Origin of the sequence: Rhizobium ruizarguesonis (assembly GCF_012349115.1) — a bacterium.
Classification (GTDB): domain Bacteria; phylum Pseudomonadota; class Alphaproteobacteria; order Rhizobiales; family Rhizobiaceae; genus Rhizobium; species Rhizobium ruizarguesonis.
The window spans coordinates 229,474-310,340 of record NZ_PQIG01000078.1; the positions used below are offsets into that span (position 1 = coordinate 229,474).

77 protein-coding genes and 2 pseudogenes (1 of these 79 running past the window's edge) are annotated in these 80,867 nt (G+C 61.7%); 51 read left to right on the forward strand and 28 right to left on the reverse strand.

Annotated elements, in window-relative coordinates:
• The 5 genes from C3Y91_RS17165 to C3Y91_RS17185 form a co-directional block, all read left to right on the forward strand.
• Positions 1–618: the 3' portion of a glycoside hydrolase family 88 protein gene (locus C3Y91_RS17165; protein ID WP_024319641.1), read on the forward strand. 555 nt of this gene lie to the left of the window's left edge; 618 of the gene's 1,173 nt are visible here — the last part of the coding sequence; the start codon falls outside the window, past its left edge; its stop codon occupies positions 616–618.
• 15 nt (positions 619–633) lie between these two features.
• Complete coding sequence (locus C3Y91_RS17170; RefSeq protein WP_168575614.1) at positions 634–1,743, forward strand: ABC transporter ATP-binding protein; 1,110 nt, start codon at positions 634–636, stop codon at positions 1,741–1,743.
• 20 nt (positions 1,744–1,763) lie between these two features.
• On the forward strand, positions 1,764–2,552 hold the full coding sequence (locus C3Y91_RS17175) for a DUF624 domain-containing protein (RefSeq protein WP_024319639.1): 789 nt from the start codon (positions 1,764–1,766) through the stop codon (positions 2,550–2,552).
• 40 nt (positions 2,553–2,592) lie between these two features.
• Positions 2,593–3,867: an ABC transporter substrate-binding protein gene (locus tag C3Y91_RS17180; RefSeq protein WP_168575615.1), complete on the forward strand. Its 1,275-nt coding sequence runs from the start codon at positions 2,593–2,595 to the stop codon at positions 3,865–3,867.
• Positions 3,868–3,944: 77 nt separating this feature from the next.
• Positions 3,945–5,792: a DUF2264 domain-containing protein gene (locus tag C3Y91_RS17185; RefSeq protein ID WP_024319637.1), complete on the forward strand. Its 1,848-nt coding sequence runs from the start codon at positions 3,945–3,947 to the stop codon at positions 5,790–5,792.
• Between the two features lie 47 nt (positions 5,793–5,839).
• On the opposite strand, the gene C3Y91_RS17190 is transcribed toward C3Y91_RS17185, so the two are convergent.
• Positions 5,840–6,346, reverse strand: a complete 507-nt coding sequence (locus C3Y91_RS17190; RefSeq protein WP_168575616.1) for an HIT family protein — start codon at positions 6,344–6,346, stop codon at positions 5,840–5,842.
• A 208-nt stretch (positions 6,347–6,554) separates the two neighbouring features.
• On the opposite strand from C3Y91_RS17190, the gene C3Y91_RS17195 reads away from it, so the two are divergent.
• From C3Y91_RS17195 to C3Y91_RS17210, 4 genes are all read left to right on the forward strand, one after another.
• Positions 6,555–7,382 (forward strand): hypothetical protein, encoded by an 828-nt coding sequence (locus C3Y91_RS17195; protein WP_018072963.1) that lies wholly within the window; start codon positions 6,555–6,557, stop codon positions 7,380–7,382.
• Complete coding sequence (locus C3Y91_RS17200; RefSeq protein ID WP_024319636.1) at positions 7,379–8,023, forward strand: RES family NAD+ phosphorylase; 645 nt, start codon at positions 7,379–7,381, stop codon at positions 8,021–8,023. Before C3Y91_RS17195 ends, C3Y91_RS17200 begins: the two co-directional genes overlap by 4 nt.
• A 230-nt stretch (positions 8,024–8,253) precedes the next feature.
• Entirely contained in the window at positions 8,254–8,517 is a 264-nt protein-coding gene (locus C3Y91_RS17205; protein WP_011649410.1) for a hypothetical protein, read from the forward strand.
• Between the two features lie 44 nt (positions 8,518–8,561).
• Positions 8,562–8,831 (forward strand): hypothetical protein, encoded by a 270-nt coding sequence (locus C3Y91_RS17210; RefSeq protein WP_018072961.1) that lies wholly within the window; start codon positions 8,562–8,564, stop codon positions 8,829–8,831.
• A gap of 126 nt (positions 8,832–8,957) precedes the next feature.
• On the opposite strand, the gene C3Y91_RS17215 is transcribed toward C3Y91_RS17210, so the two are convergent.
• From C3Y91_RS17215 to C3Y91_RS17230, 4 genes are all read right to left on the reverse strand, one after another.
• On the reverse strand, positions 8,958–9,377 hold the full coding sequence (locus tag C3Y91_RS17215) for an HD domain-containing protein (protein ID WP_029767294.1): 420 nt from the start codon (positions 9,375–9,377) through the stop codon (positions 8,958–8,960).
• A gap of 5 nt (positions 9,378–9,382) precedes the next feature.
• A complete protein-coding gene (locus tag C3Y91_RS17220; RefSeq protein WP_024319635.1) occupies positions 9,383–9,709 on the reverse strand; it encodes a DUF2934 domain-containing protein in 327 nt (108 codons plus the stop codon).
• Positions 9,710–9,755: 46 nt separating this feature from the next.
• The gene (locus C3Y91_RS17225) at positions 9,756–10,112 is read right to left on the reverse strand and encodes a hypothetical protein (protein WP_018072958.1); all 357 of its coding nucleotides are present in this window, start codon (positions 10,110–10,112) and stop codon (positions 9,756–9,758) included.
• Positions 10,113–10,212: 100 nt separating this feature from the next.
• Positions 10,213–10,503 (reverse strand): hypothetical protein, encoded by a 291-nt coding sequence (locus C3Y91_RS17230; RefSeq protein ID WP_018072957.1) that lies wholly within the window; start codon positions 10,501–10,503, stop codon positions 10,213–10,215.
• Between the two features lie 346 nt (positions 10,504–10,849).
• On the opposite strand from C3Y91_RS17230, the gene C3Y91_RS17235 reads away from it, so the two are divergent.
• The 3 genes from C3Y91_RS17235 to C3Y91_RS17245 all read left to right on the forward strand — a co-directional run bounded on the left by C3Y91_RS17235 (position 10,850) and on the right by C3Y91_RS17245 (position 13,252).
• Positions 10,850–11,164, forward strand: a complete 315-nt coding sequence (locus tag C3Y91_RS17235; RefSeq protein ID WP_017991466.1) for a co-chaperone GroES — start codon at positions 10,850–10,852, stop codon at positions 11,162–11,164.
• 152 nt (positions 11,165–11,316) lie between these two features.
• Positions 11,317–12,945, forward strand: coding sequence for a chaperonin GroEL (gene groL, locus C3Y91_RS17240; protein ID WP_018072956.1), 1,629 nt, complete (start codon positions 11,317–11,319; stop codon positions 12,943–12,945).
• Between the two features lie 49 nt (positions 12,946–12,994).
• Positions 12,995–13,252, forward strand: coding sequence for a hypothetical protein (locus C3Y91_RS17245; protein WP_018072955.1), 258 nt, complete (start codon positions 12,995–12,997; stop codon positions 13,250–13,252).
• A gap of 150 nt (positions 13,253–13,402) precedes the next feature.
• Here the strand turns inward: C3Y91_RS17245 and C3Y91_RS37585 are convergent, their stop codons facing one another.
• Positions 13,403–13,549: a hypothetical protein gene (locus C3Y91_RS37585; protein ID WP_165448373.1), complete on the reverse strand. Its 147-nt coding sequence runs from the start codon at positions 13,547–13,549 to the stop codon at positions 13,403–13,405.
• 145 nt (positions 13,550–13,694) lie between these two features.
• Here C3Y91_RS37585 and ydiJ point away from each other — a divergent pair, with 145 nt between their 5' ends.
• Complete coding sequence (gene ydiJ, locus C3Y91_RS17255; protein ID WP_024319634.1) at positions 13,695–16,742, forward strand: D-2-hydroxyglutarate dehydrogenase YdiJ; 3,048 nt, start codon at positions 13,695–13,697, stop codon at positions 16,740–16,742.
• 90 nt (positions 16,743–16,832) lie between these two features.
• Here the strand turns inward: ydiJ and C3Y91_RS17260 are convergent, their stop codons facing one another.
• The 3 genes from C3Y91_RS17260 to C3Y91_RS17270 are packed head-to-tail and all read right to left on the reverse strand — an operon-like array spanning position 16,833 to position 19,232.
• A complete protein-coding gene (locus C3Y91_RS17260; RefSeq protein WP_018072952.1) occupies positions 16,833–17,096 on the reverse strand; it encodes a DUF6522 family protein in 264 nt (87 codons plus the stop codon).
• Between the two features lie 43 nt (positions 17,097–17,139).
• The gene (locus C3Y91_RS17265; RefSeq protein WP_168575617.1) at positions 17,140–18,270 is read right to left on the reverse strand and encodes an HPP family protein; all 1,131 of its coding nucleotides are present in this window, start codon (positions 18,268–18,270) and stop codon (positions 17,140–17,142) included.
• Between the two features lie 56 nt (positions 18,271–18,326).
• Complete coding sequence (locus C3Y91_RS17270) at positions 18,327–19,232, reverse strand: LysR substrate-binding domain-containing protein (RefSeq protein WP_024319632.1); 906 nt, start codon at positions 19,230–19,232, stop codon at positions 18,327–18,329.
• 261 nt (positions 19,233–19,493) lie between these two features.
• Here C3Y91_RS17270 and C3Y91_RS17275 point away from each other — a divergent pair, with 261 nt between their 5' ends.
• Complete coding sequence (locus C3Y91_RS17275; protein WP_027688304.1) at positions 19,494–19,805, forward strand: hypothetical protein; 312 nt, start codon at positions 19,494–19,496, stop codon at positions 19,803–19,805.
• 394 nt (positions 19,806–20,199) lie between these two features.
• On the forward strand, positions 20,200–20,400 hold the full coding sequence (locus C3Y91_RS37965; protein ID WP_027688305.1) for a hypothetical protein: 201 nt from the start codon (positions 20,200–20,202) through the stop codon (positions 20,398–20,400).
• Positions 20,401–20,431: 31 nt separating this feature from the next.
• On the opposite strand, the gene C3Y91_RS17285 is transcribed toward C3Y91_RS37965, so the two are convergent.
• A complete protein-coding gene (locus C3Y91_RS17285) occupies positions 20,432–21,352 on the reverse strand; it encodes a GNAT family N-acetyltransferase (protein ID WP_027688306.1) in 921 nt (306 codons plus the stop codon).
• A 262-nt stretch (positions 21,353–21,614) separates the two neighbouring features.
• Here C3Y91_RS17285 and argE point away from each other — a divergent pair, with 262 nt between their 5' ends.
• The 13 genes from argE to C3Y91_RS17350 all read left to right on the forward strand — a co-directional run bounded on the left by argE (position 21,615) and on the right by C3Y91_RS17350 (position 36,385).
• The gene (gene argE, locus C3Y91_RS17290; RefSeq protein ID WP_024319630.1) at positions 21,615–22,736 is read left to right on the forward strand and encodes an acetylornithine deacetylase; all 1,122 of its coding nucleotides are present in this window, start codon (positions 21,615–21,617) and stop codon (positions 22,734–22,736) included.
• Between the two features lie 27 nt (positions 22,737–22,763).
• On the forward strand, positions 22,764–23,687 hold the full coding sequence (locus tag C3Y91_RS17295) for a 2-hydroxyacid dehydrogenase (protein WP_168575618.1): 924 nt from the start codon (positions 22,764–22,766) through the stop codon (positions 23,685–23,687).
• A 25-nt stretch (positions 23,688–23,712) separates the two neighbouring features.
• Positions 23,713–24,066: a cupin domain-containing protein gene (locus C3Y91_RS17300; RefSeq protein ID WP_130658043.1), complete on the forward strand. Its 354-nt coding sequence runs from the start codon at positions 23,713–23,715 to the stop codon at positions 24,064–24,066.
• A gap of 123 nt (positions 24,067–24,189) precedes the next feature.
• Entirely contained in the window at positions 24,190–25,653 is a 1,464-nt protein-coding gene (locus C3Y91_RS17305) for an aldehyde dehydrogenase family protein (RefSeq protein WP_168575619.1), read from the forward strand.
• Between the two features lie 9 nt (positions 25,654–25,662).
• Positions 25,663–26,706: a tartrate dehydrogenase gene (locus tag C3Y91_RS17310; RefSeq protein ID WP_168575620.1), complete on the forward strand. Its 1,044-nt coding sequence runs from the start codon at positions 25,663–25,665 to the stop codon at positions 26,704–26,706.
• A gap of 15 nt (positions 26,707–26,721) precedes the next feature.
• Positions 26,722–28,179, forward strand: a complete 1,458-nt coding sequence (locus C3Y91_RS17315) for an NAD-dependent succinate-semialdehyde dehydrogenase (protein ID WP_168575621.1) — start codon at positions 26,722–26,724, stop codon at positions 28,177–28,179.
• Between the two features lie 224 nt (positions 28,180–28,403).
• On the forward strand, positions 28,404–30,359 hold the full coding sequence (locus C3Y91_RS17320; protein WP_168575622.1) for an SARP family transcriptional regulator: 1,956 nt from the start codon (positions 28,404–28,406) through the stop codon (positions 30,357–30,359).
• A 41-nt stretch (positions 30,360–30,400) separates the two neighbouring features.
• Complete coding sequence (locus C3Y91_RS17325) at positions 30,401–31,429, forward strand: phosphatase PAP2 family protein (protein WP_168575623.1); 1,029 nt, start codon at positions 30,401–30,403, stop codon at positions 31,427–31,429.
• Positions 31,430–31,462: 33 nt separating this feature from the next.
• On the forward strand, positions 31,463–33,157 hold the full coding sequence (locus C3Y91_RS17330; protein ID WP_130663834.1) for a S8 family serine peptidase: 1,695 nt from the start codon (positions 31,463–31,465) through the stop codon (positions 33,155–33,157).
• 103 nt (positions 33,158–33,260) lie between these two features.
• Entirely contained in the window at positions 33,261–34,844 is a 1,584-nt protein-coding gene (locus C3Y91_RS17335) for an aKG-HExxH-type peptide beta-hydroxylase (protein WP_130663835.1), read from the forward strand.
• Positions 34,844–35,803, forward strand: coding sequence for a ThiF family adenylyltransferase (locus C3Y91_RS17340; protein WP_024319622.1), 960 nt, complete (start codon positions 34,844–34,846; stop codon positions 35,801–35,803). The genes C3Y91_RS17335 and C3Y91_RS17340 overlap by 1 nt, the downstream gene beginning before the upstream one ends.
• Complete coding sequence (locus C3Y91_RS17345; protein WP_128460671.1) at positions 35,800–35,997, forward strand: hypothetical protein; 198 nt, start codon at positions 35,800–35,802, stop codon at positions 35,995–35,997. The genes C3Y91_RS17340 and C3Y91_RS17345 overlap by 4 nt, the downstream gene beginning before the upstream one ends.
• Before the next feature lie 82 nt (positions 35,998–36,079).
• Positions 36,080–36,385, forward strand: coding sequence for a DUF982 domain-containing protein (locus C3Y91_RS17350; RefSeq protein ID WP_027688317.1), 306 nt, complete (start codon positions 36,080–36,082; stop codon positions 36,383–36,385).
• 76 nt (positions 36,386–36,461) lie between these two features.
• Here C3Y91_RS17350 and C3Y91_RS17355 read toward each other — a convergent pair whose 3' ends face one another.
• The 4 genes from C3Y91_RS17355 to C3Y91_RS17370 form a co-directional block, all read right to left on the reverse strand.
• Positions 36,462–37,736 (reverse strand): NAD(P)/FAD-dependent oxidoreductase, encoded by a 1,275-nt coding sequence (locus C3Y91_RS17355; RefSeq protein WP_168250230.1) that lies wholly within the window; start codon positions 37,734–37,736, stop codon positions 36,462–36,464.
• Positions 37,737–37,749: 13 nt separating this feature from the next.
• A complete protein-coding gene (locus C3Y91_RS17360; RefSeq protein ID WP_018072931.1) occupies positions 37,750–38,418 on the reverse strand; it encodes a haloacid dehalogenase type II in 669 nt (222 codons plus the stop codon).
• 171 nt (positions 38,419–38,589) lie between these two features.
• Positions 38,590–39,264 carry a 3-oxo-tetronate 4-phosphate decarboxylase gene (gene otnC, locus C3Y91_RS17365; protein WP_130663837.1) on the reverse strand — a complete coding sequence of 225 codons (675 nt, stop codon included), beginning with the start codon at positions 39,262–39,264 and terminating at the stop codon, positions 38,590–38,592.
• Positions 39,265–39,280: 16 nt separating this feature from the next.
• Positions 39,281–40,279 carry a LacI family DNA-binding transcriptional regulator gene (locus tag C3Y91_RS17370; RefSeq protein WP_130663838.1) on the reverse strand — a complete coding sequence of 333 codons (999 nt, stop codon included), beginning with the start codon at positions 40,277–40,279 and terminating at the stop codon, positions 39,281–39,283.
• Between the two features lie 230 nt (positions 40,280–40,509).
• Between C3Y91_RS17370 and C3Y91_RS17375 the strand changes: the two genes are divergently transcribed.
• The 11 genes from C3Y91_RS17375 (at position 40,510) to C3Y91_RS17425 (ending at position 53,455) form a co-directional block, all read left to right on the forward strand.
• Positions 40,510–41,826: an MFS transporter gene (locus C3Y91_RS17375; RefSeq protein WP_168250236.1), complete on the forward strand. Its 1,317-nt coding sequence runs from the start codon at positions 40,510–40,512 to the stop codon at positions 41,824–41,826.
• Positions 41,827–41,894: 68 nt separating this feature from the next.
• Positions 41,895–42,839, forward strand: coding sequence for an L-threonate dehydrogenase (ltnD, locus tag C3Y91_RS17380; RefSeq protein WP_130663840.1), 945 nt, complete (start codon positions 41,895–41,897; stop codon positions 42,837–42,839).
• A gap of 14 nt (positions 42,840–42,853) precedes the next feature.
• On the forward strand, positions 42,854–43,630 hold the full coding sequence (otnI, locus tag C3Y91_RS17385; protein WP_130663841.1) for a 2-oxo-tetronate isomerase: 777 nt from the start codon (positions 42,854–42,856) through the stop codon (positions 43,628–43,630).
• 3 nt (positions 43,631–43,633) lie between these two features.
• Positions 43,634–44,914 (forward strand): 3-oxo-tetronate kinase, encoded by a 1,281-nt coding sequence (gene otnK / locus C3Y91_RS17390; RefSeq protein WP_130663842.1) that lies wholly within the window; start codon positions 43,634–43,636, stop codon positions 44,912–44,914.
• Positions 44,915–45,069: 155 nt separating this feature from the next.
• Positions 45,070–45,906, forward strand: coding sequence for a GNAT family N-acetyltransferase (locus C3Y91_RS17395; protein ID WP_168575624.1), 837 nt, complete (start codon positions 45,070–45,072; stop codon positions 45,904–45,906).
• A gap of 13 nt (positions 45,907–45,919) precedes the next feature.
• Positions 45,920–47,296, forward strand: coding sequence for an aspartate aminotransferase family protein (locus C3Y91_RS17400; protein WP_130663843.1), 1,377 nt, complete (start codon positions 45,920–45,922; stop codon positions 47,294–47,296).
• Between the two features lie 216 nt (positions 47,297–47,512).
• Entirely contained in the window at positions 47,513–48,226 is a 714-nt protein-coding gene (locus tag C3Y91_RS17405) for an HAD-IA family hydrolase (protein ID WP_027688327.1), read from the forward strand.
• A gap of 63 nt (positions 48,227–48,289) precedes the next feature.
• Positions 48,290–49,900, forward strand: a complete 1,611-nt coding sequence (locus C3Y91_RS17410; RefSeq protein WP_027688328.1) for an ABC transporter substrate-binding protein — start codon at positions 48,290–48,292, stop codon at positions 49,898–49,900.
• Positions 49,901–49,989: 89 nt separating this feature from the next.
• Entirely contained in the window at positions 49,990–50,940 is a 951-nt protein-coding gene (locus C3Y91_RS17415) for an ABC transporter permease (protein WP_130663844.1), read from the forward strand.
• Positions 50,937–51,803, forward strand: coding sequence for an ABC transporter permease (locus C3Y91_RS17420; protein ID WP_018072919.1), 867 nt, complete (start codon positions 50,937–50,939; stop codon positions 51,801–51,803). The genes C3Y91_RS17415 and C3Y91_RS17420 overlap by 4 nt, the downstream gene beginning before the upstream one ends.
• The gene (locus tag C3Y91_RS17425) at positions 51,800–53,455 is read left to right on the forward strand and encodes an ABC transporter ATP-binding protein (protein WP_130693196.1); all 1,656 of its coding nucleotides are present in this window, start codon (positions 51,800–51,802) and stop codon (positions 53,453–53,455) included. The genes C3Y91_RS17420 and C3Y91_RS17425 overlap by 4 nt, the downstream gene beginning before the upstream one ends.
• Positions 53,456–53,760: 305 nt before the next feature.
• Here the strand turns inward: C3Y91_RS17425 and C3Y91_RS17430 are convergent, their stop codons facing one another.
• The gene (locus tag C3Y91_RS17430) at positions 53,761–54,237 is read right to left on the reverse strand and encodes an Lrp/AsnC family transcriptional regulator (RefSeq protein ID WP_003549758.1); all 477 of its coding nucleotides are present in this window, start codon (positions 54,235–54,237) and stop codon (positions 53,761–53,763) included.
• A 216-nt stretch (positions 54,238–54,453) separates the two neighbouring features.
• Between C3Y91_RS17430 and C3Y91_RS17435 the strand changes: the two genes are divergently transcribed.
• On the forward strand, positions 54,454–55,779 hold the full coding sequence (locus C3Y91_RS17435; RefSeq protein ID WP_130663847.1) for an NAD(P)/FAD-dependent oxidoreductase: 1,326 nt from the start codon (positions 54,454–54,456) through the stop codon (positions 55,777–55,779).
• A gap of 112 nt (positions 55,780–55,891) precedes the next feature.
• Here the strand turns inward: C3Y91_RS17435 and C3Y91_RS17440 are convergent, their stop codons facing one another.
• From C3Y91_RS17440 to C3Y91_RS17455, 4 genes are read right to left on the reverse strand one after another with little or no spacing between them, the layout of a single operon-like run.
• Complete coding sequence (locus tag C3Y91_RS17440) at positions 55,892–56,743, reverse strand: alpha/beta hydrolase (RefSeq protein WP_130663848.1); 852 nt, start codon at positions 56,741–56,743, stop codon at positions 55,892–55,894.
• A gap of 11 nt (positions 56,744–56,754) precedes the next feature.
• The gene (locus C3Y91_RS17445) at positions 56,755–58,242 is read right to left on the reverse strand and encodes an NAD-dependent succinate-semialdehyde dehydrogenase (protein ID WP_130663849.1); all 1,488 of its coding nucleotides are present in this window, start codon (positions 58,240–58,242) and stop codon (positions 56,755–56,757) included.
• Positions 58,243–58,256: 14 nt separating this feature from the next.
• Positions 58,257–59,486: an iron-containing alcohol dehydrogenase gene (locus C3Y91_RS17450; RefSeq protein ID WP_130663850.1), complete on the reverse strand. Its 1,230-nt coding sequence runs from the start codon at positions 59,484–59,486 to the stop codon at positions 58,257–58,259.
• A complete protein-coding gene (locus C3Y91_RS17455; protein WP_130673770.1) occupies positions 59,483–60,517 on the reverse strand; it encodes an Ldh family oxidoreductase in 1,035 nt (344 codons plus the stop codon). Before C3Y91_RS17455 ends, C3Y91_RS17450 begins: the two co-directional genes overlap by 4 nt.
• A 96-nt stretch (positions 60,518–60,613) precedes the next feature.
• On the opposite strand from C3Y91_RS17455, the gene C3Y91_RS17460 reads away from it, so the two are divergent.
• A complete protein-coding gene (locus C3Y91_RS17460; protein WP_168575625.1) occupies positions 60,614–61,312 on the forward strand; it encodes a GntR family transcriptional regulator in 699 nt (232 codons plus the stop codon).
• A 56-nt stretch (positions 61,313–61,368) separates the two neighbouring features.
• Positions 61,369–61,962, forward strand: a complete 594-nt coding sequence (locus C3Y91_RS17465) for a DJ-1/PfpI family protein (RefSeq protein ID WP_003562944.1) — start codon at positions 61,369–61,371, stop codon at positions 61,960–61,962.
• A gap of 72 nt (positions 61,963–62,034) precedes the next feature.
• On the opposite strand, the gene C3Y91_RS17470 is transcribed toward C3Y91_RS17465, so the two are convergent.
• From C3Y91_RS17470 to C3Y91_RS17485, 4 genes are read right to left on the reverse strand one after another with little or no spacing between them, the layout of a single operon-like run.
• A complete protein-coding gene (locus tag C3Y91_RS17470; RefSeq protein ID WP_130663852.1) occupies positions 62,035–63,225 on the reverse strand; it encodes a M24 family metallopeptidase in 1,191 nt (396 codons plus the stop codon).
• Between the two features lie 32 nt (positions 63,226–63,257).
• Entirely contained in the window at positions 63,258–63,671 is a 414-nt protein-coding gene (locus C3Y91_RS17475; RefSeq protein WP_024319601.1) for a cupin domain-containing protein, read from the reverse strand.
• Between the two features lie 25 nt (positions 63,672–63,696).
• The gene (locus C3Y91_RS17480) at positions 63,697–64,539 is read right to left on the reverse strand and encodes a phosphoenolpyruvate hydrolase family protein (protein WP_130663853.1); all 843 of its coding nucleotides are present in this window, start codon (positions 64,537–64,539) and stop codon (positions 63,697–63,699) included.
• A gap of 11 nt (positions 64,540–64,550) precedes the next feature.
• Positions 64,551–65,747, reverse strand: coding sequence for a Tm-1-like ATP-binding domain-containing protein (locus C3Y91_RS17485; RefSeq protein WP_130663854.1), 1,197 nt, complete (start codon positions 65,745–65,747; stop codon positions 64,551–64,553).
• Between the two features lie 99 nt (positions 65,748–65,846).
• Between C3Y91_RS17485 and C3Y91_RS17490 the strand changes: the two genes are divergently transcribed.
• The 8 genes and pseudogenes from C3Y91_RS17490 to C3Y91_RS17520 all read left to right on the forward strand — a co-directional run bounded on the left by C3Y91_RS17490 (position 65,847) and on the right by C3Y91_RS17520 (position 72,573).
• On the forward strand, positions 65,847–66,485 hold the full coding sequence (locus C3Y91_RS17490; protein WP_018482341.1) for a TetR/AcrR family transcriptional regulator: 639 nt from the start codon (positions 65,847–65,849) through the stop codon (positions 66,483–66,485).
• 372 nt (positions 66,486–66,857) lie between these two features.
• On the forward strand, positions 66,858–68,168 hold the full coding sequence (locus C3Y91_RS17495) for an ABC transporter substrate-binding protein (RefSeq protein ID WP_018482340.1): 1,311 nt from the start codon (positions 66,858–66,860) through the stop codon (positions 68,166–68,168).
• 156 nt (positions 68,169–68,324) lie between these two features.
• Positions 68,325–69,230, forward strand: coding sequence for a carbohydrate ABC transporter permease (locus C3Y91_RS17500; protein ID WP_018072905.1), 906 nt, complete (start codon positions 68,325–68,327; stop codon positions 69,228–69,230).
• A gap of 1 nt (position 69,231) precedes the next feature.
• The gene (locus tag C3Y91_RS17505) at positions 69,232–70,191 is read left to right on the forward strand and encodes a carbohydrate ABC transporter permease (RefSeq protein ID WP_018072904.1); all 960 of its coding nucleotides are present in this window, start codon (positions 69,232–69,234) and stop codon (positions 70,189–70,191) included.
• On the forward strand, positions 70,188–70,391 hold the full coding sequence (locus tag C3Y91_RS17510) for a hypothetical protein (protein WP_003549717.1): 204 nt from the start codon (positions 70,188–70,190) through the stop codon (positions 70,389–70,391). The genes C3Y91_RS17505 and C3Y91_RS17510 overlap by 4 nt, the downstream gene beginning before the upstream one ends.
• A pseudogene (locus C3Y91_RS38880) lies at positions 70,388–70,858 on the forward strand (ABC transporter ATP-binding protein); the annotation flags it as partial. The gene C3Y91_RS17510 and the pseudogene C3Y91_RS38880, both read left to right, overlap by 4 nt.
• A gap of 243 nt (positions 70,859–71,101) precedes the next feature.
• On the forward strand, positions 71,102–71,497 hold the full coding sequence (locus C3Y91_RS38885) for a TOBE domain-containing protein (protein WP_502362293.1): 396 nt from the start codon (positions 71,102–71,104) through the stop codon (positions 71,495–71,497).
• The gene (locus C3Y91_RS17520) at positions 71,497–72,573 is read left to right on the forward strand and encodes an ABC transporter ATP-binding protein (RefSeq protein ID WP_018072902.1); all 1,077 of its coding nucleotides are present in this window, start codon (positions 71,497–71,499) and stop codon (positions 72,571–72,573) included. The genes C3Y91_RS38885 and C3Y91_RS17520 overlap by 1 nt, the downstream gene beginning before the upstream one ends.
• A 79-nt stretch (positions 72,574–72,652) precedes the next feature.
• Here C3Y91_RS17520 and C3Y91_RS17525 read toward each other — a convergent pair whose 3' ends face one another.
• From C3Y91_RS17525 to C3Y91_RS17540, 4 genes are read right to left on the reverse strand one after another with little or no spacing between them, the layout of a single operon-like run.
• The gene (locus tag C3Y91_RS17525) at positions 72,653–73,627 is read right to left on the reverse strand and encodes an NAD(P)-dependent oxidoreductase (protein WP_168575626.1); all 975 of its coding nucleotides are present in this window, start codon (positions 73,625–73,627) and stop codon (positions 72,653–72,655) included.
• A gap of 21 nt (positions 73,628–73,648) precedes the next feature.
• Positions 73,649–74,341 (reverse strand): FadR/GntR family transcriptional regulator, encoded by a 693-nt coding sequence (locus tag C3Y91_RS17530; protein WP_174827052.1) that lies wholly within the window; start codon positions 74,339–74,341, stop codon positions 73,649–73,651.
• 2 nt (positions 74,342–74,343) lie between these two features.
• Positions 74,344–75,513, reverse strand: coding sequence for a mandelate racemase/muconate lactonizing enzyme family protein (locus tag C3Y91_RS17535; RefSeq protein WP_024319595.1), 1,170 nt, complete (start codon positions 75,511–75,513; stop codon positions 74,344–74,346).
• 58 nt (positions 75,514–75,571) lie between these two features.
• A complete protein-coding gene (locus tag C3Y91_RS17540) occupies positions 75,572–76,459 on the reverse strand; it encodes a sugar phosphate isomerase/epimerase family protein (RefSeq protein WP_012755374.1) in 888 nt (295 codons plus the stop codon).
• A gap of 346 nt (positions 76,460–76,805) precedes the next feature.
• Between C3Y91_RS17540 and C3Y91_RS17545 the strand changes: the two genes are divergently transcribed.
• Entirely contained in the window at positions 76,806–77,657 is an 852-nt protein-coding gene (locus C3Y91_RS17545; protein ID WP_130687457.1) for a sugar phosphate isomerase/epimerase family protein, read from the forward strand.
• Between the two features lie 169 nt (positions 77,658–77,826).
• Here C3Y91_RS17545 and C3Y91_RS17550 read toward each other — a convergent pair.
• A pseudogene (locus tag C3Y91_RS17550) lies at positions 77,827–80,312 on the reverse strand (methyl-accepting chemotaxis protein).
• Positions 80,313–80,867 lie beyond the last annotated feature (555 nt).

Consider the following 80,867-nt stretch of genomic DNA (forward strand, 5'->3'; position numbering starts at 1 on the left):
ATCGCGCTCATTCACGCCCGCACCACGCTTGCCAACTCGGTTCGGCCGGACGATTCCACCTATCACACCTTCTATATGGACCCGGTCACCGGAGCGCCGGTGCGCGGCGCCACCAAACAGGGCTACAAAGACGATAGCGCCTGGGCGCGCGGACAGGCCTGGGCAATCGCTGGCATGGCGCTCTCCTATCGCTATGAGCGGATCGAGGAATATCGCCAAACCTTCGACCGGCTGCTCGCCTTCTATCTCAACCGGCTGCCGGCCGACATGGTGCCCTATTGGGATCTCGTCTTTTCGGACGGCGATGGCGAGCCGCGCGACAGCTCGTCGGCGTCGATCGCCGCCTGCGGCCTTCTGGAGATGGCCGATCTCGTCGAGCCGGAACCGGCCGCACGTTATCGCACGCTGGCACGCCGCATGATGAAGAGCCTTGCGGATCATTATGCGGTCAAGGATCCCACCGTCTCCAACGGCCTGGTGCTGCACGCCACCTATTCGAAGAAATCGCCGTTCAACACCTGCCGCGGTGAGGGTGTCGATGAATGCGTCTCCTGGGGAGATTATTATTACATGGAAGCTTTGACGCGTCTTTCGCGCAGCTGGTCTTCCTATTGGTGAATTCAGGAGAACCCGATGGCCAGCATTTCGCTTAAAGAGCTGAACAAGAGCTACGGTGCGCTCACCGTTGTCCACGACATCGACCTCGAGATCGCAGACAAGGAATTCATCATTCTGGTCGGCCCGTCGGGCTGCGGCAAATCGACGACGCTGCGGATGATCGCCGGCCTCGAGGAAATATCGGGAGGAGAGCTCAAGATCGGCGGCGACATCATGAACGACGTCCCTTCCAAGGATCGGGATATCGCCATGGTTTTCCAGAATTACGCGCTCTATCCGCATATGACCGTCTACAAGAACATGGCGTTCGGCCTGCAGCCCAGGAAGGTATCGCGCGACTTCATCGATGCCCAGGTGCAGGACGCCGCCAAGATCCTCGACATCTCTCATCTCCTGAACCGCAAGCCGAAGGCGCTTTCGGGCGGGCAGCGCCAGCGCGTCGCGCTCGGTCGCGCCATGGTGCGCAATCCGGCGGTCTTCCTTCTCGACGAGCCGCTTTCCAATCTCGACGCCAAGCTGCGCGGCACGATGCGCTCGGAAATCACCAAGCTGCACAAGCGCCTCAACGCCACCTTCATATACGTCACTCACGATCAGGTGGAGGCCATGACCATGGCGGACCGGATCGTCGTCATGAAGGACGGGCATATCCAGCAGGTGGATACGCCGCAGAACCTCTATGACCGCCCCGTCAACATGTTCGTCGCCGGTTTCATCGGCGCGCCGCAGATGAACATGCTGCCCTCGACCATTCTGCGCCGGGGCGATGGCTTCGTCGCCGTCTTCGACGGCCGGGAACTGCCGCTGCCTGCCCATTTCGACAAGAGCAGGATCGCGCCCTACCAGGGCCGCGAACTGGTGCTCGGCATCCGTCCGGAAAATTTCCACGAACTGCCGCCGGCTGATATCGCACCGGAGAACCTGGCGCCCCTCAAGGCGATTGTCGAACTTGCCGAACCGATGGGCTCGGAAGTGCACCTGAACATGGTGGCAGGCGGTCGCAATCTCATCGCCCGCGTCTCGCCACGCTACCGGCCCGATATCGGCGAAGAGGCGACGCTGGTTGCCGATATGACCAATGCGCAGCTGTTCGACACGGAAACGGAACGCTCGATTCTATACTGAGGCGCCTGCGGGAGACGGCTATGCAGTGGTTGCGGGACATGTGGACGAGGGAGGGGCCGGGCATTCCGAAGGATGCTCCGAAGAGGACCGGCCTTGCTTTGTTCGCCGAGATCCTCGTCCGCGAGTGGTGGGAGATGGTCAAGCTGAACTTCCTCTTCATCCTGGCCGGCCTCTTCGTCGTGACGCTGCCGGCAGCGCTCGCCGCCATGGCCCGGGTCTCGGTGGCTCTCGTGGAAGACCGCAACACCTATCTGCTGCGGGACTTCACAGAGGCCTTTCTGCGCTACTTCTGGCGCGCCACCGCCTGGGGGCTGGCTTTGGCGGTCGCTCTCGCCGTCTGCATCCATGCGATCGCAACCTATGGCGCCGGCGCGCGGGACAATCTGTTGCTGAGCGCACCGCTGACGGTCGCGCTCGTCGCCACCGCCTTCGTCGCGGTCCTCGCCTGCCATCTCGTCATTCTGATGGTGATGCGCGATCTGCCGGCTCTCCAACTGCTGCGCCTCGCCGCCCTCGCCTCCGTCGTCCGCCCTTTCCCGGCGCTCGCGGCGCTCGCCTTTACCGCCGGCCTATGGCTGGCGCACATCCTCTTCTATCCGGTTTCGGTGTTCATGCCGGCAACCTTCAATTTTTCACTCGGAATGTTCGCCGTCGCATTCGGCGTCCATCGGACGGCGGTGATGGTTCTGGAGCAATTCCAGCAAAAGTGCGCAGCGGTTTTGCGTCCTGAATTGCGCGAAAACCAAAAGAGACACCTGCCAAACGCAACACAGCCGCACCGCGAACCACATAGACGAGACGCTTCATAAAATAACTGATCCAGAGATGATCCAGGGAAGGAGAACGGGAATGTATTTGGATAAATTCGGGGGGACGGTGAAACTTGCCGTGGCAGGTTTCACCTTGGCGGCGATGACGGCCGGGGCAGCGTTTGCCCAGGACGCCGTGACGCTCAAATGGGCTTTGTGGGATTGGGACAAGACCGCCTATTACAAGCCGCTGATCGAGGCCTATCAGGCCAAGCATCCCAACGTGAAGTTCGAGCCGATGGATCTCGGCTCGCAAGACTACCAGCAGATGATCTCAACGCAGCTGACCGGCGGCTCCAAGGACATCGACATCGTCACCATCAAGGATGTGCCGGGCTACACCAATCTGGTGCGCGCCGGCAACATCGCCGATCTCAGCGGCTTCGTGAAGGATCAGAAAATCGACCCGGCTCCCTATGGCGGCCTGATCGATGAACTGACCATCGACGGCAAAGTCTACTCCCTGCCGTTCCGGTCCGACTTCTGGGTCGTCTATTACAACAAGGATATATTCGACAAGGCAGGCGTCCCCTACCCCACCAATGACATGACCTGGGCGCAGTTCGACGCGACCGCCGAGAAGCTTTCGGGCGGCATGGGCACCAACAAGACCTACGGCGCGCTTCTGCACACCTGGCGGTCGACCGTTCAGCTGCCCGCCATCCTCGACGGAAAACACACGCTTGTCGATGGCGACTACGGCTTCCTGAAGCCCTGGTACGAGAGGGCGCTGACCCTGCAGAAGGATGGCGCGATTCCCTCCTATGCCTTCCTGAAGACGTCGAACACACATTATTCGGCGCTCTTCTTCAATGGCACGATCGGCATGCTGCCGATGGGAACCTGGTTCGTCGGCACCCAGATCACCAAGGTGAAATCGGGTGAATCGAAGAGCAAGAACTGGGGCATCGTCAAGTTCCCGCATCCCGACGGTGTGGCAACCGGCACGACCGCTGCGCAGATCTCGGGCCTGGCGGTCAACGCCAATTCCGTTCACAAGGAGGCCGCGCTCGATTTCATCAAGTTCGTCACCGGTCCTGAGGGCGCAGCAGTCATCGCCTCGACGGGCACCTTCCCTGCGCTCAAGACGGATGACGTCAGCGCCAAGATCGCGGCAACACCCGGCTTTCCTGAGGATGCGGCCAGCAAGGAGGCGCTGAAGCCGTCGAAAACCTACCTGGAGATGGCGGTCAACCCGAACGCCGCCAAGATCGAGGTCGTGCTCAACCGTGCGCATGACGCGATCATGACCGACAGCACCTCCGTCGATGACGGGCTGAAGGAAATGACTGAAGGCGTGAAGGCCATCAAGTAAGCGTCCAGAAATGTCGAAGGCCGCGAGCAATATCTGCCCGCGGCCGATCCTGTTTTTCATGAATTTCGAGCCTGACAATGATTTATGATCCCGCCCGGGCCAATCCGCTTTTCGGCAATCCCCTGAAGACACGCGACGACCTCGCCAAGGCCGTCATCGATCTCTTCGCGCCGCTACTGCCGTATTTTTCCGAAGGCGGCGCCCGTGTGCGCCTCGGTGCGGCCGCCGCGATCTTCGATCGGGCGGCGGCGGATCTGGAGGGATTTGCGCGGCCGCTCTGGGGGATCGTTCCGCTCGTCGCCGGCGGCGGCACGTTCCCGCACTGGGATCTCTATCGCCGCGGGCTGGCAAACGGCACCAATCCTGCTCATCCCGAATATTGGGGCGATCTTGCCGACCGCAATCAGCGGCTGGTCGAGCTCGCCGCGGTCGGCTTCGCCCTGGCGCTCGTGCCCGAGCACATCTGGGAACCGCTCGACGACAGCGAGAAGAAGACGGTCGCTGCCTATCTTCTCAGAGCGCGCGAGTTGGAATTCATAGACAATAACTGGAAATTCTTCCGTGTGCTCATCGATCTCGGGCTGGAACGCGTGAGCGTGGCGTTCGATCACCGGAAAACCATCGCCTATCTCGACGAACTGGAGGCCTTCGACCTCGGGGACGGTTGGTATCGCGACGGGCCGGTCCGGCGGGTCGATCATTACATTCCCTTCGCCATGCATTTCTACGGCCTGATCTATGCGGTACTGGCCAAGGGCGACGAGGCGCGCAAGGATCGCTTCCGCGATCGCGCTGAGATCTTCGCCAGGGATATCCGCCACTGGTTCGGCCCCGATGGCGCAGCCCTTGCCTTCGGCCGCAGCCAGACCTACCGCTTCGCGGCAGGAGGTTTCTGGGGCGCGCTTGCCTTTGCCGGCGTCGAAGCCCTGCCCTGGGCAGAGATCAAGGGCTATTACATGCGCCATATCCGCTGGTGGTCGGCGATGCCGATTGCCGATCGCGACGGCGTTCTTTCGGTCGGTTACGGCTATCCGAACCTCTTCATGAGCGAGAGCTACAACTCTCCCGGCTCGCCCTATTGGGCGCTGAAATTCTTCCTGCCGCTCGCTCTTCCGCAGGGTCATCCGTTCTGGACCGCCGAGGAGGCACCGCAGCCGGAATTTCCGGAGCCGGTTACGTTGAAGCCGGCGGGCATGGTCGCCATGCACACGCCGGGAAACGTGGTCGTACTCTCCTCGGGGCAGCAGCACGACAAGATGCTCGGCGCAAACGAGAAATATTCGAAATTCGTCTATTCCACACGCTATGCCTTCAACATCGAAGCCGACGACCGGAATTTCTCCGCCGCAAGTTTCGACGGCATGCTCGGCCTCTCCGATGACGGCGTCCATTTCCGCATGCGGGAAACTCTCGAAGAGGCGTTGATCGCTGGTGACCTGCTCTATTCGCGCTGGCGCCCCTGGAGCGATGTCACCATCGAAACCTGGCTGCTTCCCGAAAACCCGTGGCACATCCGCATGCACCGCATCGCCACGCCGCGCACCCTCAGTACCATCGAGGGCGGCTTTGCGATCGAACGCGCGGATTTCAATGCCGATCGCTCCGATGTAAGCGATGGCCGGGCCGTCTGGTACGGACAGACCGACGTCAGCGCCATCGTCGATCTATCGCCCCATCCGAGGGCCGGCCATGCGATGAGCCCGATACCGAACACCAATCTCATCCACGCCAAGACCCTGCTGCCGCAGCTGCGCGGTGAAATCGGCCCCGGAACCACCGTGCTCGCAACTGCGGCAATGGCCCTGTCCAGCCGCGAGAACTGGGCAAAGGCGCTCAACCCGCCGGCCTGCCCTCGCCTCGACGAGGTGGAGCGGCTCTTTCGCGAGAAAGGCGTACAGGTTCCGGCATTCGCCCTCGGGACGTAGCTTGGAGGCACTGGCTTTCGGGTTTCGACCGCAAGCCAGACGGTTGATTATCGTGCGGTCAACTCGGAACGGTATGCTTCAGCGATGCGCTGCGCCAACTGTGCCATTTGATCGTCAGGTATCTGCAGAACCCCGTACTCCGCCATCGGTGCATGGTATTGCTGCTCTTCAAGACGCACACCTGAGGGCAAGGGAACGACATGAAAATGCAGGTGGCTATTGGCTTGTTGGCTGCCGAGCGAAAGCACATAAATTCGCTCGGCGTCGAACACGCTCTTGAGGGCACGCGACAAGACGTGCACCTTCTCCTGTAGTCGAAGATATTCATCTGTCGACATGTCCCACGCCAGATCCTCACGGTGCTCTCTTGGACAGACGAGGCAATAACCGGGCAGAGTGGGATATTTGCTCAGGAAGATGATGGTCTCGTCGTCTTCAAAAACGCGATGGTGAAAGAAGTCAGGGGCATTCCTGACCAAGCCGCAGATAAAGCATGGCCTTGTTCCGATGTCCTGCGCATAAGCCTTGAGATCAAATGGTCGGCGTTCGATCATTCTAAACCTTTGTCGTCTCACGCGCCGAGGCGTATCCGATCGTCAAATTGGTGCGACAACCGATATTGGGAAGTCAAATCGATCCTGCCATCAAATCTGTCCACTGGCGCATATGCGAGGCTATGGTCATCCTGACACTCCCATTGCAATCGACTTTGCATGAATTAAGTGATATTGAGATGTTCATCACCAATCTCACGTGGCCGAAATGACCGAAGCTCTCTTTTCCGAATTTCTCATGATTGATCGGTCGTCCGCCAACGACGGGCGAACCGTGCCATTGGCTGGCCACCGGCGCAAAGGCGTTGCTCCAGAACGGACCTCGGATGAAAACGCTCTGCGTGATGCGTTCGCGGATGCCTTCCTGCAGACCCTGACGAAGTTCGCCGTCGATCGATCTGCTTTTCCTGAGAACGCGGACCCCGAACTCGCGAAGCTCGCCAGGGCGATTGCAAATGTTGCGGTCGGGGATTCCGTGGTAATCCGCTTGAAACCCGATCTGCCGGAAGGACATCGCAGATCCGTCAAGACCTTCTTCCAGACGATGGTCCGCGTCAGCGGCTCGCTGGAAGAAAGCCGCCTGGAAGATGCGATCAACAAGCTCGCGGATGTTATCCTGCCTGATGAGCTTGGCGAGGCGCGCGGCGTGCTCGCAGCGGACAATCTGGAGGTCAGGGATCGCTTCATCGCTGAGGTGCCGCAGCTCACCAGCGCGGAGATCGGAAACCGCGCCGGCTCAAGCGCGAGAAACCTGTACGCGACTGCGGCGCGCTGGAAGAAAGCCGGCGACATTTTCTCAGTACATCATCGCGGCACCGAATATTTTCCGGCGTTTCAGCTCCGGGACGGACGGCCGCATCCTGCGATCAAGAAGGCGCTTGTGGCGCTTCCGGAAAACCTGTCTCCATGGCAGCGCGCATTCTGGTTCGTTTCAACGAACGGCTGGCTGGACGACAAGGCGCCCATGGATGCGCTTGACGATATCGACGCGGTGGCTGCTGCCGCGGCCCGTGAACGGCAAGAGGTCATTGGGTGAGCCACCCTCCTCTGCCATGCCCGCCGTCTCCTTTTCCAACGATCAACATCCGGACGATCAAGGCGGGTACGGCGCTTCATCGGACCCATCTGTCTTCGTTCCGGGCAGGGCAATTCAATCCCTGCAAGGGACAGCCGACGCGCTTTGCGCCGTTCAACGACGCGCACGGCAATTGTGTCGCAACGCTCTATGCGGCAACGAGCAGAGAGGCGGCCGCCTTCGAGTCGATCTTTCACGACATCGAACCGGCCGCCGCTTTCAAGACCGTCCGGCTAGCCGTTGTCGAAGCGCGGACGGTGAGCGTCATCGCGCCAAAGCGTGATCTACGGTTGGCAAGCCTTTTCGCACCCGATTTGAAAGCCTGGAAACTCAGTCGAACCGATCTCATCGAAACGCCGAAGTCGACATATGGCGAGACCGTCCTGTGGGCCGAAGCCATTCATCGGGCGCGCGCAGACATTGACGGGTTGATCTGGACGTCCCGCCAGTGCGACCCCGAACAATGCATGATCCTGTTCGAGGATCGCATGACAGAGGATCGGCTCGACGTCGTTCAATCCATTGACGCCGATACGGATGTTGGTCTCCTTCTCGAGCTGCGGGACTACGGGCGCCGTGCGGGCATAACGATCATATCTTAGCGCCAATGACGCTCGCTGACTCCGGAACCGTCACCAAAGCTATTCTCAAAAACCAATGCGCGCTCAACGCGGTCGTCGCATAATATTTTCGAATTACTCCATAATTATATTTATATCTTCAACTAATGAATAAGAAAAACCCACTCTTCGCAACATTGCTGTAATGAAATCCGGCAAAGCGCAGCAGCATACTCAGCCTTCAGTTTCCGAGATCTTGAGAGGAGACCGCAATGCCCACCATAATGATCTATCACGACGTCAAAGACACGAAACACTGGCTCGCTTCGCCCATCCGCAAACAGGTATTGGAACCCGTCGGCGTGACGAACATTCGCACGTTCACAGACCCTCAAACGTCCAACCGCGTCGGCTTGGTCATGGACGTTGCAGATATGGAAAAGTTGATGGCCTTCATGCAGACCAAGGCAGCGGCCGATGCGATGGCGAGTGACGGTGTCTTGCCCGAGACCATGACGTTCCTCGTGCAATCGTAACACGCGTCTCAACCAAACTTGGAAATGCAACGCGGGAGGATGATATGACGACATTATTCGTGAGGCACGAGGTCTCCGACTACGCCACTTGGCGCAAGACGTATGATGCGTTTCATCAGGTGCAGAAGGCCAACGGGGTGACGGCGCAAGCCGTTTATCGCGCCATCGACAATCCGAACGATATTACCGTCACCCACGAGTTCGCCACGTTTGAAGCGGCGCAGGCATTCAGCAAGTTGGACGAGCTGAAGACGGCGATGCGCACGGGAGGCGTGCTCGGCGCGCCGACAGTGTGGTTTACCAACAAAGCATGAGATAGGCCAAAACGGCCTCCGCCGCGGTGCAACGGAGGCCGCCGGCTCTCAATGCATGACATGGAGGCGGGTAGTGGACGCTTGCCAGATTGCCGACCTTGATGGCAGTTGCCGGCGAACGTAAAATTATGACCCGCTCGTTATGTCGCGCAGGAGATCCAGGCCGCGTTGGTATTTTTCCGTTTTCTTGCCGGCCTGTTCGGCCTGCCGGAGATTGTCTTCGAGATCGGCCCGCTTGACGGGCAAGGACAACGGGTTTGATGCCGCACGTCTGACGAAGTCGTCGTCCGGCTCGTCCGGCCGACGTGTCAGAGCATTCACCGCCGAGATGATCGCCGGCGGAAAGCCTTCTTCCCTCAGCCTGTCGAGCGTCCAGCCGCTTCCCTTTTCGACAACGTCATGAAGGTAGGCGACCGTTCGCGTCTCGTCACCAGAAACCAGAAGGGCTACCCGCTGGCAGTGCTCGAAGAACGGCCGGCCGGTTTTGTCCGCCTTACCTTCATGGGCTGTAAGAGCGATCTGGATGGCATGGTCGAGATGCTGCATGGCGATCACGGTCCCTCTGTCTTCCTGATCTTCCGTCGGGAAGGCTTTTCGCCCGTCGTCATCTCGATGTCAGGGACGGGGGCCATCGCGGCCTGGACAGGCCTCGCTCGTGGGCGATCGAGATCGCCGCTCTCACCGGCGCCTTGAAGCAGTGCTGCATCATCCCTGTCGTCTTCATCAAGCAGGTTCTGCAGCGTCTCATTCTCATCCTCGCCGGCCAGTTCGTCACAGGCTTGAAGCCAGTGGCGCTGATCGGCGCCGTCCGGGCGGCCCTCGGCCTCCCAGATTTCGTAGGCACGGCGACGGATCTGCTCGTGCTTGTCTATAGCCATGATCGCCTCCAAGCGCATTTCATCCGAAGAACGAGCCCAGCCGCTTTCACGGCGTGTTGATGGTTGGAAGAAAATCCTCCACCTGTTTGCGCTTATCCTTCGAAAGCGTCTCCACCCGTTCCTTCCAGAACCGCTCAGCCTCGGGTGGATCCTCATCCCATTGGCGAACATCGGTGATGTTGTCGTCGATCATGGACCGACGGTGGCCGCCGAGGCTGAGATATTCTTTCGCAAGCTTCAGGCTTGGGTTTTCAGTGTCGCTATCGCGGCCTGATGTCGAACTCGCGTTGCGCCGGGCATTTTCCAATGCCCTTTTACGATCGGTCTCGGCTCGCTCCGTATCGGCGGAACGCGCGTCATCTGTCCCGCTCTCGGGCGGCACGTTTAATCTGGAAGTCACCATGGATCACCTCTCGATGTTGTGATCCACTAACCTTTGCAAGCAGTGAGAGTTCCGCGTGGGTGGAGATTGATTTGAGCGAGCGCCCCGCACCGCCCGGCAATCAATGAACGGCCATACTCACCATTCGATAGGGGTGCACGGCTTCGAATTGCGAGATCATCGCCGTCGCCTGCTGAAATACGAGCTCGGCATTTTCCGGATCATCACGGGCGAGTTCATCGGCGTTGACGCGGATCGTTTCGGCCATATTGTTGGAAAGTGCGGCAAACTGCGTGTTGCCTTCGACATAGGCCTCGCGAGCCGTCTCCTCCAGCGTACGAGCGATATCGACGAGGATTTCCTCGCGTTCCTCGATACTGAGGTCTTTGATGATATTGGTCTTCTCTTCCATGTCACTCACTCCAAAAAGACGTGGGACGATGACCGAGCTTGAACAAGCCTCGATCATCAAAGAGTTGGGAATGCCGAAATCCGGATTCAAGCCTCAATCCTGCTGGAACTCGCCTCCGGCACCACGCCGTCGCCTTCGTTATTCGAACGCGGGAGGCGATTTTCTGTTCCCTGCCGGGCGTTAGCACTCACGAGCAGGGAGTGCCAATTTTTCTTCCATCACCTCTTGAATTGCAAAACCATCGAACCAAATCATTCTCGCAAGGCTCGCGCGCGAGCACCCGCCCGGATTGGTCATCCGGTCCGGCTAAGGACAACGTCATCACTGTTTATCGATGGAGGAAGACATGTCGTTCCGACCGCTTCATGACCGCATTCTCGTCCGCCGGGTCGATTCAGAGGAAAAGACCAAGGGCGGCATCATCATTCCCGACACTGCCAAGGAAAAGCCGCAGGAAGGCGAGGTCATCGCCGTCGGCCCCGGCGCACGCAACGACGCCGGCCAGATCCAGGCACTCGACGTCAAGCCCGGCGATCGCATCCTGTTCGGAAAATGGTCCGGCACCGAGATCAAGATCAATGGCGAGGATCTGCTGATCATGAAGGAAAGCGACGTGATGGGCATCATCGAAACCCAGGGCGAAAAGAAGCAGGCCGCATGAGATCCCTGCTGACATCCGTCCACGCTGGAGCGCTTCAGCTTTTCATGGAAACGCAGAACCGCTCCAACATTTTATTTCTGACGCAATTCCGAACGGAAAACCCCTTCGTACTTTCCTGGAATTGCTCTGGCTGCCTATGAAGGAGTGAGGACATGGCTGCTAAAGAAATCAAATTCAGCACCGAAGCCCGCGAGAAGATGTTGCGTGGTGTCGACATCCTGGCCAACGCCGTGAAAGCGACCCTCGGCCCGAAAGGCCGCAACGTCGTGATCGAAAGATCCTTCGGCGCCCCGCGCATCACCAAGGACGGCGTTTCGGTCGCCAAGGAAATCGAACTCGAAGACAAGTTCGAAAACATGGGCGCCCAGATGGTCCGCGAAGTTGCTTCGAAGACCAGCGACGTCGCCGGCGACGGCACCACGACGGCAACGGTGCTGGCCCAGGCAATCGTCAAGGAGGGCGCCAAGGCCGTGACTTCGGGCATGAACCCGATGGACCTGAAACGCGGCATCGATCTTGCGGTCGCCGCCATCGTCGCGGAACTGAAGGCCAACGCCCGCAAGATCTCCAACAATTCCGAAATCGCCCAGGTCGGCACAATCTCCGCCAATGGCGATGCCGAAATCGGCCACTTTTTGGCGGAAGCCATGGAAAAGGTCGGCAATGATGGCGTGATCACCGTCGAAGAAGCAAAGACTGCGGAGACCGAACTCGAAGTCGTCGAAGGCATGCAGTTCGATCGCGGCTATCTCAGCCCCTACTTCGTCACCAATGCCGACAAGATGCGGGTCGAGTTCGAAGACCCGTATATTCTCATCCATGAGAAGAAGCTGTCAAACCTGCAATCGATGCTGCCGGTGCTCGAAGCCGTCGTCCAATCCAGCAAGCCGCTCCTCATCATCGCTGAAGATGTCGAAGGCGAAGCTCTCGCAACGCTCGTCGTCAACAAGCTGCGCGGCGGCCTGAAGATTGCTGCCGTCAAGGCGCCGGGCTTCGGCGACCGCCGCAAGGCCATGCTCGAAGACATCGCGATCCTGACCGCCGGCACCGTCATCTCCGAAGATCTCGGCATCAAGCTCGAATCCGTCACGCTCGACATGCTCGGCCGTGCCAAGAAGGTCTCGATCGAGAAGGAAAACACCACGATCGTCGATGGGTCAGGCGCCAAGTCCGACATCCAAGGTCGTGTGGCCCAGATCAGGGCTCAGATCGAAGAAACCACCTCCGACTATGACCGAGAGAAGCTGCAGGAGCGCCTTGCCAAGCTCGCTGGCGGCGTTGCCGTCATCCGCGTCGGCGGCTCGACGGAAGTTGAGGTGAAGGAAAAGAAGGATCGCGTCGACGACGCGCTTCATGCCACCCGTGCTGCGGTCGAGGAAGGCATCCTGCCGGGCGGCGGCGTGGCGCTGCTGCGCGCCGTCAAGGCGCTCGACAATATCAAGACCGCCAATGGCGACCAGCGCGTCGGTGTCGACATCGTTCGCCGCGCGGTCGAGGCGCCGGCTCGCCAGATCGCCGAGAACGCCGGCGCAGAAGGTTCGATCATCGTCGGCAAGCTACGCGAGAACTCCGATTTCTCCTACGGCTGGAATGCTCAGACGGGCGAATATGGCGACCTTTATGCGCAGGGCGTCATCGATCCGGCCAAGGTGGTTCGCACCGCGCTGCAGGATGCGGCCTCCATCGCCGGCCTTCTCGTCACGACGGAAGCCATGATTGCCGAGAAGCCCAAGAAGGACGCGCCGCCGCCGATGCCCGCCGGCCCCGGCATGGATTTCTAGAATCTCGCCCGCCCGCACCGCCGGGCGGGCCTTTTCCGAGGGAATAGAGATGGTTCAGACGATCAAAAACCGATCGCAGGTGCCGCTGGACTCCCGCGATCTTGCAACCTGCCAGCGCGTCTTCGACAAGTTCAGTGCCGATTACGGGGTGGCAAGGAACAGCGACGAAGCCGAACGAATGGCCAGCATCATCATCGAGCTCTACCGACAGGGCGTGCGCGACCCCGATCACCTGCAGTCGATGGTCGAGGCGGCCCGCGGCCTCTTCGAAACGAGCGAGCGCCCGCCTACTGCTCCGGGAATTTGACCATGCTGCCGCCGCCGGTCGCCTGGTCCGTCGGGAAGACTTCAATTCGGGCGACGTCAGCGGTTTCGAACGCATCAGCCCGGATAGGCTTTTCGCCGCTTTCGTCGGACAGTCCCTGAGCGCGTCGGCCTCGGCCGACGGCGTAAACCCTCAGCCCATCTCGCGTAGCCTGTCGACCCGCTCGCAGCACCAGTGACCACGCCGCGACGGAGTGGCTCCGACATAGATCTCGCATCTGCTGACGACGACGTTTTCGCCGGTGACATGTTCGGCCTCGATGACGCTCCATGCCGCCACCTCGACCGGCTCGGGCCGCGCACCCGGCCGCGCTGGCCTTAGCCAGCTCCGGCAAGAACTCGAATTCCCTTTGCGCGGTCCGTCGCGGAACTGGCGGGTCCGGCGGAATTGACAAGGATCGGATCTTTTGAGCATTTCTGGGAGAATGATTCCACGTCTCCAGCCGAACGCTTCAATCCCCCTTCCCCCCGCGGATTTCTTCCAACGGCTCGTTGAGGCAGGCTTCGACGGTGACATCGAGACCGGCCCGGCAAGCCGGACTGTGTTTTCGACCGACAATTCCATCTATCAGGTCGAGCCGGCCGGCATCCTTTTCCCAAAGGGCATCGAAGACCTGCAGATCACGGCGGCCGTGCTGTCGGAGCCGGCTTTTCGGGGGATCACCGTCGCGCCGCGCGGCGGCGGAACCGGCACGAACGGTCAATCTCTCACCTCAGGCATCGTCGTCGACTGCTCGCGACACATGAATTCCATTCTCGAGATCGACCCGATCAGGAAAATTGCGCGGGTCCAGGCAGGCGTGGTCAAGGATCAGCTGAACCAGGCGTTGAAGCCCTACGGCCTGTTTTTTGCGCCTGAACTCTCCACCTCCAATCGCGCCACCATCGGCGGCATGGTCTCCACCGATGCCTGCGGCCAGGGTTCATGCCTCTACGGCAAGACCAGCAACCATGTGCTGGGATTGCGCATCGTGCTTGCGGATGGGACCGACTGGTGGTCCCGCCCGCTCGATGCGGAGGCACTCACGGAGATCGCCGCGCGCCAGGATCGCGTCGGCGAGATCCACAGGACGGTCGACCGCATCGCGCGCGAAAAACGGGACCGGATCACCGATATTTTTCCGAAACTCAACCGCTATATGACCGGTTACGATCTCGCGCACATCCGGCGCGGCGACGGACGCTTCGACCTCAATGCCATCCTCTGCGGCTCGGAGGGAACGCTGGCGATGATCGCCGAAGCCGAACTTAACCTTCTGCCGATCCCCGCCCATGCGGCACTGATCAATATTCGCTACGGGGACTTCAACACTGCATTGGAGGATGCCCGCACGCTCGTCGCGTTGAAGGTCGCCTCAGTGGAAACGGTCGATGAAAAAGTTCTAGGCCTCGCCAGGAGCGACATCGTCTGGACCGGCATTGCCCGCTTTTTTCCCGACGATGCCGGCCGAACCACAAACGGCATCAATATCGCGGAAGTGCTCGCCGACGATGAAGCCGAACTCGACCGCAAGCTGGCCGAAGTGACTGCCGCGCTTGCTGCGGGCGCAAATGCGCATCACATGGGTTATACGATTGCGCGGGATCATGCCGATGTCGAGGCGATCTGGTCGATGCGCAAACGGGCGGTCGGCCTGCTCGGCAATGTGGACGGACCGGTCAGGCCTGTCGCCTTCGTCGAGGACACCGCCGTGCCGCCGGAAAACCTCGCGGCCTATATCCGCGAGTTCCGCGCATTGCTTGATGGCGCGGGCCTTTCCTACGGCATGTTCGGCCATGTCGATGCCGGCGTCCTGCACGTGCGGCCTGCCCTCGATCTCACCCGTGATGACCATGTCCGGCTGGTCCGGGAGGTCAGCGATGCCGTCGTGGCGCTGACGCGTAGATATGGCGGCGTGCTCTGGGGGGAACACGGCAAGGGGGTACGTTCCGAATATGTGCCGGAATTTTTCGGCGACCTCTATCCCAGCCTGCAGGAGATCAAACGGGCTTTCGATCCGGAAAACCGCCTCAACCCGGGTAAGATCGCAACCCCTTCCGGCGAGCAAGCACTGCTGAAGATCGACGACGTTCCGCTGCGGGGAGATACCGACCGCATCATCGGCAACGAGATCCGCGCAGCCTTTGACAATGCCGCCTATTGCAACGGCAACGGCGCCTGTTTCGATTTCGACGAAACGAGCCCGATGTGCCCCTCCTATAAGGCGACACGCGACCGGCGTTTTTCACCCAAGGGCCGCGCCGCCCTGATGCGGGAATGGCTGAGGCTGCTTGCCGAGAAGGGCATCGATCCCCGCCAGGAGGCAAAGCGCTTGCGGCGAAGCGGCCCGCTCGCGAGCTTCGCGCGGCGCGCCTTCAACTCGCTGAACCCTCAAAATCGCGACGACTTTTCCCACGAGGTCCGCGTTTCGATGGATACCTGTCTGGCGTGCAAGGCCTGCGCGGGGCAATGTCCCGTGAAAGTCAGCGTCCCGGCCTTCCGCTCCAAATTCCTGGAACTTTATTACGGACGCTACCTCCGTCCGCTGAAGGATCCGCTGGTGGCAGCCATTGAAACCACCCTGCCCCTGGTCCACCGGATACGACCTGCCTACAACCTGGTCGTCGGCACGCGAGCCGGCAGGATGATGATGCGCGTCGCCGGACTGACGTCCCTGCCCCGTCTGCCGGCGATCTCTCTGGCGAAGGAAGCCGCCCGCCTTGGCGTGCCGCTTGCGACCCTTCGGCAAATCGAGGCCTTGTCGCCGCGTGAGAGGGAGCGGAGCGTCATCTTCGTCGCCGATGCGTTTACCGCCTATTTCGATCCTGAGGTCGCCCTCGCCGCAATCGGGCTCGCACGGAAAATGGGGCTTTCGCCCTTCCTCGCAGCATCCCACGTCAATGGCAAAGCCCTGCACGTTCATGGCTATCTCGGACGTTTCGAGGCTGCGGCAGGGCGGACCGCGCACTATCTGCAACGGCTGGATGATACGGGCGTGGCGCTGGTCGGGCTCGATCCGTCGATGACGCTCGCCTTTCGCAGCGAATACAAGGAGGTGCTGAAGGCGACCATTCTCCTTCCGCAGGAATGGCTGGTCGCCAATCTCGACCGGCTTGCCGCTTCCCCCTCCACCATCATAGGCAGGAGCTTCCGGTTGATGGCCCACTGCACCGAACGCACCAATGCGCCTGGCTCAATCGCACAATGGAAAAAAGTGTTCGAGAGCCTCGGCATCGATCTTCAGGCAGTGCAAACCGGCTGTTGCGGAATGGCCGGCACCTTTGGTCACGAGGCCAGTAATCGGGCGATTTCCGAGCGCCTCTTTGCGATGAGCTGGAAGCCAGAGCTTGATGTGGCAGGCGAAGGCGATATCCTCATGGCAACGGGATATTCCTGCCGCTCTCAGGTGAAGGAAATCGACGACAAGCGCATTTCCCATCCGTTTCAGGTCATCGATCGGATAATTGCTGAAAAGCCAGACTTCGCGCAATAGGGGGCACTCAGATACCTTGCCGAGAAACGGAACTGCTTCAACACGTTACGCCTCACCATACATCAATAATGATGATCTCGGCCGGACGCATCAGGATGCTTTTCCCCGAAGAACGGTCATGTGCTCGTGCTGCACTTCGTTCGCGTCGTTTAGCACCGCGCACCAAAGCCTGTTGCCGAGCCGAAGCGACACCCGCTTGGTGCCCTCATGTTCAGCCGTGCCGACTTCCACCGTGCTGACGACGGAGCCATGTCGCATGTGACGGCGGAGCGCGGCCAGCGACAGTCCGAACCGCTCCGCAAGTTCGGATGACTCCAGGATGAAATCGCCATTTGCATCACGCTCGATCAACACCGGCTTATTCTCCCACCGCTTTACATATCGATGACAAACCGGCTCAGGCCACTGCCGGGATCGCATTATCTTCCTTTGGCAGCAATCGCGCCACTGCGCTCAGCAGATCCGTCTGCGATATCAGGCCAAGGATCCGATAATCGTCATCGACAATGATGACCGCATGCGTGTGCCCGTCCGTCAGAACGGGCAACAGCGACAGAGCAGGATCCGAAGGTCTGGCCACCGCCGGCCTCGCGATCGCATGCGCGATGGTCTCGGTGCTCATCGACAATTCCCGCAAGCCGACAGCGCCGACGAGACGGCCCTCCGGGTCCTTCACCGGCAAGGTGCGGATATTATGCTTCAAAAGAAGATGCCGTGCGGCATCCGGCTCCGAAGCTTCGCCAATGGCGATCACGTCACGCGACATGATATCGGCACAGCTGATCTTGCCGTTTGAGCGGATGGCCGCTTGCAGCTCGACCTGCTGCAACAGCCGGCCGAGGTCTGCCCGGTCGATATCGAAGGTTTCGTCGAGCGCTTCGAGGGCCGCATCGACATCCTCCTCGCGAAAACCGACCCGCACGGCCGATGGCAGGTCGATTGTCTGATGGGTATTCTCCGCGGATTTCGGAACGACGTGCGGATAATTCCGCTTGGAAAGCTTGTGGAACAACAAGCCAAGGCCGACGAGAATGCAGGAGTTCAAAGCGACGGGCACGAAAGGAAAGAGGAATCCCCAGCCGGCAACGACAGGACCGCCGAGCACGGCGGTCAGTGCAGCGGCTCCTCCCGGTGGATGCAGGCAGCGCGTGAAGGACATCGCGCCGATGGCAAGCGAAACGCCGACGCCGGTCGCGATGATCGGATCGCGAATGAAGTAGGCGGCAATAATCCCCATCAGGGCGGAAATCGTATTGCCGCCGATGATTGACCATGGCTGCGCCAGCGGACTTGCCGGCACCGCGAAAAGAAGCACCGCGGACGCCCCCATCGGCGCGACGATCAGGGGAAGATGCGGCCCCTGGCCGAACAGATAGCCGCTGATGACGCCGGTGAGACCAATGGCCAGCAAGGCGCCGAGACATCCAATCAATCGCTCTCGTAAGGTCGCACCGGCCAGAATAGGTGAAAACAAACGGAAGCGGCGGAAGCTGCTCGGTCCCACCTTCGGGGAAACGGGATACTGCATGACAAGACCAATTTTAAGCGAGGATTATCTGGCGGCGAGGGAGGAAGACGTTCGGGCTAGTTTGTCGCCAGCCTGATATCTCTGCCTTTAGTCGCGCTGAGGACTTCGTGGAATGCGTTGAACGCGCTTGGGCGATCATTCCTGCGGTAGACGAGCAGCGTCTCGACAGGCCCGAGCTGATGGGTCTGGACAGGCGTCGGCCAGTGCATGAGATCAAGGACGGATCGCGGCATGACGCCCGCCGTATTGCCGGTCGCAACGCTCGCCAGGATAGCGTGATAGGAGCCGAGTTCGCTCGTCGGCAGGGCGCTCGATTTGCGCGCCCAGTTTTCGGCGATCCTGCGATAGGTGCAGCCGGGTTCCAAAGCGGCGAGTGATCCGACACGCAGGTCGGCGGCGGATTTGATGGAGGGATGCCCGGACGGCAACACGATCAACAGGTCCTCGACAAAAACCGGCTCCATCTCCAGCGCCTTGAGTTCGGCATCGAAGCTCGGGTCTTCCTCGCGCATCGTCTTCGGCGGGCGGGCAATCAGCGCGCAATCCAGCGCATTGGAGAGAACGTCGCGGGTCAGATCGCGGGACGCCCCCATCGTCAGATGAAGTGACACATCAGGCCACATTTGATTGAATTGCGTCAGCGCAGCCGGCAGCCTGCTTGCCGCCGTGCTCTCCATGGTGCCGACCCGCAATGTCCCCGATGGGGCGAGAGGCCGCACGGCCTGGCGCGCTTCGAGCGCAAGCGCCATAAGCCGGTTGGCATAGGCGAGAAACGTCTCGCCCTCACGTGTCAACGTCATCTTCTTGCCGTCACGGCTGAAGAGCGAAACGCCGAGGTCCTCCTCCAATTGCTGGACGCGCGTCGTCACATTCGACGGCACCCGCCCTACGGCCTTGGCAGCCTTGGTAACACTGCGGTCGCTGGCAACGGCGAGGAATATCTCGATCGATGAAAGGTCCAATGAAAGGATCTCGTTTCCGGAATTAAGACGATAGATAATTCTCTATATAAAAATCATTGCCTCAGCTCAAGCCGGTTTCGGCATCGGACCAAAATCATGAGCCCAAGCAGACGAACGATTGCCGAAAAAAGGGTCGCGACGCCGAGGAAATAGCCATGCAAGCCGCGACATGGCCTCTGTTGGATGACGTTTTGAGGGTTTGAGGCTGGCATGAGGTTTGCATGCCTAGGGCTATCTGCAGATCGATCGGCGACGACCTCAATGTTGCAACTTGTCTTGACCTGTCTTCTTCTGAGCGTCGCTTCAGGCTTGAGCATGCGCCGTTTTCTTCTGCCGTATTTCCCAGGCGGCGATCTCGCCGAGAAATCCGCCCCGGTGACAATCGTCGCAAGCGCCGTCTTTCTGGCGGCAATCGCTTTCACCGTCTCCGATCAGGATCTTTGGGCGAAATCGCTCATCCTGATGCTCGGCCTTGCGCTGGCAGCCATGTTCGACGATGCAAGACCCAGGCTGACGATCGCTCTCTCCGCCATCAGTCTGGCTGCCTACCTCGGGCTGCGTTCGATCGCCTGAGTATCCAACCATCACGCAAACAGATCAGTGGCGATTGAACACCGCAGCGTATCACGGTGTCGACGCCCAATCGTCAACAGAGCCACATCTTACAACCTGAAACATCTCCCGACGGGGGACAAAGAAGACTTCACGCAATACGAGCAAATGATCTCTATTGAAGAATATTCGTTCGCTGTTATTCTGTATTATAGAACATTACCGAAGCACGCAGGGATCGCAGCAAGCAGAAATCGGACCTCCCGCGATCGGTGTCTCTCGACTCCAGGAAATCGAGACCATCGATCCCGGGACCTGATCGTGACTATGCCGAAATCCGGTTTCGTAACGACAACGGCTCCCGCGCCGCACGGATGTTCGAGTTGCGCTGACGATGGGGAGGCGAGTGGCGATCATGGACAACGACCCGGCAGGAAAAACCTGGTCGGAATGGTATGCGTGGCATCCTGTCTTGCCGATCGATGACTCAGTGTACTGGCTCGAGACCGTATACCGACGGGAAAGTCCGGAAGGTTTCTGGCAATATCGTTCGTTCCGGCCCGAATGTGAGCGCCGGCAGGCTCTGATCGACATGCCGGTCTGTCCCGGCGCTTAAAACCCGACAACGATCGCCAGCTAGGCTTGCGTCAACCGAGCGCCTGGCTGACGAGCGCATAGGTTCTCGGCTCATGCGCTGCCTGATGTCCCGAAACCGGAAGCCAAGGCCCGCCGAGCGACATGGTCGTCACGATGTCGTAAACGGGAAGACCGCAGCGAGAGAGGAACTCGGAAAAGGTCCCGCCCTGCTCGCGTGTGTCGAGGCGCAGGAACGATCCTGCATGCTCAGCCGCATGCGGGCGGACGACGGCGATCGCGTCCGCGTCACTGCGCGCCACAATAGGACCGATGACATGGCCACGCCCGAACCGCCGGCAAAGCGAGAAAGCCTCGATCCTGCCGGCGCGGGTCAACACGATGCCTTTGGAATTTGCCATCAGCCGAGCCAGGAGCAGCTTGCGATCGGTGCCGAAGGCCACGCAGTCCAATTCGGCGATCGCTTCCAGATCGCCAGCCTCCACTGCCCGTATCACCGCACCGGACGGCAGCTCCACATCCGGCGGCGAGACCGCTTCGCCCTGGCATTGAAAGACGAGCGCCTCGCGAACAAAGTTCAGGGAACGATAGAGACGTCGCGCTGCACGCGTCGCATTCAGCCCGAGGTTGCGCCCGGCGACCTGTTCCAGCGCGTGGCCCATGAGCCATTGCCCGGCGCCATTTGTTTGAAGACGCGGCGAGGTGATGACCATACCGATCGTGGCAAATTGCGCGTCGTAGGGAAACCACATCGCAGAGCCCAGGATGCGGCCGATGTCATCGATCGCCACGATGCCCTGGCCGAATTCCCGCAAGAACTGCCAGTCTTCGCCACGATGCGGCCAGGCGACGGTCATCGACAGCGCATGCAACTGGTCGAGGGCAACGCTGTCGATCCCGGCAATGTGCGTCTCGAAACTATCGACGAACCTGGATTCGGATGTCAGTTCACTCACTCCCACCCCCTGCCGCATTTTTCTGGCCAAGCCTGTGCCCGGAAACTTCTCTGCCGAGACTAGAACAGATCGTTCGATACAATTCACTGGTGAGGCCGGCGCAAACACAACAATCGACCAAATCGGCTGCGCTTTCGGCAAATAAAGCCTGGGCCGTCCTCTAAAGTCATTGGCTAGGCCCGACCGGCCGCAGTCGTCGTTCACCGTGAGAACCTGGAATGTCGCCTCCCGTCAGCCCAGTTGCAAGCACCTCGAAGATCCGCGCACTGTGAGGAATCCCATGCAGGCAATTGAAATTCTCGAAAGGCTCGTTGGCTTCCCCTCCGTCGTCGGCACGCCGAACGGTGAGATCGTGGCGTGGATCCGGCGCTATCTGCAAAGCCACGGCGCTGTCGTCACGGAGCTTCCCGGCCCGGAGGGAGACCGGTCGAACCTCTTCGCCACCATCGGCCCGAGGGAAACGCCAGGCTATATCCTCTCAGGCCATATGGACGTGGTCCCCGCCGCCGAGGGCGGCTGGACCAGCGATCCGTTCCGCCTGCGGGCCGAAGCGGACCGCCTCTACGGTCGCGGCGCCACCGACATGAAGGGCTTCCTGGCCGCCGTTCTCGCGACCGTCCCAGCGCTTGCTGCCATGCCGCTTCGCCAGCCCGTCCACCTTGCCTTTTCCTATGACGAGGAGGCCGGCTGCCGCGGCGTGCCGCACATGATCGCCCGCCTGCCGGAGCTCTGCGCAGCCCCGCTTGGCGCGATCATCGGCGAGCCGAGCGGCATGCGGGCAATCCGCGCCCACAAGGGCAAGGCCGCCGCCCGGCTGACGGTCAGGGGCCAGTCCGGCCATTCCTCGCGTCCGGACCTGGGACTGAACGCAATCCATGCCATCACCGATGTTCTGGCCTGCGCTCGCGCCGAAGCTGAATACCTCACCTCCGGCCCATTCGAGCATGTCTTCGAACCGCCCTACTCCTCGCTTCAGGTCGGCACGCTGAAGGGCGGCCAGGCGGTCAACATCATTCCCGACAGCTGCGAGGCCGAGTTCGAAGCGCGGGCCATTTCCGGCGTCGATCCCGCCACTTTGCTGGCGCCGCTCCGAGCATCGGCCGAGGCGCTGTCGCCGCTCGGCTTCCAGGTGGAATGGCGCGAACTCAGCGCCTATCCGGCGCTTTCGCTTGCCGCCGATGCGCCGCTTGCGGCCCTGCTTGGCGAACTGACCGGTATCGAGCCGCTCGCCGCCGTTAGCTACGGCACGGAGGCCGGCCTTTTCCAGCGCGCGGGCATCGACGCGATCATCTGCGGCCCCGGCGACATCGGCCGCGCCCACAAGCCGGACGAATTCATCCTCACCGGCGAACTGCTCGCCTGCCAGGCGATGATCGAGGCGCTTGGCCGCCGCTGCGCCTGATGACATCGAGATCAAGGAGCCGACGCAATGACTTTTCTCTTCAATTCCGATGCGAAGCGCGGCGCCATCTTCGCCGAAGCCTTCGCGCGCGAAATGCCCGACATTGCTTTTTCCATGGATCCCAACTCGATCGAACCAGACGCCGTGCGCTACCTGATCACCTGGACGGTGCCGGATGATCTCGCGCGCTACCGCAATCTCGAAATCCTCTTTTCGATCGGCGCGGGTATCGACCAGTTCCGCATTGATGCCGTGCCTGCGTCGGTCAAGGTCGTGCGCATGGTCGAGGAGGGCATCATCAGGATGATGCAGGAATATGTGACGCTGGCAGTCCTTGCGCTGCACCGCGACCTGCCGACCTATCTCCACCAGCAGCGGCGCCGGACCTGGCAGGCGATCGCTCCTAGGCAGGTCTCCGAACGCCGCATCGGTGTGCTCGGCCTCGGCATGCTTGGGAGTGCCGCGCTCGAACGTCTGCAGCCCTTCGGCTTTCCGCTTTCCGGCTGGAGCCGCAGCCCGCGCGAGATCGACGGGATCCGGTGCCTGAGCGGCCGCGACGGCCTCGATACTCTGCTTGCAACCACCGACATTCTTGTCTGCCTGCTGCCGCTGACGGATGAGACGCGCGGCTTCCTGAATGCCGAGCTCTTCGCCGGATTGCCGGCTGGCGCTGCACTCGTCCATGTCGGCCGCGGCGCTCAGCTCGATCATCAGGCGCTCGTCGACGCGCTCGACGCCGGGCATCTCTCCGGCGCCGTCGTCGACGTCACCGAGCCGGAACCGCTGCCTGAGGACCACGCCTTCTGGAGCCATCCGAAGATCCTGCTGACGCCGCACATTGCGAGCGTCACCCAAGCTGAAACCGCCGCGGCGGCCGTGATCGGCAACATCAAGCGGCACCAGGCCGGCCTCGATCCGATTGGACTGATCGATCGCAGCCGCGGCTACTGAGTTCTCAACCTAGGAAAGCAATATCATGTCCCTCCTCAAGACGATCGACACCAACCCGACCTTCGCGCCGCGCGAGTCCGGTCCACTCCCAGAACGGCTGATCGCGGGCAATCCGGCTTTCAAGACCTGGGCGCAGGATGTCGCCCGCAGCGAAACGGTTCATAGCGGCGTGTGGGAAGCTACCCCCGGCGAGACGCGCTCGATCAAGGGTGAGACGTTCGAGTTCTGCCACATCCTTTCCGGCCTGATCGAACTCACGCCGGAAGGCGGCGAACCGGTGGTCTACAAGGCGGGCGACAGCTTCGTCATGAAGCCGGGCTTTATTGGCGTCTGGAAGACGATCGAGACGGTACGCAAGATCTACGTGACCGTGACGTGACGCCGTAGATTTGACTGCCGCAGCGGCGAAAACGCAATTTTTCGCCGCTGCGGCACAGTCGGTCGATGCATGCTGCTCGCGTTCCCCAGTTAGGCTTGTCTCAGCCCATCCCGAGGACATGCGATGACACTCAGCTTCGATCCGAACACGATTTCCCTGCCCGTCGGGCATTTCATCGGCGGCCGGCTGGTTCCGGCCGAAGCCGTCATCGACATGCACCGTCCATCCGACGGCAAGGCCTATGCCGGCTGCCCGCTGGCCGACGAGGCGCTTGTCGACCACGCCGTCGAAACCGCCAGAGAAGCGTTGAAGACGAGCAATTGGGGTGGCGTACGGCCACGCGAGCGCACCGTGGCGCTGCAGCGCTGGGCGGACCTGATCGAAGCCGAGGCCGAGACCCTCGCCATGCTCGAAGCGCTCTCCTCGACACGCCCTGTTGGTCATCTTGTCGCCGGCGATATCGCCGTCACCGCCGAACAGATCCGTTTCTTTGCCGAATTCGCCGACAAGGAGGGCGGCGATCTCGTTCCGACCGACGACGCGAATTTTGGCATGATCATGACGGAACCCTATGGCGTCGTCGGCGCCATCACGCCCTGGAATTTTCCCTTGTCCATGGCCGGCTGGAAGCTCGGTCCGGCGCTGGCGGCAGGCAATGCGGTGGTGTTGAAGCCATCGGAAATGACGCCGTTTTCGACGCTCTATCTCGCCGAACTTTCGGTGCGAGCCGGCCTGCCGGCCGGTCTCGTCAACATCGTGCTCGGCGACGGCCCGACCACCGGAAATGCGATCACCGGACATGCCGGCATCTCCAAGATCAGCTTCACCGGCTCGACGGCAGCCGGCGCGGCGATCATGACCAATATCGCCCGCACCGGCGTCAAGCCGATGACGCTCGAACTCGGCGGCAAGAGTCCGCAACTGGTCTTCGCGGATGCCGATCTCGAGCTTGCGGCGGGCGCAATCGCCGGCAGCATTCTCTCCAACGCCGGTCAGGCTTGCGTTTGCGGATCCCGCCTGATCGTCGAGGCGAAGGTGGCGGACGCGCTCGCGGGAGCACTTATCGAGAGGCTGGCGGCCATCCGCCCCGGCCCCACCTGGGATGAGGCGACTGACTATTCGCCCGTCATCTCCGAACGCCAGATCGCCCGCATGGACGGTATCATCCGTGCCGCCATCGACGACGGCGCCGAATGCCTCACCGGCGGCCGCCGGCTCGACCGCGAAGGCTATTTCTACGCACCGACTCTGATTTCGGGGGTGACGGCAACATCGCCGGCAGTTCTGGAAGAGATCTTTGGACCGGTGCTGACCATTCAGACCTTCGAGGACGAGGAGGAAGCGCTGAGCCTCGCCGACCATCCGGCCTACGGGCTCGCCGCCGGCCTCTTCACCCGCGATCTCTCGCGTGCCATCCGCGTGACGCGCCGCCTTCAGGCCGGCACCGTCTGGGTCAACCGCTACGGCCGCTCGCGCGACCATATCCTGCCGACCGGCGGCTACAAGCAGTCCGGCATCGGCAAGGATCTCGGCCGCGAAGCCTATCTCGCCAACCGCAAGAGCAAGAGTGTGCTCATCAGCCTGTGAGGACCTGCGATGAAAACCTACAAGATCGCCCTTCTGCCCGGAGACGGGATCGGCCGTGATGTGACGACGGCGGCCTGGGCCGTGCTCGAAAAGGCCGCTCAATCGAACGGATTTTCTCTTGATGCAACCAGCTATCCCTGGTCCTGCGACTACTATCTGGAGAATGGCAGCATGATGCCCGCCGATGGCATCGAAACGCTCAGATCCTTCGACGCCATCCTGCTCGGCGCCGTCGGCTGGCCTCGCAAAGTGCCGGATTCCGTATCGCTGCACGGACTTCTGCTGCCGATCCGCAAGGCTTTCGTGCAATATGCCAATATCCGCCCGCACCGGCTGCTGCCGGGTGTGCAGGGGCCGTTGCGGTCTGACGGCTTCGACATTCTCTGCATTCGTGAAAATACCGAGGGCGAATATTCCGGCGCCGGCGGCCGCGTCCACCAAGGCACCGATAATGAGGTGGCGGTGGAGACCTCGATTTTCACCCGCAAGGGAGTCGAGCGCATCCTGCGCTTCGGCTTTGAGCAAGCACGGGCGCGACGCAGCAAGCTTGCCTCGGTGACGAAGTCCAACGCGCAGAAATATTCGATGGTCTTCTGGGACGAGATCACCCAGAGGCTTTCTGCGGAATATCCCGATGTCGAGGTGACCAGCTACCATATCGACGCCATGGCCGCCCGCATGGTCATGGCGCCTGATAGTCTCGACGTCGTGGTCGCCTCCAACCTGTTCGGCGATATTCTGACCGATCTCGGCGCCGCCATCCAGGGCGGGCTCGGCTTTGCAGCCTCCGCCAATATCAATCCCGATCGCTCGGCGCCATCGATGTTCGAACCGGTCCACGGCTCCGCGCCCGATATCGCTCATCTCGGAATCGCCAATCCGATTGCCGCGATCTGGTCGGGCGCGATGATGCTGGAGCATCTCGGAGAAATGGCTGCGTCAGGAAAGGTGATGGCCGCCATCGAGGCGACGACGGCACGCGGCATCGGCGCAATTCCCGGCAAGGACAAGACCGACGCGATCACGGCATCGGTGCTTTCGGCACTTGGCTGATCAATGGAGAACAGAATGAACGGATTAAGGGATAGCAGCCTGCTTCGTCAGCAAGGGCTGATCGACGGAGAATGGCGGGGAGCAGCAGCAGGACGTACGATCGAGGTGATCGATCCGGCGTCCCAGCATGTGCTGGGCACGGTGCCCGACATGGATGGAGCCGATACCAGAACGGCGATCGCGGCGGCGGAAAAGGCCTTCGGTCCATGGCGCGCAAAGACCAATGCCGAGCGCGGCGCGTTGCTGGAAGCCTGGCACGATCTGATGCTCGATAATATCGAGGATCTGGCGCTGATCCTCACCAGGGTGCAGGGCAAGCCGCTGACGGAAGCGCGTGGTGAAATCCACTACGGCGCCTCCTTCATCAAATGGTTTTCCGAGGAGGCGCGCCGCATCGGCGGAACGACCATTCCTTCGCCGACGGCGGACCGGCGGATCGTCGTTCTGAAGGAGCCCGTCGGCGTGTCGGCGATCATCACGCCGTGGAATTTTCCGAATGCGATGATCACCCGCAAGGTCGGGCCGGCGCTCGCCGCAGGCTGCACCGTCGTCGTCAAACCATCGGACCTGACCCCCTTTTCGGCGCTGGCGCTCGGCGTATTGGCGGAGCGCGCCGGCATCCCCAAGGGGGTGATCAATATCGTCACCGGCATGCCGGCCGGCATCGGCGATGAACTGATGGCGAACCAAACCGTCCGCAAGATCTCTTTCACCGGCTCCACCCGCGTCGGCTCGCTGCTGATGCGCGGCGCGGCCGACAGCGTCAAGCGGCTCAGCCTCGAACTCGGCGGCAACGCGCCCTTCATCGTCTTCGACGACGCCGATCTCGATCTGGCCGTGGAAGGTGCGATCGCCTCGAAATTCCGCAATGGCGGGCAGACCTGCGTCTGCGCCAACCGCCTTCTCGTCCAGTCCAGTGTCTACGAGGCCTTTGCCGCCAGACTTTCCGCGCGCGTATCGGCCATGAAGGTCGGGGCCGGCACGGATGCCGGCACAGATATCGGACCGATGATCAACAGAGCGGCGATCGAGAAGATCAAGCGTCATGTCGACGATGCGGTGGAAAAGGGAGCAAGGATCCTCGCCACCGCAGGTTCCGTGCCTGAAGGCGATCAATATGCGGTACCGATGGTGCTCGGCGGTGCGACGACCGAGATGCAGCTTGCCAGCGAAGAGACCTTCGGACCCGTTGCCCCGCTTTTCCGTTTCGACAGCGAGGAAGAGGCGATCCGCATCGCCAACGCTACGCCCTTCGGGCTTGCGGCCTATTTCTACACCGGGAGCCTGAAACGCTCTTGGCGTGTCGCCGAAGCGCTCGAATTCGGGATGCTCGGCCTGAACACCGGGGCGATCTCGACCGAGGTCGCTCCCTTCGGCGGCGTCAAGCAGTCCGGCCTCGGCCGAGAAGGCGCCCAATGCGGCATCGAGGAATATCTCGAAATGAAGAGCTTCCACATCGGCGGGCTCGCCTGACTATAGGGAAACAAAGCGCCGGGAAATCATCCCGGCGCTGGATGATCGGAACGACGGTCGATGCTCCTGCTGGAGCAACTCCGACACGTCGTTTCGAATACTCGGCAGCCTTTGGCAGATTCCTGCAAAATTACGGCGCCTAAAACAACATTTCTTTGACGCTGCTTTGACGGCGGGGTGCTACGGCCGGTTTGCGAAGTTGCGCAGAGGGATTTCAACCGGTTATGCTTCAGTTCGATCATCGCCATAGCATAGATTTACATTTCGCAATCCCGGTTTCCCTTCCCGGTTGCTTGCCAGACGCCGCAGTTGTGGCAGACTGGTTCCCGGATGCTAGGTTTTCCGGCCGCCAAACGAGCGTATCGGAGGCAACGGGGGCGGGGCCGGTGGATCGCATGAACAAGGAGCACGATCCGTTTCGGATGTTCCTGCTCGGGCCTTTTGCCCTTGTGGACGCTGGGGGGCGGTCGGTTACTCCGAAATCCAAAAAGGCACAGGCTCTTCTGGCGATGCTTGCATTGTCCACCCGGGGCTCGCGCTCGCGAATCTGGCTTAGGGACAAGTTATGGAGCGATCGCTCCGACGACCAGGCGGCAGCCAGTCTGCGCCAGGCGCTTTTGGACATTCATAAGAGTCTGGGGCCGGCACGTGATCTCTTGATTGCGGATAAGAATACCGTTTGGCTGGATACGGACCGACTCGTGCTCGATACCGACCTGGTGGTTCGGACGGAGCGGTCTCCGGATCAAGTCACCGACGAATTGCTCGAAGGTATCGACATCCGCGATCCCGAATTCGAGGATTGGTTGGCGCTGGAACGGCAAAACTGGTATCGCCGCCTCGATGAAGGACAAGTCCACGATGTATTCGAGCCGCGACAGCAGCCGAGCCGCGATATCGCCAAACATTCCGCCCTGCTGCCTTTAACAGGCGCCCCGGATACGCCGAGAACAGGCAAACCCGTAGACATCGCCAGCAGCGACCCCTATCGGCGGCGGGTCGGCGGTGAATGGCAATGGATGATGGTTCTTCTGTCCCCCATCATGGTGGGTGCCGGAGAGGGCGGACAAATTGCTGCGACACGGTTCCAGAATCTCATTGCAAAAGCCATCGCCGATGGGCTGGGCTTTGGCGTCACCGACCTCTCCTTCACCTTGCCGGATATTGAAGAGAGCGAACAGCAGATCAGCCTTCCCCTATGCCTACAGCTTCGCCTGACGTTTGATGGTGACATGGTGCTGATCGAACTGGTGATGAAGCACCTGATCAACAACCGTATTCATTGGCTGGGCAGTCAGGCAATCAACCGCACGCAGTTCGAGCGGGGCGAGTTCGGCATCGCCGCTGCACTAATCAGCCAGGCCGTCGATCAACTGGCCTATTTCCAGGAGATCCAGGCAACCGACAGCCGATTGTCGCAGGACGGTCTCCTGATCGACGCCGTCAATGCGATCTTTCGGCTGTCGCGCGACGACCTCGATAACGCGGAGCGGCGCCTGGAAGAACAGATCCAGTATCAGCCGCGGTCATCGACTTTTGCCTGGCTGTCATTCATTCGGACTTTCCAGGTCGGCCAACGCTTCAACGCGCTGGACGCGCATCTGATCGAGCAAGCCCAGGCCTATGCGCGCAAGGCGCTGGAACTCGATCCGCAGAATTCCGTGTCGCTCGCGCTCGTCGGCCACGTCCATTCGTTCTTGTTCGGCGAATACGACTATGCGGCCAACCTGTTCGAAAAATCGATCCGCCTGAACCCGGCCCTGCCGCTCAGCTGGGATCTCTATGCGATGCTGCACTGCTATGCAGGCCAGCCCGACAAGGCGGTGGCCATGGCGCGTTGGGTACAAGAGCTCGGCGTCTACAGCCCGCATAAATATTACTTCGATACGACCAAATGCATTGCGGCAGCGCTTGCGGGCGATCATGCCGCAGCCATAGCTGCAGGCGAAGAAGCCCTCCGGGCACGGCCGAACTTCAACAGTCTGCTGCGCTATCTTGCCTCCAGTCACGCCCATTCTAACAATCTCGGCGGCGCGCGGGATTACCTGCAGCGTCTTGAGGCGGTCGAGGGCGGCTTCTCCATCAACGCCTTCCGCGGCAGCGGCTATCCGCTGCTCGACACAGGCGGCGGGCAGATCTTGATCGACGGCCTGCTCAAGGCCGGCGCCAAGCTGCGCTGAACTCCGGACAAATCTTCACATCATCGCGCAAGGAGGCTGCAATGGAAGCGGACACTACTGAGGAATCGCAATCGAAAATTGTTTTATTTCTAAACAGTTATAAATTCAGGATTGAGCCGGATACGGTCCTTCCATGCGAACCCAGGGACGATGCCGGTGCTGATCCTCTCGCCGGTGCATCACCGGCTGCAGCCGATGCAGCCTCCGGGGCTGTGCTTTTCCTCGGCACGGATGACGATGGATCGCCCCTGCCCGGGCCCATGATGGCGACGATGGCCGTAGCCTCGGTCCTCAACAAGAGCGTCGCAAACAAGTCGGTGCTCAACAAGGCGTCGCTGAACAAAAACAAGAACAAAAATAAGAATAAGAACAAGAACAAGTCGACGATGGATGGCGGCAGCCTCGGCGTGTCGCAGCTTATCCCCTCCTTCGAGCTGCGCAGGCTGCACCAGCAGCCGTCACGCAACGCCTATACCGCGGCGCGGCGCTTCACCTGGGAAAAGCTGGATATACTTCCGCCCCCCGGCCCGGATTATACCCGCCTCGAAACGACGGTGCTGCTCTCCATGCAACACCGCGACCGCGAACGTGTGCGCCGCCTGCCCGACATCCAAATCGAGTCGACGATCTCCGTGGGGGAATTCACCCGCGCATTGCATATCGAGGATCTCGGCGGTTTCGAGCAGACGGAAGGCCTTTTCCAGGCAATCCTGACGGCCTGCGAATATGTCGGGCTGATTTACAAAAGCCAGTTCAACCGGCTGCGGCCAAACCAGTTCGAGCCCATGCTGCGGCCATTGCTGGCCGTGCCGGTCCACGAGTCCTATCCCAGCAACCATTCGTTCCAGTGCTTTTCGATCGCCTTTGCGTTCTCGACGATCCTGCCGGAACATCCGGCCACCGACGAGCTTGCCCGCATCGCCCAGAACGTCGCCGAAAATCGCGAATGGGCCGGCCTGCACTATCCGAGCGATACGCAGGCGGGGCGAGATCTCGCCCGGCGCTTCGCTCCCTATCTCCACGACGCGTTCGGCCCTCTGTTCCAGGCCGTACACGACGAATGGGTCTGAATTCTCCAGCTGCTGCTCAACAGGGTTACAACCATGACGGATCAAACACAAATGCCTGAGCCCGCACCGATCAACTACTATTATCTCTGGCACCTGACCGCCCTTGGCGTAGTCGACGCAGAATACGGATCGGCTCCGCCGGCACCTCCAGCGCTCGATGCGAGCGCCGCACGCGCGCTCCCCGATCCCCTCATCACCGGCACGGTCTGGGACGCTATCGCTTCCGCCGGCCCGTTGCGACCCGCACGGGTCGCGCTGATCGATGTCGGCGTATCTCCGGATCATCCCAATCTGGCAACCCGGCTTGACCGGGAGGCGTCAATCGATTTGACGACCCATCGTTACGGTGCGCGCGTGCTCGAAATTCTTGATACGACCACGTCCTTCGACCGCGAGGAAAGGCGTGCCTTCTTTGCCGGGCTCAACATCGCTCCGCTCGGCAATATCGGCCTTTCGAATGACGACCGGGACTATCTCGGTGATCTGGTTGCCGAATACGCCGCGTCGGAAGGGGTACTCCGGCGGCTCTACAATCCGGAATCGCTTTTTGCATCGCATGGTACCTGCTGTGCCGGGCTGATCGTCGGCGAACCCGCCGTTGTTGCGGAAGAAGGCACGCCAAGCCTTCCGCCGGAAGGAGCCTTCTATGGGAATGGCGACGAGCTGCGCACCAGCGGCAATCGCAATGTCATCCCCTATTTCGGCGTTGATCCTTTCTCAAGGCTCATCTCGATCAGAACGTCCTTCGAAGACGATGTCAGGCAGTTCATTGCGGCCTTTCTTTATGCCTATCATCAGAAAGCAGACGTGATCGTCTTGCCGCGCGGTCTGCCCGACCCGAAACGCAGCATCGTTGATCCGAAGAACGAACTGAAGGCCGACCTGGAATTATGGAAAAACCAGGATGCCGCCAATCTGTTCACGCGCATTGCCGTTGCTGATCAGGGTGGGCCTGAACTGGAGCCGAAGGCTGCGCAGAAAGGTTCCAATCCGGATCGCCCGTGGCATGTCCTCAAACAACTCATCCTCGCCATCAGCCGGCACATCCCGATCGTCTGCGCCGCAGGAAACAGTGGCGAGAGCCAGCTGATCTATCCGGCAAGTCTTGCTGCCGACAACAATGGCATCATTGCAGTTGGGGCCGTTACCGTCGAAGGTTTCCGTTCGGGCTACAGCAATTACGGCGAAGGATTGACGGTAGTCTCCCCCTCTGACGACGGGGAGGTCTTCAACAGGCATCAGTTGCGCCTCGACCGGCTTTCTCCGTTTGCCGCGCAGCACGACTACAGCGCTTTTCGAACGCGGGAATACTACTATTCGCACTTCTCGCTGCTGACGACGGACCTGCCGGGGATTTTCGGCTATAATCAGGGCTCCGATCCGTGGTCGGCCATCGTGCCGTTCGGAACCAATCCGGGCATCGGGGGCGGCTACTACACCCCCTTCGGGGGCACATCAGGCGCGTCGGCGCAGGTGGGTGGGCTATGCGCCCTGATACAGCGGGCCTACAAAAGCCACCACAATCCCGGTGACCGCCTCTCGGGGCTTCAAGTGAAATCAATTCTGAAGACGGCATCCCGCCTGGACGCCATTGTCGCGCCCGGAACGAGGAAATTGACGGCGGATTGCATGAACGCCGAGAGCGAGGACGCCGTCGAGATGGCCTATTTCTTTGGAGCGGGCCTGCCAAATGCGCGGGCGGCGGTCCAGGCGGCTCTGGCGATCTGACTGCTGCGGCTGCGTTATCCAAATTCCAAGCCTCCTCTATCGAGGGGGCTTTTTCTTTGTTTACGCCTTTTTTACGGATTTTTAACGCGAAACTGGCGGGCGAATGACGCCCCTGGGGAATAGTGCCTCTCAACCGACGAAGCACAACGTTCCGATGCCGGGCAAAGTCGTCCCGAACTCCGGCATTTTTGCCCGAGATGCAACCTTGATCCGCCCGAAGACAAACTCATGGAGGCTGCCGATGTCCGCGTCCCGCATACACCAATTGGCAGATGAGGCGCGCCTCCTGCTCAAGCGCAATCCCCTGATGGCAAGTTCCGTCTCCCTGCAGCGCGTGGCAACACGCAACCTTTTGAAGCGACGCTTCCAATATGGCCGCACGCTTGCGGCGGCTTCGAAGCTCGCCGGTTGTTCGGCTGGGGTAGAGGCACTGTCAGGTTATTTCCCCGACCTTGCAGATGGCGGATACACTCGCCTGCCGGAGCTTCCGCCAGCGGTTGCCGGACCGGTCGGCGCCGACCCTTACCGTTCATCCGTACTTGCAGCCTGGATGGGTGCGCTCGCGCGCAGTCTGGAATGGCAGGCAGCCCGCCCCGATGTGCAGGTCGTCGGCCGCTATCTGCAGCCGGATCTGATCGCATCGGATCTTGAACTCGAACGTCAGACAGCGTGCCGGCTCTCTTGCGGCATCGGCCTCGTGCACATCGAAAGTCCGGCGCGAAGCCGTATCATGCAAGCCCTCCTCCGCCAATGCATGCCGGACTATCCCCGGCCCGGCTATCCGATCACCGACGATGCGGAATTGGATCGAATCGCCGACCATCTGGAGAAGGCCTTCGCATTGATCGCGGACTTAGACGAGTACGGCCATCAGCGTCTGATCGCCGGCCTACACACGCTTTACGTTGGCGTGCGGCGCGAACCGCAGTGCTCCTTTTCGAGTTCGAACGAATTGCCGGGCAGCGCGCTCATCGTCCTTTCCAGAGAGAGGTTGCGCGCCGGCGATCATGCCGCGACAGCGGCCCAACTGCTTCATGAGGCGGGGAATATCCTGCTCGGGTTCTATACGACCTCGGCGGCGGCATCCCTGCCCGGCGAGTTCCAGTATGTTTCCCCATACAAGAAGGACCTACAGACGCTCGAGAGCATCCTGCATACGGCCTACACCATTCCCTGGGAGTGCGCCTTGCGCATGGCATGCCTATCCACCGAGTCGGATCTTGAGCGCCGCGCCCGGAAAGCGGCATTCATAATCGCCTATGCCGCGCGGCAAGTCCCGCTCATCGACATAGCTCGGAAAGGTATCGAACGTCTTGGCGGCGATGTCCTCCTCGACCTCCCAGACATCGCCGCCATTCCTTCCTGGAGCAGTCGGATCTTGTTCCTCGTCGGCCAGTTGCTTGCCGAAGAACCCATTGCGCACCGGCAGGCGCATCTTGCCGAGCGCCAGCGAGTTCTCGATCGCCAAGCCTGGGATATCGGACAGATGCTGCTGCGCGGCAAGGAGCCGATCGATCCTCGGATGGGCCGGCGAGAGGTCGATGACAGCGGCGACAATGTCAGCCTCTGGTACGACGGCAAATTCCACGTGATCGCGAAGACACCCGACCATGCGATGGGCGAGGATTACGGTCACTACGCCGCGACGATCCGCGGAGTTGCGCCCACCGAGATGGAGGCGATCTGATGGTCAATGATCAGTCTAGACGATTGTCAACGGCAATCCGTGCGCCCGTCGACTTCCCGAACTTCTTCGCCCACAGCCTGGGGTGGGGCGGCAGAGGGGCTCTGTTCACCGGCAATAGTGCTGATCCTGTCGAGGAACGGAGCCCCAATGTTACCGGGCCTGCATTCGGGGTCTCGTTGGAGGGTTCCAATATGCCGGATGAGGACGAATATATCTCCACCGCATTGGATCACGACGACGCCTTCCTGACGCCTCTTCGCCATCGTCAACGCGACTTCGCAGGTTTTGGCGAAATCGACTTCGTCATTATCGGATGCGGCGGCTTGGGCTCGCAGATTGCCATCCAGCTTGCGGCCCACGGCGCGCGCCATTTCTATCTCGTGGATGCCGATCGTATCGACGAGGACAACTTGAACCATGTCCCATGGGCGAGCGAAGCTGATCTCGGCCGGCTGAAGACGGACAAGCTGGCGACCTGTCTGGCCGCGTGTTTCTCGGCCAATGTGTTCGCGCTGCCGGAATTTGCGGAAGGGGCCGCAGCGCTCCGATTGATCGCAGATTACGCCCACAATCCGTTCGTCGTTCTCGCCGGCGACGATTCTCATCCGGCCCAGGAGTTCCTGACGGCCTGCCACGCATCGAAAGCCGGCCTGCCGCCCCATCTGCATGTCGGCCGCTCCCAAGCACATGGCATGGCAGGTTCCTCGGTCGCAGTGCATGAGGACGCATGTCCCGTCTGCCATTGCACCGCCCAGGTCGCAACCGACGACGGCTTTCTCGCTCCACCGGCCGCTGCCGAGAACGCATTTATCGCCGGCCTTGCCGTATCGCGGATTGCCCAAAAATGCCTTTCGAGACACTCGGCCGCACAGGGACGCCGATGGATATTGGACCTCAAAAGCAATCAGGCCGAGCTGCGTTCTCTCTGCAAACACCCCGAATGCAAGGTATGTCCATGAACACGCTATTTTCGTCGGGATATTGTTGCTCCGTTGGCGCAACTGCCGGAAAGAACGATGAGCTGACGATATCCGAAGCTCTTTGCGATCCACTGATCGCCATGGTGATGCGCGCCGATGGCGTGACCTCTGAAGAATTCAAGCGACTCCTTGAGGCGGCAGCCCGTGAGCTAAAAGCCAATCTGGCTAACTGATGGTTGACGAGCATGTGTGGCCAATCCCGGTGCGAAACCATGGCCCGGCATTGGCACTGGCCGCCCCGCGGAGTTCAGCACAATGAGATTCGATATGTTGAGAAACTTCCCAACGATAATTCTTGTTTTTGCCGAAGGGAAAGATCGCAGAGTGATCCGTACCGCTCGCGAGGCTGCCCAACTGTTGCTGAAGGAATGGCCCATCGACGATGGTGAGGAATTCTTCACGGCGGTGAGAACCTGTTTGGAGGTTCTTACCGGAGATACCGAGCCCGAGATATTGCATGAGGCGATCGTCCGCGCCGCATATGAAGCGGGTATTGCAGCCATCACGACTGATAACAGCCTTGGTGTTCTCAGGATCTATCCAGTCAGCCAGGTCAGATAGTTGACCGCGCGCAGGTACTCATCGCAATCCTGCCCCCATCGAGCCGCTTCGGCTGCAATCGGACTGATCCGGCCCGTTACTGGAAGCGATCGAGCGTCTTGTAATAGAGCCCGACGAGCGGCAGGAACCACGGCTTTCCGAAATGGCCGGGGACGGCCGGCCAGTCGAGCCCCTTGATTGGGTTACGGTCGGTCTTGCCGAGGATGGAGTCGGCCATGATCATGCCGAGATGGGTGGAGAGCTGGGCGCCGTGGCCGGAATAGCCCATGGCATACCACACGCCGTCGACATAGCCGGCGCGCGGATAGCGGTCCTTCGTCATGTCGACGAGTCCGCCCCAGCAATAGTCGATCTCGACGCCGGCAAGCTGCGGGAAGATTTCAGCCAGGCTGGCGCGGAGAATGTCGCCGCTCCTTGCGTCCGAGCGCTGATCCGACGTGGCGGAAAACCGGGCGCGGCCGCCGAAGATCAGCCGGTTGTCCGGCGACAGCCGGAAATAATTACCGATGTTCATCGACGTGACACAGGTGCGGTTACCCGGCATCGCAGCGGCGATTTCGGCGTCGGTCAGCGGACGCGTGGCGATCAGGAAGCTGCCGACGGAAATGATCCGGCGGCGGAAATAATTAAAGAGCGACGGCGTATAGGCGCCTGTCGCAACCAGCACGTGGTCTGCGGTGACGGTGCCGCGTGCGGTCGTCAGGCTGTGGCGACCGTTGCCCTGCCGGTGGGCGGTCACGGCTGCCTTTTCGAAGATGATAGCGCCGTGACGCGCGGCTGCCGTGGCGAGCCCCGCGACATAGCGGCCCATATGCATCATCGCGCTCTTCTTCGAGAGCATGGCGCCATGGAAGGGCGACCCGACCTCGCTTTTCAGGTCACCCGCCGTCAGAAGCGCCGTGTCCGGATCGACCTCTCTATGAACGGCCTCGAAATTGCGGGCAATGGCGTCGAAATGCTGCGGCTTGGAAGCAAGCTTCAGCTTGCCGGCGCGGCGGAAATTGCAGTCGATTCCCTCTTCGGCAATGATCGCCTCGATCGTATCGATGGAATCGTCGAACGCCTTGTAGAGGGCGACGGCTCGCTCCACGCCGAGTGCTGATTTGGCGGACAGGAAGCTATGGGCGAGGCCGTTGTTGAGATGGCCGCCATTGCGTCCCGATGCCCCCCAGCCGACCCGTTCGGCCTCCAGCACCACGACCTTGACGCCGGCCTTTGCAAGCTGGCGCGCCGCGGCAAGCCCGGTGAAGCCGGCGCCGATGACGGCGACGTCGTAATGTCCTTCGACGGGGCCTTCAGCGGCGCCGGCAAAGGCTGGAGCCGTGTCGTGCCAGTAGGATTCGAACTGCATCCGCGTCTCTCCGTCAGAGCCCGACGACGCCAGGCAGGCCCGAGATGTCAGGAATTTCGACATAACCGTAATAGGGATTGGCCGGCTCATGGCCGCGATTGACCCAAACCTTGTTCTTGATGCCAAGATCGTGGGCCGACATCAGATCATAGCGGAAGGAGGACGAGCAATGCAGCACGTCTTCCGGCCCGCAGCCCAGCATATCGAGCATATATTCAAAGCCCTTGAAGCGTGGCTTGTAGGACTGAGCCTGCTCGGCGGTATAGACCGCATGGAAGGGCGCGCCCAGTTTTTCGACGTTCGACATGATCTGCGAATTCATGGCGTTGGAGAGGATGACCAAAGGGATTTCCTTGGCGACCTTGGCAAGACCGGCCGGGACATCCGAATGCGGCCCCCAGGTCGGAACCCGCTCATAGATCATCCGGGCGGCTTCGTCGCGAAATGTCACGCCGTTGCGCTTGCATGTCCGCTCGAGCGAATTGTGCACCACCTCGGCATAGGGTTTCCAGTCGCCCATGATCTCGTCGAGGCGATAGGCAGCGAAATTCTTGATGAACTCCGCCATGCGTGGCTCGTCGAGCTCTTCACCGTAGAGATCGCGTGCCGCTTCCGCCATCTGAAAGTTGGTCAGCGTGCCGTAGCAGTCGAAGGTGATGTATTTCGGACGGAACGTCGTCATTTGCGTATCCTTGAGCGATCGGAACTGGGGACGTGTCACAATCATAGGCACCGCTTCAACCACAGCTCGCCTGAATTGCCGCCATCGGAAGCAGAATCTATCGTATCGAAAGCAGGGTTTGGCAGAAGGTTGCGCGCTTGCCCGCGGTTAGTGGCCGGCGGAATGACGCCTTCAATCGCCGTCGTGATCGTGATGGTGATGCGACGGAAGGTCGAGGCCGAAGGTGTTGACGAGATCGGCCACCTGCGCCGGGCTGAGGAAACGAGGATTGAGGTTGCGCAACAGCAGATAGAGCTTCGCCGTTTCCTCCAGTTCCTCGGTCGCAAAGACCGCCGCCTCCAGGCTGTCACCGGCGACAACAGGTCCGTGATTGGCCAGCAGCACCGACGAATATTTGCCCGCCAGCCCGCGGATGGCGTCGGCCACCGCCGGATCGCCGGGACGATAATAGGGCACCAGCGCGGTTTCGCCGGCGCGCATCAGATAATATGGCGTCATCGGCGGCAGGGCGGCGCGCGGATCGATCTCCGGCAGCATGGTCAGTGCCACCGCGTGGGTGGAGTGAAGATGGACGATGGCGCGGGCGCTGCCGCGCGTATCATAGAGGGCAGTGTGCAGCGGAATTTCCTTGGTCGGCTTGTCGCCGGACAGGAGCCGGCCTTCGGCATCGAGCCTGGAGATCCGTGCCGGGTCGAGAAAGCCGAGCGAGGCGTTGGTCGGCGTGACCAGCCAGCCGCCATCCTCCAGTCGCAACGATATGTTGCCCGACGAACCGGGCGTCAGCCCGCGCTCGAACAGCGAGCGGCCGTATCGGCAGATTTCCTCACGCAGGCGCGTGTCGGACATGACAGTTCCTCCAATATTACGCGGTTGCCCCTTCGACCAGTTCAAAGCCGAGATCGACGGACTGCGGCGGCGCATTAGTGACGACCAGTTGCGCGGCTATCTCCCCGGTCGCCACGCGCGGCGTTCGGATAGTCGACAACGGCTGTGGGGTTGCCCGGCCGATATCGAGGCCGTTATAGCCGAAAATGGCGAGCTTCGAGGGGACCGCGATCCCTTGAGCCAGACAATGAAAATAGCCGCCCAGCGCCATATCGTCGTTGGAGAAATAAACCGCATCGAGATCGGTCGTCCGGGCAAGCAGTCGCTCCAGCCCCAACCTGCCGTTTTCCACGGACGAAGCGCCGGCGAGAATTTCGCGGGCGACGAGCGGGGCGTCATGCGCGCCGAGCGTTTCGCAAAAGCTGGAAAACCGCTTGCCGGCACGGGTATCGCGGTTCAGGTCGTGACCGACATAGCCGATCCGGCGATAACCCCGCTTGAGCAGGAAGGCAGCGCTCTCCCGTCCGGCTGCGCGGTTCGAGAAGCCGACCGCGATATCGAGAGCATCGCCGTCGAGATCGAGCAGTTCGACGACCCGACACCCGCTGGCGCGCAGCATCTTCACTGTACCCTCCGTATGCTCGCATCCCGCCAGCATGACCGCCGCCGGCCGCCAGGCAAGCATCGCGGCGGCGAGCGCTTCCTCCTTGCCCGGATCATAATCGGTCACGGAGAAGACCGCCTGATACCGGTTTTCCTCCAGAACAGCACTGGCACCGCGCAGCACATCGGGAAAGACGATGTTCGACAAAGAGGGAATAACGAAGGCGACAAGACGCGAACCGGTGGAGGCCAGCGTTCCCGCGATCCGGTTCGGCACATAGCCCAGCCGCTCGACGGCGGCCATCACCCGCTCGCGCGTCTTGCCGGAAAACGAACCGTGGTTGCGCAGCACGCGCGACACCGTGCTCTCACCGACACCGGCCGCTTCGGCGACCTCGGCAAGCGTTACCGTCGGCTGATTTTTGAATTCCATCGTTACGTCTAAACCCGACTGTTGAGGTGGTTGCCCGCCCGATGACCACCGCTCTGCCCCCATTTTTCACCGCTTCCGCCAAGAAGCAAGGTTTTTTTGGCAGCGCTACCAATTTGCTGTTGGCAGCGCTGCCAAAATGGATTAATAAAAATGGCAGCGCTGCCACAAGTGGCTCGGCGTGCCGCGGGAGGATCGACAGGAGACCGCGGCAACAATCGGAGGAGAAAATCATGACGCTGCAGACGCAGGCGCCAGTTATTGGCGCACATCCCGCCCAGACGCTCGAGGACCGTGCCTATGGCAAGGTATTCTGGCGGATCGTACCCTTTTTGATGCTGTGCTATGTGGTCGCCTATCTCGACCGCGTCAATGTCGGTTTCGCCAAGCTGCAGATGTCGAGCGAACTCGGCCTCTCGGAAGCCGCCTATGGCATCGGTGCCGGCATTTTCTTCATCGGCTATTTTCTGTTTGAAGTGCCGAGCAACATCATCATGAACAAGGTTGGCGCACGGGTGTGGATCGCCCGCATCATGCTCACCTGGGGCATCATTTCCGCCGCCTTCATGCTCACGTCGTCGGAAACCGTCTTCTATGTCCTGCGTTTCCTGCTGGGCGTTGCGGAAGCCGGATTTTTCCCCGGCATCATTCTTTATCTGACCGCCTGGTATCCGGCCCATCGCCGCGCCAGGATCATCACCACCTTCATGTCGGCGATCCCGATATCCGCCATTTTCGGCAATCCGCTTTCGGGTCTCCTGATGGACAGTTTCCACGGCACGCACGGACTTTCCGGCTGGCAGTGGATGTTCCTCATCGAAGCCATTCCGGCTATTCTTTTCGGCGTCGCGACGTTCTTCTACCTTGATGATACGATCCAGGGCGCGAAATGGCTGAGCGATGAGGAAAAGCGCGTGGTGACGGCCAATATCGAGGCGGAGAACCGGGCCAAGACGGCAAGCCCGCACAGCATCGGCGCAACGCTGGCCGACCGCCGCGTCTGGCTGATGTGCCTGATCTATTTCTGCTTCGTGCTCGGGCAATATGGTCTGAATTTCTGGATGCCGACCATCGTCAAGGCCTCGGGCGTCAACGGAAACCTCAATATCGGCCTGATTTCCGCGATCCCCTATATCTGCACATTCGTCGTGATGCTGGCGCTCGGACGTTCCGCCGACAGGCTGCGCGAACGCCGCTGGCACCTCGTCGTCCCGGCCTTCATCGCCGCCGGTGGTTTCGTCGCGGCGACGATGGCAACGAGCACGACGGTCTCGATTGTCTGCCTGTCGCTGGCTGCCGCCGGCGCCATCAGCTGCGCGCCACTGTTCTGGTCGCTTCCAACGGCGTTTCTTGCCGGCACGGGCGCTGCGGCCGGCATTGCCTGGATCAATTCGGTCGGTAATCTCGCCGGGTTTCTCGGGCCGTTCCTGGTAGGCTATCTCAAAGACTTCACCGGCACCAACAGCGCCGGCATGTATCTGCTGGCGGCTGCGTTAATCATTGGTTCGCTGGCCGTGTTGACGGTTCCGGCGAAAAGCGTCAATCGCTGAGCTACAGCCCCTCCGGGATGATACCCGGAGGGGCGCAGACCTCTCTCACAAGACTGGAGAAGCTCCTCATGTCACCGCTTGCTGAAAACTCAGGTCCCGACATTATCGCGGCCGTCATCGGTCTTGGTTCCATGGGGCTTGGAATGGCCCAGTCGATGAAGCGCGCAGGTCTCGACGTCGTTGGATATGACATCACGCCGGCGGCAGTGGACCGCTTCGTCGCCGATGGCGGACGTGGCGCGGCGACCCCTGCCGCTGCGGCAAAGGATGCCGACATCGTCGTCTCCGTGGTCGTCAATGGCGCGCAGACCGAGGCCGTGCTGTTCGGGCCTCAAGGCGTCGCAAATGCGATGAAGCCCGGCGCCGTCTTCATCTCGTCGGCCACCATGGATCCCGCCGTCGCACGCGATCTGGCTGGGCGGGTGGAGGCTCTCGGCCTGCATTACCTCGACGCGCCGATTTCGGGCGGCGCGGCCAAGGCGGCGCGTGGCGAACTGACGATCATGGCATCCGGCTCCAGACAGGCCTTCGATACGGCGCGCCCGGGTCTCGACGCCATGGCCGGCAAGGTCTACGAGCTCGGCGACACGGCCGGAAAAGGCGCCGCCTTCAAGATGATCAACCAGCTTCTCGCCGGCGTGCACATCGCGGCCGCCTGTGAGGCCATAACCTTTGCCGCCAAGCAGGGCCTCGACCTCGACAAGGTCTACGAGGTGATCACCGCGTCGGCCGGCAATTCCTGGATGTTCGAAAACCGCGTGCCGCATGTGCTGGCCGGAGACTATACTCCGCTCAGCAGCATCGAGATCTTCGTCAAGGATCTCGGTATCGTCCAAGACATGGCCCGCTCCGAGCGTTATCCGGTACCGCTCGCGGCAGCCGCCCTGCAGATGTATCTGGCCGCCTCCGGGGCGGGCATGGGCCGTGACGACGATTCCTCGCTGGCGCGGCTCTACGCCAAGCTTTCCGGCGCTGAATTGCCCAGCTCCACCAAAGAGCCGCAGAGCCTGTAAAAGGAACGCTAGACATGCCGGTTTTCGCCGCCAACCTGACGATGATGTTCAACGAATGGGCGTTCCTCGACCGCTTCGACGCCGCAGCCGATGTCGGCTTTGCCGCCGTCGAATACCTCTTTCCCTATGAAGCCGCGCCGGAGGCGATCGCCGAACGGCTTGCCCGCAACAATCTGCAGCAGGCCCTGTTCAACCTGCCGCCGGGCGACTGGGCAGCAGGCGAGCGTGGCATCGCCGCTCTTCCCGGACGCTTCGATGCACTGAAAGCCGATGTCGAGCGGGCACTGGACTATGCGGCGGCGACGGGGGTCAGACGGTTGCATTTGATGGCAGGCATCGCCGACCCTCATGACGAAGACGCCTCCTCCGCTTACCGGCGCTCCGTCACCTATGCTGCCGGGCGGCTTGCTGAAAAAGGCATCGATCTCCTGCTCGAGCCGATCAACGGGCGAAACATGCCTGGATATTTCCTCAACGACTTCGGCGCCGCCGAGCGGCTGATTGCCGAATGCGGTCTGCCGAACCTGAAGCTGCAGTTCGACATCTATCACCGTCAGATCATCCATGGCGACGTCACTATCGCGTTGCGAGGCCTGCTGCCGATCACCGGCCATATCCAGATCGCCAGCGTGCCGTCACGCAACGAACCGGACGGGGAGGAGTTGAACTATGCCTATCTGTTCGGCGAAATCGACCGCCTTGGCTATGACGGTTTCATCGGCTGCGAATACGCCCCACGCGGCCACACATTGGACGGTCTTGGCTGGTTCAAACCTTTTGCACGGAGCTAGACGATGGCTATTTTGCTCGGATCAATCGCTGACGACTATACGGGTGCGTCCGACCTCGCCAACACGCTGACGAAGAACGGTCTGCGCACGGTGCAAACGGTCGGCATCCCTGATCCGTCGCTGGCATTACCGGATGTCGACGCCGTCGTCGTTTCCCTGAAGATCCGCTCCGTCCCGGCTTCGGATGCCGTCGCGGCCGCGGCGAGCGCCGAGCGATGGCTGCGCCAACGGGGCGCCGGCCATGTGCTCTACAAGATCTGCTCGACCTTCGATTCCACCGATGCCGGCAATATCGGTCCGGTCACCGAGGCCTTGAGCGATGCGGCCGGCGGCGGCGGCGTGCTGGTGACACCCGCCTTTCCGGAAACGGGACGCACCGTCTATCTTGGCCATCTCTTCGTTGGCGGACAGCCGCTGAACGAAAGCCCGCTCAAGGACCACCCCCTCAATCCGATGCATGACGCCAATCTCGTTCGGGTGCTCACCCGACAATCGCGCAACGCTGTCGGACTGATCGATCTCGCAGCCATTGCGGCCGGACCCGGCGCCGTCAAGGCGAGGCTTGACGCCCTGTGCAAGGCAGGCGTCACTGCTGTTATCGCCGATGCAATTTTCGAACGGGATCTTGAAACGCTCGGCGAGATCGCGTTGGAAACGCCAGTGTCCACCGGTGCGTCCGGTCTTGGCCTCGGCCTTGCCCGCGCGCTCGTCCGCTCCGGCCGGATATCGTCCGGCGGCGCAACGACGGCGGACGCCATTCGCCCGGTGGGCGGGCTTTCAGCGATCGTTGCCGGCAGCTGCTCCAAGGCGACGCTCCGCCAGCTCGACATCGCCGAACGGTCGATGCCCGTCCTGCGGCTCGACCCGGAGCGGCTGCTTGCCGGTCCCGATGAGATCGCCGCGGCGATTTCCTGGGCCGGAGACCGCATCTCCGCCGGCCCCGTCGTCATCGCCGCGAGCGCTGCGCCTGAAACCGTGTCACGGCTGCAATCACTCTACGGGCGAGAGGCCTCCGGCCACGCGATCGAGACCGCGACGTCGATCATCACAGCCGAATTGGTGGAGAGAGGCGTGCGCCGCCTTGTGGTCGCAGGCGGCGAAACCTCAGGAGCGGCGGTCGACAGGCTCGCCATTCCGGCATTTCTGATCGGCCCGGAGATTGCGCCCGGCGTACCGGTGCTGCGCACGGTCGGCAATGCGCAGGGCGATATGCTTCTGGCGTTGAAATCAGGAAACTTCGGAGGCGAAGATTTCTTTGCCGCAGCGCTGGCGATGATGCACTGACAGAACCTCGATAGGATGGATATCGGTTAGTTCTAGCATAAGATGCGGCGCCCCATGACAGCAACGCCATAAGATACTGCTTGAACCATGGCCTTCAGACGATCTGCCCGCCGGCGCTCCGGCAGACTGGCGGGCACGACATGAAGGACGCTCCCATGCAAGCAAGTCAGATCGAAATCGTCCCGTTCGGCCCCGACCATCTGGAAGCCGCCGTCGCGCTCTCAAGACAGGCGGGCTGGCCCCATCGGACGGAAGACTGGCAGCTGGCGCTCGCCTTGAGCGACGGGATGGTTGCGGTCGAGGACGGAAAGGTCGTCGGCACCGTCCTCGTCACGCCTTACAAGGGAGATTGTGCGACCATCAATATGGTCATCGTCGACGAGACGATGCGCGGCAGGGGCCTCGGCCGGAAACTCATGGACGCCGCATTGCTGGCCGCCGGAGACCGACCGTTGAGGCTGGTGGCGACGACGGCAGGCCTGCCGCTCTACCAGAAGCTTGGCTTCCACGAGACGGGAACCGTGCTGCAGCACCAGGGCCTTGCCGGAGAAATCGCCGCGCCGGCGGAAACGGAAGCCGCTACCGACGCCGACCTCCCTGCTATCGCGGCACTCGACCGCCTTGCCTTCGGCGCCGACCGCGAAGGGCTGCTCTCTTATCTCGCCGGGATCGGCGAATTCGCCGTCATTCGCCGCGACGGCCGCGTTTCCGGGTTCGCTTGCCTGCGCCCCTTCGGCCGCGGCGAAGTGATCGGACCCGTGGTGGCCGCCGACCTCGGCGAGGCCAGGAAACTCATCGAACATTTCATCGCCAGGCGGCCCGGACGGTTCCTCAGGGTCGACACCACGGCCGAGACCGGCCTTTCCCCGTGGCTCGCCGAACGCGGGCTCGCCCATGTCGGCGGCGGAATCACGATGAAAAAGCCGTTGGCCAACGACGCCGCCGATCTGACCGCCACCACCTTTGCCCTCGCCAGCCAGGCACTCGGCTGATCCGGAGATTTCCATGTACAGCAATTCCCTCATCGAACTTGATCGCGCCCACCTCATCCATCCGGTCGCCTCCTACCGCGGCCATGAAAAGCTTGGCGTGCGCGTGCTGGCCTCGGCCAAAGGCGCGACGGTCACCGACGCCTCCGGCAAGCAGCTGATCGACGGCTTCGCCGGCCTCTGGTGCGTCAATGCCGGTTACGGCCACGAAAGCATCGTCGAGGCGGCGGCCCGTCAGATGCGCGAGCTTCCCTATGCGACGGCATATTTCGGCCTCGGCTCCGAGCCCGCGATCCGGCTTGCCAGCGAACTCGCCGACCGCGCACCGGGCGATCTCAACCACGTCTATTTCACGCTCGGCGGCTCGGATGCGGTGGACAGCACGATCCGCTTCATACGCTACTATTGGAATGCCCGTGGGCAGCCTCAGCGCGATCAGTTCATCTCGGTCGAACAGGGCTATCATGGCTCCTCGACGGTTGGAGCGGGTTTGACCGCGCTGCCTGCCTTCCATGCCGGCTTCGGCGTTCCCTTCGATTGGCAGCATAAGATTCCGTCTCACTATGCCTATCGCAACCCGGTGGGCGACAATCCGCAGGCGATCATCGAAGCCTCGCTTGCGGCGCTGAAAAGCAAGGTCGAGACGATCGGGCCGGAACGCGTTGCCGCTTTCTACGTCGAGCCGATCCAGGGCTCGGGCGGCGTTCTGGTGCCGCCGAAAGGCTGGATGAAAGCCATGCGCGAATTCTGCCGCGCGCACGACATCCTTTTCGTCGCGGACGAGGTGATCACCGGCTTTGGCCGCACCGGCCCGCTTTTTGCCTGCAGCGAGGATGAAGTCGTGCCCGATTTCATGACCACCGCCAAAGGCCTGACCTCCGGCTACGTCCCCATGGGCGCCGTCTTGATGGCCGATCACGTCTATCAAGCGATTGCCGAGGGCGCGGGTGCCGCCGCCGTCGGCCATGGCTATACCTATTCGGCCCATCCCGTCAGCGCCGCAGTCGGCCTTGAAGTCCTGAGGCTTTACGAAAACGGCCTTCTCGAAAACGGTGTCAGGGCCGGTGCGCGCCTGATGCAGGGTCTGGAGTCGCTCAGAGATCATCCGCTCGTGGGCGATGTCCGCGGCCGCGGCATGCTCGCCGCCGTCGAACTTGTGGTCGACAAGGTGAACAAGACGCCGTTGCCGGCATCCGCCGAACCCTCCCGCCGCATCTTCGATCGCGCCTGGGAGAACGGCCTCGTCATCCGCGCCTTCGGCAATGGTGTGCTTGGCTATGCTCCGCCGCTCTGCTGCACCGAAACGGAGATAGATGCGATCGTTGAGCGCACCCGCATCACCCTGGACGAGACGCTGGAGGACCCGGATGTGCGTCGGGCTCTGCAAGCCTGAGAATATCGCGAAACGGTCAGATTCGGTATTTTGTGCCGCATCATGATGCCTATTCGGCGAATCCGGTGCGGTGCAGGTGACACACTGAAATCAACGAAAGGCCTCCGCAGAAGCCGGCCTTCCATACAAGAGCGGGACAAAGACCCCGCCAGCGGAACAGAATTTTCTTCTTCGAGAAGCCGAGCTCCCATCGGAGCCGAACACTGGGGAATTCACGTGAGCAAAAGCCTTCCGGAATTCAAATACCTGACCTTCGACGTCGTCGGCACGCTCATCGACTTCGAAGGCGGCCTCAAGACCTGCCTCGCCGGGATCGCGGCCGAGGCGGGGACTGAAATCGACGGCGAGCAGGCTCTTAGCCTCTACCGGGCAGCCCGTTACTCCGAGGATGCCGACCTCTTCCCCGACGACCTCGTTCGCGTCTACCTCGCGATCGCGCCGAAGCTCGGCCTGCCCACTGACCAAAAATATGGCGAACAACTGCGGGATTCGGCAAAGAGCTGGAAGGGTTTTGCAGACAGCGCCGCAGCGCTGGCCAGTCTTGCCAAAGATTACCGCCTCGTGGCGATGACCAACGCCCGCCGCTGGGCATTCGATTTCTTCGAGAAGGAACTCGGCAATCCCTTTTATGCCGCCTTCACCGCGGATGATACGGCGACCGAGAAACCCGATCCCGCATTCTTCGAGAAGGTATTCGACTACGTCGCCTCGGAAGGACATTCGAAGGACGACATCCTGCATGTCGCCCAGAGCCAGTACCACGATATCGGGATTTCCAGGAAACTTGGGCTGACCAATTGCTGGATCGAGCGGCGACATGCCGTGAAGGGTTACGGCGGCACGATCGAGCCGGCCGAGTTCACCAAACCCGATTACCATTTTACCTCCATGGCCGGCCTTGCCGATGCCGTGGCCGCTGCGCGCGCCTGACTTTGAAAGCAGATCGGGCCTGCCCGCAACGGGCAGCCCGCCACAGAAGAAAAGGGGAATGAGATGAACGACAAGATCACCAATTGGACCAGATCCGACGACGCCATGGTCGAAACCGCCATCCGTCGTGGCGCGACCCGTCGCGAGTTGCTGCATATGATGCTTGCGGGCGGCGTGGCCATGTCGGCCGGCGGGCTCGTGCTCGGCCGCGCCGGCAAGGCGCTCGCCGCCACGCCCGTTTCCGGCGGCGCGCTCAAAGCGGCCGGCTGGTCGTCCTCGACGGCCGATACGCTCGACCCCGCCAAGGCATCGCTCTCCACCGACTATGTCCGGTGCTGCTCCTTCTATAATCGCCTGACCTTCCTCGACAAATCAGGCACGCCGCAGATGGAGCTTGCCGACGCGATCGAGTCCAAGGATGCGAAGACCTGGACGGTCAAGCTGAAGACCGGCGTTACCTTCCATGACGGCAAGCCGCTGACCGCCGATGACGTGGTTTTCTCGCTGAAGCGCCATCTCGATCCGTCCGTCGGCTCGAAGGTCGCCAAGATCGCCGCACAGATGACCGGCTTCAAGGCGGTCGACAAACAAACCGTCGAGATCACGCTCGCCAGCCCGAATGCCGACCTGCCGACCATCCTGTCGATGCATCATTTCATGATCGTTTCCGACGGCACGACCGATTTCACCAAAGCCAACGGCACCGGCGCTTTCGTCAAGGAAGTCTTCGAGCCGGGCGTTCGCTCGGTCGGGATCAAGAACAAGAACTACTGGAAATCCGGCCCGAACGTCGATTCCTTCGAATATTTCGCGATCAGCGACGACAATGCCCGCGTCAACGCACTGCTTGCGGGCGACATCCATCTCGCAGCCACGATCAACCCCCGCTCGATGCGCCTCGTCGAGGCCCAGGGCGACGGCTTCACCGTGTCTAAGACGACGTCCGGCAACTATACCAATCTCAACATGCGACTGGATATGGAGCCCGGCAACAAGCGGGACTTCGTCGAGGGCATGAAGTATCTCGTCAATCGCGAACAGATCGTCAAATCGGCGCTGCGCGGTCTCGGTGAAGTCGGCAACGATCAACCCGTTTCACCGGCGAACTTCTATCATGACGCAGAGCTGAAAGCGCGAGCCTTCGATCCTGAGAAGGCGAAGTTCCACTTCGACAAGGCCGGCGTGCTTGGCCAATCCATCCCGATCATCGCCTCCGATGCGGCGAGCTCGTCGATCGACATGGCCATGATCATCCAGGCGGCCGGCGCCGAAATCGGCATGAAGCTCGATGTGCAGCGAGTGCCATCCGATGGTTATTGGGACAATTACTGGCTCAAGGCGCCGATCCACTTCGGCAATATCAACCCGCGGCCGACCCCCGATATCCTCTTCTCCCTGCTCTACACCTCGGACGCTCCGTGGAACGAAAGCCACTACAAGTCGGAGAAGTTCGACAAGATGCTGATCGAGGCGCGCGGCTCTCTCGATCAAGACAAGCGCAAGACGATCTACAACGAGATGCAGGGCATGGTCGCCCAGGAAGCTGGTACAATCATTCCGGCCTATATCTCGAACGTCGATGCCACGACCGCCAAGCTCAAGGGCCTGGAAGCCAACCCGCTAGGCGGCCAGATGGGATACGCTTTCGCGGAATATGTCTGGCTTGAAGCCTGATACAGCAAAGGAGACTGGGGCTGCAGCCGCGCCCCAGTTCCTCCATCTGCATTGATGGAACTTAACTCGAACGCAAAGGGAAGACGCCCGTGAACCGCCAGGTCTTATCCCTTGTACTGAGCAGATTGTTCGTCGCCGTGATCACCCTGGTGATCGTCTCCTTCGCCGTCTTCTTCGCGACAACGCTGTTGCCGGGAGATACGGCGACGATCCTGCTCGGCCAAGCCGCCACGCCGGAAGCCGTCGAAGGCCTGCGCAAGGCCATGCATCTCGACGAACCGGCGCTCTTTCGTTTCCTGCGCTGGTTAGTCGGGCTGCTGCAAGGCGACCTCGGCACATCCTATGCCAACGAAATGCCGATTGCCGCTCTCATCGCCGGCCGCTTCGTCAATACGCTGAAACTCGCCGGCGTTACCGCGCTGTTCTCCGTGCCGATCGCGCTGACGCTCGGGATCACTGCGGCGATGCTGCGCGGCACCCTTTACGACCGGATCGTCACCGTGATCACCATCGGCGTCATCTCCGTGCCGGAGTTCATGGTCGCGACCTCCGCGGCGCTCATCTTCGCCGTCTATCTGAAATGGCTGCCGGCGCTGTCCTTCGCCAATGAGGTCCACAGTCTGACCGACGTGCTGCGCGTCTATGCCATGCCGGTGATCACCCTCACCTTCGTCGTCTCGGCCCAGATGATCCGCATGACACGCGCGGCTGTCATCGAGACGCTCAACACACCCTATGTCGAGATGGCGCTGCTCAAGGGCGCTTCCCGGCCGCGCATCGTCTTTCGCCATGCACTGCCGAATGCGCTCGGCCCGATCGTCAATGCCGTTGCGCTTTCGCTGTCCTATCTGCTCGGAGGCGTCATCATCGTCGAGACCATTTTCAACTATCCTGGTATCGCCAAGCTGATGCTGGATGCCGTCGCCACCCGCGACCTGCCGCTGATCCAGAGCTGCGCGATGATCTTCTGCCTGGGCTATCTGCTCCTGATCACCATCGCCGACATCATCGCCATCCTTTCCAATCCGAGGCTCCGATGACCATGACCAGTTCCGAAACCACCTCAGGCCGGCTGTCCGGAACCCGGTTTGGCTATCGCTTCAACATCGTCGGCGCGATCGGCTTCACTGTGATCCTCTTATGGGCGCTCGTTGCGATCTTCGCGCCATGGATCATCCCCTACCCGGTCGGCGAGATCATCGATCTCGACTATTTCGGCCCGATGAGCCGGGAACTCTGGCTCGGCTCCGATTATCTCGGCCGCGACATGCTCTCGCGGATTCTGATGGGCGCACGCTACACGGTCGGTATCTCGCTGGCGGCGGTCACGATCGCATGCTTCAGCGGCGTCGTGCTCGGCATGATCGCAGCAGTCGCCGGCGGCTGGCTGGACACGATCCTCAGCCGCTTCCTCGACGCCCTCAACTCCATCCCGAGCAAGCTGTTCGGCCTGGTGGTCGTCGCTGCCGTCGGCTCCTCAGTCCCGGTGCTGATCATGACGCTGTCGGTGATCTACATCCCAGGCGCTTACCGCTTCGCCCGGGCGCTCGCCGTCAACATCAATGCAATGGATTTCATCACGGTTGCGCGCATCCGCGGCGAAAGCACCCTCTATCTCATTCGCTCGGAAATCCTGCCCAACATCGTCGGACCGGTGCTTGCCGATCTCGGCATCCGCTTCGTCTTCATCGTTCTGCTGCTCTCCGGACTTTCCTTCCTCGGCCTTGGCGTCCAGCCACCCTATGCCGATTGGGGTGCGCTCGTGCGCGAAAATATCGGTGGCCTGCCATTCGGTGCGCCGGCGGTGATGTTTCCCTCGCTTGCCATCGCCAGCCTGACGATCAGCGTCAACCTGCTGATCGACAACCTGCCGCAGAAAATCCGCGACCGGAGTGTGTCATGAGCAATTTCATCGAAATCCGTGACCTGAAGGTCGAAGCCACCACCGATTCCGGCCGACGTGTCGAGATCATCAAGGGTGTCAGCCTCGATGTTGCCGAGGGCGAGATCGTCGCGCTGATCGGCGAGAGCGGCTCGGGTAAGACAACCATCGCCTTGACCCTCATGGGCCACACCCGCGCGGGCTGTCGTATCTCCGGCGGCAGCGTTTCGGTCGGCGGCAAGGACATGGTCACGCTCAGCGAGAAGCAGCGCGCCAAGGTGCGCGGCACCGAAGTCGCCTATGTCCCGCAATCGGCAGCTGCCGCCTTCAACCCGGCCACATCGATCATGGACCAGGTGATCGAAGTCACGCGTATTCACCAGCTGATGTCGCCGGATGAGGCGCGTGCCCGGGCCGTCGAGCTCTTCCGGGCGCTGTCCCTGCCGGAACCCGAGACGATCGGCAGCCGTTATCCGCACCAGGTTTCCGGCGGCCAGCTGCAGCGTCTGGCCGCCGCCATGGCGCTGATCGGCGACCCGACCCTCGTCATCTTCGACGAACCGACGACGGCGCTCGACGTCACGACCCAGATCGAAGTGCTGCGGGCTTTCAAATCGGTCATGAAAAAGGGCGGCATATCAGGCGTTTATGTCTCGCACGACCTTGCCGTCGTGGCGCAGATCGCCGACCGCATCGTGGTGTTGAAAGGTGGGGAGACCCAGGAAACCGGCACCACCGAGGAGATCCTCAACAATGCCAAGCACCCCTATACCAGGGAGCTGCTCGCTGCCTTTGAGCCAAAGCCGCGCGGCGCAGTGGGCCCCGCCGAACCCGCGACCGCTCCCCTGCTGAGGATCGAAGATCTCGTCGCGGGTTATGGACAGCGCCAGGCTGACGGACTGCCGCTCGTTCGCGCGGTCGAGCACGTGAGCCTGAAGGTGGAAAAAGGCCGCAATCTCGGCATCATCGGCGAATCCGGTTGCGGCAAGTCGACGCTCGCCCGGGCTATCGCCGGCATCCTGCCGGCCTCGGTGGGCAGTATCGTCTTCAACGGCACGGAGCTGCGTCGCAGCGCTCGCGAGCGCTCGCGCGATCAGTTACGCGAGATGCAGATCGTCTTCCAATACGCCGATACCGCACTCAACCCGGCAAAATCGGTGGAGGACATCCTCGACAGACCTTTGGTCTTTTACCACGGCATGGATCGAAAGGCGCGGAACACCCGGATCGATCAACTGCTCGACATGGTGCGCCTGCCCCGCAACCTGCGCCATCGCCGGCCAGGCGAACTCTCGGGCGGCCAGAAGCAGCGTGTCAACTTCGCCAGGGCGCTTGCCGCCGATCCGAAGCTGATCCTCTGCGACGAGATTACCTCGGCGCTCGACACGGTGGTCGCCGCCGCCGTCATCGACCTGCTCAAGGAATTGCAGCGCGAACTCGGCCTCTCCTATATCTTCATCAGCCACGACCTCTCAGTGGTGGAGGCGATCTGCGACGAGATCGTCGTGATGTTTGGAGGCAGGAAGGTCGAGGAAATCACCTCCTCGACAGTGAAGGCCCCGCAGCACCCCTATTCGCAACTGCTCTTCTCATCCGTGCCGACGCTCGATCCGGCCTGGCTCGACGGGCTCCAGCAGGATCCGGAACTGGTGCGGGCTTATTGCCGGCACTGAGTGCCGATCTCCTGCACGCTTGCCAGACACGGCGCGCACCCGGTCGGGTCGTGTTGAAAAGCCTGGACTACACGGCACGAGATCTGCAAGTGGCAGCGAACATGGCTTTGGAAAGCAAGCCCGAAATTCTGTCGCAAGTCCTTCCAACCAGTATGGAACTTACACTTATAGGGAGAACAACCTGCGACAGAGAATCAGCATCTGCTTAGGACCGATTGGATCGGGGAAAGGCAACGGGGTGAGGTCGGTCTGGAACCCCGAAATCTTGTGTTTGAGCGGGGCTCCGGCTGCGGTCCTCTCGCCGGCTAATGCGGAAACAAGGTGGTTAGCGGCATGTGGGCCTTGATGATCGGCGATTTCAGGACGACGAAGCTGAAATACTTGTCGATGCCGACGTCCATATCGGTGAGGCGCTCCATGATCGTCTGGTATTCGTCGATGCCGGCGGTGACGAATTTCAGCAGATAATCGTAGCCGCCCGAAACCAGATGGCATTCGATCACCTGGTCGACCTTCTCGATCGCCGCCAGGAAGCGGGCGAAATCGATCTGCCGATGGTTTTTCAGGGTGATTTCGGTGAACACAGTCAGCGTCTGCCCGAGTTTGCTGACGTTGATCTGGGCCGAATAACCTTCGATATAGCCCTCCGACTGCAGCTTCTTCACACGCATCAAGCAGGGGCTCGGCGAGAGATTGACCAGTTCGGCGAGTTCCACATTCGTGACGCGGCCGTTCTTCTGCAGTTCGTAGAGAATTTTTACGTCGATCCGGTCGAGTTTCATCGCACACGCCCTCAATGACGCAGCAGATTATGCTGCCTGTTTCCCAGACCAACCTTAGCACATGATGCTGGCCTGTCGATCGCGTTGCGAGACAGGCCGAAGCACAAACGGCTGCTGGCATCCTCCCAACACGGAATCTTCTGCTGCCACCAACCGATCTCCGGCAAAGCCGTGGCGTCGGATCCGCTACACTACTGTTAAAACGGAGACGCTCCCATGCCCGCACCGCTCAATCGCGTCGATACCACGCCTGAACTGCCTTCCACCGCTGATGTCGTGGTCATCGGCGGCGGCATCGTCGGCGTTTTCGCGGCCTATTATCTCACCCGGCGCGGATTGAAGGTCGCCCTCGTCGAGAAGGGCCTGGTCGGCGCCGAGCAATCAAGCCGCAACTGGGGCTGGTGTCGCCAGCAGAATCGCGACGCGCGCGAATTGCCGATGTCGACGAAGAGCCTCGACCTGTGGGAGCGCTTCGCCATTGAGACCGGTGAGGACACCGGCTTTCGTCGTTGCGGTCTCTTCTACCTCAGCAATAGCGACGAGGAACTGTCCGGTTGGGCCCGTTGGCGCGATTTCGCCCGCTCGGTCGGCGTCACGACGCATATGCTGAGCAGCGCCGAGGCAACCGAACGCGGGCGCGCCACCGGCACCTCTTGGAAAGGCGGGGTGTTTTCACCGACCGACGGCACCGCCGATCCGGCGAGCGCTGCGCCGGCCGTCGCGCGTGCGATCCTTAAACTCGGGGGCACGGTGCATCAATCCTGTGCGGCCCGCGGCCTCGACGTCGAAGGCGGCAGGCTCTCGGGCGTCGTCACCGAGCATGGCACGATCCGCACGAAAATCGCGATCCTGGCCGGTGGCGCCTGGGCCTCCTCCTTCTGCCGCCAGCTCGGCATTCGATTTCCGCAAGCCTCGATACGCTCCTCGATCCTCTCCGTATCTCCGGGCGCAGGCAGCCTTCCGGATGCGCTGCATACATCCGCCGTTTCGGTGACGCGACGCCGCGATGGCGGCCACACGCTGGCGATCAGCGGCCGCGCCCGCGTCGATCCGACGCCACAGCAGTTCCGCTTCGCGCGGCAGTTCCTGCCGATGTTCGCCCGGCGCTGGCGCAGTCTCGCACCCGGTGGGTTGGAAGGGTTTCGTTCGGGTCACGAATCTCTGGCCCGTTGGCGGCTCGACAGGCCGACGCCGATGGAGCACATGCGCATCCTCGACCCGACGGTCGACGAGGCCACCATTGCCCTCACCCATGCGCGGGCGCTCGAGCTTCTGCCCGCCTTGAAGAAGACCGCCATCAGCGCGGCCTGGGCAGGCTATATCGACAGCACGCCCGACGGCGTGCCGGGGATCGGCGAGATCGCCACCCTGCCGGGTTTCATCCTTGCCGCCGGCTTCAGCGGCCACGGCTTCGGCATCGGGCCTGGCGCCGGTCATCTGATTGCCGATATCGTCACAGGCGACGAGCCGATCGTCGATCCCAGGCCCTATCATCCCGACCGGTTCGGGGGATCCGCCTGGGGCAAAGTGGCGGATTTTTAGGACTCGGTCGGGCTTTGCGCGACGTTCGACGACGCGGATCGGCACGACTTGGTACCGGCCATAGGAGCCGATGCATCACGCTTCGATTGCCACGATCACGAAAGGCCGGCGGTCAAGGGAAGGTGTATCGCTTCGGTTCCTCACCGGCATTATTGGCAATAAAGGCGCGCAATGCCGCCGCCACGGGCGTGCCAGCGACGGCGAGATCGCGTACCGTGCTCATGTGATTGCCGTCTGCGACCTGCGATGCCCGTACGTCAAGCCCTTGGGCGGCAAGAATGTCCCTGAACGCGTTTGCCTGTATTTTGAACGGATCAGTTTCCAGTTCGCCGGTCATGATAGCGACACGCGTTGCAGGATCGTGCTCTTGATGCATGGGCGTAAACCGTCGCACCTCCTCGTCGCTCAAGGCGATCTCGTCACGCAGGAAGGACGTCTGCAGGGGTTCGAGATCGTATAGCCCGCCAAGCAGGAAAGCAGCAACTACGCCCGAAGGCGCTGGCGAACGATGGAAGAGAAAGGTTGCAAGATGTGCACCGGCGGAGTGGCCACTGACGGAGAACCGCTTTGACGTGGCGCCAAAACGATCGGCATGCGCGAGTAGAAAAGCCTTGGCTTTCAGGACCTGACCAACAAGGACGTCCATTCTCGCCATGGGCATCAACGAATAATCGACGATGGCTGCGACCGTGCCAGCGCCGGTGATGGTCTCAGCGACGCAGGAATAGTCCTCCTTGGAAAACATCCGCCAATAGCCGCCATGGATGAACATGTGGATCGGCATGTCCGAGCCGGCACTGTTTGGCAGGAAGATATCGAGCGTCTCGCCAGGCAAAGCCCCGTAGGCGATGTTGGCCTCCATGGCGACAGTGCGCCGCGTTGCAAGGCTGCGAGCACGGATATCGCCGACGATCTCGTCGAAATCTGCGACATGGTCACGAATGCGGAACGGATCGGCGGCCACAGGTTCCTCCCTCAGAAACTTGTCGCAATGTACTTGGCTTCCATGAACTCCGCGATACCGTGATGCTGCCCTCCTTCACGTCCAAGGCCGCTCTGTTTCACACCGCCAAAGGGGGCAGCGGGATCGGAGACCAGTCCACGATTAAGGGCGATCATGCCGGCCTCGACCTTGGAGGCGACCCGCATGCCGCGGCCAATGTCGCGGCTATAGATGTAGGCGGCGAGGCCATATTCCGTATCATTGGCGGCAGCGATGACCTCTGCCTCGCTCTCGAAACGGTAGAGCGGCGCGACGGGACCGAAAATCTCCTCGCAGCCCATGTCGGAGGCCGGGGCAACATCGACAAGCACCGTCGGCGGATAAAAAAAGCCGCGTCCTGCCAATGTTCGTCCGCCGCAGAGCGCGCGCGCGCCGCGCGAAATGGCGTCCGCAACAAGGCGCTCGATCTTCTCCATCGCCTTGCGCGTGATCATCGGACCGCACTCGGTATCCAGATCCACACCCGGGCCGACCCTGAGGGCGGCCATGCGTCGGGTAAATTTTTCCGCGAAGGCATCGTGGATACCGGACTGGACATAAATGCGGTTTGCCGCCGTGCACGCCTCGCCCGCATTGCGCATTTTCGCGACCATCAGACCTTCGATCGCCGCGTCAATGTCCGCATCGTCGAAAACGATGAACGGCGCGTTGCCGCCGAGTTCCATGGAACAGGAGATGACATTTTTCGCCGCTTCCGCCAGAAGCGTGCGGCCGACGCCGGTCGAGCCTGTGAAGGAGAGTTTACGCACGCGCGGGTCGGCCAGCATGGCGGCGATGACGGGGCCTGGCGTCGATGTTGTCATCACGTTCACGACGCCCGGCGGCACGCCAGCCTCCTCGTAGAGAGCCGCAAGCGCATAGGCCGTCAGCGGCGTCTCGCTCGCGGGCTTCAGGATGACGGTGCAGCCTGCGGCAAGGGCAGGCGCGATCTTGCGGGTCGCCATCGCGGCCGGGAAATTCCACGGTGTGATGAGAACGCAGATGCCGATAGGCTGGTAATCGACGACGATGCGGTTTCCGCCGGCCGGGGCAAGGCCGAACTCACCAGAGATCCGCACCGCCTCCTCGGCGTTCCAACGAAAGAACTCCGCCGCATAGGCCACCTCGCCGCGCGCGTCACGCAACGCCTTCCCGTTCTCGAGCGAAATGAGCCTGGCAATCGTTTCGGAGCGCTCCACCATAAGTTCGAAGCAGCGGCGCAGGACCTCGGAACGCTTTCTCGGCGGGGTCTCGCGCCAGCTTTCCGCCGCGCTTGCGGCAGCCTCCACGGCCGCTGCCGCATCCGCAAGGGTCGCATCCGGCACGGCGGCAATGACCGCCTCGGTCGAGGGGTCGATCACCTCGATCCGACCCTCGCCCGCCGCAGGCCGCCAGGCGCCGCCAATATAGAGGCCGCGGGAGAACGCGCTGAGCTCGAAGGGATCGGAGTCTGGATGCGCAGAATGCTGGTTGAGGTTCATGATGGTTTCCCAGGTCAGAGGGCGGAAGCGGCCAGGTCGCCGTCATAGGCGGCGCGCACGAGGCCGCGCATGGCGGCCGCATCGAAGGAGCGTGGATTATTCTTGATCAGCCGGCCGATGCCGAGCGCCTGCTCCGCGGCCCAGTCGATCCGGTCTTCCGGCAAGCCGAGCCCGGCAAGTGTCGGCGCGATGCCGATCGCGGCGAAGAGACGGCTCACCTCGCCGATCGCGGCATCGGCAATCGTTTCATCGTCCGCCACTCCGGTGGGATCGAGACCGAGCGCCCTACCGACAATGGCGATGTCCGCGCCCGCGACGCGGCGATTATATGTCATCACATAGGGCAGCATGGTCGCAACCCCGAGGCCGTGCGGCGTATGGGTCAAGGCACCGACCGGATATTGCACGGCATGGGCCGCAGCGGTGCCCGCCGTTCCGAAGGCGCAGCCGGCTGCGAGCGCGCCCATCATCACATCGGCGCGCGCATCGATGTCGGCGCCGTCGACGAAGGCCTTTTCCAGGCTCCGGCTGAGGAGCCGGATGGCATGCAGCGCGAACTGGTCGGAGAGATCGCTCTTGCCGATGAAGACATGCTGCTGCGCGAGTTCAGGATCGCCGGGGCGGCGCATAGCCGTGAAGGCTTCGATGGCATGCGTCAACGCATCCGCACCGGCAATCGCGGTGAGACCAGGCGGGCAGGATAAGGTCAGTTCCGGGTCGCAGATCGCCGCTGCGGCGATGAGATATGGGCTGGAAATGCCAACCTTCAGGATACGGTCAGGATCGGAAACAACCGCGACCGGCGTCACCTCGGAGCCCGTGCCTGCCGTCGTCGGCACGGCGATGACCGGCAGGACAGGCGCCGGCACCTTGAACTCACCGTAGTAATCGGCGAGCGCGCCGCCGTGAGCGAGCAGGAGCGAAGCGCATTTCGCCATGTCGAGACAGCTGCCGCCACCGATGCCGATCACCATATCGGGCTCAAAACCGCGCGCGGCCTCAACGCAAACCGCGACCGTATCTTGCGGTACGTCCGGCAGCGTGCGGTCATGCACCAGGACGACAATGCCGGCCGCTTCAAGTGCGGCGATCATTTCCGCGAAAACGGGTGTTGCGGCAAAACGCGCATCCGTGCAGACGAGTGCGCGCCGGCCGGTCCTGCTGGCGACGCTCGCGAGCGCATGGCGCTGGCCGACGCCAAACAGGATTTCCCGCGGCAGCCTCAAGGCGGCAAACAGGCTCATAATCTTTGTCCCTCGAACGCCAGGATGCGGGGGCGCGAAAGCGCGTTGAGGTCTTCCCAGAGGCGCTGGTCGATCTCGAACCCGTTGCGGCTTGCCGCCGCCCGCCGCCCGCGGGCACGATCGCCAGGGACGAGAACCGGTTCGCCGGCGCTGGCGGGTGGTGAACCGCGCACGGCATCGAGATAGGTCGACAGTCGCGCCGGCAGTCCCGGCGCCAGACTGGGCTCGATCAAGATGAAGACATCGCCCTTGTTGCATGGCGACTGGCTGTCGAGCGTGCCGCGCACATCCGGCGCGAGCGCCGAGCCGGCAAGAGCTGCCACCAGCAGCTCCATGGCGATGCCGAGGCCGTAGCCCTTCGCGTCGCCGAAGGGCGCAATCGCGCCGGCCTTGGCACGCCCCGGATCGGTCGTCGGGTTGCCGGCCGCATCGCGCGCCCATCCCTCGGGAATGGGTCTGCCGGTCGCCGCGTGATGATGGATCCTGCCCATCGGCACGAGGCTGGTGGCCAGGTCGAGCACGAGCGGTTCCTCGGCGGTCGGCACGGCGACAGCAATGGGATTGGTGCCGAGCATGGCCCGGGTACCGCCGAAGGGATGGACCAGTGCCTCGCTCGACGAGAGCGCGATGCCGACGAAACCCATTGCGGCGATGGCCTCCACATAATGCGCAAGCATGCCGAGATGGTTGGCATTGCGCACGGCGACAAGGCCGATGCCAAGATCCGGAATGTGAGGCGCCAGCCGCTCGATCGCGGCCATGGCGACGACGGGGCCAAATCCCGACGACCCCTCCACCTCCAGCACCGCATCCGCGCGCCAGCGCTGGGTGCCCTTCGTCTGCGGGTCAATGACCCCGCGCTCGATCCGTTCGACCAGCCGTGGAAGCCGGTACAGGCCATGCGAGGGGTGCCCCTTCATCTCCGCCGTTACCAGGACGCCAGCCTGCAGGGCCGCATGGTCACGCGGTGCGCCATGCTCTTCCAGCAGGCGGGTGGCAAGTGCAAGCGCTGAGGCTTCGGATATGCGCATGATTTTTCCTCCCTATATTAAATCGTATAGGATATAGGATTGTCTTGGCCGCAGCATCGTGCTAGCGATTGAACCTGTCAAGAGGCAAGGCAGCAGATGATTTCAACGAAACCGAAGGAACCCTCAACGGGCACAACCCAGATACCGCGCGCCAACAGCCTGGCGGGCGACGTCTACGAGGCAATTTTCAACCAGCTCATGTCGTTGAAGATTGCGCCGGGGACGCGCATCACGGTCGACAACCTGGTCAAGGAGTTCAACGTCTCCCATACGCCGATCCGCGAAGCCCTCGGCCGGCTTGAAGGCGAAGGCCTCGTCGTCAAGCAGCATCTCGTTGGCTATCGTGCCGCGCCCCAGATCAGGCGCCACCGCTTCGACGAGCTCTATGAACTGCGTCTGCTGTTGGAACCTGCCGGCGCTGCGAAGGCGGCCGAGGCGATGAACGACGAAAAGCTGGCCATTCTCACCGAGGCCGCAGGCGTGATGACACGCAGCGACGATAGGGACGAACGAGCGAACTATTCGGCCTTTGCGCGCCAGGACGCCATCTTTCACGACCGGATCATGGAATTTGCCGGCAACGAGTTGATCCGCGAGATGCTGACATTCCAGCACACGCATTTCCATATCTTCCGCCTTATGTTCCATCGCCGCGTCACCGAGGAGGCGCTTGCCGAGCATCAGACGCTGCTCGATGCCTTTGCAGCGCGCGACCCGGGCGCGGCTGCGAACGCAATGCGCATTCATATCGAACATTCGCGCGACCGGCTGTTGCCGGCATTCGACGAAATCTGAGCAACCGCGCCGGGCAAGGACGAGCCTGCCCGACCTGACAACGAGGAGGAGAACCCATGCCAGGCAAGAAAATCCTGATGCTCACCGGCGATTTCACCGAGGAGTACGAAATCTTCGTCTATCAGCAGGCGATGGAGGCGGTCGGCCACACGGTGCACGTCGTGTGCCCGGACAAGAAGGCCGGCGACATCCTCAGGACGTCGCTGCACGATTTCGAGGGAGACCAGACCTACACCGAAAAACTCGGGCACAACGTCACCATCAACAAGACGTTTTCCGAGGCCGAGAACCAGCTCGACCAGTATCATGCCGTCTACTGCGCCGGCGGGCGCGGACCGGAATATATCCGCACCGACAAGCGGGTGCAGGCAATGGTGCGTCATTTTCACGAGCAGAAGAAGCCGATCTTCACCATCTGCCACGGGGTCCAGATCCTGATTGCGGTCGACGGTGTCGTTCGCGGCAAGAAGGTGGGTGCACTTGGGGCCTGCGAACCCGAAGTCACCCTGGCGGGCGGGACCTATATCGACCTCTCGCCTACCGAAGCCTATGTCGATGGCACGATGGTTTCGGCTAAGGGCTGGACGGCGCTCGCCGCCTTTATCCGCGAATGCCTGAAGGTGCTGGGAACGGAGATCCACCACACCTGAGACGACGGCACCAAGGAACAAAAGGCCCGGCAGGTGACATCTGCCGGGCCTTGTTTGCGGTTGGGCCTGCAATCACGCTCCGCCGCGGTTCCAGCCGCGGCCGCGGTCGCCGAACATTTCATAGCCGCCATCGGTGATGGCGAGCGTATCCTCCAACTTGATGAATCCGCGCTTTGGGTGAAGCATCGTCGTCTCGACCGAGATCACGTTCCCGGCTTCCAGCGGCTTGTCGGCATCGATGCCATCATAGGTGACCGGGTGGTTCGTCATGAGGAATGGCGCTTCGTGGGCAATGAGGCCCATGCCATGGCAGAAAAAGTCGGTGAAGGCCGCCGACGGCGAGGCCTTGAGCTCGGCCTCCGCTGCCACGATCATCTCCCTGCCCGCAGCCCCTGCCCTGACCTTGGCGAAGGCCGCTTGCTGGATGCATTCGACTTCGGCCAGAAGGTCCTCCAGCTCCGCATCCGGCTCGCCGAGCACACCCATGCGGCAGAGGTCACCAATATATCCGTGATAGTTGCCGCCGGAATCGATCGACAGGATCTCGCCCTCGACCCAGGCCTGCGGCGAGCCCGCGCGGTTGTGGCTGGAGCCAAGCGTCAGCAGGCAATATTCGAAGTGCAGGCCGCGGTTCGTTTCCTCCCGGCGCAGCTGCTCGATGATCTCTATCTTCGTCGAGCCGGCGCGAGCCGCCGCGATCGTCGCCAGCATAGAGTCGGTAATCAATTCGGAGGCGCGTCTCAGCTTTGCCAGTTCACCCGGCGTCTTGACGGCCCTTAGCCGCTCCAACACATGCGTGGCATCGACAAATCGAGCGCCATCCAGCCGAGAGGCAAGCAGGTCGCGGGCGTCGGATGGCAGGAAGGCTGGCTCGATGCCGATGCGCCCACCAGCCTTGCCGATTTTCTTCAGGTGCTCGACGGCGAGCCCGGCGGCATCCTGCGTGCCCCATGTCGCCGTATGCACGGCGGGCGTCCAGAATGGATTGTTCTGGTGCTCTGCGCCCTCCATGCGGTTCCCCACATAGGCGGAGTGATCGGGCGCGCCTTTCTCATAAATCACCATCGGCAGATACCGGCTATGCCCGATCGCGTCCATGGCGGCGAAGAAGATGAACTTATAGCCGCCCATGAGATATTGCGTGTTGTGTTTGGAGGTGGCGACGATGACGTCGATACCGGCTTCCTCCATGAGACGGTCGAGCTTGGCCGTATCGAACGGCGTCACGGCGGCCTGCCTTGTTTGCCCTGCATTGTCGTTCATTGTCTTTCCTCCCAGAAAATGGATGCGACGCCTCAGAAGCCCGGCTGCAGCAGGCGGAAGTCCGGCAAATCGCGAAGGGCAAGCTCCGGCCCCGCCGGTGAGTAGACCACGAAGAGGAGCATCGGCCCGCCGCCGGTGTTCTTCGTCGAATGAAAGCGGCTTTCCGGAATATAGATCGTGCAGCCGCTGGCGACCTTTCGCGTGATCGGATTACCCGTCTCGTCCTCGACCATCTGCTCGCCCTCGCCGGAAATCACAAAAATGATTTCCTCCGCGCCAGGGTGATTGTGGCGGGAATGGCCCTCGCCGCTCGGCAGTTCGACGACACCGCCGGAAAACCGGCTGGCGCCGTTGACCTCGGGCGCCACAGTCAGCGACAGCTTGCCCCAGTCGAAGCCGAAGGCGCTCACGTCCTTCGGATAGATGAAGTACTTGTCCTTTACCATGAAACCGCCTCCTCCACATCCTTCTTCAGACGATCGCGCCGATGGCGAGCGCCTTGAAATCTTCGGTCTGCTTGCGAATTGCCGCCTCTGCCGGCAGGCGCTCCATCGAGCTTGCGCCATAAAAGCCGTGGCAGCCAGGGCAACGCTCGAGAACGTAGCGCGCATCCTCCGGCATGGAGATCGGGCCGCCATGGCAGAGCACGATGACGTCGTCGCGCACGGAACGTGCCGCCTTGGTGATCGCGGTGATCTCATCGACGCAGTCATCGAGGGACTTGCCGGAGGTGGCCCCGATCGTGCCGCCGGTCGTCACGCCCATATGCGCCACAATGATGTCGGCGCCGGCGACCGTCATGGCGACAGCCTCGCTCTCGTTGAAGACATAGGGTGTCGTCAGCAGGTCGAGCCCGTGGGCGGTGGCGATCATCTCGACCTCCAGATTGTAGCTCATGCCTGTCTCCTCGAAACTCTGCCGCATCCGGCCATCGAAGAGGCCGATTGTGGGGAAGTTCTGTACGCCGGAAAAGCCCATTGCCTTGAGGTCGGCGAGGAAGCGCGGCATCAGCACGAAGGGGTCCGTGCCGTTGACGCCGGCGAGAACCGGCGTCTTTTTCACGACAGGCAACACTTCGAGCGCCATGTCCTTCACAATCTCGTTAGCATTGCCATAGGCCAGCAGCCCGGCCGCCGAACCGCGCCCCGCCATGCGGTAGCGCCCAGAATTGTAGATAATGATGAGGTCGATGCCGCCTGCCTCCTCGGCCTTGGCGGAGATACCGGTGCCGGCACCGCCGCCGACGATTGGCACGCCGGCTGCGATCATGCTGTGAAATTTTTCGAGGATGGTCTTGCGCGGTATGGCTGGCATCAATTTGTCTCTCAGGGGTTGGCGATGTCACGATAGGCCGCGACGGCGGCCTCGGCGAAGTGCGGATCGTTGATATGGAGCGGCAGGCGAATAAGACGTCGCGATGCCGTCGGCTTCACCGTCGCCTCGAGCGCGGCAAAAAGCGCGGCGTCGGCTTGCGGATCGAAGAACGGACCGCCTTCGATGTCGAGGGCCGAAACGCCCTTTTCGGGAATGAGGAAGCGTACGGGGCCGTGGCAGAGATTGAGCTTGTCGCCGATCCAGCCGCCAATCTGCGCGCATTCGGCCGACGTCGTGCGCATCAAGGTGACGTTCGGGTTGTGGCGGTATAACAGCCGGCCGGCATAGCGCTCCGGAACGGTCTCCGGCGCCCAGAAGTTCACCATGTCGAGCGCACCGACCGAGCCGACATAGGGCAAGCCTTTGCGAGCAATGGCGCCAAAACGGTCCGAGGTGGCTGGCAAGACGCCGCCGAAAAGCAGGTCACAGACCTCGGTCGTCGTGATGTCGAGCACGCCTGAGACCAGTTCGCTGTCGGCAAGCTTCTCCATCGCGCGCCCACCCGTGCCTGTCGCATGGAAGACCAGGCAATCATAATCCGCTCGGAGGCGCTCGACCATGGCGGATACGGCAGGTGTGGTAACGCCGAACATGGTAAGCCCGAGGGCCGGTTTGGATGCAGTCACCTCAGCCGGCCGGCGGGCCATGGCCGTGATCGCCTGTGCGGCGTTGTGAAGGATGACACGGCTCAGCCGGTTCAGGCCCGCCATGTCCGTGACCGAGGGCATCATCACGATGTCGGAAACATCGACATAGGGCGCCACATCGCCGGATGCGAGCGTCGAGACCATGATCTTTGGCAGACCGAGCGGCAATTGGCGCATGCCTGCAGTGATGATCGAAGTGCCCCCGCCTCCACCGATACCGATGACACCGGCGATGTCCTGGCACTCCACGAGGAAGCGCGCGAAGGCAATGCCCATCGCCTCGACCGCCCTTCCGCGGTCCCCGCTGGCAAGAACGGCTTCCGCCCCGTCCGGATGGCACGCCGCCACTGCGTCGGCCTTCACATCGACGGCGGTCGCAGGCTCGCCTATGCCGACGTCGACGCGGACAACATCCCCGCCCGCCGCTTCGATGCAAGCGGCCAGGTACGCAAGCTCCTCGCCCTTCGTGTCGGCCGTGCCGACCACGTAGATCTGCTTCATTTCCCCTCCGCGACCGGGTGAATTCCTCCCGGCATATCTCACGTTCGGGGCAAAGCGACGGGGCCTTGCAAAATTGTGAGACATGCGTATCATAAAGACATGGATGTCTCACGTCAACAGAACGAAACAGCCAGGACCGAGCGAGGCCCGCGTGCCCGAACGCGAAAACTGATGCTCGAAACGGCAACGCGGCTCATGCAGTCCGGCATCACACCGTCGGTAAGTGAAGTCGCCGAGGCTGCCGAAGTCTCGCGCGCGACGGCCTACCGTTACTTTCCGAGCCAGGCCGCGCTCGTGCATGCCGTGGTGGATGAGGCTCTAGGGCCGATACTCGGCTGGTCGTGCGACAGTCCGGATGCACGCACCCGCGTTGCCGACCTCTTGGCGACCGCGATGCCGCGCATCGACGAGTTCGAGGCCACCTTCAAGGCGGCGCTGAAACTTTCGCTGGACCAGTGGGCGCAGCGCCAGGCCGGCACGCTCGGCAACGAGCCGCTGTTCAAGCGCGGCCACCGGGTCGACCTGCTGAAGAGCGTGACTGCCCCCCTGCAGGGCACCGTGCCGCCCGAATCCCGGGAACGCCTTGCACAGGCTCTTTCGCTTGTCTTCGGCGTCGAAGTGCTGATCGTATTGAAGGATATCTGGGGCCTGACCTCGGAAGGCGCGCAGTCTGTTGCCGAGTGGGCCGCCAAGGCGCTAGTCGATACCGCATTACGGCAGGCAGAGAGCGAGGCATGACGTGGCGCGCCCACACTTGGCGCACCAACTGGTTAGACCAGTGTCAGTAATATATTCTTGTATTGTGGTCTGGATCGGCGATGATGATGAATGTGAGACGGTCCGACAAGACTGCGTCAGCAGGCCCGCAATTGCGGGGGAAAGACGTCGACAGCTCGATGACGAGCCTTTGATGAAAGCTCCCCGAGGTTGCGCTTGACGATAATGGGATTTGGTAATACCAGATCAGGGAAACGACATTCAGGCTTGAGATCTGAAACGAGCTAGGGGTCGAGGAGGACCCCCAGCCCGAACACCACCCAGGAGGATCGGGAAGCCAGATCGGGAGGCCCGCGATGACGCGGGAAGCGTGCATAAATGGGAGGAAACGTTATGCGCAAAACTATGACCGGTCTGTTGGCCGGTGTCGGATTGATGTGGGCCTGCGGAACGTCCGCACAAGCCCAGGAACTGACCATCTTCTGGGCCGAGTGGGACCCGGCAAACTACCTTCAGGAACTCGCCAACGAATATGAGGCTCAAACCGGCGTTAAGGTCACGGTCGAGACCACACCATGGGGCGACTTCCAGACCAAGGCCTTCACCGAGTTCAACGCCAAGGGTTCAGCCTATGACATGGTCGTCGGTGACAGTCAGTGGATTGGGGCGGCGTCAGAAGCCGGCCATTACGTCGATCTGACCGACTTCTTCACCAAGCACAATCTGACCCAGGTGATGGCCCCGGCAACGGTGAAATACTACTCCGAATATCCGTCGAACTCGAAAAAGTACTGGTCAGTTCCGGCCGAAGGCGACGCCGTCGGCTGGTCCTACCGCAAGGACTGGTTCGAAGATCCCAAGGAGATGGAGGCGTTCAAGGCCAAATACGGCTACGACCTCGCCCCGCCGAAGACATGGGCCGAGATGCGTGACATCGCCGAGTTCTTCCACCGTCCAGACCAGAAGCGATACGGAATCGCCATCTACACCGACAACTCTTATGACGGTCTCGTCATGGGTGTCGAGAACGCGATCTTCTCGTTTGGAGGCGAACTCGGCGACTACCAGAGCTACAAGGTCGACGGCATCATCAATTCCGAGAAGAACGTCAAGGCGCTCGAGCTTTATCGCGAGCTCTACGGCTTTACGCCTCCGGGCTGGGCCAAGTCCTTCTTCGTCGAGAACAACCAGGCGATCACCGAGAACCTGGCGGCGATGAGCATGAACTACTTCGCCTTCTTCCCTGCCCTGGTGAACGAGGCGTCCAACCCGAACGCCAAGGTTACCGGCTTCTTTGCCAATCCGGCAGGCCCGAACGGCGAGCAATTCGCAGCGCTCGGCGGCCAAGGCATATCGGTCATCTCCTACTCAAAAAACCAGGAAGAGGCGATGAAATTCCTCGAATGGTTCATCAAGGACGAGACCCAGAAGCGCTGGGCTGAACTCGGCGGCTACACGGCAAGCGCCAAAGTGCTTGAATCCCCGGAATTTCAGAACGCCACGCCTTATAACAAGGCCTTCTACGAGACCATGTTCAAGGTCAAGGACTTCTGGGCAACACCTGAATATGCCGAACTGCTGATCCAGGCGAACCAGCGCATTTATCCCTTCGTCACCGCCGGCCAAGGCACGGCGAAGGAAGTGCTCGACTCTCTAGCAGCGGACTGGAACGCGACGTTCAAGAAATACGGACGCAATAAATAGCAAACGCCATCAGCGGAGGGGCTCCGTCGCCCCTCCGTTGCATTCTGCATCTCGCGCCCAAAGGCGCGGTTCGAGAGGGCGCGGCGCCCGGAATTCACCTCGCGCATCGTGATGCTTTTTCCGGCATCCGGCGCCGACTCTCGGAGGAGGAGAGGATTGGCCACCGCAGTCATGACATCGCTGGACACGAAATCGCGTGCCGCATCTCGCGGCATGAGCGACATCCGAATTCGCAATCTCTTCATCATTCCGACGATCCTGTTCCTGATCGTCTTCAACATCTTTCCGCTGATCTATTCGCTCGGCTATTCCTTCACCGACTTTCGCGCCTCGTCGAACGCGCCGGCGAACTTCGTCGGCCTGCAGAACTACCGCGACCTGCTGAACGATCCTTTCATCTGGTCGAATTTCGCCATCACCGCGAAATATGTGATCGTCTCTGTGACGGGCCAGGTGATCGTCGGCTTCGGCACCGCGATGCTGCTCAACCGCGACATCCCGCTGAAGGGTCTTCTGACGACGCTGCTGCTGCTGCCGATGATGCTCTCGATGGCCGTGGTCGGCCTCTTCTGGAAGCTGCTCTACGACCCCTCCTTCGGCATCATCAACTACGCTCTCGGCCTCGGCTCCTTCGAGTGGCTGTCGAATCCGGACATGGCGCTCTATGCGGTCGCGATCACCGACATCTGGATGTGGTCGCCCTTCGTGATGCTGCTGTCGCTTGCCGGCCTTTCGGCCGTGCCGAAGCATCTCTACGAGGCAGCGGCGATCGACCGGGCGGGCCCGTTCTATACCTTCTTCCGCATCACGCTGCCGCTGGTGGCGCCGATCCTGATGATCGCAATCATCTTCCGTACGATGGAGGCCTTCAAGACCTTCGACCTCGCCTACATCCTGACCAGCCAACCGACGACCGAGGTGATCTCCATCCGGCTCTACAAGATGGCCTTCCAGGAATGGCAGACGGGGCGCTCCTGCGCACTCGCCTACATCGTGCTCGTCATGGTTCTCGCCATCACCAACATCTACGTCAAGTACCTCAACAAAGTGAAGGAGCGCTGAGATGGCTGCCGTCCAAACCCGCTCCGAACGCGCGCTGAACCGGGTGGCGATCGCCGCCGTACTGGTCATCACGCTGATCTTCCTGGCGCCGATCTACTGGATCACCTCGACGGCCTTCAAGCCGCGCAACCTCGCCACCTCCATTCCGCCGACGGTGCTCTTCGAGCCGGAACTCTCGCCCTTCGTGAAGCTCTTCACCAAGCGCTCGCAATTGCGCGGGGCGCCGACTCCTGAAGAATATGCCGCCGCCCCCTGGTGGGAGCGGATGGTGTTCGACGGCGGCGAGAAGATCGTTCGCTCCGGCCGCGGCGAGGTGCAGCCCTCCGGCTATCCGAACCGCTTTATGAACTCGCTGATCGTCGCCATCACGTCCACGGTGCTGGCCGTCGGCATGGGAACCTTCACAGCCTACGGCTTCTCGCGCTTCAAAGTGAAGGGGGAGGCAGACCTTCTCTTCTTCATCCTGTCGACGCGCATGCTGCCGCCCGTCGTCGTGGCGATCCCGATGTTCCTCATGTACCGCGTCGTCGGCCTCAACGACACGCATTGGGGCCTCATCATCCTCTACACTGCCTTCAACCTTTCCTTCTCCGTCTGGCTGATGAAGGGGTTCATCGACGAGATCCCCAGGGAATACGAGGAGGCCGCACTCGTCGACGGTTACACGCGGATGGAGGCCTTTTTCAAGATCGTCATCCCGGAAGCGGCGACCGGCATCGCCGCGACCGCGGTCTTCTGCTTCATCACGGCCTGGAACGAATATGCATTTGCGCTGATCATGACGAACCGGCGCGCGCAAACGGCCCCACCCTTCATTCCGAGCCAGGTCGGCTCAGGCCTGCCGGATTGGACGGTCATTGCGGCCGGCACATTCCTGTTCCTGCTACCGGTCGCCATCTTCACCTTCCTGCTCAGGAACCATCTCCTGCGCGGCATGAGCTTCGGAGCGATCCGCAAATGACCTTCCGCGCCTTGAACCAGAAATATCTCGAACCCGCCTCGCAGTATCTGATGATCCTCGGCATCATCGCGCTCTGCCAGCCCTGGAACCTGTTTCTGCATCGCTACGGCATGACGATGACGCTCGTCGGACTGATCGCCTTCATGGTGACGACCAAAATCCCGCGGGACGCGCAACCAGACGAAGGCAGCCATTCATGACGCAGATCGAACTTCGCGGGATTCAGAAATATTTCGGTGCCGTCCAGGTCATCAAAGACCTTAATCTCGCCATCGCCGACAATGAATTCATCGTGCTGCTTGGACAATCGGGCTGCGGAAAGACGACGACATTGCGCGCCGTCGCGGGGCTGGAAACCATCGACGAAGGCGATATTCTGATCGACGGGCAGCCGGTGCAGCATATCAAGGCATCCGGCAGGGACATCGCCATGGTGTTCCAATCCTTCTCGCTCTATCCGCACATGACGGTCTACGAGAACATCGCCTTCCCGCTCCGCGCTACCCGGATGAGCCGTGCCGATGTCGATGCGTCGGTCCGCGAGATCGCCGGTGTGCTGCGCATCACCGGTCTGCTGGCCCGCAAGCCTTCGGCGCTGTCAGGCGGCGACATGCAGCGTGTCGCGATCGGCCGCGCGCTCGTGCGACGCCCAAAGGCCATGCTGATGGACGAGCCGATCGGTGCTCTCGACGCGAAGCTGCGCGAGGAGATGCGGGCGGAAATCAAGCGCCTGCATATCAAGCAGGGTTCAACCACCATCTACGTGACGCATGACCAGGTGGAGGCCATGTCGCTCGCCGACCGCATCGTCATCATGCACGAGGGCATCCTCCAGCAGATCGGCACGCCGGAAGAGGTTTACGCGCAACCCGCCAACACGTTCGTCGCCCAGTTCGTCGGAAGCCCGGTCATGAACATGGCGCCGGCGACCATCAGCGAAACGGGCGGCCATGCGAGCGTGCAGGTCGGCGACGCGGTAACGGGCTTCGAGTTCCCCGCTGCACTGGCCAACCGCCTCTCTGACGCAAGGGCCGAGAACGGCAAGCTGACACTCGGGGTCCGGCCTGAGGGCGTGCTCGTTTCACGGGAGGCCCGCGAGGGCTTCATGCCGGTCGAGGCGCATATCATCGAGCCTCTGGGCTCGCACGACATCGTGGACCTGAAGGTCGGCCACCAGATGATCAGGGCACGCACCAAGAGCGGTTTCGTGCCTGGTCCCGGCGAAGCCGTCTGGGCACGCATCGACCCCGCCCAGGCACATTTCTTCAACACCGCGACCGGCTCGTCGCTGGGGATCAGACTCTGATGGCGCATATCGAACTCAAGGGCATCACCAAGACCTTCGGCAGCCACACGGCGCTGAAAAACCTGAACATCGACATTGCCGACGGCGAGTTCTTCGTGCTGCTCGGGCAGACCGGCGCCGGCAAGACGACGACGCTGCGGCTGATCGCCGGTCTCGAGAAGCCGACCGCAGGCCAGATCTTCATCGACGGGCAGGACGTCGCCGACTGGGGTGCCGCCGAGCGCGACGTGGCCCTGGTGCTTCAGCAATATTCGCTTTACCCGCGCTATACGGTGCGGGAGAACCTGGAATTTCCATTGAAATCCCGTATCCGTCGCGTTGAACCCGGAGAAATCAAGGAGCGCGTCGACCGCGTTGCGAAGACTCTGCGCATCGAGCATCTGCTCGACCGCAAGACGGACCGGCTGTCGGGAGGCGAGATGCAGCGCGTATCGATCGGCCGGGCCATCGTGCGCAAACCGCGGGTCTTCTTGATGGACGAACCGCTTTCGGCGCTCGACGCGAAGCTTCGCGAAGCACTTCGCACCGAGCTGAAAAACCTGCAGATGAACCTCGGCGCGACCTTCCTCTTCGTCACTCACGACCAGATAGAGGCCATGTCAATGGGCGACAAGATCGGCGTCCTGAACAATGGTCAACTGGTGCAGACGGGTACGCCGCAGGAGATCTACAGAAACCCGGTCAACACCTTCGTCGCGCGTGCGGTCGGCTCGCCGCCGATGAACCTGATCGCCGGCACGCTTGCCGGCGGCGAGGCAGTGGCCAGCGAGGGCTATCGGCTGCCCCTCGGCAACGGACACGGGATCGCGACAGACGGTCGCCCGCTCACCTTCGGCATCCGTCCCGAGGACATTTTTCTCGACAGCGGCGCGCCCGGCGAAGCACGGGTCCACGACGTGGAAAACCATGGTGTCGAAAAGATCGTGACGCTGCGCACCGGCGAGAAGTTCATCCACGCGACCGTGCCGACACAGACGGCGCTTCGGATCGAGGATGAGGTTCGCTTTTCATGGAATCCGGAAAAGGTCGTGCTGTTTGACGCCGGAAGCGGTGTAAGCCTGCGGCACGCGGGCTGACCTGATCGGTCCGAAGGATGCCAGCGGTCTCGGCGGCACGGCAGGGGCAGTGAGCGTTTCGAGTTGTCGCGACGAGGCGCTATGCGGGAAAGCGCCGGCGATAGTGTTCTACCACTTCAGGATTGCGCAAATTAACGGGCAAGTCGCCCTTGATGACGCGCAGGGCTTCGCTCGCCGCGCCTGTTCCCATGCGCATCATGCTCTCTTCCGTCAGACCAGCGAGATGCGGCGTGACGATGACGTTGTCAAAGCCGAAATAGGGATGGTCGAGCGGTAGCGGCTGCGTTGCGAAGACGTCGAGCGCGGCTCCGCCGATGCGACCATCGCGCAGCGCCTCGATCAACGCCGCATCGTCGATCACGGGGCCGCGCGAGACGTTGACCAAAATGGCCGCGGGCTTCATGCGCCCGATGCGACCGGCATTGAGCAAGCCGGTCGTCTCCGGCGTCAGCGGGCAGCAGAGCACCACGATGTCGGCCGTCGCCACAAGCTCATCGATCGTCAGGAAACGCGCGCCGTCCGGCACGCTTTCCGGCGACCGGCTCGTGGCGACCACCTCCAGGCCGAAACCGAACTTCGCGATCTGGAAGATCGCCTTGCCGACATTGCCCATTCCGACGATGCCGATGATGCGGCCGGCGAGGTCGACAGCCGTGTCCGATTGGGCGCGGCCCGCCGCCCAGCCGCTCTGACGCAGTTCGCGGTCCATCGCGCGAAAGCGCCGTAGCAGGGCCAGTGTCACGAGGAAGACATGCTCGGCGACAGTCGAGGCATTGGCGCCCGGGACGTTGGCGACAAGCACGCCGGCACGGGTCGCCGCATCCAACGGCACCATGTCGAGCCCGGCGCCATGGCGGATCGCAGCGCGAAGCGCCGGCGCATCCTCGAAGAAGGCCGGCGGGATCGACGCGCGTACAACGACGATGCCCGCGCCGCGGCCTTCTCGCAGCAATGTTTCGGGATCGGGCGCGGAAGCGACGCGCAGATCACCCGCAGCCTCAAGCATGGACTTGGCCGCAGGGTGCAGGGGATGTGTGGAAAAGATGAAGCTCATCGGCCCTCCCGCCGGTTGCGCCTATTCGGCTGTCGTCGCTGGACCGCCGATGAGACCCTTCCAATAGCTTTCCGCACCTTGAAGATGCGCGCTCATCAGCGCCTGGGCCAGATTGCCGTCTCGGGCAAGCAGCGCCTCGTAGATGCGGATGTGTTCCTCATGCGAGCGCCGGCTGCGGGCGGCGTCGGCAAAATAGATCGGCAGGCGGTGCTCGCCCATGACGTAATAGACGCTGCACACCCGATGGAAGACGCTGTTCTTGGTGGCTCGGACGATCTCCAAATGAAAGTCCCGGTCCTCGCGCGCCAGCCCCTCGCCGGCGGCAAGCTTCGCCTCCGACGCAGCGAGGATATCGCGCAAGTGCTGGTAATTCTCCTGCGTCGCCCGATCGCAGGCGAGCTCCGCGGCCTTGATCTCATGGATCTTGCGAAGCTCCACAGTCTCGTAGATCAGGATAGGATCAAGCGGCACGCCGGCGCGGGCAAAAAGCGCCATTGCCTCCACGCTCGCCTCCGTGGTCGTCAGATAGATTCCCGACTTGGCTCGGCGCTCGACGATGCGCATTGCCTCCAGAATGGCCAGTGCCTCGCGGATTTGGCCCCGGCTGACGCCGAAATGCTCCGCAAGCTCTCGCTCCGAAGGCGTACGGCCGTTGCCGCTCGAGTTCGAGAAAAGATGGGCCGCGAGATCGGAGAGGAGGGAGTTTTCTTTCATCGTCACTGTCTTTGCGCGTGAGTCTCCAGGACCCGCTGATTGATCGTGAAGCCCAGGCCAGGCCTGTCCGGGATCTCTACCATACCGTCTTTCACCGACACAGTGTCCTCGACAAGATCATGGATCATCGGATTGGCGCCGAGCGAATATTCGATGATGAAGCTTGCCGGGGAAGCGGCGCACAAGTGCAGGCCGGAGAAGAAGCAGGGCGCGCCGGCCCAAAGATGCGGCGCGAAACGGAGGTTGAAGGCGCTGGCGAGCGAACTGATGCGCATCGCCTCCGTAATGCCGCCGCAGAAGGCGGGATCCGGCTGGAATATGTCGGCGGCCCGAAGCATGGCAAGATCTCGGAAGGCAAAACGCGTCGCCTCGCTCTCGCCCGCAGCGATCGGCACGTTCCCAGCCGCGCGCACCTCCGCCATGCCCGGCTTGTCATCCGCTATCACCGGCTCCTCGAACCAGGCGAGGTCGCAATCGGCGACCATCTGGATGAAGCGCTTTGCCTCCGCAACAGTATAGGTGCCGTGCGCATCGACCATTAGGTCGACATCGGGGCCGATTGCCTTGCGAGCCGCCCGCACGCGCGATGCCGAGACATGCAGCGCACGATCCATCGCACCGACGCGCATCTTGACTGACTTGAAACCACCGGCCGCGACATAGGACCGGAGCTGTTCACCGATCCGGTCCACGCTCTCCCAACCGCCCGAGGCATAGGCGGGCAACCTGTCCGCCTTGCGCCCACCCAGCAGCTTCCAGACGGGGACGCCGAGCGACTTGCCGAGAATGTCCCAGAGCGCTATGTCGACCGCGCTGATCGCCGCGACGGAAAGGCCGCGCCGCGCGATCTCGGGCATTGCGTGACCCGAACTCGCCGCCGTCTCGTGGCGTACGCCGTTATAGAGCATCTCCCATATGGTGGAGATGTCCGCGGGATCGCGGTCGATGAGCTTCGGCCCAATTTCGTGATTGAGCATGTGGACCAGCGTGCCATAGGCGCCCGCACTGCCCGCGGCATTCTTGCCCTCTCCCCAGCCGACGATGCCGTCGTCCGTTTCGATCCGCAGGATCGCACTATCGAAGGTCGTCAGTCGGCCGAAGTCGCTGCGGTGCTGACGGCTCGCCTCGATGGGAATTTTAATCCACCAGGCCTCTACGGTCTTGATGCGCATGTCTCGGATCCCCTGCCCCTCGCGGCCCGCGAGCCGCAGGGCATATTCTTTCCGTTCGTTACTTGATCAGCGGCAGGATTGTCTCGGCAGTGATCCGCATCTGATCGTCGTAGAACTTCTCAGTGAGAAGGCTCGAGCCGTGGTCCTGGATAAATTTCAGTTGCTCCGGCGGAATATCGACGGGGTTGCGCTCGACCATGTCCGGATATTTTGAGGCCGGCGTGCGGTCGACCGGAGCGACGAATTCGTTAGTGACGGCGCCGTCGTACCCGATCTCCTTCAGCGTGCCGATGATCTTCGGCCAGTCGAGCTGGCCGAGGCCGGCGGCAAAACGATTGTTATCGGCGACGTGGAAGTCGAACAGGCGCTTTCCAGCGAGCCGGATCGCTTCATACATGTCTTCCTCCTCGATGTTCAGGTGGAAGGCATCAAGGCAAACCCCGCATTCAGGGCTGACGGCATCGGCGAGCGCCAGCGCTTGGGCGGCACGGTTGAAGAAATAGGTCTCGAAGCGGTTGAGCGGCTCGACGGCAATGCGCACGCCCCTCTTCTGGGCATGGGCAAAACACTCCTTGGTAGCGTCCACCACCCATGTCCACTCTTCTTCCTCGGTGCCATCCGGCACCACCTTTCCGACGGTCGCCGGCACCAGGGTGACGATCTCCCCCTCGAGTTCGCTGACCATGGTGATGACGCTCTTGACATAGTCCACCGACCTGGCGCGCTGGCCTTCATCCCTGGCGGCAAGATTGCGCTCGCCGAGCGTCAGGGTGACGGCACCCCAGCAGCGGATGCCGTGCTCTTTCAGCAGCGCGCGCGTCTCATTGACGTCGTATTGTGCCGGCTCGCCGGATATCTCGATGCTTTCGTAGCCATATTTCTTGATGCGCTTCAGCGTGACGGCGAGCGGCTCGGCCCGCATCCAGTTGTGTGTCGAAAGATGCATGAGGTCCTCCCAGACAGGTGCAGCACGGTCCACCGCCAATCGGGCGGCAAAAGGTCATGTTATCGTTGGCCACTCTCGCCATCCTCGGCAATCTGGTTTGGCCAATTCTCGTTATCTGAAAGCTCTAGCTCAATTCTTAACCCTCTGCAAGACGGGGCCAAAAGGTCGATAATTCTTTAAACGATCGACATTTAATCCTGAATTTCCCGCTTAGGCGCAAATCCAGCATCCCAAGCGTGCAATTAACTGGCTTGACCAGATTCGAAGATTTGGTATGACCAGATTTGGAAAAGTGATAGGGTGTTAAAATCGTCGCGCAGTGGCCGCAGGGCCAAGTGGAGGGGAGATGAAGATTGGCATGTGCATGTTCCTCTGGACGACAAGTGTCGGCCGGAAACACGAGGCACTGTTACGCGATATCAAGGACACGGGGTTTGACGGTGTCGAGATCCCGATCTTTTCGGGCACACCCGACGACTACCATCGGCTGGCAGACATGCTTGACCGGATCGGCCTGGAACGGACCGCCGTTTCCGCCATGGGCGATCCGCAGATGAACCTGATCGCCGCCGACGCCCAGACCCGCAGACGCGGCATCGACTACATGAAATGGGCCATCGACTGCAGCGATGCGCTGGGCGCGACGATGCTGAGCGGGCCGCTGCATTCGACGCTCGGCAAATTTTCGGGAAGCGGACCGAGCGCGGCGGAACTCAAGCGCTCGGTTTCCTCGCAACGCGCGATCGGCGATCATGCAGCAAAGCATGGCATCACGATCGGGCTTGAGGCGCTGAACCGCTTCGAATGCTACCTGTTCAACACGATGGACGATCTTGCGGCCCATATCGACGCGGTCGGACACCCGCATATCCGCGCCATGTACGACACGTTCCACAGCAATATCGAAGAGACCGACCCCATCGGCGCGTTCACGCGAAACAGTGATCACATCGTCCATGTCCACATTTCGGAGAACGACCGCGGCGTACCCGGTCGTGGCAACATTCCCTGGGCGGAGACGTTTAGGGCACTACGCGCGAGCGGCTACGACGGGTGGCTGACAATCGAGGCCTTCGGCCGGGCGCTCAAGGAGCTCGCCGCCGCAACAAAGGTCTGGCGCGACTTTTCCGAGACACCGGAATCGGTCTATCGCGAAGGCTACCGCCATATCCGCGATGGATGGCACGCGGCGGTATGACTACCAACCGATTCTCGCCGCGGTCGATAAGGGAACCATCGGCCTGAACGCTGCACTGGCAGGCACGCCTTACGCCTGAGCAATCAACTTCTGCCTGCTCTCATTGAGCACCCAGGTTCCCTTGCATATCGGAGAGATTTCCGAAGGCGTCCGCTCAGGAGACATCCCCTCAGGAAACCAGGGACATCGGGGGGCGGGCGGCGGGCGATGCCTTGCGGATATCGGCGGTCTGAAAGTGGGAGATTCTTTCGTTCAACACGTCCACCTGATGCCGGAGCCGATGAATCTCCGCGGTGTTTTCCTCCACCATGGCGGCATTGTGCTGGGTGATGTGCTCGACATCGCGAACGGCGTTGTTGACCTCGTCAATCCCCTTGTATTGCGTGGTCGTCGAAGACGAGATGACTTGCACCAGCCCATTGATCGAGGTGAAATGGTCCATGATGGATGACAGCGCCTGGCCGGTCTCCTCGACGAGCTGGACGCCTGCGCCAACCTGTGATGCGCTGGTGGAAATCAGGCCCTTGATCTCACGGGCGGCCGTGGCGCAACGTTGCGCAAGCTCACGCACCTCCTGCGCGACGACAGCAAAGCCTCGGCCCGCCTCTCCAGCCCGGGCCGCTTCCACACCCGCGTTGAGCGCGAGGAGATTGGTCTGGAAAGCAATCTCGTCGATCACGCCGATGATGCTGGTGACTTTTTCGGATGACCGGTTGATGGCGCCCATGGCGTCGATCGCCTTGGCGACAACGGCCGCGGAGTGCTCCGCCTGGCGGTGCGCCTCGGCGACCGAAAGCGACGTCTGACGGGCGTTTTCGGCCGTCGTTCGCACGCTGGCGGTGAGTTCGCCCAGCACCCGCGAACTCTCCTCGAGGGACGCGGCCTGTTGTTCCGTGCGGCGGGCCAGATCGTCGGCGGCGCCGGAAAGGTTGGTGCTGCCCTCGGCGATCTCGTAGGTCGTGTTGCGCACCTCGGCGAGCGTCAGGCGCAGCGCATCGATGGCGTGATTATAGGTGCGCGCCATCGCGACATAATCTGTGGCCAGATCCTCGCTCATCACAGCTGCAAGGTTGCCATCGGCGAGTTTGCCGAGCATTTCCGACAGGGCGGTGAGAGCCTCGCTCTGTTCGGCCTCGATACGCGCCTGCTCAGCCGCGCGGCGGGCTTGCTCCAGTTCGTCTCGCGCCCTGTTTGTTTCGGCAAGCTCTTCCAGCCTGGTCTTCTCAAGCGCATGATCACGGAAGACGGTGACGGACCGGATCATGTCGCCGATCTCGTCGCCGCGCTTGCCGTCGCCGATCGGGACGTTCAGATCGCCGTCGGCCAGTCTCATCATCGTCTGGGTGATCCGCATCAGCGGCCCGCGCAGCGTTTCGATCAGCATGAGACCGCCGATGATCGCTAGCACGGTGCCCACAATCATTGCCGACAGCGACATTGTCGCCGAGCGCTGGCTGATTTCCTTGCCGCTCTCCTGCGCCGTGCTGACGAACTGCTCGAGCGTATGACTTGCCGACGCCACCAGCTCCGTCGCGGCCTCCTTGTTGCCCCGCCAGCGATCGGCGATCGATATCAAAAGCGACGTGTGCTTTTCGATTGCGGAAAGCGACGGCTCGATTTTCTTGGCAAGATCCTGCAACGCGGCGTTTCGCCCGCTCAAAGGCACAAGCTTTGCAGCGCTTTCGCGCAGCGCCTTGAGATCTGTGAGAACCGCATCCCTCGCTTCGGCATCCACCCGTCTGTTCAATTCGCTCAAGTGCAAGCGCAGATCGTCAATGGATTTGAAAGCGGCATTGACGATCGCCACCATCGAGCGAAGCGTTGATATACTCGCATCCATGCCGGCAAAGCGCTCGATTGCCGTGTCCGCATTGGCAGCGGCGAGCTTTGCGTCAGATTGCTACCTTCCTTGGCCATTGCAGCGAGCCTGTCCAAGAGTGGATTCAGTAACGCGATCTGGCTTTGAGCCTTCTCGGACGCAAGCGTCACACTCGCGCCCGCTTCTTTGACGAGCGGTGGCAGCAGGCTGCTGACGGCCTTGGCGAGATCCTCAGGGGTGGTTGCTCGTGCGGTTGCCTTGCGCAATTTCGCAATGCGCTCTCCGAGGCCCTTATAGGCCGAGGCATCGAGAAGAAGTGCCCGGACGAAGGCCTCTTTTCCGTTCGCCTGATCCTGAAGCACGTCGAGTTGCTGGCGGGCGCTCTGACTTTCCTTAAACAGCCGCGCCACCTCGTCGTCGATTGCCTGTTCCGTATTGGCGCGCTCCTGTGACACTGCCCATAATGTGTCGGCGCCGCCCTGCATCTTGGCCCCGAGTTCGCGCACCGCGGAGATCTGTTGCTTCTGCGCCGGATCGGCCAACATCGCATCAAGTGTCGCCGCGCCCTTCTCCTGATCCGAGATGCTGGCGATCAACCAATCGCGCGTGGCAGCACTCGGAAGATCGGTAAACGCAGTCAGCGCGGATCGCAGTTGCTGAAAACTGGAAAGGGTTTCGATCGTCTGCCGGGTCAGGGTCATCTGGCCGTTGAGCGTACCGGCAGTGAAATAACCGAAAAGGCCGATGCCAGCTATCAGGACGATCAGGGGCACCAGAAACAAGAGGATCTTCGTCACGATCCGCATGCGTTGCAACAGTCGATCAATCAGCGCCATGGATGGCCCCCGCCCCAGTAAAATTGGCTCTTTTCCGGCGCGACCTCTCGCCTTGGCTCACTGCACCGGCGGTCATGTCACGATGACCGCCGGTAGCAGGATCGCGCCAGGCCGCCATTGTAGTCACAACTGTTAAAAAAATGGTCAATGGTGTCGAGTTTGGCGCATGTGCGGCGAGGGCGCATTTTCAGCGCCCTCGTCCCGTTACTCAGCCAATGGCCATCAGGCTTGCATTGCTGCGGGCAGCCGCGGTGTTGATCGACGTCGACGCCTCCTCCAGCAGCCAATTCAAAGCACTAGGCTTCGGGATCGCCCGCCAATTCCTCGGTCGTCGCGGCGTGGACCAGCAGAAGCGGTCTGGCCGGTGAGCGATGAAGCTCAAACCCCACCGCTCGGGACGCAAGCCCAAGGTGTCTAAGAGGTAGCCTGAGCCTCCTCGAAATCCCTGAGCCGACCCAAACATCTACATCCCGAGCCCCAAGGTCCTGCCCCGCTTCAGTGAGCGCTCCAACTCCATCTGCTGCGTGAGTTCTGCACGATGACTGCGGTCGGCAA

Excerpts from the sequence above, each read along its gene's own strand:
- C3Y91_RS17170 (WP_168575614.1), top strand. The coding sequence starts at position 634 with ATGGCCAGCATTTCGCTTAAAGAGCTGAACAAGAGCTACGGTGCGCTC.
- C3Y91_RS17175 (WP_024319639.1), top strand. The coding sequence starts at position 1,764 with ATGCAGTGGTTGCGGGACATGTGGACGAGGGAGGGGCCGGGCATTCCG.
- C3Y91_RS17180 (WP_168575615.1), top strand. The coding sequence starts at position 2,593 with ATGTATTTGGATAAATTCGGGGGGACGGTGAAACTTGCCGTGGCAGGT.
- C3Y91_RS17185 (WP_024319637.1), top strand. The coding sequence starts at position 3,945 with ATGATTTATGATCCCGCCCGGGCCAATCCGCTTTTCGGCAATCCCCTG.
- C3Y91_RS17190 (WP_168575616.1), bottom strand. The coding sequence starts at position 6,346 with ATGATCGAACGCCGACCATTTGATCTCAAGGCTTATGCGCAGGACATC.
- C3Y91_RS17195 (WP_018072963.1), top strand. The coding sequence starts at position 6,555 with ATGACCGAAGCTCTCTTTTCCGAATTTCTCATGATTGATCGGTCGTCC.
- C3Y91_RS17205 (WP_011649410.1), top strand. The coding sequence starts at position 8,254 with ATGCCCACCATAATGATCTATCACGACGTCAAAGACACGAAACACTGG.
- C3Y91_RS17210 (WP_018072961.1), top strand. The coding sequence starts at position 8,562 with ATGACGACATTATTCGTGAGGCACGAGGTCTCCGACTACGCCACTTGG.
- C3Y91_RS17215 (WP_029767294.1), bottom strand. The coding sequence starts at position 9,377 with ATGCAGCATCTCGACCATGCCATCCAGATCGCTCTTACAGCCCATGAA.
- C3Y91_RS17220 (WP_024319635.1), bottom strand. The coding sequence starts at position 9,709 with ATGGCTATAGACAAGCACGAGCAGATCCGTCGCCGTGCCTACGAAATC.
- C3Y91_RS17225 (WP_018072958.1), bottom strand. The coding sequence starts at position 10,112 with ATGGTGACTTCCAGATTAAACGTGCCGCCCGAGAGCGGGACAGATGAC.
- C3Y91_RS17230 (WP_018072957.1), bottom strand. The coding sequence starts at position 10,503 with ATGGAAGAGAAGACCAATATCATCAAAGACCTCAGTATCGAGGAACGC.
- C3Y91_RS17235 (WP_017991466.1), top strand. The coding sequence starts at position 10,850 with ATGTCGTTCCGACCGCTTCATGACCGCATTCTCGTCCGCCGGGTCGAT.
- groL (WP_018072956.1), top strand. The coding sequence starts at position 11,317 with ATGGCTGCTAAAGAAATCAAATTCAGCACCGAAGCCCGCGAGAAGATG.
- C3Y91_RS17245 (WP_018072955.1), top strand. The coding sequence starts at position 12,995 with ATGGTTCAGACGATCAAAAACCGATCGCAGGTGCCGCTGGACTCCCGC.
- ydiJ (WP_024319634.1), top strand. The coding sequence starts at position 13,695 with ATGATTCCACGTCTCCAGCCGAACGCTTCAATCCCCCTTCCCCCCGCG.
- C3Y91_RS17265 (WP_168575617.1), bottom strand. The coding sequence starts at position 18,270 with ATGCAGTATCCCGTTTCCCCGAAGGTGGGACCGAGCAGCTTCCGCCGC.
- C3Y91_RS17275 (WP_027688304.1), top strand. The coding sequence starts at position 19,494 with ATGTTGCAACTTGTCTTGACCTGTCTTCTTCTGAGCGTCGCTTCAGGC.
- C3Y91_RS37965 (WP_027688305.1), top strand. The coding sequence starts at position 20,200 with ATGGACAACGACCCGGCAGGAAAAACCTGGTCGGAATGGTATGCGTGG.
- C3Y91_RS17285 (WP_027688306.1), bottom strand. The coding sequence starts at position 21,352 with ATGCGGCAGGGGGTGGGAGTGAGTGAACTGACATCCGAATCCAGGTTC.
- argE (WP_024319630.1), top strand. The coding sequence starts at position 21,615 with ATGCAGGCAATTGAAATTCTCGAAAGGCTCGTTGGCTTCCCCTCCGTC.
- C3Y91_RS17295 (WP_168575618.1), top strand. The coding sequence starts at position 22,764 with ATGACTTTTCTCTTCAATTCCGATGCGAAGCGCGGCGCCATCTTCGCC.
- C3Y91_RS17300 (WP_130658043.1), top strand. The coding sequence starts at position 23,713 with ATGTCCCTCCTCAAGACGATCGACACCAACCCGACCTTCGCGCCGCGC.
- C3Y91_RS17305 (WP_168575619.1), top strand. The coding sequence starts at position 24,190 with ATGACACTCAGCTTCGATCCGAACACGATTTCCCTGCCCGTCGGGCAT.
- C3Y91_RS17310 (WP_168575620.1), top strand. The coding sequence starts at position 25,663 with ATGAAAACCTACAAGATCGCCCTTCTGCCCGGAGACGGGATCGGCCGT.
- C3Y91_RS17315 (WP_168575621.1), top strand. The coding sequence starts at position 26,722 with ATGAACGGATTAAGGGATAGCAGCCTGCTTCGTCAGCAAGGGCTGATC.
- C3Y91_RS17320 (WP_168575622.1), top strand. The coding sequence starts at position 28,404 with ATGCTTCAGTTCGATCATCGCCATAGCATAGATTTACATTTCGCAATC.
- C3Y91_RS17325 (WP_168575623.1), top strand. The coding sequence starts at position 30,401 with ATGGAAGCGGACACTACTGAGGAATCGCAATCGAAAATTGTTTTATTT.
- C3Y91_RS17330 (WP_130663834.1), top strand. The coding sequence starts at position 31,463 with ATGACGGATCAAACACAAATGCCTGAGCCCGCACCGATCAACTACTAT.
- C3Y91_RS17335 (WP_130663835.1), top strand. The coding sequence starts at position 33,261 with ATGACGCCCCTGGGGAATAGTGCCTCTCAACCGACGAAGCACAACGTT.
- C3Y91_RS17340 (WP_024319622.1), top strand. The coding sequence starts at position 34,844 with ATGGTCAATGATCAGTCTAGACGATTGTCAACGGCAATCCGTGCGCCC.
- C3Y91_RS17345 (WP_128460671.1), top strand. The coding sequence starts at position 35,800 with ATGAACACGCTATTTTCGTCGGGATATTGTTGCTCCGTTGGCGCAACT.
- C3Y91_RS17350 (WP_027688317.1), top strand. The coding sequence starts at position 36,080 with ATGAGATTCGATATGTTGAGAAACTTCCCAACGATAATTCTTGTTTTT.
- C3Y91_RS17355 (WP_168250230.1), bottom strand. The coding sequence starts at position 37,736 with ATGCAGTTCGAATCCTACTGGCACGACACGGCTCCAGCCTTTGCCGGC.
- C3Y91_RS17360 (WP_018072931.1), bottom strand. The coding sequence starts at position 38,418 with ATGACGACGTTCCGTCCGAAATACATCACCTTCGACTGCTACGGCACG.
- otnC (WP_130663837.1), bottom strand. The coding sequence starts at position 39,264 with ATGTCCGACACGCGCCTGCGTGAGGAAATCTGCCGATACGGCCGCTCG.
- C3Y91_RS17370 (WP_130663838.1), bottom strand. The coding sequence starts at position 40,279 with ATGGAATTCAAAAATCAGCCGACGGTAACGCTTGCCGAGGTCGCCGAA.
- C3Y91_RS17375 (WP_168250236.1), top strand. The coding sequence starts at position 40,510 with ATGACGCTGCAGACGCAGGCGCCAGTTATTGGCGCACATCCCGCCCAG.
- ltnD (WP_130663840.1), top strand. The coding sequence starts at position 41,895 with ATGTCACCGCTTGCTGAAAACTCAGGTCCCGACATTATCGCGGCCGTC.
- otnI (WP_130663841.1), top strand. The coding sequence starts at position 42,854 with ATGCCGGTTTTCGCCGCCAACCTGACGATGATGTTCAACGAATGGGCG.
- otnK (WP_130663842.1), top strand. The coding sequence starts at position 43,634 with ATGGCTATTTTGCTCGGATCAATCGCTGACGACTATACGGGTGCGTCC.
- C3Y91_RS17395 (WP_168575624.1), top strand. The coding sequence starts at position 45,070 with ATGCAAGCAAGTCAGATCGAAATCGTCCCGTTCGGCCCCGACCATCTG.
- C3Y91_RS17400 (WP_130663843.1), top strand. The coding sequence starts at position 45,920 with ATGTACAGCAATTCCCTCATCGAACTTGATCGCGCCCACCTCATCCAT.
- C3Y91_RS17410 (WP_027688328.1), top strand. The coding sequence starts at position 48,290 with ATGAACGACAAGATCACCAATTGGACCAGATCCGACGACGCCATGGTC.
- C3Y91_RS17420 (WP_018072919.1), top strand. The coding sequence starts at position 50,937 with ATGACCATGACCAGTTCCGAAACCACCTCAGGCCGGCTGTCCGGAACC.
- C3Y91_RS17425 (WP_130693196.1), top strand. The coding sequence starts at position 51,800 with ATGAGCAATTTCATCGAAATCCGTGACCTGAAGGTCGAAGCCACCACC.
- C3Y91_RS17430 (WP_003549758.1), bottom strand. The coding sequence starts at position 54,237 with ATGAAACTCGACCGGATCGACGTAAAAATTCTCTACGAACTGCAGAAG.
- C3Y91_RS17435 (WP_130663847.1), top strand. The coding sequence starts at position 54,454 with ATGCCCGCACCGCTCAATCGCGTCGATACCACGCCTGAACTGCCTTCC.
- C3Y91_RS17445 (WP_130663849.1), bottom strand. The coding sequence starts at position 58,242 with ATGAACCTCAACCAGCATTCTGCGCATCCAGACTCCGATCCCTTCGAG.
- C3Y91_RS17450 (WP_130663850.1), bottom strand. The coding sequence starts at position 59,486 with ATGAGCCTGTTTGCCGCCTTGAGGCTGCCGCGGGAAATCCTGTTTGGC.
- C3Y91_RS17455 (WP_130673770.1), bottom strand. The coding sequence starts at position 60,517 with ATGCGCATATCCGAAGCCTCAGCGCTTGCACTTGCCACCCGCCTGCTG.
- C3Y91_RS17460 (WP_168575625.1), top strand. The coding sequence starts at position 60,614 with ATGATTTCAACGAAACCGAAGGAACCCTCAACGGGCACAACCCAGATA.
- C3Y91_RS17465 (WP_003562944.1), top strand. The coding sequence starts at position 61,369 with ATGCCAGGCAAGAAAATCCTGATGCTCACCGGCGATTTCACCGAGGAG.
- C3Y91_RS17470 (WP_130663852.1), bottom strand. The coding sequence starts at position 63,225 with ATGAACGACAATGCAGGGCAAACAAGGCAGGCCGCCGTGACGCCGTTC.
- C3Y91_RS17475 (WP_024319601.1), bottom strand. The coding sequence starts at position 63,671 with ATGGTAAAGGACAAGTACTTCATCTATCCGAAGGACGTGAGCGCCTTC.
- C3Y91_RS17480 (WP_130663853.1), bottom strand. The coding sequence starts at position 64,539 with ATGCCAGCCATACCGCGCAAGACCATCCTCGAAAAATTTCACAGCATG.
- C3Y91_RS17485 (WP_130663854.1), bottom strand. The coding sequence starts at position 65,747 with ATGAAGCAGATCTACGTGGTCGGCACGGCCGACACGAAGGGCGAGGAG.
- C3Y91_RS17490 (WP_018482341.1), top strand. The coding sequence starts at position 65,847 with ATGGATGTCTCACGTCAACAGAACGAAACAGCCAGGACCGAGCGAGGC.
- C3Y91_RS17495 (WP_018482340.1), top strand. The coding sequence starts at position 66,858 with ATGCGCAAAACTATGACCGGTCTGTTGGCCGGTGTCGGATTGATGTGG.
- C3Y91_RS17505 (WP_018072904.1), top strand. The coding sequence starts at position 69,232 with ATGGCTGCCGTCCAAACCCGCTCCGAACGCGCGCTGAACCGGGTGGCG.
- C3Y91_RS17510 (WP_003549717.1), top strand. The coding sequence starts at position 70,188 with ATGACCTTCCGCGCCTTGAACCAGAAATATCTCGAACCCGCCTCGCAG.
- C3Y91_RS38885 (WP_502362293.1), top strand. The coding sequence starts at position 71,102 with ATGAACATGGCGCCGGCGACCATCAGCGAAACGGGCGGCCATGCGAGC.
- C3Y91_RS17520 (WP_018072902.1), top strand. The coding sequence starts at position 71,497 with ATGGCGCATATCGAACTCAAGGGCATCACCAAGACCTTCGGCAGCCAC.
- C3Y91_RS17525 (WP_168575626.1), bottom strand. The coding sequence starts at position 73,627 with ATGAGCTTCATCTTTTCCACACATCCCCTGCACCCTGCGGCCAAGTCC.
- C3Y91_RS17530 (WP_174827052.1), bottom strand. The coding sequence starts at position 74,341 with ATGAAAGAAAACTCCCTCCTCTCCGATCTCGCGGCCCATCTTTTCTCG.
- C3Y91_RS17535 (WP_024319595.1), bottom strand. The coding sequence starts at position 75,513 with ATGCGCATCAAGACCGTAGAGGCCTGGTGGATTAAAATTCCCATCGAG.
- C3Y91_RS17540 (WP_012755374.1), bottom strand. The coding sequence starts at position 76,459 with ATGCATCTTTCGACACACAACTGGATGCGGGCCGAGCCGCTCGCCGTC.
- C3Y91_RS17545 (WP_130687457.1), top strand. The coding sequence starts at position 76,806 with ATGAAGATTGGCATGTGCATGTTCCTCTGGACGACAAGTGTCGGCCGG.